The following is a 111,870-nucleotide window of genomic DNA, read 5'->3' as shown; positions in this document are numbered from 1 at the left end:
GCGAAGGCCGCGTGCACCCGTCACGCTTGGGCGGTTGGCGGCGATGCCTTCAAGGCAGCAATGGGCCAGCCAGGCGAAGGCCATGGCTTCCACCCAGTCAGGGTCTACGCCGTGGGTGGCGGTGCTGCTCACGCGGGTGGCCGGTAGCATGGCGGCGAGGCGCTTCATCAGCGTCGTGTTGTGGGCGCCGCCGCCACATACCAGCAGGGTCTCGGTGTGCGGCTGTGCGGTTTTCAACGACTCGACGATGGTGTGCGCCGTCAGCTCCAGCAGCGTGGCCTGGACATCCTGTGCATCGAATGATGGCAGTCGACCGAGGTGGTGCCCCAGCCAAGACAGGTTGAAGACTTCGCGCCCAGTGCTTTTCGGGCCCTGGGTCAGGAAGAAAGGATCGCTGAGCAACGCGGTGAGCAGCTGTGGCTCGATCTTTCCTGTCGCAGCCCACTGGCCGTCGCGGTCAAAGGTGTCGCCCCGTTGCTGGTGAATCCAGGCGTCGAGCAGGACGTTGCCCGGGCCGCAGTCAAACCCCGCTACTGGTTTGCCGGTCTCGATCAGGCTCAGATTGCTGAAACCGCCGACATTCAGCACTGCCCGGTTGCCGCTGGTCTGGCCGAACAGCGCTTCGTGAAAGGCAGGCACCAGTGGCGCACCCTGGCCACCGGCGGCCACATCGCGACTACGGAAGTCACTGACGACGGTTATTCCAGTCAGCTCTGTCAGTAACGCGGGGTTGCCAATCTGCACGGTAAAGCCGCGGGCAGGTTCGTGGCGAATAGTCTGCCCATGACTGCCAATCGCCCGGATATCGGCGGGCGCGAGTTGCTGTTGCTCAAGCAGGGCATGAATGCCCTGGGCTGCGAGGGTGACCCAGTTTTGCTGGGCAATCGCCGAGCGCGCAATCTCGTCCGGGCCGCTGGCACAAAGGCCCAGCAGCTCCGCACGCAGGGATTCAGGCATGGGGATGTAATGCGTGGCGATCAGCTTGACCGCCGTGTTTTGCTCGATCAGTGCAATATCCAGGCCGTCGAGGCTGGTCCCGGACATCACACCTATATAGAGCGCCATCGCTTAACGCTTCGCCGAAGCCAGCATGGTGGCGCGTTCCTGGTCCATGCGTGCCATCAGCGGCTGGCTTTGCTGAAGAAAGCGGGCGCGCTCGGCCTTGGCGATGGGGTCGGCCATCGGCAACTTCTGGCCTAGCGGGTCGACGTGCACGCCGTTGACCTGGAACTCATAGTGCAGGTGCGGTCCGGTGGACAGGCCGGTGGTGCCGATATAGCCGATCACCTGGCCTTGCTTGACGTTGCCGCCGGTCTTCACGCCTTTGGCAAAGCCTTGCATATGCCCGTACAGCGTACGGTAGCTGTTGCCGTGCTGGATGATAACGGTATTGCCGTAGCCGCCCCGGCGCCCGGCCAGTAGTACCTTGCCGTCACCGGCAGCCTTGATTGGCGTGCCGCGGGGTGCTGCATAGTCCACACCTTTGTGGGCGCGGATTTTGTTCAGAATTGGATGCTTGCGGCCCATGGAAAAACGCGAGCTAATACGGGCGAAGTCAACCGGAGTACGGATGAAGGCCTTGCGCATGCTATTGCCGTCGGCGGTGTAGTAGCTGCTATTGCCTTGTTTGTTGGTGTAGCGCACGGCGGTGTAGGTCTTGCCGCGGTTGGTAAAGCGCGCCGACAGGATATTGCCGGTGCCGACAACCTTGCCATTGGCCACCTTTTGCTCGTAGATCACGTCGAACTCGTCACCCTGGCGAATATCCTGAGCAAAATCGATGTCGTAGCCAAACACGCTGGCCATGTCCATGGTCATGTTGTGGGACAGGCCTGCGCGCGCCGCCGACTGGGACAGCGAGCTGTTGATCACGCCATGAATATAGGCAGAGCGCATTACCGGCTTGGTGGTCACGCGATTGAAGGCAAAGCCCTTGGCGCCCTTGGTCAGGGTGATGCTTTCAAGGTCATTGAGATTGCTGTGCAGGGTGGTCAGTTGACCGTCTGGGCTGAGCTCGAACTCAAGCTTCTGGCCGCGCTTGAGCTGGGTGAATTGCTTGGCTTGCTTGTCGCTGGCCAGCACATCGTTAACGGTCGCGGCTGGAAGGCCGACTTTCTCGAACAGTGTCGACAGTGTGTCGCCTTTGGCCACGATCACTTCACGGTGTTCGGGACCTTTTGCTACCTGGGGTACAGGTGCTGCCTGGGCGGTTTCCTTGGTGTCATCCGTGCTGTCTTCAATCTGTGCAAAGGGTGACTCGACGCTCGCGGTTGTGGCTTGTTGGGCGTCAGAAGCGTCTTGGTCTTGTGTCAGTTGTTCAACCGGACTCTCCAAGTCAAGACTCAGGGTCGTTCGTTTGGCTTCTACGTCACTGGAAGGGAATACCAGGAGTGCCAGGCTGAGAAGGGCGGCGATACCACTTGCGGCAAGCAGGTGGGTCTTCGGGTAAAGCGGCGGCGCTTTAGACGGTTCAGTGGTCATAGGTAATTTTGACTTTGAAAAGATGAAATGGAAAAGATGAATGACATGATGAAGATGAAATAACTGTATAAAATATAACCAAATCATCTGTGGTGCAAGCTTGCGAATGCCGAGCTCGCCGAATGGTGTCCGTTTGCAGGGCAAAACTTGTAATTAGTCCCTGATCTTGTATGGTTGGTTCCCTTTGAATCTGAGCTTTGCGGGTCTGTTATGAAGTCGGTTGAAGAGCAGCTAGCGCTGATCAAACGTGGTGCGGAAGAACTGTTGGTCGAGGCCGAGCTGATCGAAAAGCTCAAGCGTGGCCAACCCCTTCGTATTAAGGCTGGCTTTGATCCGACGGCACCGGATCTGCACCTGGGTCATACCGTGCTTATTAATAAGCTGCGTCAGTTCCAGGAACTGGGGCATCAGGTGATCTTCCTTATAGGTGATTTCACCGGGATGATCGGCGATCCGAGCGGCAAGAGTGCTACGCGCCCGCCGCTGACCCGTGAACAGGTCCTCGATAATGCCGAGACCTACAAGACTCAGGTCTTCAAGATTCTTGATCCGGCCAAGACCGAAGTGGCGTTCAATTCCACCTGGATGGATAAAATGGGGCCGGCGGACTTCATTCGTCTGACGTCCCAGTACACCGTTGCGCGGATGCTCGAGCGCGATGACTTCGATAAGCGCTACTCCACCAATCAGCCCATCGCGATTCACGAGTTCCTGTACCCGTTGGTTCAAGGGTATGACTCGGTGGCGCTGCGTGCGGATGTCGAGCTGGGCGGTACCGATCAGAAGTTCAACCTGTTGATGGGGCGTGAACTGCAGCGCGCGTATGGTCAGGAGGCTCAATGCATTCTGACCATGCCATTGCTGGAAGGGTTGGATGGCGTGAAGAAGATGTCCAAGTCGTTGGGCAACTATGTCGGCATCCAGGAAGCGCCGGGTGTGATGTACGGCAAGCTGGTTTCTATCCCTGATGCTTTGATGTGGCGGTACTTCGAGTTGTTGAGCTTCCGCTCGATGGATGAGATCAACGCGTTGCGTGCCGATGTGGAGGCGGGTGCGAACCCGCGGGACGTCAAGATCAAGCTGGCGGAAGAAATTGTTGCGCGCTTCCACGGCGAGGAGGCTGCGGCCAGTGCTCATCGTGCTGCGGGCAATCGTATGAAGGATGGCGAGCTGCCGGATGATCTGCCTGAGATTGAATTGACTGCTGGCGAGGCGATGCCGATCGCGGCTGTCCTTAATAAGGCGGGATTGGTGAAGAACTCGGCGGTTGCACGCGACCTTCTCGGCTCCGGTGGTGTGCGTATAGATGGTGAGGTTGTCGATCGCTCCTTTATATACGAGCTGGGTGCGACCCACGTTTGCCAGGCCGGCAAGAAGGCATTTGCGCGGATTACGCTTAAATCCGAATAAACCTGAAAGTAACGGTTGACGGCGATTTATATCTGTCTATAATTCGCCCCACTTCCGGCGCAGTCGAAACGGAAAACTCCTTGGTAAACAAAGAGTTATGTAGTTTTCGGCAGCAGGTTGCTTCAGTACATCGAAGCCAAAAGGAAGTTGAAAAAGAGGTGTTGACAGCAGCGTGTAACGCTGTAGAATTCGCCTCCCGCTGACGAGAGATCGAAAGCGCAAGTGGTTGAAGTTGTTGAGGAAAACCTCGAAAGCTTCTGAAAATAATCACTTGACAGCAAATGAGGCTGCTGTAGAATGCGCGCCTCGGTTGAGATGAAAGATCTTAACCAACCGCTCTTTAACAACTGAATCAAGCAATTCGTGTGGGTGCTTGTGGAGTCAGACTGATAGTCAACAAGATTATCAGCATCACAAGTTACTCCGCGAGAAATCAAAGATGTAACCAACGATTGCTGAGCCAAGTTTAGGGTTTCTTAAAAACCCAAAGATGTTTGAACTGAAGAGTTTGATCATGGCTCAGATTGAACGCTGGCGGCAGGCCTAACACATGCAAGTCGAGCGGTAGAGAGAAGCTTGCTTCTCTTGAGAGCGGCGGACGGGTGAGTAATGCCTAGGAATCTGCCTGGTAGTGGGGGATAACGTTCGGAAACGGACGCTAATACCGCATACGTCCTACGGGAGAAAGCAGGGGACCTTCGGGCCTTGCGCTATCAGATGAGCCTAGGTCGGATTAGCTAGTTGGTGGGGTAATGGCTCACCAAGGCGACGATCCGTAACTGGTCTGAGAGGATGATCAGTCACACTGGAACTGAGACACGGTCCAGACTCCTACGGGAGGCAGCAGTGGGGAATATTGGACAATGGGCGAAAGCCTGATCCAGCCATGCCGCGTGTGTGAAGAAGGTCTTCGGATTGTAAAGCACTTTAAGTTGGGAGGAAGGGTTGTAGATTAATACTCTGCAATTTTGACGTTACCGACAGAATAAGCACCGGCTAACTCTGTGCCAGCAGCCGCGGTAATACAGAGGGTGCAAGCGTTAATCGGAATTACTGGGCGTAAAGCGCGCGTAGGTGGTTAGTTAAGTTGGATGTGAAATCCCCGGGCTCAACCTGGGAACTGCATTCAAAACTGACTGACTAGAGTATGGTAGAGGGTGGTGGAATTTCCTGTGTAGCGGTGAAATGCGTAGATATAGGAAGGAACACCAGTGGCGAAGGCGACCACCTGGACTGATACTGACACTGAGGTGCGAAAGCGTGGGGAGCAAACAGGATTAGATACCCTGGTAGTCCACGCCGTAAACGATGTCAACTAGCCGTTGGGAGCCTTGAGCTCTTAGTGGCGCAGCTAACGCATTAAGTTGACCGCCTGGGGAGTACGGCCGCAAGGTTAAAACTCAAATGAATTGACGGGGGCCCGCACAAGCGGTGGAGCATGTGGTTTAATTCGAAGCAACGCGAAGAACCTTACCAGGCCTTGACATCCAATGAACTTTCTAGAGATAGATTGGTGCCTTCGGGAACATTGAGACAGGTGCTGCATGGCTGTCGTCAGCTCGTGTCGTGAGATGTTGGGTTAAGTCCCGTAACGAGCGCAACCCTTGTCCTTAGTTACCAGCACGTAATGGTGGGCACTCTAAGGAGACTGCCGGTGACAAACCGGAGGAAGGTGGGGATGACGTCAAGTCATCATGGCCCTTACGGCCTGGGCTACACACGTGCTACAATGGTCGGTACAGAGGGTTGCCAAGCCGCGAGGTGGAGCTAATCCCACAAAACCGATCGTAGTCCGGATCGCAGTCTGCAACTCGACTGCGTGAAGTCGGAATCGCTAGTAATCGCGAATCAGAATGTCGCGGTGAATACGTTCCCGGGCCTTGTACACACCGCCCGTCACACCATGGGAGTGGGTTGCACCAGAAGTAGCTAGTCTAACCTTCGGGAGGACGGTTACCACGGTGTGATTCATGACTGGGGTGAAGTCGTAACAAGGTAGCCGTAGGGGAACCTGCGGCTGGATCACCTCCTTAATCGACGACATCAGCTGCTCCATAAGTTCCCACACGAATTGCTTGATTCATTGAAGAAGACGAAAAGAAGCAGCCCGAAATTGGGTCTGTAGCTCAGTTGGTTAGAGCGCACCCCTGATAAGGGTGAGGTCGGCAGTTCGAATCTGCCCAGACCCACCAATTTTGTGTGGGAAACGCCTGTAGAAATACGGGGCCATAGCTCAGCTGGGAGAGCGCCTGCCTTGCACGCAGGAGGTCAACGGTTCGATCCCGTTTGGCTCCACCACTACTGCTTCTGTTTGTATAAAGCTTAGAAATGAGCATTCCATCATTGTGATGGTGAATGTTGATTTCTAGTCTTTGACTAGTTCGTTCTTTAAAAATTTGGGTATGTGATAGAAAGATAGACTGAACGTTACTTTCACTGGTAACGGATCAGGCTAAGGTAAAATTTGTGAGTTACTCAAATTGAGTATTATCGAATTTTCGGCGAATGTCGTCTTCACAGTATAACCAGATTGCTTGGGGTTATATGGTCAAGTGAAGAAGCGCATACGGTGGATGCCTTGGCAGTCAGAGGCGATGAAAGACGTGGTAGCCTGCGAAAAGCTTCGGGGAGTCGGCAAACAGACTTTGATCCGGAGATGTCTGAATGGGGGAACCCAGCCATCATAAGATGGTTATCTTAAGCTGAATACATAGGCTTAAGAGGCGAACCAGGGGAACTGAAACATCTAAGTACCCTGAGGAAAAGAAATCAACCGAGATTCCCTTAGTAGTGGCGAGCGAACGGGGACTAGCCCTTAAGTGGCTTTGAGATTAGCGGAACGCTCTGGAAAGTGCGGCCATAGTGGGTGATAGCCCTGTACGCGAAAATCTCTTAGTCATGAAATCGAGTAGGACGGAGCACGAGAAACTTTGTCTGAATATGGGGGGACCATCCTCCAAGGCTAAATACTACTGACTGACCGATAGTGAACTAGTACCGTGAGGGAAAGGCGAAAAGAACCCCGGAGAGGGGAGTGAAATAGATCCTGAAACCGTATGCGTACAAGCAGTGGGAGCCCACTTTGTTGGGTGACTGCGTACCTTTTGTATAATGGGTCAGCGACTTATTTTCAGTGGCGAGCTTAACCGAATAGGGGAGGCGTAGCGAAAGCGAGTCTTAATAGGGCGTCTAGTCGCTGGGAATAGACCCGAAACCGGGCGATCTATCCATGGGCAGGTTGAAGGTTGGGTAACACTAACTGGAGGACCGAACCGACTACCGTTGAAAAGTTAGCGGATGACCTGTGGATCGGAGTGAAAGGCTAATCAAGCTCGGAGATAGCTGGTTCTCCTCGAAAGCTATTTAGGTAGCGCCTCATGTATCACTGTAGGGGGTAGAGCACTGTTTCGGCTAGGGGGTCATCCCGACTTACCAAACCGATGCAAACTCCGAATACCTACAAGTGCCGAGCATGGGAGACACACGGCGGGTGCTAACGTCCGTCGTGAAAAGGGAAACAACCCAGACCGTCAGCTAAGGTCCCAAAGTTATGGTTAAGTGGGAAACGATGTGGGAAGGCTTAGACAGCTAGGAGGTTGGCTTAGAAGCAGCCACCCTTTAAAGAAAGCGTAATAGCTCACTAGTCGAGTCGGCCTGCGCGGAAGATGTAACGGGGCTCAAACCATACACCGAAGCTACGGGTATCACCTTCGGGTGATGCGGTAGAGGAGCGTTCTGTAAGCCTGTGAAGGTGAGTTGAGAAGCTTGCTGGAGGTATCAGAAGTGCGAATGCTGACATGAGTAACGACAATGGGTGTGAAAAACACCCACGCCGAAAGACCAAGGTTTCCTGCGCAACGTTAATCGACGCAGGGTTAGTCGGTCCCTAAGGCGAGGCTGAAAAGCGTAGTCGATGGAAAACAGGTTAATATTCCTGTACTTCTGGTTATTGCGATGGAGGGACGGAGAAGGCTAGGCCAGCTTGGCGTTGGTTGTCCAAGTTTAAGGTGGTAGGCTGGAATCTTAGGTAAATCCGGGATTCTAAGGCCGAGAGCTGATGACGAGTTACCCTTTGGGTGACGAAGTGGTTGATGCCATGCTTCCAAGAAAAGCTTCTAAGCTTCAGGTAACCAGGAACCGTACCCCAAACCGACACAGGTGGTTGGGTAGAGAATACCAAGGCGCTTGAGAGAACTCGGGTGAAGGAACTAGGCAAAATGGCACCGTAACTTCGGGAGAAGGTGCGCCGGTGAGGGTGAAGGACTTGCTCCGTAAGCTCATGCCGGTCGAAGATACCAGGCCGCTGCGACTGTTTATTAAAAACACAGCACTCTGCAAACACGAAAGTGGACGTATAGGGTGTGACGCCTGCCCGGTGCCGGAAGGTTAATTGATGGGGTTAGCTAACGCGAAGCTCTTGATCGAAGCCCCGGTAAACGGCGGCCGTAACTATAACGGTCCTAAGGTAGCGAAATTCCTTGTCGGGTAAGTTCCGACCTGCACGAATGGCGTAACGATGGCGGCGCTGTCTCCACCCGAGACTCAGTGAAATTGAAATCGCTGTGAAGATGCAGTGTATCCGCGGCTAGACGGAAAGACCCCGTGAACCTTTACTATAGCTTTGCACTGGACTTTGAATTTGCTTGTGTAGGATAGGTGGGAGGCTTTGAAGCGTGGACGCCAGTTCGCGTGGAGCCAACCTTGAAATACCACCCTGGCAACTTTGAGGTTCTAACTCAGGTCCGTTATCCGGATCGAGGACAGTGTATGGTGGGTAGTTTGACTGGGGCGGTCTCCTCCTAAAGAGTAACGGAGGAGTACGAAGGTGCGCTCAGACCGGTCGGAAATCGGTCGTAGAGTATAAAGGCAAAAGCGCGCTTGACTGCGAGACAGACACGTCGAGCAGGTACGAAAGTAGGTCTTAGTGATCCGGTGGTTCTGTATGGAAGGGCCATCGCTCAACGGATAAAAGGTACTCCGGGGATAACAGGCTGATACCGCCCAAGAGTTCATATCGACGGCGGTGTTTGGCACCTCGATGTCGGCTCATCACATCCTGGGGCTGAAGCCGGTCCCAAGGGTATGGCTGTTCGCCATTTAAAGTGGTACGCGAGCTGGGTTTAGAACGTCGTGAGACAGTTCGGTCCCTATCTGCCGTGGACGTTTGAGATTTGAGAGGGGCTGCTCCTAGTACGAGAGGACCGGAGTGGACGAACCTCTGGTGTTCCGGTTGTCACGCCAGTGGCATTGCCGGGTAGCTATGTTCGGAATAGATAACCGCTGAAAGCATCTAAGCGGGAAACTAGCCTCAAGATGAGATCTCACTGGAACCTTGAGTTCCCTGAAGGGCCGTCGAAGACTACGACGTTGATAGGTTGGGTGTGTAAGCGCTGTGAGGCGTTGAGCTAACCAATACTAATTGCCCGTGAGGCTTGACCATATAACACCCAAGCAATTTGTTTCTCGAAAGAGCATCAGATTGCGGTGTGTGAAGACGAAATGAACCGAAAGTTCGAATCTCACAAAACACCGAAAGCTGTCACATACCCAATTTGCTGAAGCGAGGCACTTGCCACGACTCAGTACCCGAATTTCTTGACGACCATAGAGCATTGGAACCACCTGATCCCATCCCGAACTCAGCAGTGAAACGATGCATCGCCGATGGTAGTGTGGGGTTTCCCCATGTGAGAGTAGGTCATCGTCAAGATTAAATTCCGAAACCCCAATTGCGAAAGCAGTTGGGGTTTTGTTTTGGGCGGGCGAAAACCGGAAAATTCTTGGTCGGTTGTCTAGTTGAGGTTGCTCTATCGCCTGTTATGTTGCTTTCTATGCAATGGCTCTGCGCATGGCTATCATGCGTGCCTCATTGTGAGGCGAGACCTGCATGCTGACGTTGTTAAAACTTCTGAAAGATGGCCGATTCCACTCGGGTGAAGCGCTAGGTGCGGTCCTGGGTGTCAGTCGTAGTGCTGTGTGGAAACAGCTCCAGCATCTGGAGGTTGAGCTGGGCCTGACGATTCATAAGGTCAGGGGGAAAGGCTATCAATTGGCATCCCCGCTGGTTCTATTGAGTGCTGACGAGATCGCCTTGAAGTCGCCGGTCTGTGCGGGTTCGGTTTTCATCTCGGATACCATCGACTCCACGAATGCCGAAGCTTTGCGTCTAATCGATGCGGGGCAGGCGGCGCCGTTCCTGGTTCTGTCGGAGCAGCAAACTGCAGGCAGGGGGCGTCGAGGGCGTAAGTGGGTCAGTCCGTTTGCACAGAATGTTTATTACAGCCTTGTACTTCGTATCGATGGTGGTTTGCGACAGCTCGAAGGTTTGAGTCTTGTGGTGGGCTTGGCGGTAATGCAAACCCTGCGCGACCTGGGTGTTCAGGGTTCGGGTTTGAAATGGCCGAATGATGTTCTTGTTGGGTCAAAAAAGATTGCGGGCATCCTTCTTGAGTTGGTAGGCGATCCTGCTGATGTGTGCCATGTAGTGCTCGGTATTGGTATCAATGCCAACATGCAAAGCGCCGCAGAAGTTGATCAGCAGTGGACATCGATACAGCTCGAAACGGGTCGCAGGGTAGATCGAAATCATCTGGTCGCTCACCTGGGTCAGGCATTGCAGGCTTATCTCGAGCGTCATAGAGATTCCGGCTTCTCGGTGATCCGCGAGGAGTGGGAGCGGAGTCATCTATGGCAGGGCAGGGCGGTGTCATTGATCGCCGGTGTTAACCAAGTAGACGGGGTTGTGCTAGGTATTGACGGTCAGGGCGCGCTGCGTCTCGAAGTGGATGGTGTTGAGAAAATATACAGTGGCGGTGAGTTAAGCCTGAGGTTGCGTGATGATTCTTGAGCTCGACTGTGGGAATAGCTTCATCAAATGGCGAGTTCTGGAGGCGAACCAGGCGGTCGTTTTCGCTGAAGGCGTTGTGGATTCCGATGTGGCGTTGTTGGGTGGCCTCCATTCATTGGCTGGTCTTTCACTGCAACACTGTAGGTTGGTGAGCGTGCGCGCCCAGGAGGAGACGAATCGTCTGGTCGGCGTGTTGGTTGCCGCTTTTGGTGTCTCTATAAGCTGTGCTGCGCCGTCGCGTGAGATGGCGGGTGTGCGCAATGGATATGAGGAATATGCCCGCCTGGGGCTGGATCGTTGGTTGGCAATGCTGGGAGGCTTCCGCCTGGCCTCTGGGGCATGTTTGGTGCTGGATTTTGGTACGGCGGCCACTGCTGATTTCATTACGGCGGATGGCGAGCATCTTGGGGGATTTATCTGCCCTGGCATGCCGCTGATGCGCAATCAGCTGCGAACCCACACCCGTAAAATACGTTATGACGATGTTGCAGCTGAGCGTGCGCTGGAAAGCCTGGTGCCTGGACGTACGACTGCACAAGCCGTAGAGCGTGGTTGTACGCTCATGCTTCGCGGCTTCGCTGAGTCGCAACTGGAGCTGGCCCAGAGTTACTGGGGCGAAGACTTCTCAGTATTCCTTACGGGTGGTGATGCTGAGTTAGTCGCCGATGCTCTGCCAGGCGCTCGGTTCGTTCCGGACCTGGTATTTGTTGGTCTGGCGATGGCATGCCCTTTGTCTTGAGGTTTCTATGCGTTGGTTGTTTCTGTTGTTGCTGGTTCTCAATGTCTTTTATTACATCTGGCACCAGCAGGAGGCCCCGTTGCGTGCGAAGGATGTAACGCCCCTGGCGCTGTATCGGGGCTCTCAGCAGGATATTCAATTGCTGAGTGAGTCAGCGGACGCAATGACCCGTCGTGATCGGCCCAGGGCGCCAGAAGCGCCGGCCGGTTGCTTGTATATAGGCGGCTTTGCCAGTCAGGAGCAGGCGCAGTTCCTCGAGCAGCGCCTGACCAGTCTGGATATCAAGGTCAGGATCCAGTCATTGGCTGGTGCAGGTATGCCCGCTTTTTGGTTGCGTGTGGCACCTGAAAGTCGCCGCTTGGCTGACGATCTGCCGTTTGAAAGCCTTGCTAATGAATTCAATGAGTTAAAACATAAAATAATGCCGTGCGAAGGCATTGCAAGTGTCGAATAGTTTGCATAGAATGGCGCCCGCTCCACAGCGATGACCTACTTGGGAAATTGGTGTGAAGCGATCGTCACGCAGCTAACCTCATATTTTTAATGAGAAAATGCTTGACAGAAGGTCGGCGTAATGTAAAATGCCGGCTCGCTTAGGAGGGGTTCCCGAGCGGCCAAAGGGATCAGACTGTAAATCTGACGTCTACGACTTCGAAGGTTCGAATCCTTCCCCCTCCACCATTTTTAGCGTGAGCTGCAAGCTCCGCGGGTATAGTTTAGTGGTAGAACCTCAGCCTTCCAAGCTGATGATGCGGGTTCGATTCCCGCTACCCGCTCCAAGTTTGCAGGTTGTGCAAGGTGTTTTGCTCTTGTAGCTCAGTTGGTAGAGCACACCCTTGGTAAGGGTGAGGTCAGCGGTTCAAATCCGCTCAAGAGCTCCATATAACAAGGCAGATATGAAAATATCTGCCTTTGTTTTAACAGCTGTCTCAGCTTGATTCTTTTTTACCTGGTGTTGTCGGGTTGTTTCAAGTCTCTTGGGGTTGGTTGTTGTAAAGTCTTTTTCAGGCCTGCATAATGGTCGGCCTGATTTTGTTTTAGGTCAGTAGCTCAATTGGCAGAGCGACGGTCTCCAAAACCGTAGGTTGGGGGTTCGATTCCCTCCTGACCTGCCAGATTCACGTGGTGTATCTGGCTTTCTTTTCACAGGATCTTCATAGATGACTCCTAAGGCTGAAGCTCAAAGCTCTCGTTTCGATCTGGTTAAGTGGCTCGCTGTCGTCGCTTTGGTGGTCGTAGGCGTTGTTGGCAATCAGTATTATTCTGCTTCGCCGATCCTGTACCGCGTACTCGTATTGCTCGCTCTCGCTGCTGCGGCCGTCTTCATCGGTCTGCAGACTGTAAAGGGTAAGTCTTTCGCCGTACTGGTTAAGGAAGCTCGCACCGAAATACGTAAAGTCGTTTGGCCGACTCGCCAAGAAACCACGCAGACCACGCTGATTGTTGTGGCTGTTGTTTTGGTTATGGCGTTGCTGTTGTGGGGGCTTGATTCCCTGCTCGGCTGGCTTGTTTCCTTGATTGTTGGCTAAGGGTGTCCCGTGGCTAAGCGTTGGTACGTTGTGCATGCTTACTCGGGTTACGAGAAGCATGTCATGCGCTCTTTGCTAGAGCGCGTAAAGCTGGCAGGCATGGAAGATGGCTTCGGCGAAATTCTGGTTCCCACTGAAGAAGTGGTTGAAATGCGTAATGGCCAGAAGCGCAAAAGCGAACGCAAGTTCTTCCCTGGCTACGTGCTGGTACAGATGGACATGAATGAGGGTACTTGGCACTTGGTCAAGGATACCCCTCGCGTCATGGGCTTCATTGGTGGTACCGCCGATAAGCCTGCGCCGATCACTGACAAGGAAGCGGAAGCGATTCTGCGCCGTGTTGCTGATGGTAGCGACAAGCCGAAGCCGAAGACGTTGTTCGAGCCGGGCGAGGTTGTTCGTGTCACTGATGGTCCGTTTGCTGATTTCAACGGCACTGTCGAAGAAGTTAACTACGAAAAGAGCCGGATCCAAGTGGCGGTGCTCATTTTCGGTCGCTCTACCCCGGTAGAGTTGGAGTTCAGTCAGGTCGAAAAGGTCTAGCTGACAAAGCATCCCAACCCCGCAGCCTTAGGCTGTGGGGTTTTGTCGTCACTGGGATAAACGCGCAAGTAACCGGGGAGCCTTTCGAGGCGCTTGAACCCGTAATTGGAGTGCCTCATGGCCAAGAAGATTACCGCTTACATCAAGCTGCAAGTGAAGGCCGCACAGGCCAACCCTAGCCCACCCGTCGGTCCAGCTCTGGGTCAGCACGGCGTGAACATCATGGAATTCTGCAAGGCCTTCAACGCCCGTACTCAGGGTATTGAGCCAGGTCTGCCGACTCCAGTGATCATCACTGTATACAGCGACCGTAGCTTCACCTTCGAAACCAAGTCGACCCCGGCTTCGGTTTTGTTGAAGAAAGCTGCAGGTCTGACTAGCGGTTCCGCTCGTCCGAACACCGTTAAGGTTGGCACCGTAACTCGTGCTCAGCTGGAAGAGATCGCGAAAACCAAAAACGCGGATCTGACTGCAGCTGATATGGATGCAGCCGTGCGTACCATCGCCGGTTCTGCTCGTAGCATGGGCCTTAACGTGGAGGGTGTGTAATGGCTAAGCTGACCAAGCGCCAAAAGGCTATCGCCGGCAAAATCGAAGCGGGCAAGTCCTACAATTTTGTAGACGCTGCTGCTCTGCTGACCGAGCTGTCGACTGTCAAGTTCAGCGAGTCCGTTGACGTTGCTGTAAACCTGGGTGTTGACCCACGTAAATCCGACCAGGTCGTTCGTAGCGCTACTGTGCTGCCACACGGTACTGGCAAGACCGTACGTGTTGCTGTCTTCACCCAAGGCCCGGCAGCTGAAGCTGCTCTGGCCGCTGGCGCCGATCGCGTTGGCATGGACGACCTGGCTGCCGAAATGAAGGGCGGCGACCTGAACTATGACGTAGTTATTGCCTCCCCGGATGCAATGCGCGTTGTAGGTCAGTTGGGTCAGATCCTGGGCCCACGTGGTCTGATGCCTAACCCGAAAGTCGGTACCGTAACTCCAGACGTAGCTACCGCGGTTAAAAACGCCAAGGCTGGTCAGGTTCGTTATCGCACTGACAAAAACGGCATCATTCACACCTCCGTTGGCAAGGTCGGCTTCGACGCCGTCAAGCTGAAGGAAAACGTTGAAGCCCTGATCGCTGATCTGAAGCGTATCAAGCCAGCTTCCTCGAAAGGTATCTACGTCAAGCGCGTTACCCTGAGCACCACTATGGGCCCAGGTCTGGTCATCGACCAAGGCTCGCTGGACGTATAAGACACAAACTGGCGCGAGAGATCGCGCCAGTTGAAAAAATTGGGGTCCCTGCCTGGCGGGGGCTATCCAAGACCGTAGGCGACGCAAGTCTTAAACCATCAAGCCTACGCAGATGGTGCTCCCGGTTCCTTACCGAATCAGACACCAAAACGACATCCGGCCTAGGCCAGATGAAACGGTAACAAGCAGGAGTTAAACCCGTGGCAATTAATCTCGAAGACAAGAAGGCCATCGTCGCTGAAGTCAACGAGGCTGCCAAAGCTGCTCTGTCCGCTGTCGTGGCTGATGCCCGTGGTGTGACAGTAGGCGCTATGACCGGACTCCGTAAAGAGGCTCGTGAAGCTGGCGTATACGTACGTGTTGTACGTAACACCCTGCTCAAGCGCGCTGTTGCTGACACTGAATACAGTGTCCTCAACGACGTGTTCACCGGCCCGACTCTGATCGCGTTCTCCAAGGATCATCCAGGCGCTGCTGCCCGTTTGTTCAAGGAATTCGCCAAGAGTCAGGATAAGTTCGAGATCAAGGCAGCTGCGTTCGAGGGCAAGTTCCTCGCAGCTAACCAAATCGACGTACTGGCAACACTGCCGACCCGTAACGAAGCTATTTCGCAGCTGATGAGCGTGATTCAAGGCGCTACCAGCAAGCTGGCTCGTACTCTGGCCGCAGTTCGCGAGCAAAAAGAAGCTGCAGCAGCCTAAGGCTGAGCAACTTCTCTCGCGTTTTTTTGTTTATTTCGATGGCCGCGTAGGCCGTCCCCCAATTCAGGAAATACAGCAATGTCTATCTCCCAAGACGATATCCTCAACGCCGTAGCTGAAATGTCGGTTCTGCAGGTTGTTGAGCTGATCAAAGCTTTCGAAGAAAAATTCGGCGTTTCCGCTGCCGCTGCTTCCGCTGGCCCAGCTGTTGCTGCTGTTGCTGCTGAAGAGCAAACCGAATTCAACGTCATGCTGCTGGAAGCTGGCGAGAAGAAAGTAAACGTGATCAAGGCAGTACGTGAACTGACCGGTCTGGGCCTGAAAGAAGCCAAGGCTGTAGTTGACGGCGCTCCTGCCCAGGTTCTGGAAGCAGTGTCGAAAGACGCCGCTGACAAAGCCAAAGCAGTACTGGAAGAAGCAGGCGCTAAAGTCGAGCTGAAGTAAGCATCGACCTTGCGTTTCCAGCCCAAGCGTTAAGCTGAAGGCTGATGGCTGGTGGCTCTTGCCACCGGCCTTTTTCCGTTCTTGGCTGTCGACTCGGTCGCCGCCACTAACGCGCTGTAGCCACCCGATGCGGTGGTGCAAACCATGGGGTTTGCAAGATTTTCTGGCTGCTCCCGTCGGGAGGGCCAAACAAGCAGGTGACCAAGCTGGGGAACGCTGATGGCTTACTCATATACTGAGAAAAAACGTATCCGCAAGGACTTTAGCAAGTTGCCGGACGTCATGGATGTCCCGTACCTTCTGGCTATCCAGCTGGATTCGTATCGTGAATTCTTGCAGGCGGGAGCGACCAAAGATCAGTTCCGCGACGTGGGCCTGCATGCGGCCTTCAAATCCGTTTTCCCGATCATCAGCTACTCCGGCAATGCTGCGCTGGAGTACGTCGGTTATCGCCTGGGCGAACCGGCATTTGATGTCAAAGAATGCGTGTTGCGCGGTGTTACGTACGCCGTACCTTTGCGGGTAAAAGTTCGTCTGATCATTTTCGACAAAGAATCGTCGAACAAAGCGATCAAGGACATCAAAGAGCAAGAAGTCTACATGGGCGAAATCCCATTGATGACTGAGAACGGTACCTTCGTTATCAACGGTACCGAGCGTGTAATCGTTTCCCAGCTGCACCGTTCCCCGGGCGTGTTCTTCGACCACGACCGCGGCAAGACGCACAGCTCCGGCAAGCTCCTGTACTCCGCGCGGATCATTCCGTACCGTGGTTCGTGGTTGGACTTCGAGTTCGACCCTAAAGACTGCGTGTTCGTGCGTATCGACCGTCGTCGCAAGCTGCCGGCCTCGGTACTGCTGCGCGCGCTCGGCTACACCACCGAGCAGGTGCTGGACGCTTTCTACACCACCAACGTATTCAGCCTGAAGGATGAAACCCTCAGCCTGGAGCTGATTGCTTCGCGTCTGCGTGGTGAAATTGCCGTCCTGGATATCCAGGATGAGAAGGGCAAGGTCATTGTTGAGGCTGGCCGTCGTATTACTGCGCGCCACATCAACCAGATCGAAAAAGCCGGTATCAAGTCGCTGGACGTGCCTCTGGACTACGTCCTGGGTCGCACTACCGCCAAGGTTATCGTTCACCCGGCCACAGGCGAGATCCTGGCTGAGTGCAACACCGAGCTGAACACCGAGATCCTGGCAAAAATCGCCAAGGCCCAGGTTGTTCGCATCGAGACCCTGTACACCAACGATATCGACTGCGGTCCGTTCGTCTCCGACACCCTGAAGATCGACTCCACCAGCAACCAATTGGAAGCGCTGGTCGAGATCTATCGCATGATGCGTCCTGGCGAGCCACCAACCAAAGACGCTGCCGAAACCCTGTTCAACAACCTGTTCTTCAGCCCTGAGCGCTATGACCTGTCTGCGGTCGGCCGGATGAAGTTCAACCGTCGTATCGGTCGTACCGAGATCGAAGGTTCGGGCGTGCTGTGCAAGGAAGACATCGTTGCGGTCCTGAAGACTCTGGTCGACATCCGTAACGGCAAAGGCATCGTCGATGACATCGACCACCTGGGTAACCGTCGTGTTCGCTGCGTAGGCGAAATGGCCGAGAACCAGTTCCGCGTTGGCCTGGTGCGTGTTGAGCGTGCGGTCAAAGAGCGTCTGTCGATGGCCGAAAGCGAAGGCCTGATGCCGCAAGACCTGATCAACGCCAAGCCAGTGGCTGCGGCGGTGAAAGAGTTCTTCGGTTCCAGCCAGCTTTCGCAGTTCATGGACCAGAACAACCCGCTCTCCGAGATCACCCACAAGCGCCGTGTTTCTGCACTGGGCCCGGGCGGTCTGACCCGTGAGCGTGCAGGCTTTGAAGTTCGTGACGTTCACCCGACGCACTACGGTCGTGTTTGCCCGATCGAAACGCCGGAAGGTCCGAACATCGGTCTGATCAACTCCCTGGCTGCCTATGCGCGCACCAACCAGTACGGCTTCCTCGAGAGCCCGTACCGTGTGGTGAAAGACGCCCTGGTCACCGACGAGATCGTTTTCCTGTCCGCCATCGAAGAAGCTGATCACGTGATCGCTCAGGCTTCGGCCACGATGAACGACAAGAAAGTCCTGATCGACGAGCTGGTAGCTGTTCGTCACTTGAACGAGTTCACCGTCAAGGCGCCAGAAGACGTCACCTTGATGGACGTATCGCCCAAGCAGGTAGTTTCTGTTGCGGCGTCGCTGATCCCGTTCCTGGAACACGATGACGCCAACCGTGCGTTGATGGGTTCCAACATGCAGCGTCAAGCTGTACCGACCCTGCGCGCTGACAAGCCGCTGGTGGGTACCGGCATGGAGCGCAACGTAGCCCGTGACTCCGGCGTTTGCGTCGTGGCTCGTCGTGGCGGCGTGATCGACTCTGTTGATGCCAGCCGTATCGTGGTTCGTGTTGCCGATGACGAAGTTGAAACTGGCGAAGCCGGTGTCGACATCTACAACCTGACCAAATACACCCGCTCGAACCAGAACACCTGCATCAACCAGCGCCCGCTGGTGAGCAAGGGTGATCGCGTTCAGCGTAGCGACATCATGGCCGACGGTCCGTCCACCGATATGGGTGAGTTGGCTCTGGGTCAGAACATGCGCATCGCGTTCATGGCGTGGAACGGCTTCAACTTCGAAGACTCCATCTGCCTGTCCGAGCGTGTGGTTCAAGAAGATCGCTTCACCACGATCCACATCCAGGAACTGACCTGCGTGGCGCGTGACACCAAGCTTGGGCCTGAGGAAATCACTGCAGACATCCCGAACGTGGGTGAAGCTGCTCTGAACAAGCTGGACGAAGCCGGTATCGTTTACGTAGGTGCTGAAGTTGGCGCTGGCGACATCCTGGTCGGCAAGGTCACTCCGAAAGGCGAGACTCAACTGACTCCGGAAGAGAAGCTGCTGCGTGCCATCTTCGGTGAAAAAGCCAGCGACGTTAAAGACACCTCCCTGCGCGTACCTACCGGTACCAAGGGTACTGTCATCGACGTACAGGTCTTCACCCGTGACGGCGTTGAGCGTGATGCTCGTGCACTGTCCATCGAGAAGACCCAGCTCGACGAGATCCGCAAGGACCTGAACGAAGAGTTCCGTATCGTCGAAGGCGCGACCTTCGAGCGTCTGCGTTCCGCCCTGGTAGGCCACAAGGCCGAAGGCGGCGCAGGTCTGAAGAAAGGTCAGGACATCACCGACGAAATCCTCGACGGTCTTGAGCACGGCCAGTGGTTCAAACTGCGCATGGCTGAAGATGCTCTGAACGAGCAGCTCGAGAAGGCCCAGGCCTACATCGTTGATCGCCGCCGTCTGCTGGACGACAAGTTCGAAGACAAGAAGCGCAAACTGCAGCAGGGCGATGACCTGGCTCCAGGCGTGCTGAAAATCGTCAAGGTTTACCTGGCAATCCGTCGTCGCATCCAGCCGGGCGACAAGATGGCCGGTCGTCACGGTAACAAAGGTGTGGTCTCGGTGATCATGCCGGTTGAAGACATGCCGCACGATGCCAATGGCACCCCGGTCGACGTCGTCCTCAACCCGTTGGGCGTACCTTCGCGTATGAACGTTGGTCAGATCCTTGAAACCCACCTGGGCCTCGCGGCCAAGGGGCTGGGCGAGAAGATCAACCGTATGATCGAAGAGCAGCGCAAGGTCGCAGACCTGCGTAAGTTCCTGCACGAGATCTACAACGAGATCGGCGGCCGCAAAGAAGAGCTGGACACTTTCTCCGACCAGGAAATCCTGGATCTGGCGAAGAACCTGCGCGGCGGCGTTCCAATGGCTACCCCGGTGTTCGACGGTGCCAAGGAAAGCGAAATCAAGGCCATGCTGAAACTGGCAGACCTGCCAGAAAGCGGCCAGATGCAGCTGTTCGACGGCCGTACCGGCAACAAGTTCGAGCGCCCGGTTACTGTTGGCTACATGTACATGCTGAAGCTGAACCACTTGGTAGACGACAAGATGCACGCTCGTTCTACCGGTTCTTACAGCCTGGTTACCCAGCAGCCGCTGGGTGGTAAGGCTCAGTTCGGTGGTCAGCGTTTCGGGGAGATGGAGGTCTGGGCACTGGAAGCATACGGTGCTGCATACACTCTGCAAGAAATGCTCACAGTGAAGTCGGACGATGTGAACGGTCGTACCAAGATGTACAAAAACATCGTGGACGGCGATCACCGTATGGAGCCGGGCATGCCCGAGTCCTTCAACGTGTTGATCAAAGAAATTCGTTCCCTCGGCATCGATATCGATCTGGAAACCGAATAACACGTGACGCGAATCGAGAGCGGGGCTGTTTAGCCCGCTCTCTGCTCCGCCAGGAGGAAAGGCCTTGAAAGACCTACTGAATTTGCTGAAAAACCAGGGTCAAGTCGAAGAGTTCGACGCCATCCGTATTGGATTGGCATCGCCTGAGATGATCCGTTCGTGGTCGTTCGGTGAAGTTAAAAAGCCGGAAACCATCAACTACCGTACGTTCAAACCTGAGCGTGACGGCCTGTTCTGCGCCAAGATCTTTGGCCCGGTAAAGGATTACGAGTGCCTGTGCGGTAAGTACAAGCGCTTGAAGCACCGTGGTGTGATCTGCGAGAAGTGCGGCGTTGAAGTTGCGCTGGCCAAGGTTCGTCGTGAGCGCATGGCGCACATCGAGCTGGCTTCGCCGGTTGCCCACATCTGGTTCCTGAAATCGCTGCCGTCCCGTATCGGCTTGCTGATGGACATGACCCTGCGTGATATCGAACGCGTTCTCTACTTCGAGAGCTATGTCGTTATCGATCCAGGCATGACCACCCTTGAAAAGGGTCAGCTGCTCAACGACGAGCAGTACTTCGAAGCGCTGGAAGAGTTCGGCGACGATTTCGATGCCCGCATGGGTGCCGAAGCTGTCCGCGAACTGCTGCACGCTATCGACCTGGAACACGAGATTGGCCGCCTGCGTGAAGAAATTCCGCAAACCAACTCCGAAACCAAGATCAAGAAACTGTCCAAGCGTCTGAAGTTGATGGAAGCCTTCCAGGGTTCCGGCAACCTGCCAGAGTGGATGGTGCTGACCGTTCTGCCGGTTCTGCCGCCAGACCTGCGTCCGCTGGTACCGCTGGACGGTGGTCGTTTCGCGACGTCCGACCTCAACGACCTGTACCGCCGCGTGATCAACCGTAACAACCGCTTGAAGCGCCTGCTTGATCTGTCCGCTCCGGACATCATCGTGCGCAACGAAAAGCGTATGTTGCAAGAAGCGGTCGATGCCCTGCTCGACAACGGTCGTCGTGGCCGCGCTATTACCGGTTCCAACAAGCGTCCTCTGAAATCCTTGGCTGACATGATCAAGGGTAAGCAAGGTCGTTTCCGTCAGAACTTGCTCGGTAAGCGTGTTGACTACTCCGGTCGTTCGGTAATTACCGTAGGCCCGACCCTGCGTCTGCACCAGTGCGGTCTGCCTAAGAAGATGGCTCTTGAGCTGTTCAAGCCGTTCATCTTCGGCAAGCTGGAAATGCGCGGTCTCGCGACCACCATCAAAGCGGCCAAGAAAATGGTCGAGCGCGAACTGCCAGAGGTTTGGGACGTTCTCGCTGAAGTGATTCGCGAACACCCGGTCCTCCTCAACCGTGCACCGACCCTTCACCGTCTGGGTATCCAGGCGTTTGAACCGGTACTGATCGAAGGTAAGGCTATCCAGCTGCACCCTCTGGTCTGTGCTGCGTACAACGCCGACTTCGACGGCGACCAAATGGCCGTGCACGTACCGCTGACACTGGAAGCCCAGTTGGAAGCGCGTGCGTTGATGATGTCGACCAACAACATCCTGTCGCCAGCCAACGGTGAGCCAATCATCGTTCCGTCGCAGGACGTTGTATTGGGTCTGTACTACATGACCCGTGAAGCGATCAACGCCAAGGGCGAAGGTCGTGTGTTCGCTGACCTGCAAGAAGTTGACCGTGTGTTCCGTGCTGGCGAAGCCGCACTGCACGCCAAGGTCAAGGTGCGCATCCACGAAACGGTCAACGACCGTGACGGCGGCAGCGTGAGCAACACCCGTATCGTCGACACCACTGTCGGCCGTGCGCTGTTGTACCAGGTTGTGCCAAAAGGTCTGTCGTACGACGTCGTCAACCTGCCGATGAAGAAAAAGGCGATCTCCAAGCTGATCAACCAATGCTACCGCGTGGTTGGTCTGAAAGAGACCGTGATCTTCGCTGACCAGTTGATGTACACCGGTTTTGCTTATTCGACCATTTCCGGCGTTTCCATCGGTGTTAACGACTTCGTTATCCCGGATGAAAAAGCCCGCATCATCAGTGCTGCCACTGATGAAGTGAAAGAGATCGAGAGCCAGTACGCCTCCGGCCTGGTAACCCAGGGCGAGAAGTACAACAAAGTGATCGACCTTTGGTCCAAGGCCAACGACGAAGTTTCCAAGGCGATGATGGCCAACCTCTCGAAAGAGAAAGTCATCGACCGTCATGGCGTCGAAGTCGATCAAGAGTCTTTCAACTCGATGTACATGATGGCCGACTCGGGCGCACGGGGTTCTGCTGCGCAGATCCGTCAGCTCGCCGGTATGCGTGGCCTGATGGCCAAGCCGGACGGCTCCATCATCGAAACGCCGATTACTGCGAACTTCCGTGAAGGTTTGAGCGTACTTCAGTACTTCATCTCTACTCACGGTGCTCGTAAAGGTCTGGCGGATACCGCGTTGAAAACCGCTAACTCCGGTTACCTGACTCGTCGTCTGGTAGACGTTGCACAAGATCTGGTTGTAACCGAGATCGATTGCGGCACCGAGCACGGCCTGCTGATGACTCCGCACATTGAAGGCGGTGACGTTGTAGAGCCGCTGGGTGAGCGCGTATTGGGTCGTGTTATCGCCCGTGATGTGTTCAAGCCAGGTACCGAGGAAATCATCGTTCCTGCCGGCACCCTGGTGGATGAGAAGTGGGTCGAGTTCATCGAACTCAACAGCATCGACGAAGTGATTGTTCGCTCGCCGATCAGCTGCGAAACCCGCTACGGCATCTGCGCCAAGTGCTACGGCCGTGACTTGGCTCGTGGTCACCAGGTGAACATCGGTGAAGCGGTCGGCGTTATCGCTGCCCAGTCCATCGGTGAGCCGGGTACCCAGCTGACCATGCGTACGTTCCACATCGGTGGTGCGGCAAGCCGGACCTCCGCAGCTGACAGCGTTCAGGTGAAGAATGGCGGTACTGTCCGTCTGCACAACCTCAAACACGTTGAGCGAGTGGATGGCCACCTGGTTGCTGTGTCCCGTTCCGGTGAGCTGGCGATCGCTGATGACTTCGGTCGTGAGCGTGAGCGTTACAAGCTGCCGTACGGTGCTGTGATTTCGGTTAAAGAAGGTGACAAGGTCGACGCTGGCGCAATCGTGGCCAAGTGGGATCCGCACACTCACCCAATCGTTACCGAAATGAAAGGTACCGTGACCTACGTGGGCATGGAAGAAGGCATCACGATCAAGCGTCAGACTGACGAATTGACCGGTATGACCAACATTGAAGTCCTCGACGCCAAAGATCGTCCAGCTGCCGGTAAAGACATCCGTCCTGCCGTGAAGATGGTCGATGACAACGGCAAGGATCTGTTGCTGCCAGGCACTGACGTTATCGCTCAGTACTTCCTGCCAGCCAACGCCCTGGTCGGTGTGGCGGATGGTGCGAAGATCGCGATCGGTGATGTTATCGCGCGTATCCCGCAAGAAACTTCGAAGACCCGTGACATCACCGGTGGTCTGCCGCGTGTTGCCGACTTGTTCGAAGCTCGTCGTCCGAAAGAAGCGTCGATCCTGGCTGAAGTCAGCGGCACCATCGCGTTCGGTAAAGAGACCAAGGGCAAGCGCCGTCTGGTCATTACCCCGAACGACGGTAGCGATCCGTATGAAGAGCTGATTCCGAAGTGGCGTCACCTGAACGTCTTCGAAGGCGAACAGGTAAACCGCGGCGAAGTTATCTCCGACGGCCCGAGCGATCCACACGACATCCTGCGTCTGCTGGGTGTGAGTGCGCTAGCCAAGTACATCGTTAACGAGATCCAGGACGTTTACCGTCTGCAAGGCGTGAAGATCAACGATAAGCACATCGAGACCATCCTGCGTCAGATGCTGCGTAAAGTTGAAATCGCTGAATCCGGCGATTCGAGTTTCATCAAGGGCGACCAGATGGAACTGACTCACGTACTGGTAGAAAACGAGCGTCTGGCAACCGAAGAGAAATTTGTTTCCAAGTTCACTCGCGTGTTGCTGGGTATCACCAAGGCGTCGCTGTCCACCGAATCGTTCATCTCGGCGGCCTCCTTCCAGGAGACCACTCGCGTACTGACCGAAGCGGCGGTAACCGGCAAGCGCGATTACCTGCGCGGCCTGAAAGAAAACGTGGTTGTGGGTCGTCTGATCCCGGCCGGTACCGGCTTGGCCTACCACAGCGAGCGCAAGCGTCGCCGTGAACTCGACAAGCCGCTGCGCGTAAGCGCCAGTGAAGTGGAAGCTGCACTGACCGAAGCGCTGAACTCTAGCGGTAACTGAGTTCTGCGATAAATAAGTCCGGGCCCTGGCAGCCCCGTTCGTCGGAACAAGACAGTTTTGTCGGGTTTCGATGGAGGGGGAGGTCGGGGCCTTGCCTTGACTGGGGGCAAGATCCTCTTTAGACTCTTGTACCCCTAAATTTGGCGGGAATTCGTTCCTGCCATTTTGCTTTTCTTGCAAGACAATAGCGTCGCAAGACAACAGTGGAGCTAGTAGATGGCAACTATCAACCAGCTGGTACGTCAGCCGCGTAAGCGTATCGTCGAGAAATCCGACGTACCTGCGCTGCAGAACTGCCCGCAACGTCGTGGCGTATGCACTCGCGTGTATACCACTACGCCGAAAAAACCTAACTCGGCACTGCGTAAAGTATGCCGTGTGCGCCTGACCAACGGTTTCGAGGTTTCCTCGTACATCGGCGGTGAAGGCCACAACCTGCAAGAGCACAGCGTGGTACTGATCCGCGGCGGTCGTGTAAAAGACTTGCCAGGTGTTCGTTACCACACCGTACGCGGCTCCTTGGATACTTCCGGCGTTAAAGGTCGTAACCAGGGTCGTTCGAAGTACGGTACCAAGAAGCCTAAGTAGTAGCGGCTTTTTGTAAACTGAATCATCTTATTTTCTGAGTCGATAAGAGTAAGGTCGGAGGCGTCCCGCAAGGGCACCGATTCCGAACGAACCTGAAGACCGTTTGAGGGCTTATCCATGCCAAGAAGACGCGTAGCAGCCAAGCGCGAAGTGCTTGACGATCCAAAATACGGAAGCCAAATCCTGGCCAAGTTCATGAACCACGTGATGGAAAGCGGCAAGAAAGCCGTTGCCGAGCGTATCGTTTATGGCGCGCTGGAAAAGGTTAAAGAACGCAAGAACAGCGACCCCCTGGAAATCTTCGAGAAAGCTCTCGACGCCATCGCTCCGCTGGTCGAAGTGAAGTCGCGCCGTGTAGGCGGTGCTACTTACCAGGTTCCGGTCGAAGTTCGCCCGTCCCGTCGTAACGCCCTGGCAATGCGCTGGTTGGTAGACTTCGCCCGTAAGCGCGGCGAGAAGTCTATGGCTCTGCGTTTGGCCGGCGAGCTGTTGGACGCTGCTGAAGGTAAAGGTGCTGCTGTTAAGAAGCGTGAAGACGTGCACCGTATGGCTGAAGCTAACAAAGCTTTCTCGCACTACCGCTTCTAATCTTAGCTTCACTAATTTTGCGAGGGCTTTATGGCTCGTACTACTCCGATTAGCCGCTACCGTAACATCGGTATCGTTGCTCACGTGGATGCTGGTAAAACCACCACCACCGAGCGCGTACTGTTTTACACCGGCAAAAGTCACAAAATGGGCGAGGTGCATGATGGCGCCGCGACCACAGACTGGATGGTTCAGGAGCAGGAGCGTGGTATTACCATTACTTCTGCTGCTATTACCGCCTTCTGGAAAGGTTCTGCCAAGCAGTACAAGGACGAGCACCGCTTCAACGTAATCGATACCCCGGGCCACGTTGACTTCACTATTGAAGTTGAACGTTCCCTGCGTGTACTCGACGGCGCCGTCGTTGTGTTCTGCGGTACTTCGGGTGTTGAGCCTCAGTCGGAAACCGTATGGCGTCAAGCCAACAAGTACGGTGTTCCACGTCTTGTTTACGTAAACAAGATGGACCGTGCTGGTGCCAACTTCCTGCGCGTGATCGGTCAGATCAAGCAGCGTCTGGGTCACACTCCGGTGCCAATCCAATTGGCTATCGGTTCCGAAGACAACTTCCAGGGTCAGATCGATCTGATCACCATGGAAGCGGTCTACTGGAATGACGCCGACAAAGGCATGGTTCCTGTTCGCAAGCCTATCCCTGCAGAACTGCAGGAACTGGCTGACGAGTGGCGCAACAACCTGGTTGAGGCTGCTGCCGAAGCCAGCGAAGAGCTGATGAACAAGTACCTCGAAGGTGAAGAACTCACCAACGTGGAAATCAAGGCTGCTCTGCGTCAGCGTACTATCGCTGGTGAGATCGTCTTGGCTGTTTGCGGTTCTTCCTTCAAGAACAAGGGTGTTCCCCTGGTTCTCGACGCCGTTATCGACTACCTGCCTGCTCCAACCGACATTCCTGCTATCAAGGGTACTAACCCTGATAACGAGGAAGAAGAGATGGAGCGTCACGCTGACGACAGCGAACCGTTCTCGGCTCTGGCGTTCAAGATCGCTACCGACCCATTCGTGGGTACCCTGACTTTCGTCCGCGTTTACTCGGGCGTGTTGGCCTCCGGCGACGGCGTGATCAACTCGGTCAAGGGCAAGAAAGAGCGTGTGGGTCGTATGGTGCAAATGCACGCAAACGCCCGCGAAGAGATCAAGGAAGTGCGCGCTGGTGACATCGCGGCCCTGATCGGCATGAAGGACGTCACCACTGGTGAGACTTTGTGCGACGCTGCTAAGCCAATCATCCTGGTTCGCATGGACTTCCCGGAGCCGGTTATCTCGGTTGCCGTAGAGCCTAAGACCAAGGATGACCAGGAAAAAATGGGTATCGCTCTGGGCAAGCTTGCTCAGGAAGATCCATCTTTCCGCGTCAAGACTGATGAAGAGACTGGTCAAACGATCATCTCCGGCATGGGCGAGCTGCACCTAGACATCCTGGTTGACCGGATGCGCCGTGAGTTCAACGTCGAAGCCAACATCGGTAAGCCTCAGGTTTCCTATCGTGAGCGCATCACGAAGAACTGTGAAATCGAAGGCAAGTTCGTTCGTCAGTCCGGCGGTCGTGGTCAGTTCGGTCACTGCTGGATCCGTTTTGCTCCTGCTGACGAAGGTCAGGAAGGTCTGCAATTCGTGAACGAAGTAGTAGGTGGTGTGGTTCCTAAGGAATACATCCCTGCTATCCAGAAGGGCATCGAAGAGCAGATGAAGAACGGTGTTGTTGCCGGCTATCCGCTGATCGGCCTGAAAGCAACCGTTTTTGACGGTTCTTACCACGACGTCGACTCCAACGAGATGGCGTTTAAGGTGGCTGCTTCCATGGCAACCAAGCAACTGGCCCAGAAGGGCGGTGGTGAGTTGCTTGAGCCAATCATGGCGGTAGAAGTTGTTACACCTGAAGACTATATGGGTGATGTCATGGGCGACCTTAACCGTCGTCGCGGCATGATCTTGGGTATGGAAGACACGGTTTCCGGCAAAGTGATTCGCGCCGAGGTTCCGTTGGGTGAGATGTTCGGTTATGCGACCGACGTTCGCTCCATGTCCCAGGGTCGCGCAAGCTACTCTATGGAATTCAAAAAATACAACACAGCTCCGGCGCACATCGCTGAAACTGTATCCAAAAAACAAGGCTGATTCAGTCCTTTAGGCAAGGAGTTAATTGTCGTGGCTAAAGAAAAATTTGATCGTTCCCTACCGCACGTCAACGTTGGCACTATCGGTCACGTTGACCATGGTAAAACCACTCTGACTGCTGCTCTGACTCGCGTTTGCTCCGAAGTATTCGGTTCCGCAATCGTTGATTTCGATAAAATCGACAGCGCACCAGAAGAAAAAGCTCGTGGTATCACCATCAACACCGCGCACGTTGAATACAACTCGCTGATCCGTCACTACGCTCACGTTGACTGCCCAGGTCACGCCGACTATGTGAAGAACATGATCACCGGTGCTGCCCAGATGGACGGCGCAATCCTGGTTTGCTCGGCCGCTGATGGTCCGATGCCACAAACCCGTGAGCACATCCTGCTGTCCCGTCAGGTAGGCGTTCCGTACATCGTGGTTTACCTGAACAAGGCAGACCTGGTAGACGACGCTGAGCTGCTGGAACTGGTTGAGATGGAAGTGCGCGATCTGCTGAGCACTTACGACTTCCCAGGCGACGACACTCCGATCATCATCGGTTCTGCTCGTATGGCTCTGGAAGGTAAAGACGATAACGAAATGGGCACCACGTCCGTTCGTAAACTGGTTGAGACTCTGGACAGCTACATCCCAGATCCAGTTCGTGTTATCGACAAGCCGTTCCTGATGCCAATCGAAGACGTATTCTCGATCTCCGGTCGCGGTACTGTTGTAACTGGTCGTATCGAGCGCGGTATCGTCAAGGTTCAAGATCCACTGGAAATCGTTGGTCTGCGTGACACTACCGTCACCACCTGCACCGGTGTTGAAATGTTCCGTAAGCTGCTCGACGAAGGTCGTGCTGGCGAGAACTGCGGCGTTCTGCTGCGTGGTACCAAGCGTGACGACGTTGAGCGTGGCCAGGTTCTGGTCAAGCCAGGTTCGGTTAAGCCGCACACCAAGTTCGAAGCTGAAGTGTACGTGCTGAGCAAAGAAGAAGGCGGTCGTCACACTCCGTTCTTCAAAGGCTACCGTCCACAGTTCTACTTCCGTACTACTGACGTGACTGGTAACTGCGAACTGCCGGAAGGCGTTGAAATGGTAATGCCAGGCGACAACATCAAAATGGTTGTCACCCTGATCAAAACCATCGCAATGGAAGACGGTCTGCGTTTCGCAATCCGTGAAGGCGGCCGTACCGTTGGTGCTGGCGTTGTAGCTAAAATCATCGAGTAAGCATCTCTTCTGAGATAGCTTCGATGCTTTGAAAAGCCCCCGCTCAGCGGGGGCTTTTTTATTGGGTTGACACCTATCTGGGGCGTCTATAGAATTGCGCCTCCTTTTAACGGGCGCAGTGCGCTCGGTGGGAATAGCAGCCGGAGTCTGAAATCCAATGCAAAATCAGCAAATCCGTATCAGGTTGAAGGCTTTTGACCATCGCCTGATCGACCAATCCACCCAGGAAATCGTGGAAACCGCGAAACGTACTGGGGCACAAGTGCGTGGTCCTATTCCACTGCCTACCCGCAAAGAGCGGTTCACCGTTCTGGTCTCCCCGCACGTCAACAAAGACGCGCGTGACCAGTACGAGATCCGTACTCATAAGCGCGTTCTGGACATCGTCCAGCCAACGGATAAAACCGTTGATGCACTTATGAAGCTTGATCTGGCGGCCGGTGTGGAAGTACAGATCAGCCTCGGCTAAGACTCGGGTCTTAGTCGTGTAACGCTCTGAAATGGGCGGCCATAGCGGGTGAAAGCCCCGTACACTCATGAGGTTTACAACATGACTATTGGTGTAGTCGGTCGTAAATGCGGTATGACCCGTATTTTCACCGAAGAAGGTGTCTCCATTCCGGTCACGGTCATTGAGATCGAGCCGAATCGCGTCACCCAGTTCAAAACTGAAGAAACCGATGGCTATCGTGCAGTGCAAGTCACTGTCGGCGAGCGTCGTGCTTCGCGCGTGACTGCTGCTCAAGCAGGTCACTTCGCTAAAGCAAACGTTGCAGCTGGTCGTACTGTCATGGAGTTCCGTCTTGAAGATGGCGACTACCAGGCTGGCGATCTGATCAACGCTGAAATCTTCGCCGCTGGTCAACTGGTTGATGTAACCGGTCAGTCCAAGGGTAAAGGCTTCCAGGGTACGATCAAGCGTTGGAATTTCCGTGGCCAAGACAACACTCACGGTAACTCCGTTTCCCACCGCGTCCCGGGCTCTATTGGCCAGTGCCAGACTCCTGGTCGTGTATTCAAGGGCAAAAAAATGTCCGGTCATATGGGCGCTGAGCGCGTGACCGTGCAGTCCCTCGAAGTAGTGCGCGTCGACGCTGAACGCAATCTGTTGTTGGTCAAGGGTGCTGTTCCTGGCGCTACTGGCGGCAACCTGGTTGTACGTCCAGCGGCCAAGGCTCGCGGTTAAGGGGAAGCTGACATGCAATTAAATGTAAATGACGCTCAAGCGATCGAAGTTTCCGAACTGACATTTGGCGGCGAATTCAACGAGACGCTCGTTCACCAAGCAGTCGTGGCCTACATGGCCGGCGGCCGTCAAGGTAGCAAGCAGCAAAAGACCCGTTCCGACGTTCGTGGTGGCGGTAAGCGCCCTTGGCGTCAGAAAGGTACTGGCCGTGCTCGTGCCGGTACTATCCGTAGCCCAATCTGGCGTGGCGGCGGTACCACTTTCGCAGCTCGTCCGCAGGATCACTCTCAGAAGCTCAACAAGAAGATGTATCGCGCAGCACTGCGCTCCATCCTTGCTGAACTCGTGCGTACTGATCGTCTGGTCGTGGTTCAGGACTTCGCTGTTGAAGCGCCGAAAACCAAAGATCTGCTGAACAAGCTGAACGGCATGGGTCTGACTGATGTCCTGATCGTGTCCGAAGCTGTTGATCAGAACCTGTACCTGGCTGCTCGCAACCTGCCACACGTTGATGTACGTGACGTGCAAGGTTCCGATCCAGTTAGTCTGATCGCATACGACAAGGTGTTGATCACCGTGTCGGCCGTGAAGAAATTCGAGGAGCTGCTGGGATGAACCAGGAACGCGTATTTAAAGTTCTGCTTGGCCCGCACGTTTCCGAAAAGGCTACGGTTCTGGCTGACAAGAAAGGCCAGTTCGTTTTCAAGGTTGCAACTGACGCAACCAAGCTGGAAATCAAGAAGGCCGTCGAAAGCCTGTTCAGCGTGAAAGTAGAGCGTGTTACTACCCTGAATGTTCTGGGTAAGAGCAAGCGCACTGCTCGCGGTCTGGGCAAGCGTAATGACTGGAAGAAGGCAGTTATCTCCCTTCAGCCAGGCCAAGATCTCGATTTCAGCAGCAGTGCTGAGTAAGGAAGGGGTGCATCATGGCAATCGTTAAATGCAAACCGACTTCCCCTGGCCGCCGTTTTGTGGTCAAGGTGGTCAACCAGGAGCTGCATAAAGGCGCTCCTCACGCACCGCTGCTCGAGAAGAAATCGAAGACTGGTGGTCGTAACAACAATGGTCGTATTACCACTCGTCACATCGGTGGTGGCCATAAGCAGCATTATCGTCTGGTCGATTTCCGTCGCAACGACAAAGATGGCATCTCTGCCACTGTCGAGCGTATCGAATACGATCCAAACCGTACTGCTCACATCGCTCTGCTGCTGTACGCAGATGGCGAGCGTCGCTACATCATCGCGCCTAAAGGCGTGAGTGCTGGCGACCAGCTGATCGCAGGTGCCCTGGCACCGATCAAGCCGGGCAACGCTCTGCAACTGCGTAACATTCCAGTTGGTAGCACCGTACACGGCATCGAATTGAAGCCAGGTAAAGGCGCACAGATCGCTCGTTCCGCTGGTGCTTCGGCTCAGCTGATCGCTCGTGAAGGTGTCTACGTGACCCTGCGTCTGCGTTCTGGTGAGATGCGTAAAGTATTGGCTGAATGCCGTGCGACCCTGGGCGAAGTCTCGAACTCCGAGCACAGCCTGCGTTCGCTGGGTAAAGCTGGTGCCAAACGCTGGCGTGGCGTTCGCCCAACCGTTCGTGGTGTTGCCATGAACCCGGTTGACCACCCACACGGTGGTGGTGAAGGTCGTACCTCTGGTGGTCGTCATCCGGTATCGCCATGGGGCTTCCCGACTAAGGGCGCGAAGACTCGTGGTAATAAGCGTACCGACAAAATGATCGTCCGTCGTCGCAAGTAAATAGAGGGATACGACAGTGCCACGTTCTCTGAAAAAAGGTCCTTTTATTGATCTTCACCTACTGAAGAAGATCGAAGTGGCGGCGGAAAAGAACGATCGCAAACCAGTTAAGACCTGGTCGCGCCGTTCTATGATCCTGCCACAAATGGTCGGTTTGACCATCGCAGTACACAACGGTCGTCAGCACGTCCCAGTTCTCGTTAACGAAGACATGGTCGGCCACAAACTGGGCGAGTTTGCCGGTACCCGCACTTATCGTGGGCACGTGGCAGACAAGAAAGCCAAGCGTTAAGGGGTTAGGAAATGGAAGTAGCCGCTAAGTTGTCGGGCGCTCGAATCTCCGCCCAGAAAGCCCGCTTGGTCGCCGACCAGATCCGCGGGAAGAAGGTGGGCGAAGCGCTCAACTTGTTGGCTTTCAGCAGTAAGAAAGCCGCCGAGATCATGAAGAAAGTGCTGGAGTCGGCCGTAGCCAACGCCGAGCATAACGAAGGCGCAGACGTTGATGACCTGAAGGTCAGCACCGTTTTCGTCAACGAAGGGCGTTCGCTGAAGCGTATCATGCCGCGTGCCAAAGGCCGTGCTGATCGCATCGTCAAGCGGTCTTGCCATATCACTGTCAAGGTTGCTGACAAGTAACGGAGTCGAAGAGATGGGTCAGAAAGTACATCCCATTGGCATTCGCCTGGGAATCGTCAAGGAGCACACCTCCGTCTGGTACGCAGACGGTCGGACTTATGCGGACTATTTGTTCGCTGATCTGAAGGTGCGTGAGTATCTCCAAGACAAACTAAAAAGCGCGTCCGTAAGCCGTATCGATATCCATCGTCCGGCCCAAACTGCACGTATCACCATCCACACCGCTCGTCCAGGTATCGTTATCGGGAAGAAAGGTGAAGATGTTGAGAAACTGCGTCAGGACCTGACCAAGCAAATGGGTGTGCCTGTGCACATCAATATCGAAGAGATCCGCAAGCCGGAGCTCGACGGTATGCTGGTTGCGCAGAGCGTAGCTCAGCAGCTGGAGCGCCGCGTAATGTTCCGTCGTGCTATGAAGCGCGCTGTACAGAACGCCATGCGCATTGGTGCCAAGGGCATCAAAATCCAAGTGAGCGGTCGTCTCGGCGGTGCTGAAATCGCACGTACTGAATGGTATCGCGAAGGTCGTGTGCCGTTGCACACCCTGCGTGCCGACATCGACTATGCCAACTACGAAGCTCACACCACTTACGGTGTGATCGGTGTAAAGGTTTGGATCTTCAAGGGCGAAGTAATTGGTGGTCGCCAAGAAGAACTGAAACCACAAGCACCAGCGCCTCGTAAAAAAGCTGCTAAGTAAGGGGTACGCCAAATGTTGCAACCTAAGCGTACGAAGTTCCGCAAGCAGATGACAGGCCACAACCGTGGTCTGGCTCAGCGCGGTAGCAAAGTCAGCTTCGGCGAGTTCGCGCTGAAGTCTGTAGCTCGTGGTCGTCTCACCGCTCGTCAGATCGAGTCAGCGCGTCGTGCACTGACCCGTCACGTAAAACGTGGTGGCAAGATCTGGATCCGTGTATTCCCGGACAAGCCGATCTCCAAAAAACCTCTCGAGGTTCGGATGGGTAAAGGTAAGGGTAACGTGGAATACTGGGTAGCCCAGATTCAGCCAGGCAAAGTCCTGTATGAAATCGAGGGTGTAACTGAAGAGCTGGCGCGTGAGGCTTTTGCCCTGGCTGCTGCAAAGCTGCCGCTCGCCACCGCCTTTGTTAAACGGACGGTGATGTGATGAAAGCGAATGAACTTCGTGAAAAATCCGCACAGCAGCTGAACGAGCAACTGCTCGGCCTGCTGCGCGACCAGTTCAATCTGCGTATGCAGAAAGCAACTGGCCAGTTGGGGCAGTCTCATCTGCTCTCGCAAGTTAAGCGTGACATCGCTCGCGTGAAGACTGTGCTCAACCAGCAGGCAGGTAAGTGATCATGGCTGAAGCCGAAAAGACTGTCCGTACGCTGACTGGCCGTGTTGTCAGCGACAAGATGGACAAAACCATCACCGTTTTGATCGAGCGTCGCGTTAAGCACCCGATCTACGGTAAATATGTTAAGCGTTCGACTAAGCTGCACGCGCACGACGAAACCAATCAGTGCCACATCGGCGACAAAGTCACTATTCGTGAAACTCGTCCGCTGGCCAAGACCAAGTCTTGGGCACTGGTTGATGTTCTCGAACGCGCTGTGGAAGTCTAAGGACTAGGGGTCGGAGAAATTATATGATTCAGACTCAATCCATGCTCGATGTGGCCGATAACAGCGGCGCTCGCCGTGTTATGTGCATCAAGGTGCTGGGTGGCTCCCATCGTCGTTACGCTGGTATCGGTGACATCATCAAAGTTACCGTGAAGGAAGCAATTCCTCGCGGTAAAGTGAAAAAAGGCCAAGTGATGACTGCTGTTGTAGTCCGCACTCGTCACGGCGTACGTCGTGCTGATGGCTCCATTATCCGCTTTGATGGCAACGCTGCTGTTCTTCTGAACAACAAGCAAGAGCCGATCGGCACCCGTATCTTTGGGCCAGTGACCCGTGAACTTCGTACTGAGAAGTTCATGAAGATCGTCTCGCTCGCCCCAGAAGTGCTGTAAGGAGATCCGACATGCAAAAGATTCGTCGTGACGACGAGATCATCGTGATCGCCGGCAAAGACAAAGGTAAGCGCGGTAAGGTGCTGAAGGTTCTTGCTGATGACCGTCTGGTCATTGGTGGTCTGAACCTGGTCAAGCGTCATACCAAGCCAAACCCCGCGTCGGGCGTACAGGGCGGTATCGTCGAGAAAGAAGCGCCATTGCACGCTTCTAACGTCGCCATCTTCAACGGCGAAACCAACAAGGCTGATCGCGTTGGTTTCAAAGTAGAAGACGGTAAGAAAATTCGTGTCTTCAAGTCGACCCAAAAAGCGGTTGATGCTTGAACACTGCTAGGTAGATAAGACCATGGCACGACTAAAAGAGATTTACCGGAAGGAAATCGCTCCGAAGCTTAAGGAAGAACTTAAGCTTTCGAACGTGATGGAAGTTCCGCGCGTTACCAAAATAACCCTGAACATGGGTCTGGGCGAAGCGATCGGTGACAAAAAAGTCATCGAGCACGCTGTTGCTGACCTGGAAAAGATCACCGGTCAAAAAGTCGTTGTGACTTACGCTCGGAAATCCATCGCTGGCTTTAAAGTCCGTGAAGGTTGGCCGATCGGTGTCAAAGTGACTCTGCGCCGTGAGCGTATGTACGAGTTCCTGGATCGTCTGCTGTCGATCTCCCTGCCTCGGGTTCGCGACTTCCGCGGCCTGAATGCCAAGTCCTTCGATGGTCGTGGTAACTACAGCATGGGCGTTAAAGAGCAGATCATCTTCCCGGAAATCGACTACGACAAGATCGATGCTCTCCGCGGTCTGGACATCACCCTGACCACCACTGCCAAGAACGATGATGAAGGCCGCGCTCTGCTGCGTGCGTTCAAATTCCCGTTCCGCAACTGATTGGAGTAGGACCATGGCCAAGATGAGCATGAAAAACCGCGAGCTGAAGCGTCAGCTCACGGTTGCCAAGTACGCCAAGAAGCGTGCAGCACTGAAAGCTATCATCGTTGATCTGAACGCAAGTCCAGAAGCGCGTTGGGAAGCTACAGTAGCTCTGCAGAAGCAGCCACGTGACGCAAGCGCTTCGCGCATGCGTAACCGCTGCCGCCTGACCGGTCGTCCACACGGTGTTTACCGCAAGTTCGGCCTCGGCCGTAACAAACTGCGTGAAGCTGCAATGCGTGGTGACGTACCAGGTCTGGTTAAAGCCAGCTGGTAAGTACTTTCGAAGTCTCGGTGGCCAGGATCGCAAGATACTGACCGCCGGTGGCCTAGAATCTGGAACAAGCCCCTTTTGGGGCTTGTTTCATTTCCGGAGTGTGTCTAAAATACGCGGCTCGCCTGAGCCCGTGTGTTTTATGCCCGGAGATTCTCGGTGACATATGTAGCCGCAAGGCTAATTTTTTTGTATTAGGAGCGTCTAGCCCATGAGTATGCAGGACCCGTTAGCGGACATGCTAACTCGTATCCGTAATGCCCAGATGGCTGAAAAGTCCGTCGTAAGCATGCCATCTTCCACGTTGAAGGTAGCTGTTGCCAAAGTCCTGAAAGACGAAGGCTACATTGCGGGTTATCAGATCAGCAGCGAAATCAAGCCACTGCTGTCCATCGAGCTGAAGTACTTCGAAGGCCGTCCGGTCATCGAGGAAGTGAAGCGCGTTAGCCGTCCAGGCCTGCGTCAGTACAAGTCCGTTGAAGATCTGCCGAAAGTTCGTGGCGGTCTTGGCGTGTCTATCGTCTCCACCAACAAAGGTGTGATGACGGATCGTGCTGCGCGCGCTGCCGGTGTCGGCGGCGAAGTTCTTTGCACTGTGTTCTAAGGGGGGATAAGCATGTCTCGCGTCGCTAAGAACCCCGTTAAGCTGCCAGCCGGTGTCGAAGTAAAATTCGCAGGCCAACAGCTTTCGGTGAAGGGTGCCAAGGGTACTCTTGAACTGAACATCCATTCGTCCGTTGAGATCGTTGAAGAAGCTGGTGAGCTGCGTTTCGCTGCTCGCAATGGCGATCAACAAACTCGCGCAATGGCCGGTACCACGCGTGCGTTGGTAAACAACATGGTCCAAGGCGTAAGCCAAGGCTTCGAGCGTAAGCTCCAGCTGGTCGGTGTTGGTTACAAAGCGCAAGCAAAAGGCACGGTTTTGAACCTGGCCCTTGGCTTCTCGCACCCAGTGGATTACGAACTGCCGGAAGGCATCACCGCTGAAACTCCTAGCCAGACCGATATCCTGATCAAGGGCATCGATAAGCAGCTGGTAGGTCAAGTGGCTGCCGAGATCCGCGACTTCCGTCCACCAGAGCCGTACAAAGGCAAAGGTGTGCGCTACGCGGACGAAGTCGTCCGTCGTAAAGAAGCCAAGAAGAAGTAGGGCATAGCAAATGACCGACAAAAAAGTTACTCGACTGCGTCGCGCTCGCAAAGCACGCCTGAAAATGCACGAACTCGAAGTCGTGCGTCTCTGCGTGTTCCGCTCGTCGCAGCACATCTACGCCCAGGTCATCTCGGCCGACGGCAACAAAGTCCTGGCAAGCGCCTCGACTTTGGATAAAGAACTGCGTGATGGTGCCACTGGCAACATCGACGCGGCCACTAAGGTTGGCCAGCTGGTCGCTACGCGTGCTAAGGCCGCTGGCGTCTCGCAAGTGGCTTTCGACCGCTCTGGCTTCAAGTACCACGGCCGCGTTAAAGCGCTGGCTGATGCTGCTCGTGAAGCTGGGCTGGAGTTCTAAGTTATGTCAAATAACGACCAAAAGCGCGACGAAGGCTACATTGAGAAGCTGGTTCAAGTTAACCGCGTAGCCAAAACCGTTAAAGGCGGCCGTATCTTCACCTTCACCGCGTTGACCGTGGTTGGTGATGGTAAGGGCCGTGTTGGCTTCGGCCGTGGCAAGTCGCGTGAAGTGCCTGCTGCGATCCAGAAGGCAATGGAAGCTGCTCGTCGCAACATGATCCAAGTTGACCTGAACGGCACCACCCTGCAGTACGCAATGAAGTCCGCTCACGGCGCTTCGAAGGTGTACATGCAGCCTGCCTCTGAAGGTACCGGTATCATCGCTGGCGGCGCTATGCGTGCTGTCCTCGAGGTTGCTGGCGTTCAGAACGTTCTGGCCAAGTGCTACGGCTCGACTAACCCGGTAAACGTGGTTCATGCCACTTTCAAAGGTTTGAAAGCTATGCAATCTCCTGAATCCATTGCCGCCAAGCGTGGCAAAAGCGTCAAGGAGATCTTCTGATCATGGCTACCGTTAAAGTAACGCTGATCAAAAGCATGACCGGCCGCATCCCTAACCACAAATTGTGCGTTAAGGGTTTGGGTCTGCGTCGCATCGGTCACACTGTAGAAGTCCAGGATACTCCCGAGAATCGCGGGATGATCAACAAGGCTTACTACATGCTGCGTGTCGAGGGTTAATCGATGAAACTCAATGATCTGAGTCCAGCGCCGGGTTCCCGTCGCGAAAAGCATCGTCCGGGCCGTGGTATCGGTAGCGGTTTGGGTAAGACTGGTGGCCGTGGCCACAAAGGTCAAACCTCCCGCTCCGGTGGCACCATCGCTCCAGGCTTTGAAGGCGGTCAACAGCCGCTGCATCGTCGCCTGCCGAAGTTCGGTTTCGTTTCCCTGAAGGCCATGGACCGCGCAGAAGTGCGTCTGTCCGAGCTGGCTAAAGTGGAAGGCGACATCGTTACCGTGCAGACCCTGAAAGATGCCAACGTGATCAACGTCAACGTACAGCGTGTGAAAATCATGCTGTCCGGTGAAGTGACTCGCGCTGTCACTATCGGCAAGGGAATCGGCGCCACCAAAGGTGCGCGTTCGGCTATCGAAGCAGCTGGCGGCAAGTTCGAGGAATAAATGGCTAAGCAAGGTGCTCTCTCAGCGCTCGGCAAAGGCGGTATGTCTGAACTTTGGGCTCGTCTGCGTTTTCTGTTCCTGGCGATTATCGTCTACCGAATAGGCGCACACATCCCGGTTCCAGGTATCAACCCGGACCGACTCGCAGACCTGTTTCGACAGAATGAGGGGACCATTCTTAGCTTGTTCAACATGTTTTCCGGCGGCGCGCTGGAGCGGATGAGCATCTTTGCACTGGGGATCATGCCGTACATTTCGGCATCGATCATCATGCAGTTGATGAGCGCCGTCAGCCCGCAGCTGGAGCAGTTGAAGAAGGAAGGTGAAGCTGGTCGTCGCAAGATTAGCCAGTACACCCGCTACCTCACTGTCGTTCTTGCTCTTGTCCAGGCTATTGGCATGTCCATTGGTCTGGCGGGGCAGGGCGTAGCGTTCACTGGTGACTTTGGCTTCCATTTCGTTGCAGTAACCACATTTGTGGCTGGTGCGATGTTCATGATGTGGCTGGGTGAGCAGATTACTGAACGTGGTGTTGGCAACGGTATCTCGATGTTGATTTTCGCAGGTATCGTCGCCGGTCTTCCGAGGGCAATCGGGCAGTCTTTCGAGTCTGCACGTCAGGGTGATATCAATATCTTCGCCTTGGTTGCCATCGGTTTGCTGGCAGTAGCGATTATCGGTTTTGTGGTGTTCATTGAGCGTGGTCAGCGTCGTATCGCTGTTCACTACGCCAAGCGTCAGCAGGGCCGCAAGGTCTTCGCTGCGCAGACCAGCCACTTGCCGCTGAAAGTGAATATGGCCGGTGTTATTCCTGCTATCTTCGCGAGCAGCATTTTGCTGTTTCCGGCTTCGTTGGGTGCCTGGTTCGGTCAGTCTGAAGGTATGGGCTGGTTGCAGGACATCTCGCAGTCGATCGCTCCTGGTCAGCCGTTGAATATTCTGCTGTTTAGTGCAGGGATTATTTTCTTCTGCTTCTTCTATACGGCGTTGATGTTCAATCCGAAAGACGTAGCGGAAAACCTGAAGAAGTCCGGTGCCTTTATTCCGGGTATTCGTCCAGGCGAGCAGTCGGCGCGCTACATTGATGGCGTTCTGACCCGCTTGACCCTGTTCGGTGCTCTATATATGACGGCCGTGTGCTTGTTGCCCCAGTTCCTGGTGGTTGCAGCAAACGTTCCGTTCTACCTTGGCGGGACCTCGTTGCTGATCGTGGTCGTGGTTGTGATGGACTTCATGTCCCAAGTACAATCGCACCTCGTTTCGCACCAGTACGAATCCCTGATGAAGAAAGCCAACCTGAAGGGCTACGGCAGCGGCATGTTGCGCTGAGTACCCCATAAGGTTCGAGGAGTTGGTGATGAAAGTTCGTGCATCGGTGAAAAAGCTGTGCCGTAACTGCAAGATTATTCGCCGCGAAGGTGTTGTTCGAGTAATTTGCAGCGCGGAACCGCGTCACAAACAGCGCCAAGGCTGAGTGTGATCCGCTTGAAGCCCGGCAGCTAGTGCGCTGCCGGGTTGATTATTTGTTATTACAGCGATATTATCTCGCGCCCTATTTCTTGGCTTCCGGGGCGTAGGTAGCTGTCAATTGGAGTCCCACTGAATGGCCCGTATTGCAGGCGTTAACATTCCAGATAACAAGCACACTGTTATCTCGCTGACCTACATCTATGGTGTTGGTCGCACTACTGCGCAGAAAATTTGCGCAGTTGCTGGGGTAAACCCAGCCGCTAAGATCAAGGATCTGAGCGACGAGCAGATTGAATTGCTGCGTGGCGAAGTGGCGAAGTTCACCACTGAAGGTGACCTGCGTCGCGAAATCAACATGAAAATCAAGCGTTTGATGGACCTCGGTTGCTATCGCGGTCTGCGTCATCGTCGTGGTCTTCCAGTACGCGGTCAGCGTACCAAGACTAACGCGCGTACCCGTAAAGGTCCGCGTAAGCCGATCCGCAAGTAATCGCCCCAGCGAATCGACAGGAAAATTATCATGGCAAAACCTGCTGCTCGTCCTCGTAAAAAAGTTAAAAAGACAGTGGTTGATGGCATCGCCCACATCCATGCATCTTTTAACAACACCATCGTGACCATCACCGACCGTCAAGGTAACGCGCTTTCTTGGGCTACCTCTGGTGGTTCGGGTTTCCGCGGTTCCCGCAAGTCCACCCCGTTTGCTGCTCAAGTAGCTGCTGAACGTGCTGGTCAAGCTGCGCTGGAATATGGCCTGAAAAACCTCGACGTTAACGTTAAGGGTCCAGGTCCAGGTCGTGAGTCTGCTGTCCGTGCTTTGAACGGCTGTGGCTATAAGATCGCCAGCATCACCGACGTGACGCCAATCCCGCACAACGGGTGCCGTCCGCCGAAGAAGCGCCGCGTGTAATCCAGGAGATTGTAAAGAATGGCTCGTTACATTGGTCCAAAATGCAAACTCGCTCGTCGCGAAGGCACCGATCTCTTTCTGAAGAGCGGCGTGCGCGCGATCGAATCGAAGTGCAACATTGAAGCAGCACCTGGTATCCACGGCCAACGCCGCGGTCGCCAGTCCGACTACGGCACCCAACTGCGTGAAAAGCAGAAGGTCCGTCGTATCTACGGCGTTCTCGAGCGTCAGTTCAGCGGCTACTACAAAGAAGCTGCTGGCAAGAAAGGTGCAACCGGTGAAAACCTGCTGCAACTGCTCGAATGCCGTCTGGACAACGTTGTATACCGTATGGGCTTTGGTTCGACTCGTGCCGAATCCCGTCAGCTGGTATCGCACAAATCCGTTAGCGTAAACGGCCAAACCGTTAACGTCCCGTCCTACCAGGTTCGTGCTGGTGACGTGGTCGCGATTCGCGAGAAAGCAAAAAACCAACTTCGCATTGTCCAAGCTCTCGATCTGTGTGCCCAACGTGGCCGCGTAGAATGGGTAGAAGTAGACACTGAGAAGAAGTCGGGCGTTTTCAAGAACGTTCCTGCTCGCAGTGATCTGTCCGCCGACATCAACGAAAGCCTGATTGTCGAGCTCTACTCCAAGTAAGGGCTAGAAAATAGGTGCATCCATGCAGATTTCGGTAAATGAGTTCCTGACACCCCGCCACATTGATGTGCAGGTTGTCAGTCCAACCCGCGCCAAGATCACTCTCGAGCCTCTCGAGCGTGGTTTTGGCCACACCCTGGGCAACGCGCTGCGCCGCATCCTGTTGTCCTCAATGCCCGGCTGTGCAGTAGTCGAGGCCGAGATTGACGGTGTGCTCCACGAGTACAGCGCCATCGAAGGTGTACAGGAAGACGTAATTGAAATCCTGTTGAACCTTAAAGGTCTGGCTATCAAGCTGCACGGCCGTGACGAAGTTACGCTGACCTTGTCGAAGAAGGGTTCGGGGGTGGTTACCGCTGCCGATATTCAGCTGGATCATGATGTCGAGATCGTTAATCCCGATCACGTAATCGCTAACCTGGCGTCTAACGGCGCCCTGAACATGAAGCTCACCGTAGCTCGTGGTCGTGGTTATGAACCGGCCGACTCGCGTCAGAGCGATGAAGACGAAAGCCGCAGCATTGGTCGCTTGCAGCTTGACTCTTCGTTCAGCCCGGTTCGCCGTATCGCATACGTGGTGGAAAACGCCCGTGTCGAGCAGCGTACTAACCTGGACAAGCTGGTTATTGATCTGGAAACCAACGGTACTCTGGATCCTGAAGAGGCTATTCGCCGCGCTGCAACCATCCTGCAACAGCAGTTGGCTGCGTTCGTCGACCTCAAGGGTGACAGCGAACCAGTGGTAATCGAGCAGGAAGACGAGATCGATCCGATCCTGCTTCGCCCGGTTGACGATCTGGAACTGACTGTACGTTCGGCTAACTGCCTTAAGGCGGAAAACATTTACTACATCGGTGACCTGATTCAGCGTACCGAAGTAGAACTGTTGAAGACTCCGAACCTGGGCAAGAAATCCTTGACTGAAATCAAGGACGTTCTGGCCTCCCGCGGTCTGTCCCTCGGCATGCGCCTCGACAACTGGCCGCCTGCAAGTCTTAAGAAGGACGACAAGGCGACTGCCTGATCGTCGTAATCACCGAACGTGAGTTTGGTAAGGAATGAACCATGCGTCATCGTAAAAGTGGTCGTCACCTGAGCCGTACCAGCTCGCACCGCAAGGCCATGTTTCAAAACATGGCGGTGTCGCTGTTCGAGCACGAGCTGATTAAAACTACACTGCCGAAAGCCAAAGAACTGCGTCGCGTTGCTGAGCCGCTAATCACTTTGGCCAAGACAGACAGCCTGGCTAACCGCCGTTTGGCTTTCGACCGTACTCGCTCGAAAGCTATCGTTGGTAAGCTCTTCAACGACCTGGGCAAGCGCTACGCTACCCGTGAGGGTGGCTACCTGCGCATCCTCAAGTGCGGTTTCCGCACTGGCGACAACGCGCCTATGGCGTACGTCGAGTTGGTTGATCGTGCTACTGCTGGCGAAGCTGTATCCGCCGAGTAAGACGACAGTCTGCTACGAAAAACCGGGCCTAGTGCCCGGTTTTTTGTGGGCGATAGAAAAGTTCATGGCGGGTATTGATTGAATTTTGGCTATGCGAGCCAAGTCATCGTTAGTAATTAACTATCGATAAGCATGATTTAATAAATTTGATGGTGTCATCTTCCTGGTCAATACTCCCTCCAAGCCGATTAGCCGGCAGTTCCAAGACTGACCTGAGGAGATTGAGCATGAGCCAGAATAAAACCCTTACAACCGCCAGCGGTGCTCCCGTTGCCGATAACCAGAATTCCCGTTCCGCAGGTCCGCGTGGCCCGCTGTTGCTCGACGACTTTCATCTGATCGAGAAGCTTGCCCATTTCAACCGCGAAAACATCCCAGAGCGTCGTGTACACGCCAAAGGCTCGGGAGCCTATGGCACGTTCACGGTCACCAAGGACATCACCCAGTACACTAGCGCCAAGCTGTTTGACGCTGTTGGCAAGCAGACGCCAACCTTCCTGCGTTTCTCGACAGTGGGTGGCGAGCGCGGCTCCGCAGATACCGAGCGCGACCCACGTGGCTTCGCATTGAAGTTCTACACCGAAGAAGGCAACTGGGACATCGTTGGCAACAATACCCCGGTATTCTTTATCCGTGACCCGCTGAAATTCCCCGATTTCATCCACACCCAAAAGCGCCTGCCGCAAAGCAACCTGAAAAGTGCGCAGATGATGTGGGACTTCTGGTCGCATTCGCCTGAGGCGCTCCACCAGGTCACCATCCTGTTCTCGGACAGGGGTATCCCGGACGGCTACCGCCACATGCATGGCTTTGGTAGCCACACCTACAGCTTGATCAACGGCAATGGCGAGCGTCACTGGGTGAAATGGCACTACAAGACCAAGCAAGGCATCAAGAACCTGGCGCCTGCCGATGCTGCGCGCCTGGCCGGTACCGATCCGGATTATGCTCAGCGCGATCTGTTTGGGGCCATCGAGCGCGGCGACTTCCCGAAATGGCGCGTGTGTATCCAGATCATGACTGAGGCCCAGGCCAACGCGCACTACGAGAATCCCTTCGACGTGACCAAAACCTGGTCTCAGAAAGAGTTCCCGTTGATTGAGGTAGGCGAGCTGGAGTTGAACCGCAATCCGCAGAACTACTTCGCCGAAGTGGAGCAAGCCGCGTTCGGTCCAAGCAACATGGTGCCAGGTGTCGGTTTGTCGCCAGATCGCATGCTGCAGGGGCGTGTCTTTGCTTACGCCGATGCGCATCGCTACCGTATCGGGACCAACCATCAGCACCTGCCGGTGAATGCTCCGCGCAGTCCCGTCAATACTTACCAGCGTGACGGTTCCATGGCGTTCGGCAGCAACGGTGGCGCGGCCCCGAACTACGAGCCAAACAGCTACGCCGATGCCCCCAAACAAGCGCCGCAGTACGCAGAACCTGCGCTGGCTCTGAGTGGTGCAGCTGATCGCTACGATCACCGCGAAGACACGGATTACTACAGCCACGCCGGTGCGCTGTTCCGCCTGATGAATGCTGAGCAAAAGGCGCTGTTGATCAACAACATCGCCGGCGCGATGGCGGGTGTTTCCAGCGATGTGGTTCAGCGTCAGTTGCAGCACTTTTTCAAGGCCGATCCGGCGTATGGAGAAGGGATCGCAACTGCACTGGGTGTATCGCTTAACTAACTCTAAGTGATAAGCAGAACCGCCCTCATTTGGGCGGTTTTTGCGTTATTTCAGCTACTTTTCTCCGAAAAACATCACTTTTATGCCGTTCATCCCGTGACCTGCGGGTCCGCTTGGTTCAAACTACAGTCTTTCAAGTAGGGAGATGTAGGGCGATGCAAGGTCACCCCGACGTAATCGATTACCTCAACACGTTGCTGACGGGCGAACTGGCAGCTCGTGACCAATATTTCATTCACTCGCGTATGTACGAAGACTGGGGCTTTACCGAGCTCTACGAGCGTATCAATCACGAAATGGAAGAAGAGGCACAGCACGCCGACGCGCTGATGCGCCGTATCCTGATGCTCGAAGGCACGCCGCGTATGCGTCCTGACGACCTGGATACCGGTACCACTGTGCCTGAGATGCTCGCCAGCGACTTGCGCCTGGAATACAAAGTTCGTGCAGCACTGTGCAAAGGCATTGAGCTTTGCGAGAAGCACAATGACTACGTGACCCGGGAAATCCTGCGCGTACAGTTGAACGATACTGAAGAAGATCACACCTACTGGCTGGAAAAGCAGTTGGGTCTGATCAAATTGATCGGCCTGGAAAATTACCTGCAATCGCAGTTCTGATTCCGCCGGCAATAAAAAAGCCCCTGTCACCGCTACGGTGACAGGGGCTTTTTGTTGGGCCTGAAGAGTCAGGCCCGGTCGCGCGCCAGCAACGGCTTCAGATAGTAGCCCGTGTGGGATTGCGGCATCTCGGAGACCTGCTCCGGCGTACCCACCGCAATAATCTGCCCACCCTTGGAGCCGCCTTCCGGCCCCAGGTCCACCAGCCAGTCGGCCGTCTTGATCACATCCAGGTTGTGTTCGATCACCACCACGGTGTTGCCGTGGTCGCGCAGGCGATGCAGCACGTCGAGCAATTGCTGGATATCCGCGAAGTGCAGGCCGGTGGTCGGTTCATCGAGGATATACAGGGTCTTGCCGGTATCGCGCTTGGACAGCTCGCGAGACAGCTTCACCCGCTGCGCCTCGCCACCGGACAGCGTGGTCGCCGACTGCCCCAGCTTGATATACGACAAGCCCACGTCCATCAGGGTCTGGAGTTTGCGCGCCAAGGCCGGCACCGCGTCAAAGAACACCCGCGCTTCCTCGATAGTCATCTCAAGGGTTTCGTGGATGTTCTTGCCCTTGTACTTGATCTCCAGGGTTTCGCGGTTGTAGCGCTTGCTCTTGCACACATCGCACGGAACGTAGATGTCCGGCAAAAAGTGCATCTCGACCTTGATCAGGCCGTCGCCCTGGCAAGCTTCGCAGCGCCCACCCTTGACGTTGAAGGAAAACCGCCCAGGCCCATAACCACGGGAGCGGGACTCCGGCACACCGGCGAACAGTTCGCGTATCGGCGTGAACAGCCCGGTATAGGTCGCCGGGTTGGAGCGGGGAGTGCGACCAATCGGGCTCTGGTCGATATCCACTACTTTATCCAGCAGCTCCAGGCCCTTGATGCTGTCATGGGCGGCTGCTTCCAGGGTGGTGGCACCGTTCAATGCCGTGGCGCTGAGGGGGAAGAGGGTGTTGTTGATCAGGGTCGACTTGCCTGAACCGGATACACCGGTCACGCATGTCAGCAGGCCCAGGGGGATTTCCAGGTCGACATTGCGCAGGTTGTTACCGCGCGCGCCCTTGAGGTGCAGTGCCTGTTTTTTATTCCGTGGGGTACGTTTGGCCGGCACCTCGATTTTTACCCGGCCAGACAGGTACTTGCCGGTCAGCGAGTCCGGGTGGGCCATGACTTCGGCCGGGGTGCCCTGGGCAACAATATGCCCGCCATGCACGCCCGCACCGGGACCGATATCGACCACGTAGTCCGCGAGGCGAATGGCGTCCTCATCGTGTTCGACCACAATCACCGTGTTGCCGATGTCGCGCAGGTGCTTGAGCGTGCCCAGCAAGCGATCATTGTCGCGCTGGTGCAGGCCGATGGACGGCTCGTCGAGGATGTACAGCACGCCCACCAGGCCGGCGCCGATCTGGCTGGCCAGGCGAATGCGCTGGGCCTCGCCGCCGGACAGGGTGTCGGCACTGCGATCCAGGGACAGATAGTCCAGGCCCACGTTGACCAGGAACTGCAGGCGCTCGCGGATTTCCTTGAGGATCTTGTCGGCAATCTCGCCACGTCGCCCGGTCAGCTTCAGTACGGCGAAGTATTCGCAGGCATCACCGATCGGCAGGTTGGTCACCGCCGGCAGGGTCTTCTCGCCGACCCACACGTGGCGGGCCTCGCGACGCAAGCGGGTGCCGCGGCAATCCGGGCAGGGCTGGGTGCTGAGGAACTTGGCCAGTTCCTCGCGCACGCTGGCCGACTCGGTTTCCCGATAGCGGCGCTCCAGGTTGGGCACGATGCCTTCGAACGGGTGGGAGCGCTTGACGATGTCGCCACGGTCGTTCAGGTACTTGAAGTCGACGTTCTGTGAGCCGCTGCCATGGAGGATGACTTTCTGTTGCTCGGCCGGCAGTTCGTTGAACGGCACTTCCAGGCTGAATTTATAGTGGGCAGCCAATGACCCGAGCATCTGGAAGTAATACACATTGCGCCGGTCCCAGCCACGTATCGCGCCTTCCGCCAGTGTCAGGTCACCATTGACCAGGCGCTTGATGTCGAAGAACTGCTTGACCCCCAACCCATCACAGGTCGGGCAGGCGCCGGCCGGGTTGTTGAAGGAGAACAGCTTGGGCTCCAGCTCGCTGATGGCATGGCCGCAGATCGGGCAGGCGAAGCGCGCGGAGAAGATGATTTCTTCGCCGGGCTCGTCGTCCATCGGCGCCACCAGGGCGATACCGTTCGCCAGTTTCAGCGCGGTCTCGAACGACTCCGCCAGACGTTGCTGCAGATCGGCGCGCACCTTGAAACGGTCGACCACCACATCGATGGTGTGCTTCTTCTGTTTATCCAGCTTTGGTGCTTCATCCAGCTCATAGAGCTTGCCGTTGATCCGGGCGCGGACAAAACCCTGGGCGCGCAGCTCTTCGAACACCGACAGGTGCTCGCCCTTGCGCTCGCGAATTACCGGGGCCAACAGCATCAGCTTGGCGCCTTCCGGCTGGGCCAGCACCAGGTCGACCATCTGGCTGACGGTCTGCGCTTCCAGAGGGATGTCGTGGTCCGGGCAGCGCGGAATACCGACGCGTGCGTACAGCAGGCGCAGGTAATCGTAGATTTCGGTGATGGTGCCCACGGTGGAACGCGGGTTGTGGGAGGTCGATTTCTGTTCGATGGAAATGGCTGGCGACAAGCCTTCAATGGTGTCGACATCAGGCTTTTCCATCATCGACAGGAATTGCCGGGCGTAGGCCGACAGCGACTCCACATAGCGACGCTGGCCTTCGGCATACAGCGTATCGAACGCCAGCGACGACTTGCCGGACCCGGACAAGCCGGTGATGACAATCAGTTTGTCCCGGGGCAGGGTCAGGTCGATGTTCTTCAGGTTGTGGGTTCTAGCCCCACGAATCAGGATCTTGTCCAAGATGGCCTCGCACGGCGGGCGTATAAATAATGCAGGAGTATACGGCTAAAGACTGGATGAATATACACTGTCAATTTGCCCATTTCAGCCTTACATGAAAGCTGCGCGGCAAAGCGCCGCATATACCCTCTCAATCGATGGGACTGGTAGAATCGCCGCCGGTTCACACGAGGTTTTTCCATGCACGATCCCCACAGCGAACGCATGAGTAGCGGCGAGACCCGAGCAGCAAGCGGTCTAGCCCTGGTGTTCGCCTTCCGTATGCTGGGCATGTTCATGGTGTTGCCGGTACTGGCGACCTATGGCATGGACCTCGCTGGCGCGACCCCGGCCCTGATCGGCCTGGCGATTGGCGCCTATGGCCTGACCCAGGCGATTTTCCAGATTCCGTTCGGGATCATTTCCGACCGCATTGGCCGCCGGCCGGTGATCTACCTGGGGTTGATCGTCTTCGCCCTGGGCAGCGTGCTGGCGGCCAATGCCGATTCGATCTGGGGCGTGATCGCCGGACGCATCCTGCAAGGCGCCGGGGCGATTTCCGCGGCGGTGATGGCGCTGCTGTCGGACCTGACCCGCGAACAGCATCGCACCAAGGCCATGGCCATGATCGGCATGACCATCGGTCTTTCGTTTGCCGTTGCGATGGTGGTTGGCCCGCTGTTGACTCGTGCGTTCGGTTTGCACGGCCTGTTCCTGGCCACCGGTGGCATGGCGCTGTTCGGCATCCTGATCGTGGCCTTTATGGTGCCGCGCTCCACCGGGCCGCTGCAGCACCGTGAGTCGGGCGTGGCCAAACAGGCGCTGCTGCCGACGCTCAAGCACCCCGACCTGTTGCGCCTGGATTTAGGTATCTTCGTATTGCACGCCATGCTGATGTGCAGCTTCGTCGCCTTACCCCTGGCGCTGGTGGAAAAGGCCGGGTTGCCCAAGGAGCAGCACTGGTGGGTCTACCTGACCGCGTTGCTGATTTCGTTCTTCGCCATGATCCCGTTCATCATCTACGGCGAGAAGAAACGCAAAATGAAACGAGTTTTGCTCGGCGCCGTCGCGACATTGATGCTCACTGAACTATTCTTCTGGCAGTTCGGCGACAGCCTACGGGCGCTGGTAATCGGCACGGTGGTGTTTTTCACCGCGTTCAACCTGCTGGAGGCGTCACTGCCTTCGCTGATCAGTAAAGTTTCACCGGCGGGCGGCAAGGGCACGGCGATGGGGGTGTATTCCACCAGCCAATTCCTCGGTTCGGCGCTGGGCGGCATCATGGGCGGCTGGATGTTCCAGCATGGCGGTTTGTCGGTTGTGTTCCTCGGATGCGCCGGGCTGGCTGCACTTTGGCTGGTCTTTGCTGTTACCATGCGCGAACCTCCCTACGTCACAAGCCTGCGTTTGCCGCTATCGCCCGAGGCGATCCGTGAAAGCGGTCTGGTAGAGCGCCTGAAGGCCGTCGTAGGGGTAACAGATGCAGTCGTGGTCGCTGAAGAGGCGGCCATTTACATCAAATTGGACACCGAACTATTGGATCGCGCGACGCTCGAGCAACTGGTAAATCCAGTGCCGACAGCGCGCCCAGCCTAGGAGAACGTTATGGCCCGTGGGGTTAACAAAGTCATATTGGTCGGTACATGCGGCCAGGATCCCGAAGTTCGCTACTTGCCTAACGGTAACGCCGTGACCAACCTGAGTCTGGCGACCAGCGAACAGTGGACTGACAAGCAGACTGGCCAGAAGGTCGAGAAAACCGAATGGCACCGTGTGTCGATGTTCGGCAAGGTCGCAGAGATCGCCGGTGAATACCTGCGCAAGGGTTCGCAGGTCTACATCGAAGGCAAACTGCAGACCCGCGAGTGGGAAAAAGACGGCATCAAGCGTTACACCACTGAAATCGTGGTCGACATGCAAGGCACCATGCAACTGCTGGGCGGCCGTCCACAGGGCGACCAACAGGGCCAGGGTGGCATGTCCAACTCGGCGCCGCGTCCACAGCAGTCCCGTCCGCAGCCAAGCCAGCAGCCACAGCGTGAGTCGCGTCCAGCGCCACAGCAGGCGGCACCGCAGCCAGCGGCTGACTTCGATAGCTTTGATGATGATATTCCGTTCTAAGGCCACCTCGGCACGGACTATCCAGTAACACCAGGAACCCCCGCTGGCATTTGCCTCGGGGGTTTCTTGTTTTTGAGTGGGAAAAGTCCCGAGCCCTGGCATTTGTCCCTGGGCGCCACAAGACTTAGGCTGTAGCGCATTCCCTTACCCAAGAAGGAAGCCCCGATGACCTGGTCTGCCAAGCAGTATTCGATGTTTGAACAACAGCGCACCCGTCCCGTCCAGGACCTGGTCGCCGCCATCCCCGCGGGCGATGTGCGAACGGCGGTCGACCTGGGTTGTGGCCCGGGCAATTCCACCGAGGTGTTGGCCGGGCGTTTCCCCCAGGCGACGATTACCGGCTTGGACAGCTCGCAGGACATGCTGGTTAGTGCCCGCGAGCGGTTGCCGGCACTCAACTTTGAATTGGCCGATATCGGCGCCTGGAAGCCTGCGCAACAGTTCGATGTGATCCTCGCCAACGCCTCACTGCAATGGGTGCCGGACCACGCCAGCCTTTATCCACACCTGGTGGCGCAATTGACGCCGGGCGGGACGCTGGCGGTGCAAACCCCGGATAACCTCAACGAGCCGGCTCACCGCCTGGCCCGTGAGGTGGCAGCGCAAGGCCCTTGGGCGGGCAAGATCGGCGCGGTCAAACATGAAGCGCGTCACCCGGCGAGTTACTACTACGAGTTGTTGAGCAAACATTGCAGCACCGTGGATGTATGGCACACCACCTATTACCACCCGCTCACCGGTCATGAGGCGGTGGTGGAGTGGTTCAAGGGCACGGGCTTGCGGCCATTCCTGGCGCCGCTGGATGAGGCCGCGAAAGGCGCCTTCCTCGACGCCTACCTGGCGCGCATCCGCGAGGCTTACCCGGCCCTGGCCGATGGCACAGTGTTGCTACCGTTTCCACGGCTGTTCATTATCGCTACGCGCTGACAGTCTTCAGGAACTCATCCGCCGACACCACGCTGGCATAGGCAAATGCCAGCGATGCCATGTAGGCATCATGTACCTGGGCGGCGGCAATGGTCTTGCCATTGAATTCCAGGTCGCGCGTGGCACAGGCGTCATGGATCACCGTCACGTTGTAGCCGTAGTCCGCTGCTGCCCGAACCACTGCGTCAATGCACATGTGGCTCATGCTGCCGACCACCACCAGGTCGGTGATACTGCGTTGTTCCAGCACCTCGCGCAGGTTGGTTTGGCGAAACGCATTTACAAAATGCTTGAGCACCACCGGCTCGTCGTTTTCGTTCTGCACCTTGGCATGTATATGTGCGCCTTCGGAGCCTGGGGTGAAGAAGGGCGCATCCTCGGAGGTGAACTCATGACGCACGTGGATCACCGCGTCGCCGGCCTGGCGAAATGCCTGGAGCACCTGTTGCGCCCTGTCGGCCGCCGCTTCCACGCCGGTCAATGGCCACTTGCCCTGGGGGAAGTAGTCGTTCTGGATATCGATTAGGATAAGTGCTTGCTTGGCCATGTGTATGTTCTCGTGATGGGTTGATGCGCCCAGTATCGTGACTGGCGCGTGGCACGGGGATTGGCCGTACCGACAATAACAGGGGGAAAACTGACAATGGCTCTGGAACGCTCGATCGTCGAGTTCGGCGTGCTGATTTATCGCGGTGCGCAGATGGCCGCAGTACATGGCTTGACCGACTTGTTTGGCGTTGCCAATCGCATTGCCGCCGAGCATCAGAGCCAGCAGTTGCCCTTGTTACGTGTCAGCCACTGGCAGGTCAATGACGATGGTACCCCTGTTCGAGGTTTCGACAGCCTGCCCGGCCCCGATCAACCCTTGATGGCCGTGCTGGTGCCGCCGTCGATTGGCGAGTTTTGCGAAGAGCAGGCGCCGCCCGCGCTGCTGCACTGGCTGCGCGAGCAGCATGCGGCCGGCACCGTGCTGGGAGGCGTGTGCATCGGTTCGATCATGCTGGCGCGCAGTGGTTTGCTCGATGGGCGCAGCGCCACTACCCACTGGTCTTCGGCCAACACCTTCGCCAGCCGGTTTCCTGCGGTGCGCCTGGAGGCCGACAAACCCATAGTGGACGACGGCGACTTGATCACCACCGCCGGGCTGATGGCCTGGTCCGAACTGGGCCTGCGCCTGGTCGACCGTCTCATGGGCCCCAGCATCGCCGCCGACACCGCGCGCTTTCTGGTGATTGAGCACAGCGACAGCGCCAGCCAGTGCGGCAGCAATTTTGCACCGATCCTCAGCCATGGTGACGGAGCGATCCTCAAGGTCCAGCACGCGTTGCAGGCCAGTGGTGCGGTGGATGTCTCGCTTGCGGCGATGGCCCAGGCGGCCGGTCTGGAGGAGCGCACCTTCCTACGCCGTTTTCGCAATGCCACTGGCTTGAAACCCACCCAATACTGCCAGCACCTGCGGGTCGGCAAGGCGCGGCAGATGCTTGAGTTCACCAATACCACTATTGATCAGATTGCCTGGACCGTGGGTTATCAAGACCCGAGCGCCTTTCGCGCGATCTTCAAGAAAATCACCGGCCTTGCGCCCAGCGATTACCGCAACCGATTTGGCGTGAAGGCCCCTGCTTGATTGCCGGACACGCCACCCCACCAATGTGGGCGCGAGCAAGCCCGCCGCCACATTTTTGATCGCCTGCGCGCCCTGGATCGTGCAGAACGCCGGCCGCTCCATCGCCCTTCGTGCAAAATGAAGCAGGCCAAATGCCACTGCTCTTCCCCTAACCGCTTGATCCACCAACCCTTTGCCTGAGTCGCGCCTTGGCCTGATCCCTGCAACCTTTGCGATACACACCCGCAAGCCTTGCCCAAGGGGGACGCATGACCCCGACCAACCGCAAAAAGATCGTGGTGGCGCACTCGGTCCGGCCCGATGCCCCACTCCATGAAGTGGAAAGCAACCGCGCCCTCGCTCGCTGGCTGGCGCAGATCCTCGGGCTCGACTACGGCGGCAGCTACAGCGCCGAGCTGCATGCCCATACCGATCTGTACCTGCTGCCTACCCAGACCCTGGTCGGGCCGGCCCAGGCACTCAGCCTGGGGGTGAAGGGGCCGGAGGATTTGTGGGGCGGTTATGTGGACCACGATTTCATCTGCACCAAGGCCATCACCCATGGCTTGCACGACACGGCTGCCCTGGCGCCCGAGGGTTGGTCGCCGCTGTTTGCCGAGCGGGTGCGCGCCGTGGTGCTCGACGGCTGGAGTGTGTTTGGCGTGGAAGATGCCCGCGCTGCCGCCATCCAGTTGCTGGCGCTCGGGCCGATTCGCCTGAAGCCGGTACATGCTTGCGCCGGTCGTGGTCAGGAGGTGGTCGACAACCTCGAGCAATTGCATGCAATCCTCGCCCGTGCCGATGCAGCGCAGCTGTTCGTCCAAGGCGTGGTGCTGGAGCAAGACCTGCAGGACGTAGTGACCCACAGTGTCGGCCAGAGCTTTATCGGCGGGCATGTATTCAGTTACTGCGGCGAGCAATACCTGACCCAGGACGGGCAGGGCGAGGCGGTCTACGGCGGCTCCGACCTGCTGGTGGTGCCGGGTTATTACGAAGCATTGCTGGCCCTGGCGCTCAACGATGACGTGCGCCTGGCCATTGAGCAGGCACACGTCTTCGATACCGCCGCCGATGAGGCCTATCCTGGTTTCTATGCCTCGCGGCGCAATTACGACATCGCCTAGGGCCTGGACAGCCAAGGCCAGCGCCGCAGCGGGGTGCTCGAGCAATCCTGGCGCATGGGCGGTGCCAGCAGCGCGGAGGTGGCGGCATTGCAGAGTTTTATCAACGACCCCGGCCTGCGTGCGATTCGCGTCTCGTCCGTAGAGACCTATATCGAGCAGTCCTTGCCCGCCAATGCCATCGAGATCTACCGCGGCCCGGCAGAAAACAGCGACTTTCTTCTCAAGTACGTAACGGTCAAATCCTATGACGGCTAGAAGCGAAACCATCACCATTGATATCGACGACGAACAGATGAGCGCCACCTTCCTCAGTCCCAAGTCAAAAGTGCCAGGGGTGTTGTTTGTGCATGGCTGGGGCGGTAGCCAGGAGCGTGACCTGGAACGGGCCAAGGGCATCGCCGGCCTTGGCTGTGTGTGCCTGACCTTTGACCTGCGCGGGCATGCTGGCAACGGCATTCCCTTGTCGCGGGTCACCCGGGACGACAACCTGCGGGACTTGCTGGCGGCCTATGATCGACTGCTGGCGCACCCGGCCATCGATACCTCGGCGGTGGCGGTGGTGGGCACCAGTTATGGTGGCTACCTGGCGGCGATCCTCACCTCATTGCGCCCGGTGCGCTGGCTCGCACTGCGGGTGCCGGCGCTGTATCGCGACCAGCAATGGCGCACCCCCAAGCGCGACCTGGATAAAGCCGACCTGATGGATTACCGCAGTACCCTGGTGCAGGCCGAGACCAATCGCGCGCTGCACGCCTGCGCTGCATTTACCGGGGATGTGCTGATTGTCGAATCACAAACGGATGACCATGTACCCCACGCCACCATCATGAGCTACCGGGCTGCGTGCCAGCAGACCCATTCGCTGACGCACCGGATCATCGACGGTGGCGATCATTCATTGAGTGACCCGGTATCCCAGCAGGCCTACACCTCGATCCTGGTGGACTGGATCACCGAGATGGTGGTGGGCGAGCGGTTGAGCATCATCCAATCCCAATGATGCGTTTCACGCCGGTGTTTTTTTCACCCGCAAGGCCTTGGCCTTCGCCTCCACCGCGAGGTACATCACCAGGGCGATCAGCAGCGGCAAGATAAAATAGATCGCCCGGTAGGCAATCAAACCGGCGAGCAAGCTGCCCCGTGAGGCCTCATGTTGCAGCAGCGCGATAAACACCGCCTCCAGCACGCCAAGGCCGGCCGGAATGTGCGTGACCACGCCGGCAATCGCACTGATCAGCAACACCCCCAGCACCAGCGGGTAGTCCAGCTTCGCCGGCAACAAGGTGAAAATCACCGCTGCCATCAGCGACCAGTTCAGCGCGCCGAGCGCCAGTTGCAGGCACGCCATGCGTAGCGACGGCAGGTTGATCTCGATCCCGCGAATCGACCAGGTGCGCTTCTTCGAGAACTGACAGGCAGCCAGATAGCCGAGGCTTGCCAATACCAGCAACACCCCGACACCTTGCAACGCGCCGCTACTGAGCTTCCAGCCCGGCGGCATGGTCACCAGGCCGCTGCTGAACACCACGCCGGCCAGGGCCATATAGCCAAACCAATTGGTGGCCAGGCTCAAGCCAAGGATTTTCGCGATGTTGCTGTTGCTCACCCCCAGCCGCGAATACAGCCGATAGCGCATGGCAATCCCGCCGACCCAGGCGCTGAGGTTGAGGTTGAACGCATAGCTGATGATGCCCACCGGCAGGATCTGTTTCCAGCGCAAGGGCTGGCGGATGTAGGTTCGGCCAATCAGGTCAAAGCACGCATACACGAGGAAGCTGCACAGGGTCAGCCCGGCTGCGATCCACAGGGTGCGCAGCTTGAAGTCGCCGAGGGTGTCGAACACTTCGCTCCAGTCGATACGCCGCGCGAGCAGGGTAAACAGCACGATCAGCAGCACAAAGAACGCGACGGTCAGCGGCTTCTTCCAGCGTTTGAACGCATGGGGGCGGGCATCATCCGCGCGGGCTTGGCTCATGGATGCACAAAGGGTTTCAAGCGCGGTTTATGCGCGGGCAGCCAGCCGGTCCAGGCCGGGAAATGGCGCAGCACATGGAACACCACAAACCCCACGGTCACCCGCCATAACCAGCCGCGGGGGCTGCGGTTTTCCGGCATGGTCTTGCAGTGGTTGCGGCTCAGGTCTTGCAGGCGCTCGAACAACAGTTGATTGAACCCTCGGTCACGAATCAGCACGTTGGCTTCCAGGTTCAGCGACAGGCTCAACGGGTCGAGGTTGCTCGAGCCCACGGTGCTCCATTGCTCATCCACCAGGGCCACCTTGCCGTGCAGTGGGCGCTGGCAATACTCGTGGATCACCACGCCTTCCTTGAGCAGATAGTCATAGAGCATGCGCGCCGCCAGCTTGGCCAGCAGCACGTCCGGCTGGCCCTGCATGATCAACTGCACCTGCACGCCGCGCCGCGCGGCATTGCGCAATTCGCGCAGCAGGCGATAACCGGGAAAGAAGTAGGCATTGGCGATCACCACGCGCTGGCGGGCGTGGCGCAGGGCGTGCAGGTAGGCTTCTTCGATATCCGAGCGGTGTTGCAGGTTATCGCGGTAGATCAGGCGCACCAGGCCGTCACCTTCCACCGCAGCCCAGGCAGGTTGTTGCCGGCGCCGCCAACCGCGCCGCATGCGCACCGGGCGGCCGCTTTGCGCGAGGGCAAAGTGATGCAGGTCCGCCACCGCCGGCCCGATCACCTGCACCGCATAATCCTGCTTGGCCTCGGGGCCGAAGTCCGCCAGATGGTCGGCGGAAAAATTGATCCCGCCGATAAACCCCACTGCCGCGTCTACCACCACGATCTTGCGATGCAGGCGGCGAAACCAGTTGGTACGAACCCCCAGGGTCTTGGGCGCCGGGTCGAACATCTGCACCGTGACCCCGGCCTGGGCCAACTCGCCGAGAAACCCGGGGCTCAGTTCGCCGCAGCCAAAGCCATCGAGGCTGACCACCACCTTCACCCCACGCTGCGCGGCTTCGATCAGAATCCCGTGCAGTTCATGGCCTACCTTGTCTTCGAACAGAATAAAGGTCTCCAGGAGGATTTCCTGGCGGGCCAGGCGCAGGGCCTCGAACACCTTGGGGAAGTACGCCTCGCCGTTTTCCAGCAATTGCACCTGGTTACCGGCCTGCCAGCCGTAGTCCAGATCCCTGGCCCTGGCGTCATCCGGTGGCTGGTCGGTGGCGATGTGTTCCACGGCGCTGTTCATAACTCAATCTCCACCGACAGCGGCGCGTGATCCGACAGGTGCGACCAGGGGCGCGCCGTCAGCACTTGCGGCTGATGGGCCTTGAGGTTGCGCACATAAATGCGGTCCAGCGCCAGCAGTGGCAGGCGCGCCGGGAACGTACGCGCCGGCTTGCCGTGGGCCTGCACGAACACTTCCTTAAGGCCGCTGCGGCTCAGGTCGGCCCGCTGGCGCCAGTCATTGAAGTCACCGGCGACGATCAGCGGCGCTTCGCCGGGAATCTCGGCAACCCGCTGGGCCAGTAATTTCAGCTGTTGTTGGCGGTGCACCTCGCGCAAACCCAGGTGCACGCAAATGGCATGTACCTCCTGCCCGGTGCCGGGCAGGCGCAGGATGCAATGCAACAGCCCGCGGCTTTCGTGGCCGCTCTGGGAGATGTCGAGGTTGTCATAGCGGATGATCTGGAATTTCGACAGCAGCGCATTGCCATGGTCACCATGGGGATACACCGCGTTGCGCCCGTAGGCGAACTGCGGCCAGATGCTGTCGGCGAGAAACTCATACTGGGGCATGCTCGGCCAGTTGCTGTAGCGCCGGGGATGGTGCTCATGGGTGCCGTGCACCTCCTGCAGGAACACCACGTCGGCCGCCACACCGCGCACCGCCTCGCGCAACTCCGGCAGGATGAAGCGTCGATTGAGGGCAGTGAAGCCCTTGTGGGTATTGACCGTCAGCACCTTGAAGCGGGTGATGGCAGCGCTGGGCGTGACAGGCACCCATTCTGGAATCACAGCCATGGTGGCTCCCGTGGGTTGGCGGGGCAGTGGCCTCCGTTCGTTAACGGCTGACTGTGGTGCTGGCGCGAAAGTTTCGACGATCCTACCAACGGCACTCCCTCTGAAGGCGCCTGAGCCTTGTGCCGTCAATCGCGCAGCGCGTGCCACAGATTGAAGAGGAAGCAGCGCCACTCAACGCCACTTAGTAAGTGACGGTTGCGCTACAAACCCGCAAAATGCAACGATTCTGGCAAATACTAACGGCACGGCATCAACGCCTGTCGATAATAGCCATCGTTCCAAACAGACCGGGCCTGCTCAATCTATGCGAATGCGCCTTATGTTACTGGGCGGCGGGAATGCCCTCGGGCAGGCGCTGATTCGCCTCGGTGCAGAGGAAGATATCGGTTTCCTCGCCCCGCGCCCGCCACAAGACGGCTGGGATGCCGCCAGCCTTACCCAATTGCTCGACGACACCCGTCCCGATGCCTTGATCAATCTCGCCTACTATTTCGACTGGTTCCAGGCCGAAAGCGTGAACGAGGCGCGCCTGGCCGGGCAGGAATCTGCTGTCGAGCGCCTGGCGGAACTGTGCCAGCACCACAACATCACGCTGCTGCAACCGTCCAGCTATCGGGTGTTCGATGGCTCGCGCGCCACCGCCTACAGCGAAAAAGACGAACCCGTGCCCCTGGGCCTGCGCGGCCAGGCGTTATGGCGCATTGAGCAAAGCGTACGCGCGACCTGCCCGCAACATGTGCTACTGCGCTTTGGCTGGTTGCTCGATGACAGTGTCGACGGCGCGCTCGGGCGTTTCCTGGCGCGTGCCGAGAAACCCGAGGAATTGTTGTTGGCCGATGATCGACGGGGCAACCCGACGCCGGTAGACGATGCGGCACGGGTGATTATCTCGGTGCTCAAGCAGCTCGATTGTGCGGCGCCGCTGTGGGGCACCTACCATTACGCGGGGCAAGAGGCGACCACCCCTGTGGCCCTTGGCCAGGCGATCCTCACCGAAGCGCGTAACTTCCATGCGCTGGCGGTCGAAGCACCGACAGCCCAGGCCCACGCCGCGCGGCCAGATGCCGCCGACGAACCGCAACACGCAGTGCTGGCCTGCAAGAAGATCCTGCATACATTCGGCATCAAGCCACGGGCGTGGCGGGCGGGGCTGCCGGCGTTGCTGGACCGCTTCTACCGGCATCACTAGCTGACAGAACGCAAAAAAATGTGGAAGCTCGGCTTATGTAGGAGCTGGCTTGCCTGCGATGCAGACACCTCGGTCTATCAAAGACACCGAGGCGATGCTATCGCAGGCAAGCCAGCTCCCACATTTTTTGTGGCGTTTATTAAGCCGGGTTTAGAACTTGTAGCCGATACCCACCATGTAGACCATTGGATCCACGTCCACATTGACCTTGGCACGAGTACCCGCCGCCAGGGCGTTGTTGTCCACGGTGGCTTTGGTGCTGATGTCGATGTAGCGCACCTGGCCGTTGATCATCCACTTGTCGTTGATCATGTAGTCCGCACCGATCTGCGCGGCCCAGCCCCAGGAGTTCTCGGCCTTGAAGTTGCTGAAGCCTTCGCCCTGGGCGCGGCTGCCGACGTGTTCGTCATAGATCCAGGTGTAGTTGATACCGGCACCGACGTAGGGCTGGAACGCCGACTTGCTGTCCAGTGGGTAGTACACGACGCTCAGGGTTGGCGGCAGGTGCTTGAGGGTACCAAGCTTGCCGTTGGCGGCGCCGAGGGCGGTGTTCTTGATCTTCACATCATGCTCGAACGGCGTGGCCGCCAGCAGCTCGATACCGACGTGGTTGGTCAGCATGTAGGCGAAGTTGAGGCCCAGTTGCGTGTCGCTGCTCATGGTCGCCTTGCCGCCCAGGTTGGTGCCGGCCAATGGACCCTGGTCAACCTTGACGCTGCCGCTGTCGGCCTTTGGGTTAACGGTGATGGCACCGGCGCGAACGAGGATGTCGCCAGCTTCGTGGGCATGGGCGAGAGGGGCGGCGAGTGCAAGCGCGAAGAGGGAAGCGCTGAGCAGTGACTTGTGCATGGGTGGCTCCAAAGGACGTTTTTAGTTGGCTGTGTCCAATGGTAAAGATCGCTGCGGCGGGGCTTTTGACTCAGCTCAATGAAACGGTGATCAGCCAAGTCCGCCGCCAATCAACAGTGTGGGCGCGGGCTTGCCCGCGATTGCAGACTGTCAGTCGCTGCATTTGTCGCTGACCCACCGCCACCGCGGCGATGCGGCGACCCGACAAGCCCGTTCCCACACAAGCCCCACATTTGATTGGTGGTGCTATTCCGGCAACTCATAGATGTAGATCTTCTCGGCCTCCATCTGATAGCCAGCATCTGCCAATTCGCTGGTGGACGGCTTGACCTGCATCTGCCCTTCGATCCAGTACGGCTGGTACAGCTCTTCCAGCTTCACGCCGATCTCGCTGCGCACATGCACGATTTGGTTCGACGGCGGTGGCGGCACATGGATGCAGGCGCCGAAGTACGGTACCAGCAGGAACTCGGTGGTGCGGCCTGCCTCGCTGACCTCCAGCGGCACGATATAACCCGGCAGGCGGATATGCTGGCCGTTCAGCGTGGCCACCACTGGCGCATTGGGCAAGTCCTGCCTGGCCGCTGGCGCGGCTTCCGCCGACAGGGCGTCGGCCATGTTCGACAGGTCGTGCAGCGGCGTCATATTCGGCACTTCCACCGGCGCATCCGGCGGAATCATTTCTTGCCACGACAAGTCCCGGGGCGCCTCGGCCCAGGCGGGCAGGGCCGCCATCAATAACAGCGCAAGCAGGGCACGGCGCATCAAAGCCTTCCTCATAAACGGATCGACAGACCATCGGCCAACGATTGGCGATAGGCGCGCCAGGCCGGCACGCTGCCCATCAGCAGGGCAGCGGCCAGGATACCGGCGAGCAGCGTCCATTCATACGGGCTGGGCAGCGCCAGCGGCAGGTCCAGGCCGTAATTGGCCTGCAAATAGCCACGGGACGCGGCGATGCACACATACAGCAGGCCGACCCCCGCGACCACTCCGGCCAGTGCCAGGGCGAACGCCTCGAAAACCAGCAGGCTCGCAATGTGCCACGGCCGTGCGCCCACTGAGCGCAGGATTGCCATTTCCCGGCGGCGCTCGTTGAGGCTGGTGAGGATTGCGGTGAGCATGCCGATCAACCCGGTCAGCACGACAAACAGCGAGATCACGAACAGCGCTTTTTCGGCGGTGCCCATCATGCTCCACAGCTCTTGCAGGGCCACGCCGGGGAGGATCGCCAGCATCGGTTCGCCACGGAATTCGTTGATCTGCCGTTGCAGGGCAAAGGTCGAAATCTTGTTGTTCAGCCCCAGCATAAACGCGGTGATGGCTTGCGGCGTGAGGTCCATGTTACGCGCCTGGTCGGCACTGATCCGGCCCTTGCCCTGGGCCGGCACGCCGTTGTGCCAGTCGATGTGGATCGCCTCCATGCCGCCGAGGCTGATGTGCAGCGTGCGGTCCACCGGGGTGCCGGTGCGTTGCAGGATACCGACCACGGTGAACGGCTTGTCATCGTGCTTGACCAGGCTGACCACCGCCACGCCGTGGGCCAGCACCAGCTTGTCTCCGAGCGTGTAGTGCAGGGCGTCGGCCACTTCGGCGCCGAGCACCACTTCAAACGGGTCGGTATCAAACGCGCGGCCACTGGCCAATTGCAGGTTTTGCTTGCGGCCGTACTGGTAATGCTCGAAGTAGGCCCGAGTGGTGCCCATCACCCGGTAGCCGCGATGGGAGTCGCCGAGGGACATGGGGATTGCCCATTTCACCTGCGGGCTGGCGGCAAAGTGCTCGAAGCTGTCCCAGCGGATGTTGTTGGTGGCGTTGCCAATGCGAAATACCGAGTACAACAGCAGGTTGACCGAGCCGGAACGGGCGCCGACGATCAGGTCGGTGCCGCTGATGGTGCTGGCAAAGCTGGCGCGGGCCTCGGTACGCACGCGCTCTACCGCCAACAACAGGCACACCGACAGGGCGATGGCGAAGGCGGTGAGGATCGCGGTAAAGCGGCGGTTTGCCAGGCTGGCCATGGCTAGACGGAACAAATACATCTCAAACCTCGAGCGGCGTGGCGGCGCGATTGAGCTCGGCCAGCGACAGGTTGCGGTCGAACAGCGAAGCCAGGCTCTGGTCATGGCTGACGAACAACAGGCTGGCGCCCGCCTCGCGGCATTCGGCGAACAACAGTTGAAGGAAGGCTTCCCTGGCGTCGTGGTCCAGGGCCGAGGTCGGTTCGTCGGCGATCACCAGTTCCGGCTGGCCGATCAATGCCCGGGCGGCGGCCACCCGTTGTTGCTGGCCGATCGACAGCGCATCGGCGCGGCGCCCGAGCAAGTCCGGGTCCTTGAGACCCAGGTGCGCGAGCAGGGTCGCGGCGGCCTGGTCGACACTGCCATGGCGCTGGATCGCCCGCTGCGCGCGCAGCTTGGAGAAGTGGCAAGGCAGTTCGACGTTCTCGCGGACCGAGAGAAACGGCAGCAGGTTGAACTGCTGGAAGATATAGCCGGTGTGGTCGACCCGAAACCGATCACGGGCGCCGGCCGACAAGTCGGTCAACTCCTGGCCCAGCAGGCGGATGCTGCCACGGCTGGGTGTCTGCACCCCGCCCAGCAGGCCGAGCAAGGTGGTTTTGCCGCTGCCGCTGGGGCCCTTGAGGAACAGGGTTTCCCCCGGCTCCAGGCGAAACGCCGGGATGTCCAGCAACTGCGGGTGACCGGGCCAGTTAAAGCCCAGGTCGGACAGTTCGATCAGTGCTTGGGTCATGGGAACTCAATATCACCTGCAGAGCGCGGTCACCTGTGGGAGTTGGCTTGCCTGCGATGCAGACGACGCGGTGTATCAGTGACACCGCGTCGATGCCATCGCAGGCAAGCCAGCTCCTACATCAACCGTGTGGGGTCAGAATTTCAGGGTCGCGGCAGCCGCCGTTGCTTCAACACCCTGCTGGCCGCTTGGGCCGATCAGTTGTACCTGAATTTTCTGGGTAGCGGGGAAGGTCTTGAAGATGTTCGCCAGGTCGAGATTTTTCAGCGCAGTGGGGTTGGCGCAGGTGAACTGGTAGTGAGCGTGGATTTCGCTGTGGTCGTGGTCATGGGCGGCCGCGCCTTTGCCATCGGTGGCGTGGTCATGATCATCGTCTGGCTTGTCGCCAAACAGCGGGCTTTCCAGCTCCTGGGTGCTGACCACGCAACCGGCAGCCTTGGGCAGGCTGAACAGCACCAGCGGTTGTTCCAACTGCTTGCGGGCGGCAGCGACCTTGGCTTTGTCGGCGTCGGTGGTGGCCAGGTGTTCGAAACCCACCAGGTTCATCGCCGGGCTCTCCAGCTCCAGCTCCAGGGCCTTGTCATCGAGCACCGCATTCAGGCGGCCAACGCCATGCTCATGGGCGCCAAGGCTGCCGTGTTGATGGTCATGAGCGTGGTCGTGCTCATCGGCGGCCTGGGCAGCCAGTGGCAACAGGGCAAACGGCAAAGCGAGCAACAGGCGGCGCATAGGGAGACTCCAGGGCGTGAATGAAGATTTTGTTATGTGATCTTATAACAAAAGTGCCGAGAGTTTGACCCTCTGCTTGGCGTTGCGCAAGACGCGTGGGAGCATGCTCGTCAGAAAAGTGCTGGAGGACGAGCAATGATGCGAATTCGTGGAACCATCGGCGAGCTGCCTGTGGACTTGACCCTGGAGCTGGACGACAGCGATTGGGCGCGGTTGGGCGTGCACCTGCAGACGGCCACGCCGGCGCCGGAGGCAGTGCCCGCCGCTGCGCCGGTCAATCAGGATGAAAACCTGTGGCAGGCCGCCCAGGACCTGCTGCGCGAGGCCGGGCAACTCAGCGGGTTGGAGTTGTCGGATCGCCTCGAAGCGCTGGCCGGCAGCGCCCAGGCCGGCAAGCGCCTGCTGGTGCGCTTGCGCCATAGCGCCAAGGTGAAGGTGTCCAGCGGCGGGGATACGCCGCAGTACAGTTGGATCGCGGATTAGTACAGCGCGGCGAACAACTTGCGGCGATACACCGTGACCAGCGGGTGGTCGTTGCCTAGCAACTCGAACACTTGCAGCAGCGTCTTGTGCGGCAGGCCTTCGTTGTAGCTGCGGTTGCGGATAAATAACTTCAGCAAGCCTTCCAGCGCCGCGTCGTATTGCTGGCGGGCCAATTGCTGCACGGCGAGTTGATACGCCGCTTCATCGTCTTGCGGGTTCTGCGCCAGGCGTGCCTTGAGGTCAGCGGTGTCCGGCAGGTCGGCCGCCTGGCGCAGGAAAGTGATCTGCGCCTTGGCGCCGGCGAGGGCCGCCTTGTGCGCGTCGCTCTTGACCGCATCGAGCACGGCCTGCGCTTCGCCCAGTTCGCCACGCTCGGCCAGGCAGCGGGCGTAAAGGATCAACGCGGCGGCGTTGGTGTTGTCTTCACCGAGCAAAGCCACCAGCACCGCCTCGGCCTCACTGATCCGGCCTTCGGCAAACAGCGCCTGGGCCTGTTCCAGCGGATCCGCCTCAGCCGGTGGCGGCATCTGCACATGGGGCTCCAGCAGCGCGCGAATCTCAGACTCGGGCTTGGCCCCGGCAAACCCATCCACCGGCTGGCCGTCCTTGAACAGCACCACGGTCGGCAGGCTGCGGATACCAAAACGCGCGACAATATCCTGCTCGGCTTCGCAATCGACCTTGGCCAGCAGCAACTCGCCCTGATAACTCTCGGCAATCTGCGCCAGCAACGGCATCAACGCCTTGCACGGCGCACACCATTCGGCCCAGAAATCCACCAGTACGGGTTTGTGGAACGAGTTTTCGATGACAGCCTGGTCGAAGGTGGCGGTGGTGACATCGAAAATGTAGGGCGTGGGCTCACTCATGGGGTATCTCGAAGAAAGCGGGAATGGGGCAACTATAAGGCTTGGTGGGGTTGGCTGAAAGCGTGGGCAGGTCAAACAGGCTTTGTAGGCGCCGGCTTGCCGCCGATGGCCTCAAGACCTGCACGAATGGTACAGACTCACTTTACGAAACTCCCAAGGCTCCGCCAGGTCCGGCAGCGTCAGCGCCTCGAGGATCCCCAGCCGTTGGTAATCGGGATGTTGGAAATCGCGTACCCGCGAATCGGCGACCAATGCTTGCCGTCCGCGTGTGAGAAATTGATCCAGCAGCGGCAGGTTCGCCCGGTCGTACAGCACGTCGGCCACCAGGATCAGGTCGAAACGATCGGCTTCGGCAAAAAAATCCGCCGAATAACCCAGCGTTACGCCATTGAGTTGCGCATTCGCACGGCAGGCGCCGAGTGCCAGTGGGTCGAGGTCGCAAGCCACCACTTCCAGGGCGCCGGCTTTCACGGCGGCAATCCCTGCCACCCCGGAGCCGGCGCCAAAATCCAGGACGCGCTTGCCCGCCACCCACTCGGGGTTGGCGGCCAGGTAGCGGGCCAGTGCCAGGCCACTGGCCCAGCAGAAGCTCCAGTAGGGCGGCTCATGCAGGATGCGCCGAGTTTCTTCGGGGCTGAAGGCGCGGTCCATGTTGTCGGCGTCCAGCAGCCACAACGACAGGTCGGTGCCCGGTAACGGGCAGGGCACCAGTTGCGCGTCGCCGATCAGTTCGCTCAAGGCCCGTTGCAGGTGCAGCGGTGGCGTCATGGTGCGCGAACGAGTTGCAGCGGCCCGGTGGTCTGGGTGATCGGCTGTTGGATGCGCACCGCCGGCAGGTGCAGGATCAACTGCCCGGACTGGCTGGCACGCCCTCGCAGCTCAACGCGGGCACCGGCGGGGAACGCTTGCGGGTTGAAGCGCAGGCGAAAGGCCAGCGGTTTGTTGTTGCCGATCAGCACGCTGCTGGCCAGCAGTTGTTGCGGGCGGCTGCGGTCGTCGATCACCAGCAGTGCCAGTTCCACTTCGGCGCCGGCCGGTACGCCGTTGAGGGTGCCGCTCACTTCACGCTGGTAGGCCGGCAATGGCCCGAGCGGTTCCTGGCCGGGGATTTTTTTCTCTTGTTGCGGCGTGGGTTGCGGGGCCGCTGGTTTTGGCGCTTCGCTGCTGCACGCGACCAGGAAACTGAACATTGTGAGTAAAACCAGCGGTCGTAACGGCATGTACGGCTCCAAAAAGGGCAAAAATCCGTGAACTAAACATAAGAAACATAATAGTCAGCCTATATACCGTAAAGGCTATGGCTTGTCTTGCCACGGGGATGCGCTACCATGGCCCTCCCTTTTTTTGTTGCCTGCCACCATGCACTGTCCCTTCTGCGGTGCCAACGACACCAAGGTCATTGACTCGCGTCTGGTCGCCGAGGGCGATCAAGTACGTCGCCGGCGCGAATGCCTGGCCTGCGGTGAACGTTTCACCACCTTCGAAACCGCCGAACTGGTACTGCCACGCCTGATCAAGTCCGACGGCAGCCGCCAGCCCTTTGACGAAGACAAATTGCGCGCCGGTATGCAGCGCGCCCTGGAAAAACGCCCGGTGAGTGTCGAGCGGCTGGAGGCGGCGCTGGCGCATATCAAGCACAAGCTGCGCGCGACTGGCGAGCGCGAGGTCAAGAGCCTGGTGGTGGGAGAACTGGTGATGGGCGAGCTGCAAAAGCTCGACGAAGTTGCCTACATTCGTTTCGCCTCGGTGTATCGACGCTTCCAGGACCTCAACGAGTTCCGCGAAGAGATCGACCGCCTGGCCCGTGAGCCGGTCAAAGAATGAACCCTCCTTCTGCAGAACAGGCTGTGCTCGACGCCCATTACATGGCCCGCGCCCTCGAATTGGCGCGCAAGGGCCTGTACACCACCCATCCCAACCCTCGGGTCGGCTGCGTGATTGTGCGCGATGGGCAGATTGTCGGCGAAGGCTGGCACGAGCGCACCGGCGAGCCCCATGCCGAGCCCAACGCCTTGCGCGCCGCTGGCGACAAAGCCCGCGGTGCCACGGTGTACGTGACGCTTGAACCGTGCAGCCATTATGGTCATACGCCGCCCTGCGCCGATGCGCTGGTGAGCGCTGGCGTGGCACGGGTGGTCGCGGGTATGCAGGACCCGAACCCGGAAGTGGCCGGGCGTGGCATGCAGCGCCTGGCCCAGGCCGGTATCGAGGTGCTCAGCGGCGTGCTGGAAAGCCAGGCGCGTGCCCTGAACCCAGGGTTCCTCAAGCGTATGGAACATGGCCTGCCGTTTGTGCGGGTCAAGCTGGCGATGAGCCTGGACGGCCGCACCGCGATGGCCAGTGGCGAGAGCCAATGGATCACCGGCCCCGCCGCCCGCGCCGCCGTGCAGCGCCTGCGTGCCCAGGCCAGTGTGGTGCTGACCGGTGCCGATACCGTGCTGGCCGATGGTGCGCGCCTGACCGTGCGTGCCGCCGAACTGGGCCTGGATGCCGAAACCACGGCCCTGGCCATGTCGCGCCCACCGCTGCGCGTGCTGATCGACGGTCGCCTGCGGGTGCCGCTCAATGCGCCGTTCTTCAAGGCCGGGCCGGCCCTGGTCATCACCTGCGTGACCCCGGAGAACCAGTTCCCCCGTGGCCCGGAATGCCTGGTGGTGCCGGGTGTCGACGGCCAGGTCGACCTGCGCTCGGCGCTGGTGGCGCTGGCGGCCCGTGGCGTCAACGAGGTGCTGGTGGAAGCCGGCCCAAGCCTGGCAGGCGCGTTTGCCCAGCAGGGCCTGGTGGACGAGTATGTGATTTTCATCGCCGGCAAGTTCCTGGGCTCCGCCGCCCGGCCTTTGCTCGACTGGCCGCTTGAGAAACTGGCCGACGCCCCCCAACTCAAGATCACTGAAATGCGCGCTGTAGGCGACGACTGGCGAGTCACTGCCATACCTGTGCCAGCAGCGAGCGTATAATTCCGACCGGGCGCCCAGGCGCCCGTACCGTTTTCCAGGAGAAGGCCATGTTCACCGGCATTATCGAATCCATCGGCAGCATCCGCGCCATGACCCCCAAAGGCGGCGACGTGCGCCTGCTGGTTGAAACCGGCAAGCTGGACCTTGGCGACGTCAAGCTGGGCGACAGCATCGCCGTCAGCGGCGTGTGCCTGACCGTCATCGAACTGCCGGGCAATGGCTTTGCCGCCGACGTCAGCCGGGAAACCCTGGACTGCACCGCGATGAATGACCTCAAGGCCGGCAGCCCGGTCAACCTGGAAAAAGCCCTGACCCCGACCACCCGCCTGGGCGGCCACCTGGTCAGCGGCCATGTCGACGGCGTCGGCGAAGTAGTGGCACGCAGCGAAAACGCGCGGGCCGTGGAATTTCGCATCCGTGCGCCGAAAGAATTGGCCAAGTACATCGCCCACAAAGGCTCGATCACCGTCGACGGCACCAGCCTGACCGTGAACGCCGTCAATGGCGCCGAATTCGAACTGACCATCATTCCCCACACCCTCAGCGAAACCATCATGGCGTCTTACCAGCCAGGTCGCCGGGTGAACCTGGAAGTCGACTTGCTTGCCCGTTACCTGGAGCGCCTTCTGCTTGGCGATAAGGCCGCAGAGCCAAGCCTTTCTCAAGGGCCGAGTAACATCACCGAAAGTTTTCTGGCCGCTAACGGCTACCTGAAATCCTGACCAAGGGGGTGCCGCGTGGCGCTCAATAGCATCGAAGAACTGGTTGAAGATATCCGCCAAGGCAAGATGGTCATCCTGATGGATGACGAAGACCGCGAGAACGAAGGCGACCTGATCATGGCCGCCGAGTTGTGCCAGCCTGAACACATCAACTTCATGGCCAAGCACGCCCGTGGCCTGATCTGCATGCCCATGAGCCGCGAGCGCTGCGAACTGCTCAAGCTGCCGCTGATGGCACCGCGCAATGGTTCTGGGTTTGGCACCAAGTTCACCGTCTCGATTGAAGCGACCACCGGCGTGACCACCGGCATCTCTGCCGCTGACCGCGCCCGCACCGTGCAAGCCGCGGCTGCCAAAGACGCCAAGGCCGAAGACATTGTCAGCCCTGGCCACATTTTCCCGCTGATGGCCCAGCCCGGTGGCACCCTGGCCCGTGCCGGCCATACCGAAGCTGCCTGCGACCTGGCGCGCATGGCCGGTTTCGAGCCGAGCGGGGTGATCTGCGAAGTGATGAATGACGACGGCACCATGGCCCGTCGCCCGGAGCTGGAAGCCTTTGCCGCCGAGCACAACATCAAGATCGGCACCATCGCCGACCTGATTCACTACCGGATGATCCACGAACGTACCGTTCAGCGGATTGCCGAGCAGCCGCTGGACAGCGAACTGGGGCATTTCAACCTGGTGACCTACCGTGATTCGGTGGAAGGCGACGTGCACATGGCGCTGACCCTGGGCAACATCTGCGCCGAAGAGCCGACCCTGGTGCGCGTGCACAACATGGACCCGCTGCGCGACCTGTTGATGGTCAAGCAGCCGGGCCGTTGGAGCCTGCGAGCCGCCATGGCTGCGGTTTCCGAGGCGGGTAGCGGGGTCGTGCTGCTGTTGGGCAACCCGGTGGATGGCGACGTGCTGCTGGCGCATATCCGCGAAAGCGCTGACCAGGTGCCGGTGAAAAAACCGACCACCTACAGCATCGTCGGCGCCGGTTCGCAGATCCTGCGTGACCTGGGCGTGCGCAAAATGCGCTTGATGAGTGCGCCAATGAAATTTAATGCGATATCCGGTTTCGACCTGGAAGTAGTAGAATACGTGCCCTCCGAATAAATGCCGGCGATTGTCGCACCTTGTTCGCGGTTCAAATATCACTAAGGGGCGCGTCAGATACGCGTCCCGGCTCTTTAAGAGATTTGTCGAATGACCCTGAAGACCATCGAAGGTACCTTCATCGCCCCCAAAGGCCGCTACGCCCTGGTGGTTGGCCGCTTCAACAGCTTCGTGGTTGAAAGCCTGGTAAGCGGTGCCGTGGACGCCCTGGTTCGCCACGGTGTGAGCGAAAGCGATATCACGATTATCCGTGCCCCTGGCGCCTTCGAAATTCCACTGGTTGCGCAAAAAGTCGCGCAACAAGGCGAATACGCAGCAATCATCGCCCTGGGCGCGGTCATTCGTGGCGGCACCCCGCATTTCGAATACGTGGCTGGCGAGTGCACCAAGGGCCTGGCCCAGGTGTCCATGGAGTTCGGCGTGCCAGTGGCCTTCGGCGTCCTGACTGTTGATTCCATCGAGCAAGCCATCGAGCGTTCCGGCACCAAGGCCGGTAACAAAGGCGCTGAAGCTGCCCTGTCCGCGCTGGAAATGGTCAGCCTGCTGTCGCAGTTGGAGGCCAAGTGATTTCCGACGAGAGCGATCGTTTCAACCCGCGCGAGCCACGTCCTGCGGACGCCGGCAAACCATCGAAGAACGAAAAGCGCCGGGCTGCCCGTCAGTTGGCGACCCAGGCGCTGTATCAGCGTCAGATGGCGGGTACTTCGCTGAACGAAATCGAAGCGCAGTTTCGCGTCGACAACGATTTTACCTTCGCCGACCTGCCGTACTTCCACGACATCCTGCACGGTGTGCATGCCAACCTGAGCGAGATCGACACGGCCCTGGCACCCTGCCTGGACCTGACTCTCGAAGAGCTGGACCCGGTTGAGCTGTGCGTGATGCGCCTGTCCACCTGGGAGCTGCTCAAGCGCGTTGACGTGCCTTACCGCGTAGTGATCAACGAAGGTATCGAACTGGCGAAAGTTTACGGTTCGACCGACGGTCACAAGTTCGTCAACGGCGTGCTCGACAAGCTGGCCCCGCGCCTGCGTGAAGCCGAAGTGAAGGCGTACAAGCGCTAACCTGCGCTTGGCTCCCTGATGGGCGAGTTCGAGCTGATCCGTACCTACTTCGCCGCCGCGCCCTGTGCGCAAGGCGGCGAGGGCATTGCCCTGGGGATCGGCGACGACTGCGCCTTGCTGGCGGTTCCCCCCGGGGAACAGCTGGCAATCTCCACCGATACCCTGGTGGCCGGCGTGCACTTTGCCGACCCCTGCGATCCGTTCCTGCTCGGCCAGCGCTCGCTGGCGGTGGCAGTCAGCGATCTGGCGGCCATGGGCGCCAATCCCCTGGCCTTTACCCTTGCACTCACCCTACCGACGGTCGCGGCCGATTGGTTGCAGCGCTATGCCCAGGGTTTGAACGCCATGGCCCAACGCTGCGGCGTGGGCCTGGTGGGCGGCGATACCACTCGTGGGCCGCTGAGCCTGACCGTCACCGTGTTTGGCCGTGTCCCGGCGGGCCTGGCGTTGACCCGCAGTGGCGCGCAGCCGGGCGACCTGCTGTGTGTCGGCGGTGACCTGGGCAATGCCGCCGCAGCCTTGCCGTTGGTGTTGGGCCAGCGTAGTGCCGCGGCGGATGTCGCCGAACCGTTGCTGGGCCATTACTGGTCGCCGCAACCGCAGTTGGCCCTGGGCATAGCGTTGCGTGGCAAGGCGACGTCTGCGTTGGATATTTCCGACGGCCTTCTAGCCGATTGCGGGCATATCGCCAAGGCGTCCGGCGTAAGCCTGGTGATCGAGCGGCAACGGCTGCCGCTGTCGGCGGCGCTGCTGGCCTTTCTCGGCGATGACGGTGCGCGGGCTGCCGCCTTGAGCGGTGGCGACGATTATGTCCTCGCGTTCACCCTGCCGCCCGCTGAGCTGGCGCCGTTGCTGGCCGACGGTTGGCCGGTGCAGGTTGTCGGGCGTGTGGAAGCGGGGGCGGGCGTCAGGCTGCTGGATGCCCGCGGCCACGACATCACCCCGGCCGTGCGCGGCTATCAGCATTTTCGCCAGGCGCCGTGACACGGCGGGCTGCGCTACCCTTTACAGCGTTGTAGAACAGATCGCTTTTCCCAGGAGGACGTCATCATGGGGCTACGTCGCTGGTTGCTGATCCTGCTGTGTGTTGTCGCGCCTGGCGTATGGGCCGATGACAGCTCTGAAGTGCCCAGCCAGATCCGTCTGGCCAGTGAAACCTGGAATGACTACACCAACGCCGACGGCAGCGGCCTGGCCTGGGATGTGTTGCGGGAAATCTTCGAGCCGGCCGGGGTCAAGGTCAAGATTCGCAGCGTGCCCTACACCCGCTCAGTCGGCCTGGCACGGCGGGGCGAAGTGGATGCCTGGGTCGGCTCCTATCATGATGAAACCGAAGGCGTGCTGTACGCCCGCTGGAACTATGACGCCGACCACATCTACGCCCTGGGCCTGGCGGGCAGCCCCGTACCGACCCTGGTGACCCTGGGTACTTACCGCCTGGCCTGGGTGCGCGGCTACAAGTACGAGGAGTACCTGCCCAATATTCATCGTTTCAACCAGATCGAGCGTCGTGGCGGGATTTTGCCGATGCTCCAGCACGGGCGGGCCGACTTCTACATCGATGCCCTGGCCGAATTGAAATACATCCTGGGCCAAGCCGACGACCCGTCCGCGTTCAAGCTCACGCACATTGCCGAACTGCCGTTGTTCCTGGGGTTTACCGACAATGAGCGGGGGCGGGCGCTGATGGCGTTGTTTGACCAGCGCATGGAGGCGCTGGTGAAAAGTGGCGAGTTGAAACCGATTTTCCAGCGCTGGAATCAGCCGTATCCGTTTTGACGCCCATAGAACCAAGGCAAAGGCCAATCGAACCGATTGATCTTTATCAGCGATAATTCAGCTTAAGCGTCTGTAGGAACGTGCTGTTACAATGCCTGCCTCTGTGAAATCTGAAATCAGGAGCACACGGTGCCCGTCGTTTTCGTCGCTGCTTCCAAGCTGCCTACCCCTTTTGCCACGTTTACCATGCATGGCTTTCTTGAAAAAGCCTCCGGGCGCGAGCATGTCGTGCTCAGCCTGGGCGATGTGGCCGATGGCGCCCCGGTCCTGGGCCGCGTGCACTCCGAGTGCCTGACCGGTGACGCACTGTTCAGCCAGCGCTGCGACTGCGGTTCGCAACTGGAAGCCGCCTTGCAAGCCATCGCCCGTGAAGGCCGTGGCGTGCTGCTGTATCTGCGTCAGGAAGGCCGGGGCATTGGTTTGCTGAACAAGATCCGCGCCTACGAACTGCAAGACGGCGGCGCCGACACCGTAGAAGCCAATGAGCGCCTGGGCTTTGCCGCCGATCAGCGCGACTACGGCATCTGCCTGCCGATGCTCGAACACCTGGGCATCCAGTCCCTGCGCCTGATGACCAACAACCCGCGCAAGGTCAACGCCTTGACCGAGATGGGCATCACCGTTGCCGAGCGCGTGCCGCTGCACACCGGGCATAACCCGCACAACAAACTCTACCTGGCGACCAAAGCCAGCAAGCTCGACCATATGATGGGCAACGAGCATCAGGGCGAGGTCGACCGGGCGTGACGCGCGGCCAGGTCAAGCGGCGGCTGTCCTTCAGTTGGTGGCAGTACCTGGCGCTGGCGTTGCTGCCGTTGTTCGTGATCAACCTGGTGTTTGGTCAGGGCGAGCCGCTGTTGCCAGTGTTGGCGATGCCGTTCTTTATCGCCGGCGTTGCCTCGATGTTTGCCAGCCTGCGTTACTTCCATGGCTATAAACATGCGCTGATTGCCACCTCCAAGGCCCTGGATACACCTGAAGAGCCCGCCGCCTGGATCACCCTCGCGGCTCGTCGACGCACGGCGCTGCTGGTCGCGGCGTTCCCGGCCTGGATCGGTGCGCTGGCCGTGTTCGTCGGCCTGGAGGCAGTGCCGCTGTTTCTCCTGGCCTTGTCGACCCTGGTGCTGTTCTACCTCTATCGCATCCCGCGTCAGCTCGGTTGATGCGCTTGTGGCTGGCGGTTCTGCTGCTGGCCGCCAGCGCGTCGGCGGCGGCGGTCGAGCGGGTGGTCAGCCTCGCACCGTCCCTATCTGAAATCGTCGTTGAGCTGGGTGCGAGCGATCTGCTGGTGGGCGTGCTCGACGGCGGCGAGCGGCCTGACGCGCTGCGCAATGTGCCCTCGGTGGGCCGTTATGGGCAGTTGGACCTGGAGCGACTGCTCAGCCTGCAGCCTGACTTGTTGCTGCTCTGGCCCGGCAGCGTCGGCCCCGCCCAGCGCGAGCAGCTCAAACGCCTGAACATCCCGATCTACGTCGCCGAACCCCATAGCCTTGAACAACTGAGCAGCCAGGTCGAAGTCATCGCCCAACAGCTGGGCCGCGCCGAAGCCGGTCGCCAACTGGCCGCCCGCTTGCGTCAACGCTTGGCCGAGTTGCGCCAGCGTTATCAGCGTAGCGAGCCGTTGCGCGTGTTCTACCAGGTCTGGAACCAACCGCTGTACACCGTGGGCGGTGGGCAGATCATCAGCGATGCGCTCAGCGTATGTGGCGCGCGCAATGTGTTTGACGACCTCAAGTTGCCAGCCCCGCAGGTCAATATCGAGTCGGTGTTGCAGCGTGATCCCCAGGTGATCCTCGCGGCGGATCAAGCGCAACTGGACGACTGGAAGGCCTGGCCCCAGGTGGCGGCGGTGGTCCAGGGGCGCTTGCTGATCGTGCCGGATAAAGGGCTGGAGCGGCCCAGTGGGCAGATGGTGGAGGCGGTGGCGAGGTTGTGTCAGGTGATTGCGCCGAACCGCTAAGACCGCTATCGCAGGCAAGCCAGCTCCCACATTTGACTGTATTCACACATCAAAAGGTGGGAGCTCGGCAGTGCAGAATATTTTGGCCACACCACAGAACAAATGTGGGAGCTGGCTTGCCTGCAATGGCGTCGGCCCGGACAACCTCAGAGCTGCGGCGTCCACGTCACCCCAAGCATCCACGTCCGGCCTTCTTCGCGGTACGGCTGGTTGTTCGCGAAGTTCGGATCGTCATAGCTGTACCACGCCCGTGTATAGCGGCGATCCAGCAGGTTATCGACCTTCAGCGACAGCGCCACTTCCCGATTCAGTGCCCAACCGCTGCGCAATCCCACCAGGTAATAGCCCGCTAGCCGGTTTTTATTGTACTCGTCGTCGTAGCTGCTGCTGATGGCCTGCCAGCTGGCGCCCAGGCTCAATTGGTCGAACTGCCGATCCAGGTCCAGGTTCAGGGTGCGCCGGGCACGACGGGCCAGGGTGTGGCCGCTGTTGCGGTCACGTGGGTCGATGATCGACAGGCCGAGGTTGCCTTGCCAGCCGAAGAACTCCTGCTTGAGGGCGGCTTCGAAGCCGTTGATGCGGGCGGTGGCGACATTTTGTGGCTTGCTGCTGGCGTCGAGGATGATCGCGTCTTTCAGGTCGGTGCGGTACAGCGAGGCTTCCAGGCGTGTGCTGTCACTGAGCTGGCTGCGCCATTGCAATTCATAGCTTTTCGATGTCTCTGGCTGCAGGTTCGGATTGCTGTACTGGGTGTCGGGGTAGTACAGGTCATTGAAAGTCGGTGCGCGAAACCCTTCGCTGTAACTCAGCAATACGTCGTTATCGCTGTTGACTGGCAAGGTCAGGGTGCCGCTCCAGCTGTTCTGCCCTCCAAATTGCTGGTTCTGGTCGCGGCGCAGCCCCAGTTCGGTGGAAAACCACTCGCCCTTGAAACGATGCTGGATAAATGCGGCACGGTTCCAGCGGCTGTTTTCGCTGAACGTGGTGCTGCCGTGAAAGCGGTCTTCATACCAATCACCGCCCAGAATCAGGCTGTTCTGCTGGTCGAGCGTCAGGTCGTTCTGCCAGTTGATCGAGTCGCGATAGGTGTTGAACACACTGAAGTCAGCACTGAGCTTGTCGCGCTTGGTGTCGCGGTTTTCGCTGTGGCCCAGCTCTACACGGGTCTGCCAGGCCTCGTTGAGTTGGGCGTCGATGTAAGCGCTGGCGCTGCTGACGGTGTAGTCGGTATAGGGCTTCTGGCCGACACTTTGCCCGGTAGCGAAATCATAGCGTCCAAAGCTGTTGTCATATTCCGACTTGCCCCGGCTATCCAGCAGGTTAAAACCCACCTCCAGCTCATCGCTGAACTCATGGCTAAGGTTCAAGCTCAGCGACTTATTGCGATAGGCATCATGGTCGCGGTCGCTGGGGAAGGAGGCGTGGCTCCAGTCGATACCGGCCGTGTCATCCAGGCTCGCGCCCAGGTTGAAGCGCGTGCGTTGATCACCGCCCGACAGGCCCAGGCTGCGCTCCCAGGTGTTGTTGCTGCCAAAGCCCAACTTCAGGCGCGGTTGCAGGCCTGGTCCGGCATTGCGTCGGGTAAATATCTGGATCACCCCGCCAATCGCGTCACTGCCGTAAATCACCGAGCGCGATCCGCGCAGCACTTCCACCCGTTCAATCTGGTCGACATTCAAGTATTGCAGGCCACTGTCGCCAGAGGTGGCATTGGCGATCCGCTGGCCATCCACCAGCACCAGGCTTTGCGCCGACTTGGTGCCGCGTATGAAGATCCCCGGCAAGCTGCCCCGGCCACCGGTCCGCGCCACTTGTACACCGGGCACGCGGCTGAGCAGGTCGGTCACGCTGGAGGGTTGCAGGCGGTCGATATCGTCGCGAGTGAATACGGTGTTGGCGGCGCTGCTGTCATTGCGCGCCTGCACCTGGCGGTTGGCACTGATGACCACATCGGGGAGCTTCAGGGCGGCGTCGCGGGTGTCGGCGAGCAGCTCTGGAGTGGGTAGGAGCAGGAGTGGCAGGGCAAGTCGAAGGTGTTTCATGGGCCGTCCATGGGTTCCAAGGCAATACAAAACAAATGTGGGAGCTGGCTTGCCTGCGATGCAGACACCTCGGTCTTTCAGATAGACCGGGGTGATGCTATCGCAGGCCAGCCAGCTCCCACAATTTGATCCGGTTTACAGGCCGAGCAAGGCCATGCGCTGGCGAACCGCAGCCTCGATCCCCGCTTCATCCAGCCCGCACTCAGCCAGCATCTGCGCCGGCTTGGCGTGCTCCACATAAATGTCCGGCAAACCCAGGTGCAGCACCGACTTGAGGATATTCTCCCGCGCCAGGAACTCACTGACTGCCGCACCGGCGCCGCCCATGATGGCGTTTTCTTCAACCGTTACCAGCAATTGATGGCTGCCGGCGGTCTCGCGCACCAGGGCTTCATCCAGGGGTTTGACGAAGCGCATGTCGATCACGGTGGCGTCGATTTTTTCCGCCACTTTCAGGGCTTCGGCCAGTTGCACGCCGAATACCAGGAACGCAGTCTGGCTGCCCTGGCGCCGCACGATGCCCTTGCCGATCTCGATCGGCTCCAGGTCTTTCTCGATCAGCGCATTCGGGCCGTTGCCACGGGGGTAGCGTACCGCTGCGGGGCCGTTGTACAGGTGGCCGGTGCTGAGCATCTTGCGCAGCTCGTTCTCGTCGCTTGGGGTCATCACCAGCATGCCGGGGATGCAGCGCAAGTACGACAGATCAAAGCTGCCGGCGTGGGTCGGGCCGTCTTCGCCCACCAAGCCGGCGCGGTCGATGGCGAACAGCACGTCGAGGTTCTGCACCGCCACATCGTGGACAAGCTGGTCATAACCGCGTTGCAGGAACGTGGAGTAGATCGCCACCACGGGCTTGGCGCCTTCGCAGGCCATGCCAGCGGCAAAGGTCACTGCGTGTTGCTCGGCAATCGCCACGTCGAAGTAGCGCAGCGGGAAACGCTCGCTGAACGCCACCAGGTCGGAGCCTTCCTTCATCGCCGGGGTAATGCCCACCAGGCGCGGATCGGCGGCGGCCATGTCGCACAGCCATTCGCCAAACACACCGGAGTACTTCGGCCCACTGGCCTTTTTCGGCGCCGCCACGGGCGCGTCCAGCGGTTCGAGCTTGGTGATGGCGTGGTAGCCAATCGGGTCGACTTCCGCCGGGGCGAAGCCTTTGCCTTTCTTGGTGACGATATGCAGGAACTGCGGGCCCTTGAGGTCGCGCATATTGCGCAGGGTAGCGATCAGGGTCGGCAGGTCGTGGCCGTCGATAGGGCCGATATAGTTCCAGCCCAGCTCTTCGAACAGGGTGCCGGGGACCAGCATGCCCTTGGCGTATTCTTCGGTACGGCGGGCAATTTCCCAGGCGCCGGGCAGGCGGGACAGCACTTTTTTGCTGCCCTCGCGCATGCTGGCGTAGGTGCGGCTGGACAGGATCTTCGCCAGGTAATTGGACAAACCACCGACATTGCGCGAGATCGACATGTCGTTGTCGTTGAGGATCACCAGCATGTTGGCGTCCACTTCCGGCGCATGGTTCAGCGCTTCAAACGCCATGCCGGCTGTCAGTGCGCCATCACCGATCACGGCAATCGCCTTGCGATCGCTGTTTTGCAGACGGGCGGCAATCGCCATGCCCAGGGCTGCGCTGATCGAGGTGCTGGAGTGGCCGACGCCAAAGGTGTCGTATTCGCTCTCGGAGCGGCGCGGGAAGGCGGCGATGCCGTCCTTCTGGCGCAAGGTGGCCATGCGCTCGCGGCGTCCGGTGAGGATTTTGTGCGGATACGCCTGGTGGCCCACGTCCCACACCAGCCGGTCGTCCGGGGTGTCGAATACGTAATGCAACGCGATGGTCAGCTCGATGACGCCAAGGCCAGCACCAAAATGCCCACCGGTCTGGCCGACCGTGTAGAGCAATTCCAGGCGCAACTCATCGGCCAGGGTTTCCAGCTCGGCTTCACCCAGGCGGCGCAGGCCGGCCGGCGTGTTAGCACGGTCCAGCAGAGGCGTGGTCGGGCGCTTGCGGGGAATCTCTTGAAACGTCGTGGGCATCAGGCGAATCGTTATAGGTATAGAAGAGGCGGCAGTTTACCTCAAGCATCGCAAACTGCCCACGCAGAGCACCGAACTTGGCCGATATGCGGCGGTAAAGGCCGCTGTAATCAGTGGCGGCGTTCGACGATATACCGCGCCAGGTCACGCAGCGGCTCGGCTGCCGCGTCGAATGGTCGCAGGGCGGCCAGGGCCTGGTCGCGCAGCTCCAGGGCATAGGCCTTGGCGGCTTCGAGCCCCAGCAGTGACGGATAGGTCGGCTTGTCACGGGCAATATCGGCGCCCTGGCGCTTGCCGAGGGTCGCGGTATCGCTTTCTACGTCGAGAATATCGTCCTGCACCTGGAACGCCAGGCCGATGGCCCGGGCATAGGTCTGCAAGGCGGCCAACTGCGCCGCTTCGGCGCGGCCACTGGCCAGGGCGCCGAGGTGCACGGCAGCCTCGATCAGCGCACCGGTCTTGTGCCGGTGCATATATTCCAGGGCTTGCTGGTCCAGCTTGAGGCCCACCGACCCCAGGTCAATCGCCTGGCCCCCGACCATACCGGCCGGGCCCGCAGCGCTGGCCAACGCGGTGACCATACGCAGGCGGATCTCGGCATTCACGCCGCTCAGGCGCGGATCAAGCAAGGCGCTGAACGCCAGGCTTTGCAGGCCGTCACCCGCGAGGATCGCACAGGCTTCGTCAAAGGCTTTATGGGTGGTGGGCTGGCCGCGCCGCAGATCGTCATCGTCCATCGCCGGCAAATCGTCATGCACCAATGAATAGGCATGAATCAACTCCACCGCACACGCCGCGCCATTGGCTTGCGCGGCGTCCACGCCCAGCGCCTCGCAGGCCGCATAGGCGAGCAATGGCCGTACGCGCTTGCCGCCGTTCATCACGCTGTAGCGCATGGCCTCATACAGCCTGGTCAGCTCCGGGCTGGGTGCCACAAACAGCGGTTCGAGCGCAGCATTGACCCGAGCCTGACTGCTGGCCTGATAAACGTCGATCATTGCGCTTGTTCCGCGTCGAAAGGTTCTTCGGCCAACTCCCCATCCCGTTCCAGCAATACCTGGACCTTCTGCTCCGCCTGCGCCAGGGCGCTCTGGCAGTCGCGGGTCAGGCCGATACCTTGCTCGAACGCCGTCAACGAGTCTTCCAGCGACAACTCGCCGTTCTCCAGACGCTCGACCAGGGTTTGCAGGTCGGCGAGGGATTGTTCGAAATCGAGTGCAACTTTTTTGCGGGCCATGGCGGCTATTCCGGTTGACGGTAAACGGGCGCGACACTAGCAGATAGGGGGTGGAGGGGCAAATGAGGGGCGTTTTGGCACGCCGGGTTTTTTCAGTCATACAGCCAAGGCTTCAGCTCCTAAGCAGCAGCTCAATGAAATGGTCAGGAAGATGCTGGATGAGCATAAGGACGTGGCCAAACCCGGCGACTTCGAGCTCGATGACATCATACTGCTGCGCGAAGCTAATGGTTTTGCCCAGCAATGGGTTGGCAGCACGACGCGGGAAATCCTGGCAGAAGAGCGCGTCCTGCAAAACAAATGGGGCGACCTGCTGAACTAGCCGATGTGCGCCGTGCCGGTTTCCACCAGACGTGCAAACTGGCACTGACCCTGGGCCTGTTCCAGGCTGCCCTCAAACGCCACCAGCCCTGCATGCACTTGCTGCAGGGCTTGGATCTGCGTCATCAACTCGAGTTTCTTTTGTGCTATCGCCTGGTTGGCGCGCTGCCAAGGCAGTTCATTGCCACGGTACCCGTGAAGAATCCCCTGCAACTCCTTGAGCTTGAAGCCCAACTGCTGCGCGCACTTGATAAACGTCAGCAGCTCAACGCTCTGCGCCGAATACACCCGATACCGCCCCTCGCGTTGCGGCTGCGGTAGCAAGCCGATGTCCTCGTAGTGACGAATCGCCTTGATCGTCGTGCCTGACAACTGCGCGGCTTTACCGATGTACATGCAGGTCCTTTCCTAAAAGAGTGTGCGGGCCTTCTTCAGCCACTTGTCGCGCTGCGCTGCAGTAGAGCCCAGCAGTGGGCCGAACATCAACGTCTTGATCGGCTTGATGCCACAAAACTCAAGGGTGGTCTTGCGCATTTCGTGCACGCCGGGCATGCGGTAGAACCAGCGGTAATACCACGGTGGCGTATCCATGGTCACCAGCAGGTGGGCGGTGCGGCCCTTCAAGAGCTTGTCGGGGAACGCCTTGCCCTTGCGGTATTTGAAGGCGAAGCCGGCAAGGAAGATCCGATCGATAAACCCCTTCAACAACGCCGGAACACCGCCCCACCAGATGGGGAACACGAACGTCAGATGAGTAGCCCAGAGGATGTCGGATTGGGCGCCGAGCAAGTCGGGCTCCAGGGGTTGGGCCTGGTGATAGGCATGGTGCAGGATCGGGTCGAACGTCAGCTCGCCCAGGCGCAGGAGACGTACCTCATGCCCGGCGTTTCTGGCCGATTGCAGGTAGGTCTCGGCGAGGGCCGAGCAGAAGCTGGTGCTGGAGGAGTGGCCGAGGATGACCAGGATGCGCTGAACCACGGGAAAGCCCTTGGGGAAATGATCTTCAGCGTAGGGTCTGCCGTATAGGGGAGAGTCAAGGGCCCTACAAAAAAGCCTGCCGTTCAAGGCAGGCTTGGCGCTGTTGCCCACATCAGCCCGGGAGGCTGGAAAGTGGCGACAGAATATCGCTCCACACCTTGTCCCGCAGATGGGGCAGTTGGCTCTTCTCCAACTCGGTCAGCCCGTAGCCATCCGGGTTCTCCAGCACATCGAAGAATTTGACGATGCGGCAGTTGAAACGCGTGTCATCCAATCTTTCGTTAACGATATAGATAGGCAGTGCTTTGACGTTGAACAGGCGAGTAACACCCAGGAATTTCCCGATGCTGAATTTGAGGGTGTAGGCCAGTTTTGAGTTACGGCTTTCGGGGTGATAACTGACGAAGTCGCCGAACGCGTAGATCACCAGCGCATCCTGCTTGCCAGGGCGCGGGATAAGTTCTGCGGGCTGGCTGACATGCGCATGGTTGCCAAGGATCGTGTCTACACCGCAGGCAATCACCTTGCGTGCGGCTTCCACGATATTGAGGTGGGGGTACATCTCGAACTCCCAGCCCCAGTGGCAGTAGGCGATGATCCAGTCCGCCCCCTTGGCTTTGGCGCGGGCGACCTGTTTTTCGATCAGTGAGTAGTCGGGCGCCGGGTTTACATCGTTGAAGCGCACCACGTTGGCCAGGTACGCCTTGTCAGGCGATGGGTCGCGGCCATTGAGGTCAAAGGTGTAGGCCAGCAAGGCAACCTTGATGCCGTTTTTCTCCACCACCACCACGTCATCCTGCTCGGCCTGGCTGGCGGCGGTACCGGCATAGTAGGCGCCGGATTTCTTCAGTACATCGAGGGTGGCGAGTACGCCTTGTTCATCCCAGTCCATGGCGTGGTTGGTCGCGGTACTGAAGAAGTTGATTTTCGCCTCGTCACGGAACTTGCGGAACATCGCCTCGGATGTATTCATCTGGGCCGGTTGCCCTTTGGCCTGATGGCGTCCCGGTTTTCTGTGGCAGTCAACGGTCGATTCCAGGTTGGCGCTGACGATGTCTGCGCTGCTGTAGAAATCCGTGATGTCGTCGAACAGGTGCGGGGTGTTTTCCGGGGTCAGGACATCGACCGCCAGCAGGTCTCCGGCACATGAAACCGAGACCGAACGCAAAGGCGGGTTGCCGAAGCCTGGGTCTATCGGCGATTGATTCAGGTTGAAGAAGTTGAACGCCTGGGACTCAAACAGCTCCTCCAGCCCGGAGCCTTTCTCGGCCACTTCAAGTTGATTGAACCAGTAGCGGTAAAGCCATTTGAGTTTTTGGAAAGGCTTGCCCGAGATGTCGTACACCCCGGTTTCTGGCTGTGGGTAGTGGAATTGCTCATAAAAGATGTAGCTGGCCAGAAGTACCGCGAGTCGGGTCAGGGCGCGCAGGTCAATGTGCTTGAGAGCCGGCGGGATGATCCCGAACGGCGGGCCTTCGATGATTTCATCGAGGGTGATGCCGGCGCTCAACTTGGCAGGATCGGCCAGCACGGGCTGGATCGCGGCAAACACCTTTTGCGGGCCCTCCTGCGCCACCCAGCCGAACAGCAGTCGGGCGCACTCCTGCTCATCGGGGCTGAGCGTCTCGGTCATCTTCAGCTCGCCCGTGGCTACGCGGCTGAGTGTGGTGACGACCTCATCCTGATGCTGGTCGAGACGGGTCTGGACCTTTTGCATGACCTCTTTTAACGCTTGCACCAAATATGCACTCATCATGAACATCCTCTGTGGTTTGAGTGGGTACCCCACCGATAGTGGGCATTTTTGTCATTCAAGGCGCGTGGCAAGACCGCGCAGGGTCAGCGCGGTCACTTCTCGGGCTTGTTCCAGGACCTGGCGCTTCCAGAGTTCGGTATCGATGTAGAAGGCATCGCGCAATTGGCGCTTGATCTGCACTCGTCGGGCTTGTGCCGTATCCGGATGGGTGTGCAGCCAGTGATCGGCACGTAGCGCTTCAAGCACCCGTGGCCCTGGCTGGGTGCCGTATTCCAGGGTCAAGCCGTTGTACTGCGCGTGCGGGCATTCCTCCATCACGGCCAGATCCAGGGTGCCATTGAGCATGGCCGACGAGGAGGTTCCGTCTGCGCTGGCCGTGACCTGCGCGCCCCACCAGCTGCGTGCCCGCGCAATATCGTTGGGGTGGTTGAGCCCTTTATAGATCCGCTCACCCACGCCACACGGGCCTAGGCCGGTGTGCACATCGATCCAGCCGATGCGCCGGCAGTGGTTGCCCAGGCGACGGATAATCTGGCGTAGTTGCAGGTTGCTCCAGGCGGGGGCCGCGCCTGCGTAAAACAGGCCTTCAGGGTGGCTGTGTTGGCCCCGGGTAATGGCTGACTGCAGGGCTTTGGTGCCATGTCGCAGCGCATATCCGGCCAGGCCCAACGTGCTGAGCAGGGTGGGTGGCTGCCGGCGGGGAAGCAGCAGCGGGGCGAGGGCGCGGTAGTCTGGGTTGTCGGGCAGCGGTTGGTTGAAGTCAATGAAGTTACGATTGAGGTCGATATTGTCTTCGTTGACCCGGCGCAGCCAGGAGAAGCCGTAGGGGTTGATCGCATGCAGGTACAGCACCGCCAGGTCCTGGCGCTGGCAGTGCTCCCCCCACTCGCGGTTGCGCAGGTGATCAACCTGTACGGCCGAGCCGCAGAAGCCTTCCACACCATGTACGCCGCTGCTCAGGACCAGCAGGTTGGTGGCCTTTGGTGAGCCGGCAAATACCACATCCAGGGCCAGTTCCTCGCCATCGATACCCGGTAGTGGGTGAGGATGAGATTGAGCCTCCAGACCCGCATTGGCACAGGCCTGGAGGAATTTTTGCCGAGCTTCGGCGTAGCTTTGTGAAAAGCAGGATAAGTCCATCGGGTGTTCCCTATTGGCAGTCGTGCTGGGCGCCGCGCGCAGCGCTCAAGGTGGTGGGCAATCACTGCGCGGTTTAGGCCGGGCTGGTGGCCTCAAAAGCTGCGCTGGGAGTGCTGGCAAGGAGTTCACGACGACTGCGCTCCGGGTCGATCAGTACCAGGCCCAGCAGGCTGAACACCAGCAGGGCAATGCCGAACAGGCCGATAGCCAGCTCGAAGCCGGTCACCAGGTCGCCGTTCTGCCAGCCAATGGCCTGGCCGACCAGCACTGGCGCGAGCATGCCGGCAGTGGTCAGCAGCGCAATATGGATCGCCAGCATGCTCCCGCGCTGGCGGGCCGGGGCGATGTGGGCAACGATGCTGAAGCCGAAGGCCGACAGCAGGTTGAGAAGGATGCTGCCGAGCAGGAAAAACCCCAGGGTCACCGTCAGGCTGGTGCTGGTAAAGCCCATCAGGATGTAGGTGACGGCGGCGACCAGGCACGCCAGTAGCGGCGGCACAACCATCGCCTTGCGCAGGCTGGCGCCGCGTTTCATCGCGCGTTGCGCCAGGCTGGAAACCAGCAAGTTGATAAAGATCACCCCCAGGGTGGTGGCCAGCACCAGGTACCCCGATTGCATCGGGGTCATGCCCAGGCCCCTTTGCAGGTAGGTGGGCAGCCAGCTGTAGAGCAAGGCATTGGGCAGGTAGCTGCAGAACGCGACCAGGGTAATGCAGACAAACGTGCGGTTGAGCAACAGGCGCTTGTAGGGCAGCGTGGGCAGCAGGTCGCCCTGGGTGTCCCGTGTATCGTCATGCTGGCCTTCACGGCCATAACGTTGCCACAGCAGCAGCCACACCAGGCCGACACCGGCCAGCAGCACATAGCCCGTGCGCCAGCCGTACTGCTCGATCAGCTTGGGCAGGGCGACCGCCCCGGCAATCGCGCCGAGCATGATTGCGACCTGGATCAGCGCTGCTGGCAGCACCCGCTCGCGGCTGGTGTACCACTTGAAGCAGGCGTGCTGGGTCACCGCCGTGCCCGGGCCGCAACCGGCACCGAGCAGGATGCGGCTGGCCAGCAGGGTGAAGAAACTGGTGGACAGGGCCGCGAGCAATTGGGCGGTCATCCATACCAGGGCCATGCCGGAGAGAATCCAGCGACTCGGCATACGGTTGGCGAGAAAACCCACCAGTACCCCAGAGATCGAATAAAGAAAAAAGAACGCGCTGCTGATAAAACCGAACTGTGCTGGCGTGAGCTTTAACTCATCAATGATCTGCGGGCCGGCGAAGGCAAAAATGGTCTTGTCCAGCACGCTGATAATCACCACTGTCATCAGCAGGGCAACGACGAGCGGGCGTCGGCTATCGGTAAATGAACTCATGGTTATGGCCTTGTTTTAAGGGGGGCTGCTAGAAGCGAATACCGACACTGGCCTCCAACAGGCTTCGATCTGCCACTAGGTTGTAATCGCCGCCACCGGTGTTCAGGTAGCTGAGATCGAAGGTGTAAGTGCTTTTGTAATCACCGTTCACACCGAGTATTTGCGCGTAGCGGCCTTCGGAAAATACCCCGTCATAGGCGTGCCCCTCGATGTCATAGACGAGTGTCAGCGAAGGCGTCAGGTCCAGCCCGGGCAACACATTCCTGTAGTTGATTTCCCCTTTGATACGGGTACCCCAGGCAAACGGCGTGATAAATCCGTCATCCGCACATCTGGCCGCCGGGCCTGTGCACTTCGCCGCTTTGCCGTAGGGCGCGCTGCCAAAACCGGGGCGTCCGTACCGGATCTGGTCGGTGTCGGGCAGGTCATGTACATATTTCAACCCGGCTTCTGCCGATAGCTTCATCGCACCGCCCAGCACTTGGCCAAAAGGGTGGCTGGCGCCGAGATTCAATTGGCTGACGTGGAAGCGGTCGTAGCCGCTTGCCAGGTAGCCCGTCGGGGTTTTGGACAGGTAGCCCATCGGCCCGCTGCCGGCGAGCAGCCCGGCAATAAAGTCAGCGCCGTTCCAGGCGATCGGTTGATTGGGGCGGTAACTGTATTCGGCATAAATCCCGGTGCCGCCCGGTAGCCGTGTCTTGAAGTTGAGGGCGTACAGGCGAATGCGGGTTGGGTAGGCGCGTTGATAATAGGCCGCCACTCCAGTGGGTGTTGCCTGCCCCACGTTCGCGGCCGGTGGTGTCAGTACGCCGGGGCCGGTACGCATGACTTGTGTCAGCGCTTCCCGGCTGCTGTAGTCGGCGAAATACAAGCCGAACAACCCGACGTCCTTCCATAAATACTGCAGGCTGGCGCCGTATTGATTGTTGCCTGGGCGATGGTCCGGGCCGCGGGCCACGTGATCCAAGGGGTTGTTGAGGGCCTGGCCGTCAGTGGTCGAGATCGGTCGGCCTGCTATCGCGCTCATCACGCTGCCGTTAAGGATAAATTGGTTGCAGCCGGGTTGGGCGTAGTCGCTGGTCGACAGAAATGTGCCACAGCCAGAGTAGGCACTGGGGCGCAATTCAAACTGATTGAACGCATCCACCGACAGGTTCTCGGTCAGGGCCAGCTTGGCGTACAGGGTCGGCATCGGCACGGTGCGGGCTTCGGCAATCGAGGTGGCGCGGCGTGCGGCGGCCCAGTCAAACGCGTTCACTGCCTGCAAGCCACCGCTGATGGTGGTGGGCGTGACCCAAGGGATCGCCTGGTCGCCCAGGCGCACCAGCAGATCATGCCCGGCGGGCTGGAAATTGCCGTAGACATAGGCGTCGTTGAACACCGCATTGGAGAAGCGCGCCAGGGAATCGAACCCCGAATCACTGAGTGGTTCTCCCGAGCGATAGCCGTTGGGGACGCTGCCATGCCCGACGTCCTGGTGTTTCTGGGTGTAGTCGTACCAACCCTTTGCGCTGACGAAAACCCCGAGGTTACGGTGGCTGAGGTCCGCTTGCAGGTAGGCTTCGGCTGACGTTGAAACCGCATCGCCGCGCTTGTAGTTGAGGTTGCCGTCGTTGAACAGGTTCATACCGTATTCGGCACTGGTCAGGCGGTGGCTCGGGTCGTCCATGCGTCGCACTGTGCCCAGGGCCAAGGCGCCTTTTACCTGCAGGCGGGTGTCTTCATGTTGCCATTGCATGCCATTCCCCAGCCCTGACTTGAGGTCACTGAACACCAGTTCTCCTGCGGTGACTGGAGTGCCGATGCCAGCACTGAGCAAGGCCGTGGCCAACCCTGCCATCACAGGCTTGCCGGTGTTTCTTATTGTTGTTTTCACTGACTGATACCCTTGTTTTTTTCTTTGCGCAGCTCAGGTGTTTTTCAGTCTATCGTCGAAGCGGTCTCGGTAATAAGGCGAGTACCGACAGCGATAAAGCCAATATCGCCAGTAAAAATCCCGGGCAATTGACTGTTAAAAGCCAGGTGAAAAGGCGGTTCGACCCTGTTTTTAAAGGAGCATCACGCAGGCTGGGCGAGCGGTCGGGAGACAGCGTGAAAAGGCAGGGCTAATATCGCCAACAATAAATCCAATATCGCCAGGTAAGCCCATGAATGTCCGCGTCGATTTATTGCATGGCCCGCACAGTCTTACTGGCACGCTGTTTAGCGTGATCGACATGCTGCGCACCTTTAACAGCCTCTGGCAGTTGCGCAACCCGGATAAGCGCGGCGCGTTTTTTCACTGGCGCCTGATCGATGCGGCGGGCAATGAGCTGCCGCTTCCCGACTGGCTGGCGCAAATGCGCCCGCCCAACGCCGGCCGCAAAACCCTGCGGCCCTCGCAGACAGCCCTGTTTGTTCCCGGCGTGCAGATGAAAAGCGTGCCGGACCTGAACCATGTTCTCGATCAATGCACCGCCGAGCTGAACTGCATCGCGCGTTACCACGCCCAAGGGCGCGTGATTGCCGCCAGCTTCAATGGCGCGGTGATGCTCGCGCGTGCAGGCGTCCTGGATGGCCGGCGGGCGACGGTCACCTGGATGATTGCCAATTGGTTCGCGTGCGCCTTTACGAAGGTGCAATTGGCGATGGAAGGCCCGGTGGTGGTCGACGGCCCGGTGTTCACCGCTGGAGCCCCGGCGGCGGTCTGCGATTTGATGGTGGAGTTGATCCGGCACTTCGCCGGCGAAGAAATGGCCCAGGTCGCGACCAATGGCCTGCTTTATCACCCGATGCGCTTTGAACACTCAAGCCTGAATTTCCCCGGCATCTCGGTAAAAACCCGCGACAGTGTGGTGTTCCGCGCCAAGCAGTGGCTGCAACAGCATATTCAGACGCCCTACAGCCTGGACGAGGTCGCCCAGGCCGCGACCGCCAGCCCGCGGACCTTGCTGCGTCACTTCAAAGAGGTGGAGGGCATGACCCCCCTGGATTACCTGCATCGCCTGCGGGTTGAGCGCGCCAAGCAGTTACTGGAAGTGACCCTGATCGACCTGACGGAAGTCATGGAGTACTGCGGTTATCAAGATGCCAGTGCATTTCGGCGCCTGTTTTTGCGCAGTACGGGGCTGACGCCTTCGGAGTATCGGCGGCGCTACACCATGCGCATCTCCAGTCGGCGCTGGCGGGCGGATGAAGCAGGGGAGGATTTGATTGAGGGGTTGGGGCTGGAGCGCCTGTGATGTTCGGCCTCAACTGCCCCGATGGGTCTGCCGATACTCGCCCGGCGGCATGCCGGTGCGGCTCTTGAAGGTGCGGTGGAACGAGCGCGGCTCGGTGAAACCCAGGTATTGGGCGATGTCCTGGATCGGCAGGTCGCTGTGCAGCAGGTAGTGCTCGGCCAGTTCCTGGCGCAGGTCGTCGAGGATCTGCTGGTAGGACGTGCCGGCCTGCTGCAACTGGCGTTGCAGGGTGCGCACCGACATGGCGAACTGCTCGGCCACCTGTTCCTTGCGTGGCAGGCCTTCCTTGAGCAACTGGCGCAGGGCGTTTTTCACCCGCAGCGCCAGGGTTGAATCGTCCAGTGAGGCCATCAGTGCCAGGGCATGTTCTTCCAGGGTGCGCAGCAATTGCGCATCGGCCTGGCGCAGGGGCGTTTGCAGGTAGCTCAAGGGCGCCACCAGGGCCGAGCAGGGCTGTTCGAACAACACCGGGCAGCCGAAGAAGTCCTCGTACTGGCTTAGTTGTGCGCCGTCCGGCAGCGGATGTTCGAGCAACACCTGGCTTGGCGACAGTTCGGTGTCGGCGATCCAGCGGGCATACACCAGCCAGGACGCCAGGACGTTTTCCACCATGTGCCGGCGGATCTGAGGCTGCTGGTGGCGGCAGTTCCAGATCAGTCGCACCTGGTCATGGACCATTTCCGCGCGGCTGGTGCCCATGTCGCCCACCAGTTTTTCGAACGGCATGATGCGGTTCATCGCCTCGCCCAGGGTCGCGCAGTTCATGGTGATGTAGCCGAGCACGCTCCATGAGTTGGGCAACACGAAGCGCGCCGAATTGAGCCCGAACAGCAAGTCCCCGGAATGTTCGCAGAAGTACCCCAGCAGGCGCTCGTGGGCTTCCACGGGCAGGCGCAGGCTGTTGTCGTCCAGTTGGCCGACAGTGATCCCGGCCGCCTCCAGTGCGGGGGCGGTTGCCACGCCGAGCTGTTCGGCATGGCGCAGGTACTTCAGCAGAGGGGGGACGGAGGTAGAGCCGAGTGTCTGCATGATCGGGTTCCTTGCGGGGTGTTGCCGGCGGCAGTGCCTTGCGCGCGTCGATGGCAGGCAAGGTAATTTGAAATCGTGACTAAAGTAAATGCTCCCGTGGATACATCCGGTAATACAGCGATTGACCCAATTGGCTACTCCATCTGTCCCGATGCGACCGTGACAGCGCGCACCGGCTGTTTAGTATGGGGGCACTGAAAATCATAAGATCTGCTGGGAGAAACAGGCATGCGACGCTGGAACGGCTGGGGCGAAGAAACTACGCAGATGGAGATGCCCGCCCATGGGGCCGCGTTTCTGCGCGAGCGATTGGGCGACGGGCACACCCTGCCGGACGCCAGCCTGGAGCGCGCCCTGGCCGCGGTGCCCGCGTCGCGCCTGGCGCCCCATCCGCTTTACAGTATCGAGCCCCGGGATCGCCTGATGCATGCCCGCGGCCAGAGCCTGCCGGACTGGCTGGCCCTGCGCGAAGGTGCGCTCGGCCGGTACCCGGACGCCGTGGCCCTGCCGGAAACTGTCGAGCAGATCCGCCAGTTGCTGGCCCTGGCCGACAGTGCCGACCTGTGCCTGATTCCCTACGGCGGCGGCACCTCAGTGGCCGGGCATATCAACCCGCCGGCATCCACGCGCCCGGTGCTGACGGTGTCCCTGGCCCACATGAACCGCCTGCTCGACCTCGACGAACAAAGCCTGATCGCTACCTTTGGCCCCGGTGCCAGTGGGCCCCAGGTGGAGAGCCAGCTGCGTGCCAAAGGCTACACCCTGGGGCACTTCCCGCAGTCCTGGGAGCTGTCGACCCTGGGCGGCTGGGTGGCCAGCCGCTCGAGTGGCCAGCAATCGCTGCGCTATGGGCGGATCGAGCAACTGTTTGCCGGCGGCACCCTGGAGACTTTCGCCGGGCCCCTGGAAATCCCGAGCTTCCCGGCCTCGGCCGCGGGCCCCGACCTGCGGGAAGTGGTGCTGGGCAGTGAAGGGCGTTTCGGCATCATCTCCCAGGTCAAGGTCCGGGTCAGCGCGTTGCCCGAGGACGAGCGCTTCTACGGCGTATTCCTGCCAGACTGGCCCAAGGCCCTGCAGGCGATCCGCCAACTGGTGCAGGCCCGGGTGCCGCTGTCGATGCTGCGCCTGTCCAATGCCATGGAAACCCAGACCCAACTGGCGCTGGCCGGCCATCCCAATCAAATCGCCTGGCTGGAACGCTACCTGGCACTGCGCGGGGCTGGCGAGGGCAAATGCCTGCTGACTTTCGGCGTCACCGGCAATCGTCGGCAGAATGCCTTGTCGTTGCGCCAGGCGCGCCAGCACCTCAAGGCTTTTGGCGGGGTGTTTACCGGCACCCTGCTGGGCAAAAAGTGGCAACAGAACCGCTTTCGCTTCCCCTACCTGCGGGAGAACCTCTGGAATGCCGGCTACGTGGTCGACACCCTGGAGACCGCGACCGACTGGTGCCATGTCGACGCCCTGCTGCACGCGATCGAGGCCAGCCTGCGCGACTGCCTGGCGGCCGAGGGCGAGCGCGTCCATGTGTTCACCCACCTGTCCCATGTCTATGGCGAAGGTTCGAGCATCTACACCAGCTATGTGTTCCGCCCGGCGGCGGACTACCCGGCCACCCTGGAGCGCTGGAAAGCCCTCAAACAGGTGGCCAGCCGCACCATCGTCGAAAACCACGGCACCATCAGCCATCAGCATGGTGTGGGCAAGGACCACGCGCCTTACCTGCCGAGGGAGAAGGGCGAATTGGCGATGGCTGCGCTGCACAGCCTGAGCCGGCATTTCGATCCGGCCGGGCGTCTGAACCCCGGCACCCTGCTGGAAGACTAGGCCCATGAGCGATGACTGGAATGCCCAATGGCGCGAGGCCGTGTTGCCGCAACTGGCGCGTGAACCCTGGGACTTGATTGTGATTGGCGGCGGCATCAGCGGCGCCGGGATCCTGCGCGAGGCGGCCCGGCGCGGCTGGCGCTGCCTGCTGCTGGAGCAACGGGATTTTGCCTGGGGCACCTCCAGCCGTTCTTCAAAAATGGTCCATGGCGGCCTGCGCTACATCGCCAAGGGCCAGTGGCGCCTGGCGCGCGATTCGGTACGCGAGCGCCAGCGCCTGATGGGCGAAGCACCGGGGTTGGTGGAACCCCTGAGTTTTTTGATGCCGCACTATCGTGGCGGGTTTCCCGGGCCGCGGGTGTTCGGCGGCTTGCTGCGGGTGTATGACGCCCTGGCCGGTTGCCGCAGCCGGCAGTTCCACCGGCCTGCACAACTGCGCTACTTGGCGCCGGGGCTGATGGAGCCGGGGCTGCTGGGGGCGTCGCAGTTTCGCGATGCGCTGACCGACGATGCCCGCCTGGTCATGCGCGTGTTGGCCGAGGCCCGAGCCGATGGCGCCTGGGCGCTCAATGGCCTGCGGGTGCGCCAGTTGCTGCGCGAGGACGGGCGGGTGTGTGGGGTCGAGGTCGAGGACGCGCAAGGCGGCGCCGTTATGCAAGTGCGTTGCGCGGTGCTGGCGGTCGCCACCGGCGCCTGGGCTGAGCGCCTGCAACCGGGCGGCGGGCAGCGGCAGTTGCGGCCCTTGCGTGGCAGCCACTTGTTGTTGCCGGGCTGGCGCTTGCCGGTGGCCCATGCCTTCAGTTTTATGCATCGGCGCGACGGTCGCCCGGTGTTCGTCTTTCCCTGGGAAGGGGCCACCGTGGTGGGCACCACCGACCTGGATCATCGCGAGGACCTGGACCTCGAGGCGAGCATTACCCGTGAAGAACTCGACTACCTGCTGGAGGCTTGCGCCCAGCCCTTTCCCCAGGCCGAGGTGACGGCGGCGGACGTGCTGTGCACCTGGTCCGGGGTGCGCCCGGTGGTGGGCGCCGCCGATTCCCAGGCCAAACCCTCCAATGAAACCCGCGAGCATGTGCTGTGGCAGGAACCGGGCTGCGTGACCCTGGCGGGGGGCAAGCTGACCACCTTCAGGCCCCAGGCCATCGAGGTGCTGCGGGCCTGTGCCGGGATGCTCGGGAAGACCCTGGAGGATGACGGCGCGCCAGTGTTCCAGGCTGTGTCGCGGCAGGCGATCCCCGGGCTGAGCGATGCCGGCAGGCGGCGCCTGGCCGGGCGCCATGGCCGCGATCTGCCCCGCCTGGCCAGCCTGATACATAGCCTGGGCAGCGAGTGTGTCGGCGCCAGCGATACCCTGTGGGCAGAGCTGGCCTTTGCCGCCGAGGCCGAGATGGTCCTGCACCTGGACGACCTGTTGTTGCGGCGCACCCGTCTCGGCCTGCTCCTGCCCGGCGGCGCCGCCCACTACCTGCCAGACATCCGCCGGCTATGTCAGCCGCGCCTGGGCTGGGACGACGCGCGCTGGGAACAGGAACAGCAGCGCTACCTGCAACTCTGGCAACGCCATCACAGCGTCCCGTCCGCCTCGATCTGAAGAGCGCGTCATGAATAAAGAGAGCTTCGTGGATAACAATTCCCCCGACAAACACTATGTGCTGGCGATCGACAACGGCACCCAGAGTGTCCGCGCGCTGTTGTTCGACCTGCAGGGCAACCTGCTGGGCAAAGGCAAGGTCGAGTTGCAGGCCTACTACTCCACTCAGCCCGGCTGGGCCGAGCAGGACCCGGATTACTACTGGAGCAAGCTGGGGGAGGCCTGCCAGCAGTTGTGGGCGCAGACCGGCATCGACCGCAGCCTGATCCGTGGCGTGTCCCTGACCACCCAGCGCGGCACCTTGATCAATGTCGATGCCCAGGGTCGGGCGCTGCGCCCGGCCATCCTTTGGCTCGACCAGCGCCAGTGCGAGCCGGAGGGCGGGATCAAGGGCCCCTGGGGCTGGCTGTTCAAGTTGATCGGTGCCGAGGCCACGGTGGACTACTTCCGCGCCCAGGCCGAGGCCAACTGGATCGCCCAGCATCAGCCGGATATCTGGGCCGCCACGGACAAGTTCCTGCTGCTCTCGGGCTTTCTCAGCCATCGCCTGACCGGGCGTTTTGTCGACTCGGTGGGGTGCTGCGTGGGCTACTTGCCCTTCGACTTCAAGCACCTGCGCTGGGCCGCGCCCCGGGACTGGAAATGGCAGGCCCTGGCGGTGCGTGCGCAGCAACTGCCGCGCCTGTACAAGCCAGGAGAAGAACTGGGCCGCATCACCGCCGAGGCCAGCCGCCATACCGGGATCCCCGAGGGCCTGCCACTGATTGCCGCCGGCTCCGACAAGGCCTGCGAAGTGCTCGGTTCCGGCGTGGTGGAGGCGACGACTGCGTGCCTGTCCTACGGCACCACGGCGACCATCACCACCACGCGCTCGCGCTACCTGGAGATAGTCCCGCTGATCCCGCCGTATCCGGCGGCAATCCCCGATCACTACAACTGCGAGGTGATGATCTATCGCGGCTACTGGATGGTCAGTTGGTTCAAGAACGAGTTCGGCCTGCGGGAAATGCAGCAGGCCCGGGAGCAGGGCCTGGAGCCGGAGCAGTTGTTCGATGCGCTGGTCAACGCGGTGCCGCCCGGCTCCATGGGCCTGACCCTGCAACCCTACTGGTCGCCGGGCATCCGCGAGCCGGGTGTAGAGGCCAAGGGGGCGATGATCGGCTTTGGCGACGTGCACACCCGGGCCCATATCTACCGGGCGATCCTCGAGGGCCTGGCCTATGCCCTGCGCCAGGGCAAGGAGCGTATCGAGCGCCGTTCGAAACTGTCGATCAAGCGTTTGCGCGTGGCCGGGGGCGGTTCCCAGAGCGATGCGGCGATGCAACTGACCGCCGATATCTTCGGCCTGCCCGCCGAGCGCCCGCATGTCTACGAGGCCTCTGGACTGGGGGCGGCGATTGCCTGTGCGGTGGGGCTTGGGTTGTACGCGGACTTCGATACCGCCATCGCGGCCATGACTCGCACTGCCGAGGTGTTCATGCCCCAGCCTGAGGCGCAACAGATGTACGACCGCTTGTACCGCGAGGTCTACCTGCACATGTATCGCCAGCTCAAGCCGCTGTACCAGAGTATTCGCGAGATTACCGGCTACCCGGCGTAGACCCAGGCTGTATGGCGCTATTGGAGAGTCTTTTTGGCAAGATCGGACAGTGTCGGGGGGTACCCGGATTGTTAGGCTGAACGCATCTACAACAAGAGCGTAAAGCCATGAAGTTGCCGTCGTTGCTGCTGTGCCTGGGGCTGTGCAGTCTGTCGCCCTTGGCCGGTGCATGGTCCAATCACAGCGTGGGCAGCTACCTGGCCTTGCGGGATTTGCCCGCCTTGCGCGAGGCGCCCGAGGTGGCGGTCGAGTCCCTCGAGCAGTTTGTGTCCGAGCAGTATCCAGGCCTGGTGGCTTTGCTGGACGAGCAGGAGAACTTCGCCCGCAGCCACTTCCCCGACTATCCGCCGCGTCCCGACAACCTGCGCCTGGCGCCGCAACCTGGGACCGATCTGCGCCGGGACTTGCTCATGGCCCTGCGGGTCAACCCGCAGATCCACCTGGCCCAGGTGATCCAGCCCATGCCCGGCCAGGACCTGGCGGGGCGCCCGCAGCTCAAGGCCGCCGAAGTGATGGTCGAGCAGACGCTTTCGCCGTGGAATCGCCAGCGCTTCATTCAGCTGCAGCCGGGGCAGCAGGTCGCGCCACTGGCCGTGCTGGCGACCGCTGCGGACGAGCCGGACTACGGTCACGATATCAATCTGTTCAGCGATAACCCGGGGGCCGTCGGCGCGTTGTATGGCTTCGGCGTGCAGTCGTTTGGCGACGCGCGTTTCCAATACAGCTCCCAGGCGCCGTTCCATATGGGCTTCTTCCACGAGAGCGCGGTGGTCTACGTCGCAGCGCCCTTCCTGCTGCGCAACTGGCCGGACTGGCGGGCCTACCAGTACTTCGGCCTGGCGCGTTTTGCCTTTGCCAATGGCCATCCCTACTGGGGCTATCGCTTCCTGGGCTGGGGCATGCACTACCTGCAGGACCTGACCCAGCCGTATCACGCCACGACCCTGCCGGGCGATGACCTGACCAGCATGCTGCTGATGGAGGGCAAGGCCCTGGCTGGCTATGACAGTGACAAGCGGGCGGCGATCGAGCGTGTCGCCACGCGCCACAACGAGGTGGAGCGCTACCAGTTCGCCTGGCTGCGCCACCTGCTGCTGACGGGGGCGAGCAACCCGATGCTGACGGCCTATGCCGACGCCTCCCGGGACGCCGATTACCCGGCTTATTCGACCGATTACCTGCGCCAGGTAGTCAGCGCCGAGGCGGATGCCCAGGCGGTGGCGTTCGACGAGGCCATCGGCCAGTGGTTGGCGACGCCCGGGGCGACCCAGAGCTTCAGTGCGGGCAACCAATTGCCCGCCGAACGCTACGACCATGCCCAGCTCAACGAACAGTTGGTGCAGTTGCTGCGCCACTTTGGCGCCCACAGTCGCAACTACGTCAGGGCCGGCCTCGACCGCCCGGCGCCGTGACAACAGACATCGCAGTGCAATAACAACAAAAAAGTTGCAGGGGAGAGACGGCAATGAGCACCACAGTGCGCGCGCAAGGCTCGGGATCCGAGGGTAAATGGTCCATTAAATCCACGGGGGCGGGCGTCGGCCTGGTGGGCCTGCTGCAACTGTGCAGCGGCGGGACCGTGCAGGCCATGGAGTTCAGTGTGCTGGACAACCAGGTCACCGGCTCGTTCGACAGCACCCTGTCGTATGGGCGCCTGTGGCGGGTCCAGGGGCGTGACAAGGGCAACGATGACGTCAACACCAACGACGGCAATCGCAACTTCGATACCGGGCTGGTTTCCGAGGTGTACAAGATCACTTCGGAGCTGGAGGCCAACTATCAGAACTACGGGCTGTTCGTGCGTGGCACGGGGTTCTATGACACCCAGATCATGGACAAGCGCAACGACTACTACCGCAACAACAACCCGTCGCAACCCAGCCAGAGCCATCCCCAGGATGACCACTTCACCGACCAGACCCGCGACATCGCCGGTAGCCGCGTGGAGATCCTTGACTCCTATATCTATGGCAACTGGGACGTGGGCCAGATGCCTCTGACCGCGCGTCTGGGGCGCCAGGTGTTCAACTGGGGCGAGGGCATTTTCTATCGCGGCGGGGTCAACACCACCAACCCGGTGGACGCGGCCAAGTACCGGCTGCCGGGCGCCGAGGTCAAGGAAGTGCTGATGCCGGTGGAAGCCATCAGCTTCAATATCGGCTTGAGCGACAACCTGTCGATGGAGAGTTTCTACCAGTGGAACTGGAAGGAGACCCGCATCGATCCGGTCGGCACCTTCTATTCCCAGAGCGACCTGTTCGCCGATGGCGGCCGCACGGGCTACAACAACTTCACCGGCAGCGCTCTCGACACCCCGACGCCCATCGGCGGCAACGTCATCGGGTTATACGACGCCCTGGGCAACAACCCGATGCTCGGCGGCATGCTGCGCAGTACCGGGCTGTATGCCAACGGCATGACCCCGGCCTACGGCAACACCCTCAAGGTGGCGTCCATCGGCAAGGACTACAACGCGCGCAACGATGGCCAGTACGGCTTTGCCTTCCGCTACATCGCCGAGGAACTCAACAGCACCGAGTTCGGGCTGTACCTGGTCAACTACCACGCCAAGGAGCCGACCATTGCCGCTGACCTGGCGGGCTACAAAGGCATCGACATGGCAGCGCTGACCAGCATGCTGTCGTCGGTGGCCGGCAGCCAGGCGGCGGCCTTGGCCAATGGCCTGGCGACGGTGGACGTGATGGGCAATATCCAGGCGCACCGACGCTATGCCGAAGATATCCGCATGTACGGCTTCAGCTTCAACACCACCCTGGGCAAGGCCTCGGTGTTTGGTGAGCTGGCCTACCGGCCGAACCTGCCCATCGGTGTCGCCGCCACCAACGACCTGATCGGCGACCTGGCCAATGGCGCCGGCGCGGCGGCGGGCGGGCAGTACATCAATGTCGGCGGGCAGATGGTCAACCTCAACAGCCAGATCGACAACTCCGAGCGCGTCGAGGCCTTCAACACCTCCTTGGGTAGCATCTACAACTTCGGTCCGGGCCTGAGCTTCGACTCGCTGTTTGGCGTGTTCGAACTGGCCTCCGAGCACCTGCGTGGCAGCAGCCTGAAGTACCAGGCCTACGATGGCAGCACCCGCTACTACGCGGGCAGCGGTAACACCTCCTATGTGTCTGGTGGTGAGCGCGATGACCAGGTCAGCCGTGATTCCTACAGCTATACGGTGATGTTCAACGGTACCTGGAACGACGTGTACGCCGGGGTCAACCTGTCGCCCTACGTGGTCTACAAGGACGACTTCAAGGGCAACTCCTATCAGGCCGGCAACTACATCGAGGGACGCAAGGCCTACACCCTGGGGCTCAAGGCCAACTACCAGAACAAGCTGGAAGCCGAGCTGCAATACACCGAGTTCTTTGGTGGCGGCCAGAACAACGTGATCCGCGACCGCGACAACATCGGTTTCAACCTCAAGTACTTCCTGTAAGCCGCTGCCGTGCTGCGGCGCGAGGGCGGCTGCCCGCCCTCGTTTTTTTGGAGATTTGCCATGTTCCACACACCTCGAATGCTCACCGCCAGCCTGGCCCTGGCCCTCGGCCTGGCCGCTGGCAACGCGCTTGCTGCGCTCTCGCCTCAAGACGCACAACAGCTCAAGACCCAGCTCACCCCGTTCGGCGCCGAGCGCGCGGGCAATGCCGCCGGCACCATCCCGACCTGGGAAGGCGGCATCACCCAGGCACCCAAGGGCTATGAAAAGGGCAAGCACCATGTCGATCCCTTTGCCGGCGACAAGCCGCTGTTCACCATCACCAAGGCCAACCTGGAACAGTACAAGGCCAACCTGACGGCGGGCGAGATCGCCTTGTTCAACAGCTACCCCGACACCTTCCAGATGCCCATCTACCCAAGCCGGCGTTCCGGCTCGGCACCCCAGTGGGTGTATGACAACACCTTCAAGAACGCCACCAGCGCCAAGTTGCTGGACGGTGGCACCGGCTTCGCCGACGCCTTTGGCGGCGTGCCGTTCCCCATTCCACAAAGCGGTGTCGAGGCATTGTGGAACCACATCACCCGCTACCGTGGCACCTACGTGGTCCGCCGCGCCTCGGAAGCGCCCGTGCAACGCAATGGCAGCTTTGCCCTGGTGACGGCGCAGCAGGAAGGGCTGTTCAACTACTACCGCCAGGGCGGGCAGTACGCCGACCTGAAGAACATCCTGTTCTACTACCTGACCTTCGTAAAAAGCCCGGCCCGCCTGGCCGGTGGCGCGACCCTGGTACACGAGACCCTCGACCAGATCAAAGACGCGCGCCAAGCCTGGATCTACGACGCCGGCCAACGCCGCGTACGCCGCGCGCCGAACCTGGCCTACGACACACCGATCTCATCCTCCGATGGCCTGCGCACGGCGGACGACACCGACATGTTCAACGGCTCGCCGGATCGCTACGACTGGAAACTGCTGGGCAAGAAGGAAATCTACATCCCCTACAACAACTACAAAGTCGCCAGCGCCGACGTGAAATACGCCGACCTGCTCAAGGTCGGCCACCTCAACCCGCAATACACCCGCTACGAACTGCACCGCGTGTGGGTCGTTGAAGGCACCCTGAAACCGACGGCGCGTCACCTGTACTCCAAACGCGTGCTGTACCTCGACGAAGACAGCTGGGGCGCAGCAGTGGTTGATCAGTACGACGGCCGTGGCGAACTGTGGCGGGTGTCGATGGCTTACTTGAAGAACTTCTACGACTTGCCGACTACCTGGAGTGCACTGGATGTATTCCACGACCTGCAGGCGCGGCGGTACTACGTGCAGAACCTGGATAACGAAGAACCGCAGACGGTGGATTTTGGCCAGGCGATTCCTGAGGATTCGTACTTTATGCCGTCGGCGTTGCGGTTGCGGGGTACTCGGTAGGGCTGTTGCTGCTTAGTTAGCGAGAGCTGCACGTTAGGGTGCGGCTCTTGGCTTTTGGTCGCAAGCCTTGCGTGAGTAGTTGGGCTGATGGGGGGCTTTTAGATGGGATTAGATTGTTTGGGGTAATTAAAAAGCCGGCTTGTGGCCGGCTTCTCGGGGACTGGTTAAGTCTATTTTTGGTAAACCTCACCAGCCTTCAATCGTTCACTCAAGCGCTCGCCCAAGTGATAAAAGGGGCATCAGCGGGAACTCCTCCGCATCGCCGGGCAGGGTGTGTCGACGCTACGCCAATCCCTGCCAAATGTGCCGCGCATGATACTGACACTCCTCTCAGTTTTCCAGCGTCTGGTCTGATTTAGAGCTGTCGTGGCCGATCAAGTGCTCGTCCAGCGGGACCGGTGGGCGGCGGTTGTTGAGGGTGGACCACCAGAAGACCCAGCCCAGGATCTGTAGGTTTTGCTCGAAGCGTTGGTCGTAGGTCAGGAGTTCGTCGGGGTGTTCGTTGCTGTTGTGGCTGCGCATGCGCAGGCCGCCGCCGGGGCGGTTGTAGAGGTATTTGATACGGAGCATGCCGTCGTGTTCGAGGGCGTAGATTTCGCCGTCGATGATTTGGGTGCGGCCGCGGTCAATGGCCAGGGTGGCGCCGTCCTGGATGATGTCGATCATGCTGTTGCCGACCATGTAGGCCCCCAAGGCGCGGTCGGCGGTGACGTTGAGTTGTTCCAGGGTGCGCAGGGAGAGGCGTAGGCTTTCCTGGGTGTTGAAGGAGGCGTGGAGGGGGATTTCCACGTCGATTTTTTCCGGGCCGCTGCTGGGGCCGCAGCGGTAGTGGCCGCAGTCTTCGCGGGCGGTAGCGCTGTTTGCGTGGTTGGGGCCTTCCAGCTGGAGGTTGGTCGGCGGGTATTTAGGGCCTTCGCCGGTGCGCAGCCAGCGGCTGGTGACAGACAGCAGTTCTGCTATTTCGTCGAGCCGGGCCATGGGCACGCCGCGCTTGAACCAGTTGTTCACGTGCTGGGGCGTGACGTCGCGATTCTTGGCGAAGTCGGATGCGGAAAGATGAACTTCCCGAAGTAACGTTCTTAAGCGATCACCTGATGTATTCATAAACGCAGAGTTTACTGGCCGGAAAATAAGATCAAATAAACTATGTGTTGAGTTGGTGTATGTAGGTATTTCCTTATTGGAAGTAAAGTCGCACTCCAACTTGATCAAGTTAAACGGTAGTTGTGTTTTTGTTTATCTAATTGAACTTGTCGTTTAAATTTTCCCACAAAAAAAGCCCCGAATAATCGGGGCTTTTTTGACTGCCTGGGCAATGAGTCGTGGTATCAGCCTTTGTAGGCGGCTACCGACTTCATGATCTCGGCACGGGCGGCGTCTGCGTTGCCCCAACCGTCGATCTTCACCCATTTGCCTTTTTCGAGGTCTTTGTAGTTCTCGAAGAAGTGCTTGATCTGTTCCAGCAGCAGTGGCGGCAGGTCGGTGTATTCCTTCACGTCGACATACAGCTGGGACAGCTTGTCGTGTGGCACTGCGATAACTTTGGCATCGCCGCCGCCGTCGTCGGTCATGTTCAGGATGCCTACCGGGCGGGCGCGGATGACCGAGCCTGGGGTGACCGGGTAAGGGGTCACGACCAGCACGTCGAGGGGGTCGCCGTCGTCAGCCAGGGTGTTGGGGATAAAACCGTAGTTGGCCGGGTAGAACATCGGGGTGGCCATGAAACGGTCAACGAACAGGCAGTCGCTGTCTTTGTCGATTTCGTATTTGATCGGCGCGTGGTTGGCCGGAATCTCGATGGCGACGTAGATGTCGTTCGGCAGGTCTTTGCCAGCCGGAATCTTGCTGTAGCTCATTGGGCGTTGCCCCCGTAGTTGGCCAAGTAAATTGGCCGGATTGGCCTAAAAGTGGCGGCGATTATAGGCATATTCCTGCGCCGATGCCACGCGCCAGACGTCGTACGGTACTTAGCCTTCAGTCTGATAGCGTGGGTCGCTGGCTTGCAGATGTTTGAGGCGGGCCAGTGGATCCTGGCGGTAAAAGTGGCTCAGTTGCTCGTAGACCTGTGGATAACTGTCGGCGAGCAAATCCGGCGCACTGAAAAAATATTCGCTGGTGACCGCAAAAAATTCCGCGGGGTTTTCCGCAGCATACGGATCGATGGCGGTTTCGGCGTCGGGGTTGTGGTCGAGCTGGCGGTTGAGGTCATCAAACGCGCTCTGCATCACGCTGGCCCACTCTTGTACGCGCATGTCGTGGTGCAGCGGCGGCAGGCCGTTGGCGTCGCCATTGAGCATGTCGAGCTTGTGCGCCAACTCGTGGATCACCAGGTTGTAGCCTTCCCAATTGCCGCTGGCCAGTACGCCCGGCCAGGCGAGGATCACCGGGCCTTGCTGCCAGGCTTCGCCGCTGTGTTCGCCATCCCATTCATGTTCCACGCCGCTGGCGTCGCGATGGCGCTGGGGGCTGCGAAAGTCATCGGGGTAAAGAATGATTTCATGGAAGCCCTGGTACCACTCCAGGTCGCCCAGGTTCATCAGCGGCAGTTGCGCCTGGGCGGCGAGCAGCAGGCGTTGTTCCTGATGAAGTTCGACCCCGGGCAGGGCAGTCAGGTGTTTTTCGGCGAGGAACAGCACGCTGGCCTCACGTAACCATTGGTCCTGTTCGGCGTTGATGCCGTCGAGGAAGGTCAGGTGATGGCGCACCCGTTGCCAGGTTTCATCGGCAACCGGGTGCTTGGCCAGGACGCGCCGGCGACGCCAGGCGCTGAGGGACCACATGGCCGATCAGTGCGGCTTGGCTTCGGAGGAGGTGCGGCCAAAACGGCTACGGACCACGCCAATGATCATCGGCACCAGCGACAGCAGGATGATGAACACCACCAGCAGCGACAGGTTTTTCTTGATGAACGGTACGTTACCGAAGAAGTAACCGAGGGTGACTAGGCCACCGACCCACAGGATGGTGCCCAGCACGCTGAAGCCGAAGAAACGCGGATACGGCATTTTGGCGACACCGGCGACGAATGGCGCGAAGGTGCGCAGGATCGGCAGGAAGCGCGCCAGGGTCACGGTCTTGCCGCCGTGCTTGTCGTAGAAGTCGTGGGTTTTTTGCAGGTAGTCGCGGCGGAAGATTTTCGAGTTGGGGTTGCTGAACAAGCGTTCCCCAGCGGTGCGGCCGATCACGTAGTTGGTGCTGTCACCAAGGATCGCCGCGAGCATCAGCAGGCCGCCCAGCAGGACCGGGTCCATGCCGCCACCCGCAGCTACCGCGCCGGCAATAAACAGCAGGGAATCGCCGGGCAAAAATGGCATGACCACCAGGCCGGTTTCGCAAAAAATCACCAGGAACAGAATGGCGTAGATCCACGGACCGTAATTGGTTACCAGCAAGTCGAGGTAAACGTCGAGATGCAGGATAAGGTCGAGCGGGTTGAAATCCATGGATGGCACCTGTGTGAATGGCCCGACTCAGCGGGCCTGTGCGGAGGCAGCGGGTAATAAGGCTACGCGTGTATGCCGTTTTTCTTACAACCCTAAAAGGTCGGCATTATACGGATTGAATGATGAAAAGCGTGTTGGTTTTGTAGCGGGGGATGTCGCAGCTATTCTGACTAGCACTGATCCAAATGTGGGAGCGGGCTTGCCCGCGATAGTGGTGTGTCAGTGAGAAATACCTCGATTGACCCAGCGCTATCGCGGGCAAGCCCGCTCCCACATTTTTTTTGGTGTTTGGGTGAATGGCTTTTAGTCTTCGCTGATCGGCAATGTGTAGTTCTTGAACTCGGTGTCTTCACGAAAGCCCATGGACTCATAGGTCTTCTGCGCCACGGCGTTATCACTGCTGGTCGACACGCGCAAACGCACGGCATTGGTTTCCTTGGCCATTTTTTTTGCGGTGCGCATCAGGTTGTCGGCCACCAGTTGGCGGCGGGCATCTTCGGCGACGTAGATGTCATTGAGGATCCACACCCGTTTCAACGACAGCGAAGAAAAGCTCGGATACAGCTGGCAAAAGCCCAGCAGTTTGTTGTCGTCGTCATCCGCCAGGGCCAGGTAAATCACCGATTCCTTGCGCCGCAGGCGCTTTTCCAGAAAGGCCCGGGATGAGTCAGGAAAGGGCAGCGCGCCATAGAATTCGCGGTATTTGACGAATAATGGGGTCAACAGGTCCAGGTGTTCCAGAGTCGCTTGAGTAATCCGCATGCTAGGCCTCAACTTCTATAGGAATACGACGGCAAACGGTCCATTACTCGGGCGCCCGCTGCTTGATGCTGCCTAAAGCGGCGAAAAATCGCAATCGTGCCGGCATCACTCCTTGGGTGGGCTGAGCAGGAAGTTACCTTTCATCAGGTCAGGATCGTCCGACTCCAGGGTCTGAACCTGGGCCTCATCCTTGAGGTTGACTCCCGACAACTGCCGCCGACAGGCCTCGCGCATCAAGTACAGCAGGCGGTGCGCGGCCATCCCGTAACTCAGGCCCTCCAGGCGCACATTGGAAATACAGTTGCGGTAGGCATCGGTCAGGCCAACCTTGGGGTTGTAGGTGAAATACAGCCCCAGGCTGTCCGGCGAGCTGAGCCCCGGCCGTTCGCCGATCAGGATCACCACCATTTTGGCCCCAAGTAACTGGCCGATCTCGTCGGCGACTGCCACCCGGCCTTGTTCCACCAGGATCACCGGCGACAATGACCAGCCTTCGGCGTGGGTCTGTTCTTCCATGCGTGTCAGAAACGGCGCGGTATGTTTATGCACCGCCAGCGCCGATAAACCATCGGCCACCACCACCGCCAGGTCCACCCCGCCCGGGTTGGCCAGGGCGTAGTCGCGCAGTATCTGTGCCGACTCATCGCTCAGGCGCCGCCCCAGGTCCGGGCGTTGCAGGTAGCTGTGGCGATCGGGCGCGGCGCTGTGCAGCAACAGGCTGTCGCGGCCGCGCTCGGCCATTTGGTTGCTCAGGCCGGCATGGTCAAACGGTAGGTGTACCGCGTCGCGGGCCTGGGCGTGGGCGAACTGGAAGTCCAGTTGCGCGCCCGTGGGAATGCTGGTGCCGGTACGGCCCAGGGCGATCCGCGCCGGGGTCAGGCGCCGCAGTTCCAGCCATGGATTATCGCTTTCAGGTGTGTCGATTTGCACTGGAGGCTCCTTCATCCCAATTGCGCCAAGGCGTGGCGGAAGGCCGGTGGCAGATTGTTGCCAAACCGCACCTTGCCATCGGCTTGGGTGAAGATGCCCATTTTCGCCAGCCACTGTTCAAATTCCGGCGCGGGCTTTAAGCCCAGGGTTTGCCTGGCATAGAGCGCGTCGTGGAAGGAAGTGGTCTGGTAATTGAGCATGATGTCGTCGGAGCCCGGGATGCCCATGATGAAGTTGATCCCGGCTACGCCCAGCAGGGTCAGCAGGGTGTCCATATCGTCCTGGTCGGCTTCGGCATGGTTGGTGTAGCAGATGTCGCAGCCCATGGGCACGCCCAGCAGCTTGCCGCAGAAATGGTCCTCGAGGCCGGCGCGGATGATCTGCTTGCCGTTGTACAGGTACTCGGGGCCGATAAAACCGACCACGGTGTTGACCAAAAACGGCTTGAAGTGCCGCGCTACCGCATAGGCGCGGGTTTCGCAGGTTTGTTGGTCAATCCCAAAGTGGGCGTTGGCCGACAGAGCGCTGCCCTGGCCGGTCTCGAAATACATCAGGTTTTGCCCCAGGGTCCCGCGATTCAGGCTCAAGCCCGCGTCGTAGCCCTCCTGCAGCACACTCAGGCTGATCCCGAAACTGGCGTTGGCCGCCTCGGTGCCGGCAATCGACTGGAACACCAGGTCCAGCGGCACGCCACGGTTGATGGCTTCGATGGAGGTGGTGACGTGGGTCAGCACACAGGCCTGGGTCGGGATTTCGTAGCGCTGGATGATCGCATCGAGCATTTCCAGCATGGCGCAGATCGAGGCGATGCTGTCGGTGGCCGGGTTGATGCCGATCATGGCGTCGCCGTTGCCGTACAGCAGGCCGTCGAGGATGCTCGCGGCGATGCCCGCCGGCTCATCGGTCGGGTGATTGGGTTGCAGGCGCGTCGACAATCGCCCGCGCAGGCCCAGGGTGCCGCGAAACTGGGTGACGACGCGGATCTTCTGCGCCACCAGCACCAGGTCCTGCACGCGCATGATCTTCGACACGGCGGCGGCCATTTCCGGGGTCAGCCCTGGCGCCAGGGCGCGCAGGCTGTGTTCGTCGGCCGCGTCGCTGAGCAGCCAGTCCCGCAGGCCGCCGACGGTCAGGTGGCTGACCACGGCAAAGGCCTGCTGGTCGTGGGTGTCGATGATCAGGCGGGTGACTTCATCGCTTTCGTACGGGATCAGCGCCTCCTCAAGGAAGTGCTTCAACGGGATATTGGCCAGGGCCATCTGCGCCGCCACCCGTTCGCCGTCGTTCTGCGCGGCGACGCCGGCCAGAAAGTCCCCGGAGCGGGCGGGACTGGCCTTGGCCATCACGTCCTTGAGGCTATCGAAACGGTAGGTCAATGCACCGACCGAGTGGGAAAAACTTGCCATACAGACTCTCCATGACGGCGCGGGCGTTGGCCCGCACCGTGGTTTACGGCGTTTAGTGCAAGGCGGCCTCTGCGGCCTGGATCGCCGCGAATTCCTCTTCCGGCGTGCCTGCTACCAAGTGATGCCGACTGTAGAAAGCAAAGTAAGCAATTAATACTCCATAGATGATCGCGGCGCCAATCACCACGCGCGGATCCACCAGGAAGCCCGCCACTACAGCGATGCAGGCCAGTACCAACGCCAGGCCCGAGGTGAAGATGCCGCCCGGTGTGCGGTATGGCCGCTCCATTTTGGGGCGACGGATGCGCAGGGTGATATGCGCGGCCATCATCAGCACGTAGGAAATGGTCGCGCCAAATACCGCCACCAGGATCAGCAGGTCGCCCTGGCCGGTCAGCGACAGGCCAAAACCGATAATCCCTGGAATGACCAGGGCCAGCACCGGCGCCTTGCTTTTATTGGTTTGCGACAGTTTGCGCGGCAGGTAGCCCGCGCGGGACAGGGCGAAAATCTGTCGGGAGTAGGCGTAGATGATCGAGAAGAAACTCGCGATCAGCCCGGCCAGGCCCACCAGGTTGACGAAGCTGCCCATCCAGGTCGAGCCGCCATAGGCCAGGGCCAGGGATTCCACCAGCGGGTTGCCGGACTTGACCAATGCCAGGGTGCCGGCGCCGCCCGGAGCGATCACCAGGATCAGCAGGGCGAAACTGGTGAGCACCACAATCGCGCCGATCAGGCCACGGGGCAGGTCGCGCTTGGGGTTCTTGGTTTCTTCGGCGGCCAGGGGCACGCCTTCGACGGCGAGGAAAAACCAGATCGCATAAGGGATCGCGGCCCACACGCCCACATAGCCGAACGGCAGGAAACTGCTGGCGCCCTTGGCCTCGGTCACGGGAATGTCCAGCAGGTTGGCGACGTTGAAGTGCGGCACCATCGATACCAGGAACACGCCCAGGGCAATGGCGGCGACGGCGGTGATCACGAACATCAGCTTCAGCGCTTCACCGACGCCAAAGATATGGATGCCGATAAAGATGATGTAGAACGCCAGGTAGATCATCCAGCCGCCAATGCCGAACAGCGACTCGCAATAGGCGCCGATAAACACCGCGATCGCGGCGGGGGCGATGGCGTATTCGATCAGGATCGCCGTGCCGGTAAGGAACCCGCCCCAAGGGCCGAAGGCGCTGCGGGCAAAACCATAGCCGCCGCCCGCCGTAGGAATCATGGAGGACAGTTCGGCCAGGGAGAAACACATGCACAAGTACATGGTGGCCATCAGCAATGTGGCGAGAAACATCCCGCCCCAGCCGCCCTGGGCGAGGCCGAAGTTCCAACCGGCGTAGTCGCCGGAAATCACATAGGCCACGCCGAGGCCGACCAGGAGCACCCAGCCGGCGGCGCCTTTTTTCAGTTCTCGTTGCTGGAAGTATTCGGAGCCGACTTTTTCGAAGTCGACGGAGGATCCTGTCGGTTCGCTAGGCATGGGGAAGTACCTTTCATTGTTATTGTTTTAGCTCGACATCTTTGTGCCGGATGAGGAAGCAAGCACTTGGCGACGTTCATTGTAGGAGCTGGCTTGCCAGCGATGGGGCCGGTCAAGTCAGCATCTTTGCTGAATGTGGAATTGCTATCGCTGGCAAGCCAGCTCCTACAGTTGGTTGCATTTCAAATGTAGGAGCGGCGTACCATTTAGTAGAGGCTTAGAAGAAGCCCAGTGGGTTGATGTCGTAGCTCACCAGCAGGTTCTTGGTCTGCTGATAGTGATCCAACATCATCTTGTGCGTCTCACGGCCCACACCGGATTTCTTGTAGCCACCAAACGCCGCATGCGCGGGGTACAGGTGATAGCAGTTGGTCCACACACGCCCGGCCTTGATCGCCCGGCCCATGCGGTACGCGCGGTTGATGTCGCGGGTCCACAAGCCGGCACCCAGGCCAAACTCGGTGTCGTTGGCAATCGCCAGGGCTTCGGCTTCATCCTTGAAGGTGGTGATGCTTACCACCGGGCCAAAGATTTCTTCCTGGAACACGCGCATCTTGTTGGTGCCCTTGAGCAGGGTCGGTTGGATGTAATAGCCGGTTGCCAGGTCGCCGGTCAGTTTCTCCACTTTGCCGCCGGTCAGCAGCTCGGCGCCTTCGCCTTTGGCGATTTCCAGGTACGACAGGATCTTGTCGAACTGCTGCTCGGACGCCTGGGCGCCCACCATGGTGTCGGTGTCCAGCGGGTCGCCACGTTTGATCGACTCGACCTTCTTCATCACCACTTTCATGAAGTCGTCGTAGATCGACTCTTCCACCAGCGCGCGGGATGGGCAGGTGCACACTTCGCCCTGGTTGAAGAACGCCAGCACCAGGCCTTCGGCGGCCTTTTCGATAAATTGCGGTTCGGCTTTCATGATGTCGGCGAAGAAGATGTTCGGCGACTTGCCGCCCAGCTCAACGGTGGACGGAATAATGTTCTCGGCCGCGCAATGCATGATGTGCGAGCCCACCGGGGTGGAGCCGGTGAAGGCGATCTTGGCGATACGCTTGCTGGTCGCCAGGGCTTCGCCTGCTTCCTTGCCGAAACCGTGTACCACGTTCAGTACGCCCGGTGGCAGCAGGTCGCCGATCACTTCCATCAGCACGTTGATACCCAGCGGGGTCTGCTCGGCAGGCTTGAGTACCACGCAGTTACCGGCGGCCAAGGCCGGCGCGAGTTTCCAGGCGGCCATCAGCAGCGGGAAGTTCCACGGGATGATCTGCCCGACCACGCCCAGGGGTTCGTGGAAGTGATAGGCGGCGGTGTGTTCATTGATCTCGGCGCTGCTGCCTTCCTGGGCGCGGATGCAGCCGGCGAAGTAACGGAAGTGGTCAGCCGCCAGGGGGATATCGGCGTTGAGGGTTTCACGCACTGCCTTGCCGTTGTCCCAGGTTTCGGTGACGGCCAGCAGTTCGAGGTTCTGTTCGATGCGGTCGGCAATTTTGAGCAGCACCAGCGAGCGGTCCTGGGCCGAGGTCTTGCCCCAGGCGTCAGCGGCGGCGTGGGCGGCGTCCAGTGCCTTGTCGATGTCCTTGGCTGTGGAGCGTGGGAATTCGGCGATGGGCTTGCCGTTAACCGGCGAAGTGTTGGTGAAGTAGTTGCCATCGACCGGGGCCACAAATTCGCCACCGATGTAGTTGCCGTACTTGGCCTTGAACGAAACGATAGCGCCTTCAGTACCGGGGTGTGCGTAACGCATGGTGGGTATCTCCTGACTTCTTATGTTTATTGGAGTGCAGCGTGGCTGCGCTTGATAAAGCGTAGAGCAAAGGTCGGGCCAGTGCCTTGCAGGCCCCGTAAGTCAAGGGTTCTGGGTTTATTGCAAGGCGTTGTTGTGACAGGTCTGGTACAGCCTGTGTGACACTTTGTGCCATGCAAGGTACAGCCTGTGACCCATGGGTCGCCCCGGGATTGCAATGCGCCAAGGCCTGGAGGATGCTGGGCGTCCCGGTCCGCGGTGTGTCCCACGCAACAGGAGAACAATAAGAATATGCACAACGATCATTTCAGCCGCCATGCCCGGCAAGTCCTGACGGTCACCCGTGGGCAAGACCCGCTGCACGGTCCCGGCAGCGACCCCTCGATTGCCCGCTCCTGGCTGCGCTGCCTGGAGGATTACCACCTTGACCCGGCCCTGACCGTCGCTCCCACGGTGCTGGAGCATGATCGCCTGCTGGAAAGCCGCGAGCGCCTGCAACAGGTGCTGCATATCGCCGGCACTGAAATGAACAATTTGCATCAACAGCTTTCCGGCGCCGGGCACGCAGTGCTACTGACCGATGCGCGAGGGGTGATCCTCAATTGCGTCACTGCGCCCAGCGAACGCAAGGTGTTCGAGCATGCCGGCCTGTGGCTCGGCGCCGACTGGAGCGAGGCCTGCGAAGGCACGAACGGTATCGGCACCTGCCTGGTGGAGCGCCAGGCCCTGACCATTCATCGCGACGAACACTTTCGCGGGCGCCATACCGGGTTGACCTGCTCGGCCAGCCCGGTGTTCGACCCCCATGGCGACCTGCTGGCGGTGCTCGACGTGTCCTCGGCCCGCGAAGCGGTGTCGCGCCAGAGCCAGTTCCACACCATGGCGCTGGTCAATCTTTCGGCGAAGATGATCGAGAGCTGCTATTTCCTGCGCCACTTTGAAAACCACTGGCTGCTGCGTTTCCACCTGCAGGCCGAATCCGTGGGCCTGTTCAGCGAAGGACTGTTGGCGTTCGACGGTGAAGGGCGGATCTGTGCGCTCAACCAAAGCGCGCAGAACCTGCTGGGCCAGCCACGCGGACGCCTGTTGGGCCTGCCGGTGGAGATGTTTTTCGACTGCACCCTGGATGACTTGCTTGGGCGCGCCAGTTCCAACGCCAGCGCCAGTTGGCCCTTGCGTACCCGTGATGGGCGCGGCCTGTTTGCGGTGCTGCGTGGCGAAGCCCGGCGCGCGCCCAGCCCGGTAGTAGCGCCGCCGCCCAAGGTCGAGCGGCCGCACTTGCCGGGCATCTGCCTGGGCGATGAGGCGCTGCAGAATGATTTTCGCAAGGCCCTGCGGGTTTTTGAGCGCGACGTGCCACTGCTGATCAATGGCGAAACCGGCTCCGGCAAGGAGGCCTTCGCCAAAGCTGTACACCACGCCAGCCAACGCGCTGACAAAGCCTTCGTGGCCCTGAACTGCGCGGCCATCCCGGAAAGCCTGATTGAGAGCGAGCTATTTGGCTACCGCGGCGGCAGCTTCACCGGCGCCCGCAAGGAAGGCATGCGCGGCAAGCTGCAACAGGCAGATGGTGGCACGCTGTTCCTCGACGAGATCGGCGACATGCCCCTGGCTTTGCAGACCCGGCTATTAAGGGTGCTGGAAGACCGGTTGGTGGTGCCCATTGGTGGCGAGCCGCAAGCGGTGAACGTGCGCATCATCAGCGCCACCCACCGGGACTTGCTGGCGCGGGTCGCCAACGGCACCTTCCGTGAAGACTTGTACTATCGCCTCAACGGCCTGGAAGTGGCGTTGCCGCCGCTGCGCGAACGCAGTGACAAGTCCCAGCTACTGGACTTTCTACTGGCGCAAGAAGCAGACGGACAGGCGATAGCACTGGCTGTCGAGGCTCGTCAGGCGCTGCTGGATTATTCCTGGCCGGGAAACGTGCGCCAACTGCGTACGGTGCTGCGCACACTGGCCGCCCTGTGTGACGGTGGGCGCGTTGGGCTGGACGACTTGCCGGCGGTCATCCGCCAGGTTCCTTCTCAGGCACATATCTCCGTACAGCGGGGCAAGCAACCTTTGGAGGACGCCGAACGCTTGGCATTGCTGACCACGCTGGAGCAGCAGCGCTGGCATATGACCCTGGTCGCGGAGCAGTTGGGCGTTAGCCGCAATACGTTGTATCGCAAGCTACGCAAGCATGGCATCGCTCTGCGCTCAGCGGGCTGAATCGAGACGAGGGCAGCGCCAGCCCTCTTGCGCCTTTCTTGGCGCATTCAGTCGCGCGTCGGCGCCGTACGGGTTAAATCTGTAGTCAACCGGCTTTTAGATAAGTGTGTTTTAACTTGGGGGCGTGAGGTTTTTTGTTGGAAGTGAATGTGAAGTAATTATTTAATGCGGGCGTTCTGCTTTTTTAAGCTTGAATCTATTGCCGCTAATGTGGAGTGTTGCGAGTTGTAATGACTGCTTTAATTTCCCTGCTCAGTGGAACTGAACGCTAGTTTATTCGTACTCAAGGTGAAAGGACGGTTCATTATTTTAGAGCGATTGGCTCTAGGCGTAGGCAAGTTTTGTTCAGGCGTCATGAACGTATTTTTACTATTGAGGTGATGATATGAATGTTACAGGTTTGCCTGTTTCGGTTCCGTTGCAAGTGAAAGATTTAATGCCTGGTATTTCCAATCAACAGGCGTCAGCCAGTACCCAAGGTGCTCCGAATTTAAATGAAGTAGCGGATGAGTTACAGGCCCAGGGCTCCAGCGCGGCCAATAGCACGGGTGAGCATTCGGGTG

General features: G+C 59.3%; 108 protein-coding genes, 6 tRNA genes, 3 rRNA genes and 2 pseudogenes (2 of these 119 running past the window's edge). 84 read left to right on the top strand and 35 right to left on the bottom strand.

Annotation, left to right across the window (positions count from 1 at the left end; all coding sequences use genetic code 11):
* Together ACSSVH_RS23580 and ACSSVH_RS23575 are read right to left on the bottom strand one after the other, a co-directional pair.
* A protein-coding gene (locus tag ACSSVH_RS23580; RefSeq protein ID WP_492633802.1) for an anhydro-N-acetylmuramic acid kinase crosses the window boundary here: on the bottom strand, positions 1-1,065 show its 5' portion. Its footprint begins 27 nt before the window's first position; only the first 1,065 of its 1,092 coding nucleotides appear in the window; it begins with the start codon at positions 1,063-1,065; the stop codon falls past the left edge of the window.
* Between the two features lie 3 nt (positions 1,066-1,068).
* Positions 1,069-2,481 carry a peptidoglycan DD-metalloendopeptidase family protein gene (locus tag ACSSVH_RS23575; RefSeq protein ID WP_492633801.1) on the bottom strand — a complete coding sequence of 471 codons (1,413 nt, stop codon included), beginning with the start codon at positions 2,479-2,481 and terminating at the stop codon, positions 1,069-1,071.
* A gap of 210 nt (positions 2,482-2,691) precedes the next feature.
* Here ACSSVH_RS23575 and tyrS point away from each other — a divergent pair, with 210 nt between their 5' ends.
* The 55 genes from tyrS (at position 2,692) to bfr (ending at position 45,187) form a co-directional block, all read left to right on the top strand.
* Positions 2,692-3,891, top strand: coding sequence for a tyrosine--tRNA ligase (gene tyrS / locus ACSSVH_RS23570; protein ID WP_170042264.1), 1,200 nt, complete (start codon positions 2,692-2,694; stop codon positions 3,889-3,891).
* Positions 3,892-4,387: 496 nt separating this feature from the next.
* Positions 4,388-5,924, top strand: a 16S ribosomal RNA gene (locus ACSSVH_RS23565).
* 82 nt (positions 5,925-6,006) lie between these two features.
* A tRNA-Ile gene (locus ACSSVH_RS23560) sits at positions 6,007-6,083 on the top strand.
* 30 nt (positions 6,084-6,113) lie between these two features.
* Positions 6,114-6,189 (top strand) — tRNA-Ala (locus ACSSVH_RS23555).
* Between the two features lie 248 nt (positions 6,190-6,437).
* Positions 6,438-9,331, top strand: a 23S ribosomal RNA gene (locus tag ACSSVH_RS23550).
* 154 nt (positions 9,332-9,485) lie between these two features.
* Positions 9,486-9,601: ribosomal RNA gene (gene rrf, locus ACSSVH_RS23545) — 5S ribosomal RNA — on the top strand.
* Together the 16S, 23S and 5S rRNA genes with 2 tRNA genes alongside form the textbook arrangement of a ribosomal RNA operon.
* A gap of 177 nt (positions 9,602-9,778) precedes the next feature.
* Positions 9,779-10,738 carry a bifunctional biotin--[acetyl-CoA-carboxylase] ligase/biotin operon repressor BirA gene (birA, locus tag ACSSVH_RS23540; protein ID WP_172312359.1) on the top strand — a complete coding sequence of 320 codons (960 nt, stop codon included), beginning with the start codon at positions 9,779-9,781 and terminating at the stop codon, positions 10,736-10,738.
* Positions 10,728-11,477 carry a pantothenate kinase gene (locus tag ACSSVH_RS23535; RefSeq protein WP_170041632.1) on the top strand — a complete coding sequence of 250 codons (750 nt, stop codon included), beginning with the start codon at positions 10,728-10,730 and terminating at the stop codon, positions 11,475-11,477. Before birA ends, ACSSVH_RS23535 begins: the two co-directional genes overlap by 11 nt.
* 7 nt (positions 11,478-11,484) lie before the next feature.
* Entirely contained in the window at positions 11,485-11,931 is a 447-nt protein-coding gene (locus ACSSVH_RS23530; RefSeq protein WP_492633800.1) for a hypothetical protein, read from the top strand.
* Between the two features lie 142 nt (positions 11,932-12,073).
* Positions 12,074-12,158 (top strand) — tRNA-Tyr (locus tag ACSSVH_RS23525).
* 24 nt (positions 12,159-12,182) lie between these two features.
* Positions 12,183-12,256: transfer RNA gene (locus tag ACSSVH_RS23520), tRNA-Gly, on the top strand.
* A 26-nt stretch (positions 12,257-12,282) separates the two neighbouring features.
* Positions 12,283-12,358, top strand: a tRNA-Thr gene (locus ACSSVH_RS23515).
* 158 nt (positions 12,359-12,516) lie between these two features.
* Positions 12,517-12,592, top strand: a tRNA-Trp gene (locus tag ACSSVH_RS23510).
* A 45-nt stretch (positions 12,593-12,637) separates the two neighbouring features.
* Positions 12,638-13,006: a preprotein translocase subunit SecE gene (secE, locus tag ACSSVH_RS23505; RefSeq protein WP_076964128.1), complete on the top strand. Its 369-nt coding sequence runs from the start codon at positions 12,638-12,640 to the stop codon at positions 13,004-13,006.
* A gap of 9 nt (positions 13,007-13,015) precedes the next feature.
* Positions 13,016-13,549 carry a transcription termination/antitermination protein NusG gene (gene nusG / locus ACSSVH_RS23500; protein ID WP_003176436.1) on the top strand — a complete coding sequence of 178 codons (534 nt, stop codon included), beginning with the start codon at positions 13,016-13,018 and terminating at the stop codon, positions 13,547-13,549.
* A gap of 117 nt (positions 13,550-13,666) precedes the next feature.
* Positions 13,667-14,098 (top strand): 50S ribosomal protein L11, encoded by a 432-nt coding sequence (rplK, locus tag ACSSVH_RS23495; protein ID WP_003210097.1) that lies wholly within the window; start codon positions 13,667-13,669, stop codon positions 14,096-14,098.
* Entirely contained in the window at positions 14,098-14,793 is a 696-nt protein-coding gene (gene rplA / locus ACSSVH_RS23490) for a 50S ribosomal protein L1 (RefSeq protein WP_003176434.1), read from the top strand. Before rplK ends, rplA begins: the two co-directional genes overlap by 1 nt.
* A gap of 200 nt (positions 14,794-14,993) precedes the next feature.
* The gene (gene rplJ, locus ACSSVH_RS23485; protein ID WP_003176433.1) at positions 14,994-15,494 is read left to right on the top strand and encodes a 50S ribosomal protein L10; all 501 of its coding nucleotides are present in this window, start codon (positions 14,994-14,996) and stop codon (positions 15,492-15,494) included.
* Between the two features lie 78 nt (positions 15,495-15,572).
* Positions 15,573-15,938, top strand: a complete 366-nt coding sequence (rplL, locus tag ACSSVH_RS23480) for a 50S ribosomal protein L7/L12 (protein ID WP_003210093.1) — start codon at positions 15,573-15,575, stop codon at positions 15,936-15,938.
* A gap of 219 nt (positions 15,939-16,157) precedes the next feature.
* Positions 16,158-20,231, top strand: coding sequence for a DNA-directed RNA polymerase subunit beta (rpoB, locus tag ACSSVH_RS23475; RefSeq protein WP_029299252.1), 4,074 nt, complete (start codon positions 16,158-16,160; stop codon positions 20,229-20,231).
* 64 nt (positions 20,232-20,295) lie between these two features.
* Complete coding sequence (rpoC, locus tag ACSSVH_RS23470; protein ID WP_169951377.1) at positions 20,296-24,495, top strand: DNA-directed RNA polymerase subunit beta'; 4,200 nt, start codon at positions 20,296-20,298, stop codon at positions 24,493-24,495.
* Positions 24,496-24,711: 216 nt separating this feature from the next.
* Entirely contained in the window at positions 24,712-25,083 is a 372-nt protein-coding gene (gene rpsL / locus ACSSVH_RS23465; RefSeq protein ID WP_002555494.1) for a 30S ribosomal protein S12, read from the top strand.
* Positions 25,084-25,200: 117 nt separating this feature from the next.
* Complete coding sequence (gene rpsG / locus ACSSVH_RS23460; RefSeq protein ID WP_002555493.1) at positions 25,201-25,671, top strand: 30S ribosomal protein S7; 471 nt, start codon at positions 25,201-25,203, stop codon at positions 25,669-25,671.
* 30 nt (positions 25,672-25,701) lie between these two features.
* Positions 25,702-27,807, top strand: coding sequence for an elongation factor G (gene fusA / locus ACSSVH_RS23455; RefSeq protein ID WP_029299268.1), 2,106 nt, complete (start codon positions 25,702-25,704; stop codon positions 27,805-27,807).
* 30 nt (positions 27,808-27,837) lie between these two features.
* Positions 27,838-29,031, top strand: a complete 1,194-nt coding sequence (gene tuf, locus ACSSVH_RS23450; protein WP_003176426.1) for an elongation factor Tu — start codon at positions 27,838-27,840, stop codon at positions 29,029-29,031.
* Positions 29,032-29,188: 157 nt separating this feature from the next.
* The gene (gene rpsJ / locus ACSSVH_RS23445) at positions 29,189-29,500 is read left to right on the top strand and encodes a 30S ribosomal protein S10 (RefSeq protein ID WP_003186070.1); all 312 of its coding nucleotides are present in this window, start codon (positions 29,189-29,191) and stop codon (positions 29,498-29,500) included.
* Between the two features lie 81 nt (positions 29,501-29,581).
* The gene (rplC, locus tag ACSSVH_RS23440; RefSeq protein ID WP_003194649.1) at positions 29,582-30,217 is read left to right on the top strand and encodes a 50S ribosomal protein L3; all 636 of its coding nucleotides are present in this window, start codon (positions 29,582-29,584) and stop codon (positions 30,215-30,217) included.
* A gap of 12 nt (positions 30,218-30,229) precedes the next feature.
* Complete coding sequence (gene rplD / locus ACSSVH_RS23435; RefSeq protein ID WP_057438746.1) at positions 30,230-30,832, top strand: 50S ribosomal protein L4; 603 nt, start codon at positions 30,230-30,232, stop codon at positions 30,830-30,832.
* On the top strand, positions 30,829-31,128 hold the full coding sequence (gene rplW / locus ACSSVH_RS23430; protein WP_002555488.1) for a 50S ribosomal protein L23: 300 nt from the start codon (positions 30,829-30,831) through the stop codon (positions 31,126-31,128). Before rplD ends, rplW begins: the two co-directional genes overlap by 4 nt.
* A 14-nt stretch (positions 31,129-31,142) precedes the next feature.
* On the top strand, positions 31,143-31,967 hold the full coding sequence (gene rplB, locus ACSSVH_RS23425; protein WP_003176423.1) for a 50S ribosomal protein L2: 825 nt from the start codon (positions 31,143-31,145) through the stop codon (positions 31,965-31,967).
* A 16-nt stretch (positions 31,968-31,983) separates the two neighbouring features.
* Positions 31,984-32,259 (top strand): 30S ribosomal protein S19, encoded by a 276-nt coding sequence (rpsS, locus tag ACSSVH_RS23420; RefSeq protein WP_002555486.1) that lies wholly within the window; start codon positions 31,984-31,986, stop codon positions 32,257-32,259.
* Between the two features lie 11 nt (positions 32,260-32,270).
* The gene (gene rplV / locus ACSSVH_RS23415) at positions 32,271-32,603 is read left to right on the top strand and encodes a 50S ribosomal protein L22 (RefSeq protein ID WP_003103908.1); all 333 of its coding nucleotides are present in this window, start codon (positions 32,271-32,273) and stop codon (positions 32,601-32,603) included.
* Between the two features lie 13 nt (positions 32,604-32,616).
* Positions 32,617-33,303 (top strand): 30S ribosomal protein S3, encoded by a 687-nt coding sequence (gene rpsC / locus ACSSVH_RS23410; protein WP_003176422.1) that lies wholly within the window; start codon positions 32,617-32,619, stop codon positions 33,301-33,303.
* A gap of 12 nt (positions 33,304-33,315) precedes the next feature.
* Positions 33,316-33,729 carry a 50S ribosomal protein L16 gene (gene rplP / locus ACSSVH_RS23405; RefSeq protein WP_003232424.1) on the top strand — a complete coding sequence of 138 codons (414 nt, stop codon included), beginning with the start codon at positions 33,316-33,318 and terminating at the stop codon, positions 33,727-33,729.
* Entirely contained in the window at positions 33,729-33,920 is a 192-nt protein-coding gene (gene rpmC / locus ACSSVH_RS23400) for a 50S ribosomal protein L29 (RefSeq protein WP_002555481.1), read from the top strand. The genes rplP and rpmC overlap by 1 nt, the downstream gene beginning before the upstream one ends.
* Before the next feature lie 2 nt (positions 33,921-33,922).
* Positions 33,923-34,189, top strand: coding sequence for a 30S ribosomal protein S17 (rpsQ, locus tag ACSSVH_RS23395; protein WP_003176419.1), 267 nt, complete (start codon positions 33,923-33,925; stop codon positions 34,187-34,189).
* Positions 34,190-34,212: 23 nt separating this feature from the next.
* A complete protein-coding gene (gene rplN, locus ACSSVH_RS23390) occupies positions 34,213-34,581 on the top strand; it encodes a 50S ribosomal protein L14 (protein WP_002555479.1) in 369 nt (122 codons plus the stop codon).
* 11 nt (positions 34,582-34,592) lie between these two features.
* The gene (gene rplX, locus ACSSVH_RS23385; RefSeq protein WP_029299388.1) at positions 34,593-34,907 is read left to right on the top strand and encodes a 50S ribosomal protein L24; all 315 of its coding nucleotides are present in this window, start codon (positions 34,593-34,595) and stop codon (positions 34,905-34,907) included.
* 22 nt (positions 34,908-34,929) lie between these two features.
* On the top strand, positions 34,930-35,469 hold the full coding sequence (rplE, locus tag ACSSVH_RS23380; RefSeq protein ID WP_003210069.1) for a 50S ribosomal protein L5: 540 nt from the start codon (positions 34,930-34,932) through the stop codon (positions 35,467-35,469).
* 13 nt (positions 35,470-35,482) lie between these two features.
* Entirely contained in the window at positions 35,483-35,788 is a 306-nt protein-coding gene (rpsN, locus tag ACSSVH_RS23375) for a 30S ribosomal protein S14 (protein WP_003176414.1), read from the top strand.
* 208 nt (positions 35,789-35,996) lie between these two features.
* On the top strand, positions 35,997-36,389 hold the full coding sequence (rpsH, locus tag ACSSVH_RS23370; RefSeq protein WP_017848802.1) for a 30S ribosomal protein S8: 393 nt from the start codon (positions 35,997-35,999) through the stop codon (positions 36,387-36,389).
* 12 nt (positions 36,390-36,401) lie between these two features.
* Complete coding sequence (gene rplF / locus ACSSVH_RS23365; protein ID WP_003176412.1) at positions 36,402-36,935, top strand: 50S ribosomal protein L6; 534 nt, start codon at positions 36,402-36,404, stop codon at positions 36,933-36,935.
* Positions 36,936-36,945: 10 nt separating this feature from the next.
* The gene (gene rplR / locus ACSSVH_RS23360) at positions 36,946-37,296 is read left to right on the top strand and encodes a 50S ribosomal protein L18 (protein ID WP_003186037.1); all 351 of its coding nucleotides are present in this window, start codon (positions 36,946-36,948) and stop codon (positions 37,294-37,296) included.
* 3 nt (positions 37,297-37,299) lie between these two features.
* Positions 37,300-37,800, top strand: coding sequence for a 30S ribosomal protein S5 (rpsE, locus tag ACSSVH_RS23355; RefSeq protein ID WP_003186035.1), 501 nt, complete (start codon positions 37,300-37,302; stop codon positions 37,798-37,800).
* A gap of 2 nt (positions 37,801-37,802) precedes the next feature.
* The gene (rpmD, locus tag ACSSVH_RS23350) at positions 37,803-37,979 is read left to right on the top strand and encodes a 50S ribosomal protein L30 (protein ID WP_003176408.1); all 177 of its coding nucleotides are present in this window, start codon (positions 37,803-37,805) and stop codon (positions 37,977-37,979) included.
* Positions 37,980-37,982: 3 nt separating this feature from the next.
* Positions 37,983-38,420: a 50S ribosomal protein L15 gene (rplO, locus tag ACSSVH_RS23345; protein WP_003176407.1), complete on the top strand. Its 438-nt coding sequence runs from the start codon at positions 37,983-37,985 to the stop codon at positions 38,418-38,420.
* Entirely contained in the window at positions 38,421-39,749 is a 1,329-nt protein-coding gene (gene secY / locus ACSSVH_RS23340; RefSeq protein ID WP_053125863.1) for a preprotein translocase subunit SecY, read from the top strand.
* A 28-nt stretch (positions 39,750-39,777) separates the two neighbouring features.
* On the top strand, positions 39,778-39,894 hold the full coding sequence (gene rpmJ, locus ACSSVH_RS23335) for a 50S ribosomal protein L36 (protein ID WP_002555468.1): 117 nt from the start codon (positions 39,778-39,780) through the stop codon (positions 39,892-39,894).
* Positions 39,895-40,023: 129 nt separating this feature from the next.
* Positions 40,024-40,380, top strand: a complete 357-nt coding sequence (gene rpsM, locus ACSSVH_RS23330; protein ID WP_024077676.1) for a 30S ribosomal protein S13 — start codon at positions 40,024-40,026, stop codon at positions 40,378-40,380.
* A gap of 30 nt (positions 40,381-40,410) precedes the next feature.
* Entirely contained in the window at positions 40,411-40,800 is a 390-nt protein-coding gene (gene rpsK / locus ACSSVH_RS23325) for a 30S ribosomal protein S11 (RefSeq protein WP_002555466.1), read from the top strand.
* 18 nt (positions 40,801-40,818) lie between these two features.
* A complete protein-coding gene (gene rpsD / locus ACSSVH_RS23320; protein ID WP_003210056.1) occupies positions 40,819-41,439 on the top strand; it encodes a 30S ribosomal protein S4 in 621 nt (206 codons plus the stop codon).
* Positions 41,440-41,461: 22 nt separating this feature from the next.
* The gene (locus tag ACSSVH_RS23315) at positions 41,462-42,463 is read left to right on the top strand and encodes a DNA-directed RNA polymerase subunit alpha (protein WP_003176403.1); all 1,002 of its coding nucleotides are present in this window, start codon (positions 41,462-41,464) and stop codon (positions 42,461-42,463) included.
* 41 nt (positions 42,464-42,504) lie between these two features.
* Entirely contained in the window at positions 42,505-42,891 is a 387-nt protein-coding gene (rplQ, locus tag ACSSVH_RS23310; RefSeq protein WP_007918448.1) for a 50S ribosomal protein L17, read from the top strand.
* 227 nt (positions 42,892-43,118) lie between these two features.
* Positions 43,119-44,567 carry a catalase gene (locus tag ACSSVH_RS23305; RefSeq protein WP_492633799.1) on the top strand — a complete coding sequence of 483 codons (1,449 nt, stop codon included), beginning with the start codon at positions 43,119-43,121 and terminating at the stop codon, positions 44,565-44,567.
* 155 nt (positions 44,568-44,722) lie between these two features.
* Positions 44,723-45,187, top strand: a complete 465-nt coding sequence (gene bfr / locus ACSSVH_RS23300; RefSeq protein WP_029299402.1) for a bacterioferritin — start codon at positions 44,723-44,725, stop codon at positions 45,185-45,187.
* A 68-nt stretch (positions 45,188-45,255) separates the two neighbouring features.
* Here the strand turns inward: bfr and uvrA are convergent, their stop codons facing one another.
* Positions 45,256-48,090, bottom strand: a complete 2,835-nt coding sequence (uvrA, locus tag ACSSVH_RS23295) for an excinuclease ABC subunit UvrA (protein ID WP_492633798.1) — start codon at positions 48,088-48,090, stop codon at positions 45,256-45,258.
* A 180-nt stretch (positions 48,091-48,270) separates the two neighbouring features.
* Here uvrA and ACSSVH_RS23290 point away from each other — a divergent pair, with 180 nt between their 5' ends.
* The 3 genes from ACSSVH_RS23290 to tam all read left to right on the top strand — a co-directional run bounded on the left by ACSSVH_RS23290 (position 48,271) and on the right by tam (position 51,117).
* A complete protein-coding gene (locus ACSSVH_RS23290) occupies positions 48,271-49,665 on the top strand; it encodes an MFS transporter (RefSeq protein ID WP_169951370.1) in 1,395 nt (464 codons plus the stop codon).
* A gap of 9 nt (positions 49,666-49,674) precedes the next feature.
* Positions 49,675-50,190 carry a single-stranded DNA-binding protein gene (locus ACSSVH_RS23285; protein ID WP_017849542.1) on the top strand — a complete coding sequence of 172 codons (516 nt, stop codon included), beginning with the start codon at positions 49,675-49,677 and terminating at the stop codon, positions 50,188-50,190.
* A gap of 165 nt (positions 50,191-50,355) precedes the next feature.
* A complete protein-coding gene (gene tam / locus ACSSVH_RS23280) occupies positions 50,356-51,117 on the top strand; it encodes a trans-aconitate 2-methyltransferase (RefSeq protein ID WP_492633797.1) in 762 nt (253 codons plus the stop codon).
* Here tam and ACSSVH_RS23275 read toward each other — a convergent pair.
* Positions 51,107-51,664, bottom strand: a complete 558-nt coding sequence (locus tag ACSSVH_RS23275) for a cysteine hydrolase family protein (RefSeq protein ID WP_169951366.1) — start codon at positions 51,662-51,664, stop codon at positions 51,107-51,109. The genes tam and ACSSVH_RS23275 overlap by 11 nt on opposite strands.
* A gap of 96 nt (positions 51,665-51,760) precedes the next feature.
* On the opposite strand from ACSSVH_RS23275, the gene ACSSVH_RS23270 reads away from it, so the two are divergent.
* From ACSSVH_RS23270 to ACSSVH_RS23260, 3 genes and pseudogenes are all read left to right on the top strand, one after another.
* Positions 51,761-52,744, top strand: coding sequence for a GlxA family transcriptional regulator (locus ACSSVH_RS23270; RefSeq protein WP_492633796.1), 984 nt, complete (start codon positions 51,761-51,763; stop codon positions 52,742-52,744).
* 248 nt (positions 52,745-52,992) lie between these two features.
* Positions 52,993-54,102 (top strand): annotated as a pseudogene (locus ACSSVH_RS23265) (DUF3182 family protein).
* The gene (locus tag ACSSVH_RS23260; protein WP_492633795.1) at positions 54,092-54,847 is read left to right on the top strand and encodes an alpha/beta hydrolase family protein; all 756 of its coding nucleotides are present in this window, start codon (positions 54,092-54,094) and stop codon (positions 54,845-54,847) included. Before ACSSVH_RS23265 ends, ACSSVH_RS23260 begins: the two are co-directional and overlap by 11 nt.
* A gap of 6 nt (positions 54,848-54,853) precedes the next feature.
* On the opposite strand, the gene ACSSVH_RS23255 is transcribed toward ACSSVH_RS23260, so the two are convergent.
* The 3 genes from ACSSVH_RS23255 to ACSSVH_RS23245 are packed head-to-tail and all read right to left on the bottom strand — an operon-like array spanning position 54,854 to position 57,839.
* Positions 54,854-55,822: a lysylphosphatidylglycerol synthase domain-containing protein gene (locus tag ACSSVH_RS23255; RefSeq protein ID WP_492633794.1), complete on the bottom strand. Its 969-nt coding sequence runs from the start codon at positions 55,820-55,822 to the stop codon at positions 54,854-54,856.
* Positions 55,819-57,063 carry a cardiolipin synthase ClsB gene (gene clsB, locus ACSSVH_RS23250; protein ID WP_492633793.1) on the bottom strand — a complete coding sequence of 415 codons (1,245 nt, stop codon included), beginning with the start codon at positions 57,061-57,063 and terminating at the stop codon, positions 55,819-55,821. Before clsB ends, ACSSVH_RS23255 begins: the two co-directional genes overlap by 4 nt.
* Entirely contained in the window at positions 57,060-57,839 is a 780-nt protein-coding gene (locus tag ACSSVH_RS23245) for an endonuclease/exonuclease/phosphatase family protein (RefSeq protein ID WP_170041640.1), read from the bottom strand. Before ACSSVH_RS23245 ends, clsB begins: the two co-directional genes overlap by 4 nt.
* Positions 57,840-58,143: 304 nt before the next feature.
* On the opposite strand from ACSSVH_RS23245, the gene ACSSVH_RS23240 reads away from it, so the two are divergent.
* Complete coding sequence (locus ACSSVH_RS23240; RefSeq protein ID WP_169951349.1) at positions 58,144-59,028, top strand: sugar nucleotide-binding protein; 885 nt, start codon at positions 58,144-58,146, stop codon at positions 59,026-59,028.
* Between the two features lie 150 nt (positions 59,029-59,178).
* Here ACSSVH_RS23240 and ACSSVH_RS23235 read toward each other — a convergent pair whose 3' ends face one another.
* From ACSSVH_RS23235 to ACSSVH_RS23215, 5 genes are all read right to left on the bottom strand, one after another.
* Positions 59,179-59,877, bottom strand: coding sequence for an OmpW/AlkL family protein (locus ACSSVH_RS23235; protein ID WP_029299417.1), 699 nt, complete (start codon positions 59,875-59,877; stop codon positions 59,179-59,181).
* 246 nt (positions 59,878-60,123) lie between these two features.
* Positions 60,124-60,642 carry a DUF3299 domain-containing protein gene (locus ACSSVH_RS23230; RefSeq protein ID WP_169951347.1) on the bottom strand — a complete coding sequence of 173 codons (519 nt, stop codon included), beginning with the start codon at positions 60,640-60,642 and terminating at the stop codon, positions 60,124-60,126.
* Between the two features lie 11 nt (positions 60,643-60,653).
* The gene (locus ACSSVH_RS23225; RefSeq protein WP_492633792.1) at positions 60,654-61,919 is read right to left on the bottom strand and encodes an ABC transporter permease; all 1,266 of its coding nucleotides are present in this window, start codon (positions 61,917-61,919) and stop codon (positions 60,654-60,656) included.
* A 1-nt stretch (position 61,920) separates the two neighbouring features.
* On the bottom strand, positions 61,921-62,631 hold the full coding sequence (locus tag ACSSVH_RS23220; RefSeq protein ID WP_169951343.1) for an ABC transporter ATP-binding protein: 711 nt from the start codon (positions 62,629-62,631) through the stop codon (positions 61,921-61,923).
* A 135-nt stretch (positions 62,632-62,766) separates the two neighbouring features.
* Entirely contained in the window at positions 62,767-63,360 is a 594-nt protein-coding gene (locus ACSSVH_RS23215) for a DUF2796 domain-containing protein (RefSeq protein ID WP_170041642.1), read from the bottom strand.
* A 135-nt stretch (positions 63,361-63,495) separates the two neighbouring features.
* Here ACSSVH_RS23215 and ACSSVH_RS23210 point away from each other — a divergent pair, with 135 nt between their 5' ends.
* Positions 63,496-63,843: a hypothetical protein gene (locus tag ACSSVH_RS23210; RefSeq protein ID WP_169951339.1), complete on the top strand. Its 348-nt coding sequence runs from the start codon at positions 63,496-63,498 to the stop codon at positions 63,841-63,843.
* On the opposite strand, the gene trxA is transcribed toward ACSSVH_RS23210, so the two are convergent.
* The 3 genes from trxA to ACSSVH_RS23195 all read right to left on the bottom strand — a co-directional run bounded on the left by trxA (position 63,840) and on the right by ACSSVH_RS23195 (position 65,932).
* Complete coding sequence (gene trxA, locus ACSSVH_RS23205) at positions 63,840-64,712, bottom strand: thioredoxin (RefSeq protein WP_169951337.1); 873 nt, start codon at positions 64,710-64,712, stop codon at positions 63,840-63,842. The two genes, ACSSVH_RS23210 and trxA, sit on opposite strands and share 4 nt — an antisense overlap.
* Before the next feature lie 111 nt (positions 64,713-64,823).
* Entirely contained in the window at positions 64,824-65,480 is a 657-nt protein-coding gene (locus tag ACSSVH_RS23200; RefSeq protein WP_492633791.1) for a class I SAM-dependent methyltransferase, read from the bottom strand.
* Positions 65,477-65,932, bottom strand: coding sequence for a YbaY family lipoprotein (locus ACSSVH_RS23195; protein WP_169951333.1), 456 nt, complete (start codon positions 65,930-65,932; stop codon positions 65,477-65,479). The genes ACSSVH_RS23200 and ACSSVH_RS23195 overlap by 4 nt, the downstream gene beginning before the upstream one ends.
* 139 nt (positions 65,933-66,071) lie before the next feature.
* Between ACSSVH_RS23195 and nrdR the strand changes: the two genes are divergently transcribed.
* The 11 genes from nrdR (at position 66,072) to ACSSVH_RS23140 (ending at position 74,301) form a co-directional block, all read left to right on the top strand.
* On the top strand, positions 66,072-66,536 hold the full coding sequence (nrdR, locus tag ACSSVH_RS23190; protein WP_057439031.1) for a transcriptional regulator NrdR: 465 nt from the start codon (positions 66,072-66,074) through the stop codon (positions 66,534-66,536).
* The gene (gene ribD, locus ACSSVH_RS23185) at positions 66,533-67,669 is read left to right on the top strand and encodes a bifunctional diaminohydroxyphosphoribosylaminopyrimidine deaminase/5-amino-6-(5-phosphoribosylamino)uracil reductase RibD (protein WP_432754678.1); all 1,137 of its coding nucleotides are present in this window, start codon (positions 66,533-66,535) and stop codon (positions 67,667-67,669) included. The genes nrdR and ribD overlap by 4 nt, the downstream gene beginning before the upstream one ends.
* A 47-nt stretch (positions 67,670-67,716) precedes the next feature.
* Positions 67,717-68,391: a riboflavin synthase gene (locus ACSSVH_RS23180; protein ID WP_169951329.1), complete on the top strand. Its 675-nt coding sequence runs from the start codon at positions 67,717-67,719 to the stop codon at positions 68,389-68,391.
* Positions 68,392-68,406: 15 nt separating this feature from the next.
* On the top strand, positions 68,407-69,498 hold the full coding sequence (gene ribBA / locus ACSSVH_RS23175; RefSeq protein WP_169951326.1) for a bifunctional 3,4-dihydroxy-2-butanone-4-phosphate synthase/GTP cyclohydrolase II: 1,092 nt from the start codon (positions 68,407-68,409) through the stop codon (positions 69,496-69,498).
* A 90-nt stretch (positions 69,499-69,588) separates the two neighbouring features.
* Positions 69,589-70,065 carry a 6,7-dimethyl-8-ribityllumazine synthase gene (gene ribH / locus ACSSVH_RS23170; protein ID WP_003176356.1) on the top strand — a complete coding sequence of 159 codons (477 nt, stop codon included), beginning with the start codon at positions 69,589-69,591 and terminating at the stop codon, positions 70,063-70,065.
* Positions 70,062-70,562, top strand: a complete 501-nt coding sequence (gene nusB / locus ACSSVH_RS23165) for a transcription antitermination factor NusB (RefSeq protein WP_029299437.1) — start codon at positions 70,062-70,064, stop codon at positions 70,560-70,562. The genes ribH and nusB overlap by 4 nt, the downstream gene beginning before the upstream one ends.
* Positions 70,563-70,580: 18 nt before the next feature.
* Complete coding sequence (gene thiL / locus ACSSVH_RS23160; protein ID WP_169951324.1) at positions 70,581-71,546, top strand: thiamine-phosphate kinase; 966 nt, start codon at positions 70,581-70,583, stop codon at positions 71,544-71,546.
* A 66-nt stretch (positions 71,547-71,612) separates the two neighbouring features.
* The gene (locus tag ACSSVH_RS23155) at positions 71,613-72,341 is read left to right on the top strand and encodes a substrate-binding periplasmic protein (RefSeq protein ID WP_169951322.1); all 729 of its coding nucleotides are present in this window, start codon (positions 71,613-71,615) and stop codon (positions 72,339-72,341) included.
* Positions 72,342-72,470: 129 nt separating this feature from the next.
* A complete protein-coding gene (gene ribA / locus ACSSVH_RS23150; protein ID WP_169951320.1) occupies positions 72,471-73,088 on the top strand; it encodes a GTP cyclohydrolase II in 618 nt (205 codons plus the stop codon).
* Positions 73,085-73,504: a nuclear FMR1 interacting 1 family protein gene (locus ACSSVH_RS23145; RefSeq protein ID WP_169951318.1), complete on the top strand. Its 420-nt coding sequence runs from the start codon at positions 73,085-73,087 to the stop codon at positions 73,502-73,504. Before ribA ends, ACSSVH_RS23145 begins: the two co-directional genes overlap by 4 nt.
* Positions 73,504-74,301 (top strand): cobalamin-binding protein, encoded by a 798-nt coding sequence (locus tag ACSSVH_RS23140; RefSeq protein WP_172312327.1) that lies wholly within the window; start codon positions 73,504-73,506, stop codon positions 74,299-74,301. The genes ACSSVH_RS23145 and ACSSVH_RS23140 overlap by 1 nt, the downstream gene beginning before the upstream one ends.
* Positions 74,302-74,447: 146 nt before the next feature.
* Here ACSSVH_RS23140 and ACSSVH_RS23135 read toward each other — a convergent pair whose 3' ends face one another.
* The 4 genes from ACSSVH_RS23135 to ACSSVH_RS23120 all read right to left on the bottom strand — a co-directional run bounded on the left by ACSSVH_RS23135 (position 74,448) and on the right by ACSSVH_RS23120 (position 79,614).
* Entirely contained in the window at positions 74,448-76,343 is a 1,896-nt protein-coding gene (locus tag ACSSVH_RS23135; RefSeq protein WP_172312325.1) for a TonB-dependent receptor domain-containing protein, read from the bottom strand.
* A 135-nt stretch (positions 76,344-76,478) separates the two neighbouring features.
* A complete protein-coding gene (dxs, locus tag ACSSVH_RS23130; protein ID WP_492633790.1) occupies positions 76,479-78,377 on the bottom strand; it encodes a 1-deoxy-D-xylulose-5-phosphate synthase in 1,899 nt (632 codons plus the stop codon).
* Positions 78,378-78,487: 110 nt separating this feature from the next.
* Complete coding sequence (gene ispA, locus ACSSVH_RS23125; RefSeq protein ID WP_492633789.1) at positions 78,488-79,375, bottom strand: (2E,6E)-farnesyl diphosphate synthase; 888 nt, start codon at positions 79,373-79,375, stop codon at positions 78,488-78,490.
* Positions 79,372-79,614 (bottom strand): exodeoxyribonuclease VII small subunit, encoded by a 243-nt coding sequence (locus ACSSVH_RS23120; RefSeq protein WP_029299452.1) that lies wholly within the window; start codon positions 79,612-79,614, stop codon positions 79,372-79,374. Before ACSSVH_RS23120 ends, ispA begins: the two co-directional genes overlap by 4 nt.
* Positions 79,615-79,765: 151 nt before the next feature.
* On the opposite strand from ACSSVH_RS23120, the gene ACSSVH_RS23115 reads away from it, so the two are divergent.
* Positions 79,766-79,936, top strand: coding sequence for a hypothetical protein (locus tag ACSSVH_RS23115; RefSeq protein ID WP_492633788.1), 171 nt, complete (start codon positions 79,766-79,768; stop codon positions 79,934-79,936).
* On the opposite strand, the gene ACSSVH_RS23110 is transcribed toward ACSSVH_RS23115, so the two are convergent.
* From ACSSVH_RS23110 to ACSSVH_RS23085, 6 genes and pseudogenes are all read right to left on the bottom strand, one after another.
* Entirely contained in the window at positions 79,933-80,331 is a 399-nt protein-coding gene (locus tag ACSSVH_RS23110) for a MerR family transcriptional regulator (protein WP_492633787.1), read from the bottom strand. The two genes, ACSSVH_RS23115 and ACSSVH_RS23110, sit on opposite strands and share 4 nt — an antisense overlap.
* Positions 80,318-80,913: pseudogene (locus ACSSVH_RS23105) on the bottom strand (NAD(P)H-dependent oxidoreductase). Before ACSSVH_RS23105 ends, ACSSVH_RS23110 begins: the two are co-directional and overlap by 14 nt.
* Positions 80,914-81,025: 112 nt before the next feature.
* Positions 81,026-82,666, bottom strand: a complete 1,641-nt coding sequence (locus ACSSVH_RS23100; RefSeq protein WP_492633786.1) for a CapA family protein — start codon at positions 82,664-82,666, stop codon at positions 81,026-81,028.
* A gap of 54 nt (positions 82,667-82,720) precedes the next feature.
* Entirely contained in the window at positions 82,721-83,809 is a 1,089-nt protein-coding gene (locus ACSSVH_RS23095; protein ID WP_492633785.1) for a M14 family metallopeptidase, read from the bottom strand.
* A 73-nt stretch (positions 83,810-83,882) separates the two neighbouring features.
* Positions 83,883-85,175, bottom strand: a complete 1,293-nt coding sequence (locus ACSSVH_RS23090) for an MFS transporter (RefSeq protein WP_169951294.1) — start codon at positions 85,173-85,175, stop codon at positions 83,883-83,885.
* A gap of 28 nt (positions 85,176-85,203) precedes the next feature.
* Positions 85,204-87,015, bottom strand: coding sequence for a DUF1302 domain-containing protein (locus tag ACSSVH_RS23085; protein WP_169951413.1), 1,812 nt, complete (start codon positions 87,013-87,015; stop codon positions 85,204-85,206).
* Between the two features lie 307 nt (positions 87,016-87,322).
* Here ACSSVH_RS23085 and ACSSVH_RS23080 point away from each other — a divergent pair, with 307 nt between their 5' ends.
* Positions 87,323-88,396 carry a GlxA family transcriptional regulator gene (locus tag ACSSVH_RS23080; RefSeq protein WP_169951292.1) on the top strand — a complete coding sequence of 358 codons (1,074 nt, stop codon included), beginning with the start codon at positions 87,323-87,325 and terminating at the stop codon, positions 88,394-88,396.
* 9 nt (positions 88,397-88,405) lie between these two features.
* Here ACSSVH_RS23080 and gliR read toward each other — a convergent pair whose 3' ends face one another.
* Positions 88,406-89,425, bottom strand: a complete 1,020-nt coding sequence (gene gliR / locus ACSSVH_RS23075) for an AraC family transcriptional regulator GliR (protein WP_170041659.1) — start codon at positions 89,423-89,425, stop codon at positions 88,406-88,408.
* A 228-nt stretch (positions 89,426-89,653) separates the two neighbouring features.
* Here gliR and ACSSVH_RS23070 point away from each other — a divergent pair, with 228 nt between their 5' ends.
* The 6 genes from ACSSVH_RS23070 (at position 89,654) to ACSSVH_RS23045 (ending at position 99,328) form a co-directional block, all read left to right on the top strand.
* Positions 89,654-91,249: an FAD-binding oxidoreductase gene (locus ACSSVH_RS23070; RefSeq protein ID WP_492633784.1), complete on the top strand. Its 1,596-nt coding sequence runs from the start codon at positions 89,654-89,656 to the stop codon at positions 91,247-91,249.
* A 4-nt stretch (positions 91,250-91,253) separates the two neighbouring features.
* Positions 91,254-92,843 carry a glycerol-3-phosphate dehydrogenase/oxidase gene (locus ACSSVH_RS23065; protein WP_170058475.1) on the top strand — a complete coding sequence of 530 codons (1,590 nt, stop codon included), beginning with the start codon at positions 91,254-91,256 and terminating at the stop codon, positions 92,841-92,843.
* 10 nt (positions 92,844-92,853) lie between these two features.
* Positions 92,854-94,443, top strand: a complete 1,590-nt coding sequence (locus tag ACSSVH_RS23060) for an FGGY-family carbohydrate kinase (protein ID WP_170041662.1) — start codon at positions 92,854-92,856, stop codon at positions 94,441-94,443.
* 107 nt (positions 94,444-94,550) lie between these two features.
* Positions 94,551-95,855: a phospholipase gene (locus tag ACSSVH_RS23055; RefSeq protein ID WP_492633783.1), complete on the top strand. Its 1,305-nt coding sequence runs from the start codon at positions 94,551-94,553 to the stop codon at positions 95,853-95,855.
* 53 nt (positions 95,856-95,908) lie between these two features.
* On the top strand, positions 95,909-97,894 hold the full coding sequence (locus tag ACSSVH_RS23050; RefSeq protein ID WP_492633782.1) for a DUF1302 domain-containing protein: 1,986 nt from the start codon (positions 95,909-95,911) through the stop codon (positions 97,892-97,894).
* A 60-nt stretch (positions 97,895-97,954) separates the two neighbouring features.
* Positions 97,955-99,328, top strand: a complete 1,374-nt coding sequence (locus tag ACSSVH_RS23045; RefSeq protein WP_169951279.1) for a DUF1329 domain-containing protein — start codon at positions 97,955-97,957, stop codon at positions 99,326-99,328.
* Positions 99,329-99,658: 330 nt separating this feature from the next.
* Here the strand turns inward: ACSSVH_RS23045 and ACSSVH_RS23040 are convergent, their stop codons facing one another.
* The 9 genes from ACSSVH_RS23040 to exaC all read right to left on the bottom strand — a co-directional run bounded on the left by ACSSVH_RS23040 (position 99,659) and on the right by exaC (position 109,093).
* Positions 99,659-100,432 carry a LexA family transcriptional regulator gene (locus tag ACSSVH_RS23040; protein WP_492633781.1) on the bottom strand — a complete coding sequence of 258 codons (774 nt, stop codon included), beginning with the start codon at positions 100,430-100,432 and terminating at the stop codon, positions 99,659-99,661.
* 224 nt (positions 100,433-100,656) lie between these two features.
* The gene (ppa, locus tag ACSSVH_RS23035; protein ID WP_003176323.1) at positions 100,657-101,184 is read right to left on the bottom strand and encodes an inorganic diphosphatase; all 528 of its coding nucleotides are present in this window, start codon (positions 101,182-101,184) and stop codon (positions 100,657-100,659) included.
* A 111-nt stretch (positions 101,185-101,295) separates the two neighbouring features.
* Positions 101,296-102,108 (bottom strand): M90 family metallopeptidase, encoded by an 813-nt coding sequence (locus ACSSVH_RS23030; RefSeq protein ID WP_169951275.1) that lies wholly within the window; start codon positions 102,106-102,108, stop codon positions 101,296-101,298.
* A gap of 6 nt (positions 102,109-102,114) precedes the next feature.
* Positions 102,115-102,771 carry a DedA family protein gene (locus ACSSVH_RS23025; protein ID WP_169865984.1) on the bottom strand — a complete coding sequence of 219 codons (657 nt, stop codon included), beginning with the start codon at positions 102,769-102,771 and terminating at the stop codon, positions 102,115-102,117.
* 303 nt (positions 102,772-103,074) lie between these two features.
* Positions 103,075-103,533, bottom strand: coding sequence for a GNAT family N-acetyltransferase (locus ACSSVH_RS23020; protein ID WP_169951273.1), 459 nt, complete (start codon positions 103,531-103,533; stop codon positions 103,075-103,077).
* A gap of 105 nt (positions 103,534-103,638) precedes the next feature.
* Positions 103,639-104,478, bottom strand: coding sequence for an ethanolamine ammonia-lyase subunit EutC (gene eutC / locus ACSSVH_RS23015; RefSeq protein ID WP_169951271.1), 840 nt, complete (start codon positions 104,476-104,478; stop codon positions 103,639-103,641).
* Positions 104,475-105,869 (bottom strand): ethanolamine ammonia-lyase subunit EutB, encoded by a 1,395-nt coding sequence (locus ACSSVH_RS23010; protein ID WP_169951269.1) that lies wholly within the window; start codon positions 105,867-105,869, stop codon positions 104,475-104,477. Before ACSSVH_RS23010 ends, eutC begins: the two co-directional genes overlap by 4 nt.
* A 52-nt stretch (positions 105,870-105,921) precedes the next feature.
* Positions 105,922-107,355: an ethanolamine permease gene (gene eat, locus ACSSVH_RS23005; protein WP_169951267.1), complete on the bottom strand. Its 1,434-nt coding sequence runs from the start codon at positions 107,353-107,355 to the stop codon at positions 105,922-105,924.
* A gap of 217 nt (positions 107,356-107,572) precedes the next feature.
* Entirely contained in the window at positions 107,573-109,093 is a 1,521-nt protein-coding gene (gene exaC / locus ACSSVH_RS23000) for an acetaldehyde dehydrogenase ExaC (protein WP_169951264.1), read from the bottom strand.
* A gap of 291 nt (positions 109,094-109,384) precedes the next feature.
* Here exaC and ACSSVH_RS22995 point away from each other — a divergent pair, with 291 nt between their 5' ends.
* A complete protein-coding gene (locus ACSSVH_RS22995; RefSeq protein WP_170041666.1) occupies positions 109,385-111,307 on the top strand; it encodes a sigma-54-dependent Fis family transcriptional regulator in 1,923 nt (640 codons plus the stop codon).
* Between the two features lie 385 nt (positions 111,308-111,692).
* Positions 111,693-111,870, top strand: partial view of a hypothetical protein gene (locus ACSSVH_RS22990; protein WP_262376925.1) — the 5' end (the start) only. It continues 920 nt past the right edge of the window; only the first 178 of its 1,098 coding nucleotides appear in the window; its start codon is at positions 111,693-111,695; the stop codon falls past the right edge of the window.

The organism is Pseudomonas sp. HC1(2025) (assembly GCF_058742075.1).
This window is presented reverse-complemented; position numbering and strand designations above follow the sequence as displayed.

Bases quoted from the DNA above. Each gene is read 5' to 3' on its own strand.
- ribD (WP_432754678.1), top strand. From the start codon at position 66,533: ATGAACCCTCCTTCTGCAGAACAGGCTGTGCTCGACGCCCATTACATG.
- gliR (WP_170041659.1), bottom strand. From the start codon at position 89,425: ATGCAGACACTCGGCTCTACCTCCGTCCCCCCTCTGCTGAAGTACCTG.
- rpsH (WP_017848802.1), top strand. From the start codon at position 35,997: ATGAGTATGCAGGACCCGTTAGCGGACATGCTAACTCGTATCCGTAAT.
- rplA (WP_003176434.1), top strand. From the start codon at position 14,098: ATGGCTAAGCTGACCAAGCGCCAAAAGGCTATCGCCGGCAAAATCGAA.
- ACSSVH_RS23200 (WP_492633791.1), bottom strand. From the start codon at position 65,480: ATGACGCCACCGCTGCACCTGCAACGGGCCTTGAGCGAACTGATCGGC.
- ACSSVH_RS23245 (WP_170041640.1), bottom strand. From the start codon at position 57,839: ATGGCTGTGATTCCAGAATGGGTGCCTGTCACGCCCAGCGCTGCCATC.
- ACSSVH_RS23030 (WP_169951275.1), bottom strand. From the start codon at position 102,108: ATGTGGTCCCTCAGCGCCTGGCGTCGCCGGCGCGTCCTGGCCAAGCAC.
- ACSSVH_RS23095 (WP_492633785.1), bottom strand. From the start codon at position 83,809: ATGGACTTATCCTGCTTTTCACAAAGCTACGCCGAAGCTCGGCAAAAA.
- rpmD (WP_003176408.1), top strand. From the start codon at position 37,803: ATGGCTACCGTTAAAGTAACGCTGATCAAAAGCATGACCGGCCGCATC.
- ACSSVH_RS23140 (WP_172312327.1), top strand. From the start codon at position 73,504: ATGCGCTTGTGGCTGGCGGTTCTGCTGCTGGCCGCCAGCGCGTCGGCG.
- ACSSVH_RS23040 (WP_492633781.1), bottom strand. From the start codon at position 100,432: ATGAATACATCAGGTGATCGCTTAAGAACGTTACTTCGGGAAGTTCAT.
- rpsG (WP_002555493.1), top strand. From the start codon at position 25,201: ATGCCAAGAAGACGCGTAGCAGCCAAGCGCGAAGTGCTTGACGATCCA.
- ACSSVH_RS22995 (WP_170041666.1), top strand. From the start codon at position 109,385: ATGCACAACGATCATTTCAGCCGCCATGCCCGGCAAGTCCTGACGGTC.
- rplP (WP_003232424.1), top strand. From the start codon at position 33,316: ATGTTGCAACCTAAGCGTACGAAGTTCCGCAAGCAGATGACAGGCCAC.
- ACSSVH_RS23275 (WP_169951366.1), bottom strand. From the start codon at position 51,664: ATGGCCAAGCAAGCACTTATCCTAATCGATATCCAGAACGACTACTTC.
- rplR (WP_003186037.1), top strand. From the start codon at position 36,946: ATGACCGACAAAAAAGTTACTCGACTGCGTCGCGCTCGCAAAGCACGC.
- rplV (WP_003103908.1), top strand. From the start codon at position 32,271: ATGGAAGTAGCCGCTAAGTTGTCGGGCGCTCGAATCTCCGCCCAGAAA.
- ppa (WP_003176323.1), bottom strand. From the start codon at position 101,184: ATGAGCTACAGCAAGATTCCGGCTGGCAAAGACCTGCCGAACGACATC.
- rpoB (WP_029299252.1), top strand. From the start codon at position 16,158: ATGGCTTACTCATATACTGAGAAAAAACGTATCCGCAAGGACTTTAGC.
- clsB (WP_492633793.1), bottom strand. From the start codon at position 57,063: ATGAACAGCGCCGTGGAACACATCGCCACCGACCAGCCACCGGATGAC.
- rplL (WP_003210093.1), top strand. From the start codon at position 15,573: ATGTCTATCTCCCAAGACGATATCCTCAACGCCGTAGCTGAAATGTCG.
- rpsN (WP_003176414.1), top strand. From the start codon at position 35,483: ATGGCCAAGATGAGCATGAAAAACCGCGAGCTGAAGCGTCAGCTCACG.
- rplW (WP_002555488.1), top strand. From the start codon at position 30,829: ATGAACCAGGAACGCGTATTTAAAGTTCTGCTTGGCCCGCACGTTTCC.
- rpsE (WP_003186035.1), top strand. From the start codon at position 37,300: ATGTCAAATAACGACCAAAAGCGCGACGAAGGCTACATTGAGAAGCTG.
- ACSSVH_RS23180 (WP_169951329.1), top strand. From the start codon at position 67,717: ATGTTCACCGGCATTATCGAATCCATCGGCAGCATCCGCGCCATGACC.
- ACSSVH_RS23270 (WP_492633796.1), top strand. From the start codon at position 51,761: ATGGCTCTGGAACGCTCGATCGTCGAGTTCGGCGTGCTGATTTATCGC.
- rpmJ (WP_002555468.1), top strand. From the start codon at position 39,778: ATGAAAGTTCGTGCATCGGTGAAAAAGCTGTGCCGTAACTGCAAGATT.
- rplQ (WP_007918448.1), top strand. From the start codon at position 42,505: ATGCGTCATCGTAAAAGTGGTCGTCACCTGAGCCGTACCAGCTCGCAC.
- nrdR (WP_057439031.1), top strand. From the start codon at position 66,072: ATGCACTGTCCCTTCTGCGGTGCCAACGACACCAAGGTCATTGACTCG.
- ACSSVH_RS23155 (WP_169951322.1), top strand. From the start codon at position 71,613: ATGGGGCTACGTCGCTGGTTGCTGATCCTGCTGTGTGTTGTCGCGCCT.
- rpmC (WP_002555481.1), top strand. From the start codon at position 33,729: ATGAAAGCGAATGAACTTCGTGAAAAATCCGCACAGCAGCTGAACGAG.
- tam (WP_492633797.1), top strand. From the start codon at position 50,356: ATGACCTGGTCTGCCAAGCAGTATTCGATGTTTGAACAACAGCGCACC.
- ACSSVH_RS23010 (WP_169951269.1), bottom strand. From the start codon at position 105,869: ATGGCAAGTTTTTCCCACTCGGTCGGTGCATTGACCTACCGTTTCGAT.
- ACSSVH_RS23235 (WP_029299417.1), bottom strand. From the start codon at position 59,877: ATGCACAAGTCACTGCTCAGCGCTTCCCTCTTCGCGCTTGCACTCGCC.
- ACSSVH_RS23110 (WP_492633787.1), bottom strand. From the start codon at position 80,331: ATGTACATCGGTAAAGCCGCGCAGTTGTCAGGCACGACGATCAAGGCG.
- ACSSVH_RS23090 (WP_169951294.1), bottom strand. From the start codon at position 85,175: ATGAGTTCATTTACCGATAGCCGACGCCCGCTCGTCGTTGCCCTGCTG.
- rplC (WP_003194649.1), top strand. From the start codon at position 29,582: ATGACTATTGGTGTAGTCGGTCGTAAATGCGGTATGACCCGTATTTTC.
- thiL (WP_169951324.1), top strand. From the start codon at position 70,581: ATGGGCGAGTTCGAGCTGATCCGTACCTACTTCGCCGCCGCGCCCTGT.
- fusA (WP_029299268.1), top strand. From the start codon at position 25,702: ATGGCTCGTACTACTCCGATTAGCCGCTACCGTAACATCGGTATCGTT.
- rplD (WP_057438746.1), top strand. From the start codon at position 30,230: ATGCAATTAAATGTAAATGACGCTCAAGCGATCGAAGTTTCCGAACTG.
- rpsC (WP_003176422.1), top strand. From the start codon at position 32,617: ATGGGTCAGAAAGTACATCCCATTGGCATTCGCCTGGGAATCGTCAAG.
- ACSSVH_RS23290 (WP_169951370.1), top strand. From the start codon at position 48,271: ATGCACGATCCCCACAGCGAACGCATGAGTAGCGGCGAGACCCGAGCA.
- ACSSVH_RS23020 (WP_169951273.1), bottom strand. From the start codon at position 103,533: ATGCGGATTACTCAAGCGACTCTGGAACACCTGGACCTGTTGACCCCA.
- ACSSVH_RS23255 (WP_492633794.1), bottom strand. From the start codon at position 55,822: ATGAGCCAAGCCCGCGCGGATGATGCCCGCCCCCATGCGTTCAAACGC.
- ispA (WP_492633789.1), bottom strand. From the start codon at position 79,375: ATGATCGACGTTTATCAGGCCAGCAGTCAGGCTCGGGTCAATGCTGCG.
- ACSSVH_RS23065 (WP_170058475.1), top strand. From the start codon at position 91,254: ATGAGCGATGACTGGAATGCCCAATGGCGCGAGGCCGTGTTGCCGCAA.
- secE (WP_076964128.1), top strand. From the start codon at position 12,638: ATGACTCCTAAGGCTGAAGCTCAAAGCTCTCGTTTCGATCTGGTTAAG.
- ACSSVH_RS23240 (WP_169951349.1), top strand. From the start codon at position 58,144: ATGCGAATGCGCCTTATGTTACTGGGCGGCGGGAATGCCCTCGGGCAG.
- birA (WP_172312359.1), top strand. From the start codon at position 9,779: ATGCTGACGTTGTTAAAACTTCTGAAAGATGGCCGATTCCACTCGGGT.
- rplK (WP_003210097.1), top strand. From the start codon at position 13,667: ATGGCCAAGAAGATTACCGCTTACATCAAGCTGCAAGTGAAGGCCGCA.
- rpsL (WP_002555494.1), top strand. From the start codon at position 24,712: ATGGCAACTATCAACCAGCTGGTACGTCAGCCGCGTAAGCGTATCGTC.
- ACSSVH_RS23230 (WP_169951347.1), bottom strand. From the start codon at position 60,642: ATGCGCCGTGCCCTGCTTGCGCTGTTATTGATGGCGGCCCTGCCCGCC.
- ACSSVH_RS23025 (WP_169865984.1), bottom strand. From the start codon at position 102,771: ATGGATTTCAACCCGCTCGACCTTATCCTGCATCTCGACGTTTACCTC.
- ACSSVH_RS23085 (WP_169951413.1), bottom strand. From the start codon at position 87,015: ATGGCAGGGTTGGCCACGGCCTTGCTCAGTGCTGGCATCGGCACTCCA.
- ACSSVH_RS23225 (WP_492633792.1), bottom strand. From the start codon at position 61,919: ATGTATTTGTTCCGTCTAGCCATGGCCAGCCTGGCAAACCGCCGCTTT.
- ACSSVH_RS23120 (WP_029299452.1), bottom strand. From the start codon at position 79,614: ATGGCCCGCAAAAAAGTTGCACTCGATTTCGAACAATCCCTCGCCGAC.
- ACSSVH_RS23535 (WP_170041632.1), top strand. From the start codon at position 10,728: ATGATTCTTGAGCTCGACTGTGGGAATAGCTTCATCAAATGGCGAGTT.
- rplB (WP_003176423.1), top strand. From the start codon at position 31,143: ATGGCAATCGTTAAATGCAAACCGACTTCCCCTGGCCGCCGTTTTGTG.
- eat (WP_169951267.1), bottom strand. From the start codon at position 107,355: ATGCCTAGCGAACCGACAGGATCCTCCGTCGACTTCGAAAAAGTCGGC.
- ACSSVH_RS23080 (WP_169951292.1), top strand. From the start codon at position 87,323: ATGAATGTCCGCGTCGATTTATTGCATGGCCCGCACAGTCTTACTGGC.
- ACSSVH_RS23070 (WP_492633784.1), top strand. From the start codon at position 89,654: ATGCGACGCTGGAACGGCTGGGGCGAAGAAACTACGCAGATGGAGATG.
- trxA (WP_169951337.1), bottom strand. From the start codon at position 64,712: ATGAGTGAGCCCACGCCCTACATTTTCGATGTCACCACCGCCACCTTC.
- rplE (WP_003210069.1), top strand. From the start codon at position 34,930: ATGGCACGACTAAAAGAGATTTACCGGAAGGAAATCGCTCCGAAGCTT.
- ACSSVH_RS23045 (WP_169951279.1), top strand. From the start codon at position 97,955: ATGTTCCACACACCTCGAATGCTCACCGCCAGCCTGGCCCTGGCCCTC.
- ACSSVH_RS23050 (WP_492633782.1), top strand. From the start codon at position 95,909: ATGAGCACCACAGTGCGCGCGCAAGGCTCGGGATCCGAGGGTAAATGG.
- rpsK (WP_002555466.1), top strand. From the start codon at position 40,411: ATGGCAAAACCTGCTGCTCGTCCTCGTAAAAAAGTTAAAAAGACAGTG.
- ACSSVH_RS23215 (WP_170041642.1), bottom strand. From the start codon at position 63,360: ATGCGCCGCCTGTTGCTCGCTTTGCCGTTTGCCCTGTTGCCACTGGCT.
- ACSSVH_RS23100 (WP_492633786.1), bottom strand. From the start codon at position 82,666: ATGAGTGCATATTTGGTGCAAGCGTTAAAAGAGGTCATGCAAAAGGTC.
- ACSSVH_RS23220 (WP_169951343.1), bottom strand. From the start codon at position 62,631: ATGACCCAAGCACTGATCGAACTGTCCGACCTGGGCTTTAACTGGCCC.
- ACSSVH_RS23305 (WP_492633799.1), top strand. From the start codon at position 43,119: ATGAGCCAGAATAAAACCCTTACAACCGCCAGCGGTGCTCCCGTTGCC.
- ACSSVH_RS23115 (WP_492633788.1), top strand. From the start codon at position 79,766: ATGCTGGATGAGCATAAGGACGTGGCCAAACCCGGCGACTTCGAGCTC.
- tyrS (WP_170042264.1), top strand. From the start codon at position 2,692: ATGAAGTCGGTTGAAGAGCAGCTAGCGCTGATCAAACGTGGTGCGGAA.
- ACSSVH_RS23285 (WP_017849542.1), top strand. From the start codon at position 49,675: ATGGCCCGTGGGGTTAACAAAGTCATATTGGTCGGTACATGCGGCCAG.
- ACSSVH_RS23060 (WP_170041662.1), top strand. From the start codon at position 92,854: ATGAATAAAGAGAGCTTCGTGGATAACAATTCCCCCGACAAACACTAT.
- eutC (WP_169951271.1), bottom strand. From the start codon at position 104,478: ATGAAGGAGCCTCCAGTGCAAATCGACACACCTGAAAGCGATAATCCA.
- ACSSVH_RS23195 (WP_169951333.1), bottom strand. From the start codon at position 65,932: ATGCCGTTACGACCGCTGGTTTTACTCACAATGTTCAGTTTCCTGGTC.
- secY (WP_053125863.1), top strand. From the start codon at position 38,421: ATGGCTAAGCAAGGTGCTCTCTCAGCGCTCGGCAAAGGCGGTATGTCT.
- rpsM (WP_024077676.1), top strand. From the start codon at position 40,024: ATGGCCCGTATTGCAGGCGTTAACATTCCAGATAACAAGCACACTGTT.
- rplN (WP_002555479.1), top strand. From the start codon at position 34,213: ATGATTCAGACTCAATCCATGCTCGATGTGGCCGATAACAGCGGCGCT.
- ACSSVH_RS23135 (WP_172312325.1), bottom strand. From the start codon at position 76,343: ATGAAACACCTTCGACTTGCCCTGCCACTCCTGCTCCTACCCACTCCA.
- exaC (WP_169951264.1), bottom strand. From the start codon at position 109,093: ATGCGTTACGCACACCCCGGTACTGAAGGCGCTATCGTTTCGTTCAAG.
- rpsQ (WP_003176419.1), top strand. From the start codon at position 33,923: ATGGCTGAAGCCGAAAAGACTGTCCGTACGCTGACTGGCCGTGTTGTC.
- ribH (WP_003176356.1), top strand. From the start codon at position 69,589: ATGACCCTGAAGACCATCGAAGGTACCTTCATCGCCCCCAAAGGCCGC.
- rplX (WP_029299388.1), top strand. From the start codon at position 34,593: ATGCAAAAGATTCGTCGTGACGACGAGATCATCGTGATCGCCGGCAAA.
- rpsJ (WP_003186070.1), top strand. From the start codon at position 29,189: ATGCAAAATCAGCAAATCCGTATCAGGTTGAAGGCTTTTGACCATCGC.
- ACSSVH_RS23530 (WP_492633800.1), top strand. From the start codon at position 11,485: ATGCGTTGGTTGTTTCTGTTGTTGCTGGTTCTCAATGTCTTTTATTAC.
- ACSSVH_RS23055 (WP_492633783.1), top strand. From the start codon at position 94,551: ATGAAGTTGCCGTCGTTGCTGCTGTGCCTGGGGCTGTGCAGTCTGTCG.
- ACSSVH_RS23575 (WP_492633801.1), bottom strand. From the start codon at position 2,481: ATGACCACTGAACCGTCTAAAGCGCCGCCGCTTTACCCGAAGACCCAC.
- rpsD (WP_003210056.1), top strand. From the start codon at position 40,819: ATGGCTCGTTACATTGGTCCAAAATGCAAACTCGCTCGTCGCGAAGGC.
- ACSSVH_RS23260 (WP_492633795.1), top strand. From the start codon at position 54,092: ATGACGGCTAGAAGCGAAACCATCACCATTGATATCGACGACGAACAG.
- ACSSVH_RS23315 (WP_003176403.1), top strand. From the start codon at position 41,462: ATGCAGATTTCGGTAAATGAGTTCCTGACACCCCGCCACATTGATGTG.
- rplO (WP_003176407.1), top strand. From the start codon at position 37,983: ATGAAACTCAATGATCTGAGTCCAGCGCCGGGTTCCCGTCGCGAAAAG.
- bfr (WP_029299402.1), top strand. From the start codon at position 44,723: ATGCAAGGTCACCCCGACGTAATCGATTACCTCAACACGTTGCTGACG.
- ACSSVH_RS23210 (WP_169951339.1), top strand. From the start codon at position 63,496: ATGATGCGAATTCGTGGAACCATCGGCGAGCTGCCTGTGGACTTGACC.
- rplF (WP_003176412.1), top strand. From the start codon at position 36,402: ATGTCTCGCGTCGCTAAGAACCCCGTTAAGCTGCCAGCCGGTGTCGAA.
- dxs (WP_492633790.1), bottom strand. From the start codon at position 78,377: ATGCCCACGACGTTTCAAGAGATTCCCCGCAAGCGCCCGACCACGCCT.